The sequence below is a fragment of the Akkermansia sp. N21169 genome (assembly GCF_029854675.1).
Lineage (GTDB): Bacteria > Verrucomicrobiota > Verrucomicrobiia > Verrucomicrobiales > Akkermansiaceae > Akkermansia.
Map to the genome: position 1 here is coordinate 1 of NZ_JARWNC010000028.1, position 90,691 is coordinate 90,691.

63 protein-coding genes and 1 CRISPR repeat array are annotated in these 90,691 nt (G+C 52.5%); of the genes, 33 read left to right on the top strand and 30 right to left on the bottom strand.

The genetic code is table 11. The features are described from left to right. Together QET40_RS02100 and lpxB are read right to left on the bottom strand one after the other, a co-directional pair. On the bottom strand, nucleotides 1-2,173 hold a 2,173-nt coding region (locus tag QET40_RS02100; protein WP_280125517.1), incomplete at its 3' end, for a hypothetical protein. 500 nt (nucleotides 2,174-2,673) lie between these two features. Next, nucleotides 2,674-3,801, bottom strand: a complete 1,128-nt coding sequence (gene lpxB / locus QET40_RS02105) for a lipid-A-disaccharide synthase (RefSeq protein WP_280125518.1) — start codon at nucleotides 3,799-3,801, stop codon at nucleotides 2,674-2,676. Between the two features lie 108 nt (nucleotides 3,802-3,909). Between lpxB and QET40_RS02110 the strand changes: the two genes are divergently transcribed. Together QET40_RS02110 and QET40_RS02115 are read left to right on the top strand one after the other, a co-directional pair. Continuing rightward, a complete protein-coding gene (locus tag QET40_RS02110) occupies nucleotides 3,910-4,560 on the top strand; it encodes a DedA family protein (protein WP_280125519.1) in 651 nt (216 codons plus the stop codon). A gap of 30 nt (nucleotides 4,561-4,590) precedes the next feature. After that, a complete protein-coding gene (locus QET40_RS02115) occupies nucleotides 4,591-5,076 on the top strand; it encodes a C-GCAxxG-C-C family protein (RefSeq protein ID WP_280125520.1) in 486 nt (161 codons plus the stop codon). 19 nt (nucleotides 5,077-5,095) lie between these two features. Here QET40_RS02115 and QET40_RS02120 read toward each other — a convergent pair whose 3' ends face one another. Genes QET40_RS02120 through msrA form a run of 3 tightly spaced genes read right to left on the bottom strand, consistent with a single transcriptional unit; the run spans nucleotide 5,096 to nucleotide 7,299 of the window. Continuing rightward, nucleotides 5,096-5,839 (bottom strand): phosphodiester glycosidase family protein, encoded by a 744-nt coding sequence (locus QET40_RS02120; RefSeq protein ID WP_280125521.1) that lies wholly within the window; start codon nucleotides 5,837-5,839, stop codon nucleotides 5,096-5,098. Further along, a complete protein-coding gene (locus tag QET40_RS02125; RefSeq protein ID WP_280125522.1) occupies nucleotides 5,836-6,744 on the bottom strand; it encodes a nucleotidyltransferase family protein in 909 nt (302 codons plus the stop codon). Before QET40_RS02125 ends, QET40_RS02120 begins: the two co-directional genes overlap by 4 nt. A gap of 27 nt (nucleotides 6,745-6,771) precedes the next feature. Next, nucleotides 6,772-7,299, bottom strand: a complete 528-nt coding sequence (msrA, locus tag QET40_RS02130; RefSeq protein WP_280125523.1) for a peptide-methionine (S)-S-oxide reductase MsrA — start codon at nucleotides 7,297-7,299, stop codon at nucleotides 6,772-6,774. Nucleotides 7,300-7,473: 174 nt separating this feature from the next. Between msrA and QET40_RS02135 the strand changes: the two genes are divergently transcribed. The 6 genes from QET40_RS02135 to QET40_RS02160 all read left to right on the top strand — a co-directional run bounded on the left by QET40_RS02135 (nucleotide 7,474) and on the right by QET40_RS02160 (nucleotide 19,256). Then, nucleotides 7,474-8,802 (top strand): hemolysin family protein, encoded by a 1,329-nt coding sequence (locus QET40_RS02135; protein WP_280125524.1) that lies wholly within the window; start codon nucleotides 7,474-7,476, stop codon nucleotides 8,800-8,802. A gap of 3 nt (nucleotides 8,803-8,805) precedes the next feature. Beyond that, nucleotides 8,806-10,146 (top strand): hemolysin family protein, encoded by a 1,341-nt coding sequence (locus tag QET40_RS02140; RefSeq protein ID WP_280125525.1) that lies wholly within the window; start codon nucleotides 8,806-8,808, stop codon nucleotides 10,144-10,146. Nucleotides 10,147-10,177: 31 nt separating this feature from the next. Then, complete coding sequence (locus tag QET40_RS02145) at nucleotides 10,178-10,816, top strand: NAD(P)H-dependent oxidoreductase (protein WP_280125526.1); 639 nt, start codon at nucleotides 10,178-10,180, stop codon at nucleotides 10,814-10,816. Between the two features lie 8 nt (nucleotides 10,817-10,824). Further along, the gene (locus QET40_RS02150; RefSeq protein WP_280125527.1) at nucleotides 10,825-13,725 is read left to right on the top strand and encodes a PD-(D/E)XK nuclease family protein; all 2,901 of its coding nucleotides are present in this window, start codon (nucleotides 10,825-10,827) and stop codon (nucleotides 13,723-13,725) included. Continuing rightward, nucleotides 13,722-16,898, top strand: coding sequence for a UvrD-helicase domain-containing protein (locus QET40_RS02155; RefSeq protein ID WP_280125528.1), 3,177 nt, complete (start codon nucleotides 13,722-13,724; stop codon nucleotides 16,896-16,898). The genes QET40_RS02150 and QET40_RS02155 overlap by 4 nt, the downstream gene beginning before the upstream one ends. Nucleotides 16,899-17,024: 126 nt before the next feature. After that, complete coding sequence (locus QET40_RS02160; protein WP_280125529.1) at nucleotides 17,025-19,256, top strand: polysaccharide lyase family 8 super-sandwich domain-containing protein; 2,232 nt, start codon at nucleotides 17,025-17,027, stop codon at nucleotides 19,254-19,256. Here QET40_RS02160 and QET40_RS02165 read toward each other — a convergent pair. Beyond that, nucleotides 19,211-21,154 carry a trehalase family glycosidase gene (locus QET40_RS02165; RefSeq protein ID WP_280125530.1) on the bottom strand — a complete coding sequence of 648 codons (1,944 nt, stop codon included), beginning with the start codon at nucleotides 21,152-21,154 and terminating at the stop codon, nucleotides 19,211-19,213. The genes QET40_RS02160 and QET40_RS02165 overlap by 46 nt on opposite strands. Here QET40_RS02165 and QET40_RS02170 point away from each other — a divergent pair. The 4 genes from QET40_RS02170 to hrpB all read left to right on the top strand — a co-directional run bounded on the left by QET40_RS02170 (nucleotide 21,153) and on the right by hrpB (nucleotide 25,931). Then, entirely contained in the window at nucleotides 21,153-21,815 is a 663-nt protein-coding gene (locus tag QET40_RS02170; protein ID WP_280125531.1) for a phosphoribosyltransferase family protein, read from the top strand. The two genes, QET40_RS02165 and QET40_RS02170, sit on opposite strands and share 2 nt — an antisense overlap. An 82-nt stretch (nucleotides 21,816-21,897) precedes the next feature. After that, nucleotides 21,898-22,275, top strand: coding sequence for a hypothetical protein (locus tag QET40_RS02175; protein ID WP_280125532.1), 378 nt, complete (start codon nucleotides 21,898-21,900; stop codon nucleotides 22,273-22,275). A 162-nt stretch (nucleotides 22,276-22,437) separates the two neighbouring features. After that, nucleotides 22,438-23,349, top strand: a complete 912-nt coding sequence (locus QET40_RS02180; protein WP_280125533.1) for a phosphatidate cytidylyltransferase — start codon at nucleotides 22,438-22,440, stop codon at nucleotides 23,347-23,349. Beyond that, a complete protein-coding gene (gene hrpB / locus QET40_RS02185; RefSeq protein ID WP_280125534.1) occupies nucleotides 23,325-25,931 on the top strand; it encodes an ATP-dependent helicase HrpB in 2,607 nt (868 codons plus the stop codon). The genes QET40_RS02180 and hrpB overlap by 25 nt, the downstream gene beginning before the upstream one ends. Nucleotides 25,932-25,965: 34 nt before the next feature. On the opposite strand, the gene QET40_RS02190 is transcribed toward hrpB, so the two are convergent. Continuing rightward, the gene (locus tag QET40_RS02190; protein WP_280125535.1) at nucleotides 25,966-26,547 is read right to left on the bottom strand and encodes a hypothetical protein; all 582 of its coding nucleotides are present in this window, start codon (nucleotides 26,545-26,547) and stop codon (nucleotides 25,966-25,968) included. Between the two features lie 194 nt (nucleotides 26,548-26,741). Here QET40_RS02190 and rpsO point away from each other — a divergent pair, with 194 nt between their 5' ends. The 9 genes from rpsO to QET40_RS02235 all read left to right on the top strand — a co-directional run bounded on the left by rpsO (nucleotide 26,742) and on the right by QET40_RS02235 (nucleotide 37,589). After that, nucleotides 26,742-26,996: a 30S ribosomal protein S15 gene (gene rpsO / locus QET40_RS02195; protein WP_280125536.1), complete on the top strand. Its 255-nt coding sequence runs from the start codon at nucleotides 26,742-26,744 to the stop codon at nucleotides 26,994-26,996. Nucleotides 26,997-27,500: 504 nt separating this feature from the next. Then, nucleotides 27,501-29,936: a CRISPR-associated helicase Cas3' gene (gene cas3 / locus QET40_RS02200; protein WP_280125579.1), complete on the top strand. Its 2,436-nt coding sequence runs from the start codon at nucleotides 27,501-27,503 to the stop codon at nucleotides 29,934-29,936. Nucleotides 29,937-29,939: 3 nt separating this feature from the next. Beyond that, nucleotides 29,940-30,653, top strand: coding sequence for a type I-C CRISPR-associated protein Cas5c (cas5c, locus tag QET40_RS02205; protein WP_280125537.1), 714 nt, complete (start codon nucleotides 29,940-29,942; stop codon nucleotides 30,651-30,653). Between the two features lie 7 nt (nucleotides 30,654-30,660). Next, nucleotides 30,661-32,451: a type I-C CRISPR-associated protein Cas8c/Csd1 gene (gene cas8c, locus QET40_RS02210; RefSeq protein WP_280125538.1), complete on the top strand. Its 1,791-nt coding sequence runs from the start codon at nucleotides 30,661-30,663 to the stop codon at nucleotides 32,449-32,451. Between the two features lie 9 nt (nucleotides 32,452-32,460). Next, complete coding sequence (gene cas7c, locus QET40_RS02215) at nucleotides 32,461-33,324, top strand: type I-C CRISPR-associated protein Cas7/Csd2 (protein WP_280125539.1); 864 nt, start codon at nucleotides 32,461-32,463, stop codon at nucleotides 33,322-33,324. 86 nt (nucleotides 33,325-33,410) lie between these two features. After that, entirely contained in the window at nucleotides 33,411-34,067 is a 657-nt protein-coding gene (gene cas4 / locus QET40_RS02220; RefSeq protein ID WP_280125540.1) for a CRISPR-associated protein Cas4, read from the top strand. Continuing rightward, nucleotides 34,064-35,092: a type I-C CRISPR-associated endonuclease Cas1c gene (cas1c, locus tag QET40_RS02225; RefSeq protein WP_280125541.1), complete on the top strand. Its 1,029-nt coding sequence runs from the start codon at nucleotides 34,064-34,066 to the stop codon at nucleotides 35,090-35,092. Before cas4 ends, cas1c begins: the two co-directional genes overlap by 4 nt. Before the next feature lie 9 nt (nucleotides 35,093-35,101). After that, nucleotides 35,102-35,392, top strand: a complete 291-nt coding sequence (cas2, locus tag QET40_RS02230) for a CRISPR-associated endonuclease Cas2 (protein WP_280125542.1) — start codon at nucleotides 35,102-35,104, stop codon at nucleotides 35,390-35,392. A 184-nt stretch (nucleotides 35,393-35,576) separates the two neighbouring features. Beyond that, a CRISPR array of direct repeats spans nucleotides 35,577-36,541; the repeat unit is 32 nt; unit sequence GTCGCACCCTACGCGGGTGCGTGAATTGAAAC. 316 nt (nucleotides 36,542-36,857) lie between these two features. Continuing rightward, nucleotides 36,858-37,589, top strand: a complete 732-nt coding sequence (locus QET40_RS02235) for a hypothetical protein (RefSeq protein ID WP_280125543.1) — start codon at nucleotides 36,858-36,860, stop codon at nucleotides 37,587-37,589. A 195-nt stretch (nucleotides 37,590-37,784) separates the two neighbouring features. On the opposite strand, the gene QET40_RS02240 is transcribed toward QET40_RS02235, so the two are convergent. Beyond that, nucleotides 37,785-37,907, bottom strand: coding sequence for a hypothetical protein (locus tag QET40_RS02240; protein ID WP_280125544.1), 123 nt, complete (start codon nucleotides 37,905-37,907; stop codon nucleotides 37,785-37,787). Between the two features lie 118 nt (nucleotides 37,908-38,025). Between QET40_RS02240 and QET40_RS02245 the strand changes: the two genes are divergently transcribed. Beyond that, nucleotides 38,026-38,400, top strand: a complete 375-nt coding sequence (locus QET40_RS02245; protein ID WP_280125545.1) for a lipocalin family protein — start codon at nucleotides 38,026-38,028, stop codon at nucleotides 38,398-38,400. A gap of 67 nt (nucleotides 38,401-38,467) precedes the next feature. Here QET40_RS02245 and QET40_RS02250 read toward each other — a convergent pair whose 3' ends face one another. The 3 genes from QET40_RS02250 to QET40_RS02260 all read right to left on the bottom strand — a co-directional run bounded on the left by QET40_RS02250 (nucleotide 38,468) and on the right by QET40_RS02260 (nucleotide 42,819). Then, entirely contained in the window at nucleotides 38,468-39,235 is a 768-nt protein-coding gene (locus tag QET40_RS02250; RefSeq protein WP_280125546.1) for a 4Fe-4S binding protein, read from the bottom strand. A gap of 10 nt (nucleotides 39,236-39,245) precedes the next feature. Continuing rightward, on the bottom strand, nucleotides 39,246-41,516 hold the full coding sequence (locus QET40_RS02255) for a M3 family metallopeptidase (RefSeq protein ID WP_280125547.1): 2,271 nt from the start codon (nucleotides 41,514-41,516) through the stop codon (nucleotides 39,246-39,248). 121 nt (nucleotides 41,517-41,637) lie between these two features. Further along, entirely contained in the window at nucleotides 41,638-42,819 is a 1,182-nt protein-coding gene (locus tag QET40_RS02260) for an iron-containing alcohol dehydrogenase (RefSeq protein ID WP_280125548.1), read from the bottom strand. A gap of 331 nt (nucleotides 42,820-43,150) precedes the next feature. Between QET40_RS02260 and QET40_RS02265 the strand changes: the two genes are divergently transcribed. After that, complete coding sequence (locus tag QET40_RS02265; RefSeq protein ID WP_280125549.1) at nucleotides 43,151-44,347, top strand: acyltransferase; 1,197 nt, start codon at nucleotides 43,151-43,153, stop codon at nucleotides 44,345-44,347. A gap of 46 nt (nucleotides 44,348-44,393) precedes the next feature. Here QET40_RS02265 and alr read toward each other — a convergent pair whose 3' ends face one another. Next, on the bottom strand, nucleotides 44,394-45,500 hold the full coding sequence (gene alr, locus QET40_RS02270; RefSeq protein WP_280125550.1) for an alanine racemase: 1,107 nt from the start codon (nucleotides 45,498-45,500) through the stop codon (nucleotides 44,394-44,396). Between the two features lie 233 nt (nucleotides 45,501-45,733). Here alr and QET40_RS02275 point away from each other — a divergent pair, with 233 nt between their 5' ends. Genes QET40_RS02275 through folD form a run of 3 tightly spaced genes read left to right on the top strand, consistent with a single transcriptional unit; the run spans nucleotide 45,734 to nucleotide 50,229 of the window. Beyond that, nucleotides 45,734-48,658 (top strand): Amuc_1098 family type IV pilus outer membrane protein, encoded by a 2,925-nt coding sequence (locus QET40_RS02275; RefSeq protein ID WP_280125551.1) that lies wholly within the window; start codon nucleotides 45,734-45,736, stop codon nucleotides 48,656-48,658. Between the two features lie 27 nt (nucleotides 48,659-48,685). Beyond that, nucleotides 48,686-49,363 (top strand): lysophospholipid acyltransferase family protein, encoded by a 678-nt coding sequence (locus QET40_RS02280; protein ID WP_280125552.1) that lies wholly within the window; start codon nucleotides 48,686-48,688, stop codon nucleotides 49,361-49,363. Then, nucleotides 49,354-50,229: a bifunctional methylenetetrahydrofolate dehydrogenase/methenyltetrahydrofolate cyclohydrolase FolD gene (gene folD, locus QET40_RS02285; RefSeq protein WP_280125553.1), complete on the top strand. Its 876-nt coding sequence runs from the start codon at nucleotides 49,354-49,356 to the stop codon at nucleotides 50,227-50,229. The genes QET40_RS02280 and folD overlap by 10 nt, the downstream gene beginning before the upstream one ends. A gap of 124 nt (nucleotides 50,230-50,353) precedes the next feature. Here folD and proC read toward each other — a convergent pair whose 3' ends face one another. Then, nucleotides 50,354-51,199 (bottom strand): pyrroline-5-carboxylate reductase, encoded by an 846-nt coding sequence (proC, locus tag QET40_RS02290; RefSeq protein WP_280125554.1) that lies wholly within the window; start codon nucleotides 51,197-51,199, stop codon nucleotides 50,354-50,356. Between the two features lie 26 nt (nucleotides 51,200-51,225). Next, the gene (locus QET40_RS02295) at nucleotides 51,226-52,149 is read right to left on the bottom strand and encodes an ABC transporter permease subunit (protein WP_280125555.1); all 924 of its coding nucleotides are present in this window, start codon (nucleotides 52,147-52,149) and stop codon (nucleotides 51,226-51,228) included. A gap of 267 nt (nucleotides 52,150-52,416) precedes the next feature. Between QET40_RS02295 and QET40_RS02300 the strand changes: the two genes are divergently transcribed. After that, on the top strand, nucleotides 52,417-52,866 hold the full coding sequence (locus QET40_RS02300; RefSeq protein WP_280125556.1) for a 6-carboxytetrahydropterin synthase: 450 nt from the start codon (nucleotides 52,417-52,419) through the stop codon (nucleotides 52,864-52,866). A gap of 54 nt (nucleotides 52,867-52,920) precedes the next feature. Here QET40_RS02300 and QET40_RS02305 read toward each other — a convergent pair whose 3' ends face one another. The 4 genes from QET40_RS02305 to leuS all read right to left on the bottom strand — a co-directional run bounded on the left by QET40_RS02305 (nucleotide 52,921) and on the right by leuS (nucleotide 60,334). Continuing rightward, nucleotides 52,921-54,309, bottom strand: a complete 1,389-nt coding sequence (locus tag QET40_RS02305; RefSeq protein WP_280125557.1) for a TonB-dependent receptor — start codon at nucleotides 54,307-54,309, stop codon at nucleotides 52,921-52,923. Nucleotides 54,310-54,353: 44 nt separating this feature from the next. After that, nucleotides 54,354-56,888 (bottom strand): transglycosylase domain-containing protein, encoded by a 2,535-nt coding sequence (locus tag QET40_RS02310; RefSeq protein ID WP_280125558.1) that lies wholly within the window; start codon nucleotides 56,886-56,888, stop codon nucleotides 54,354-54,356. Between the two features lie 170 nt (nucleotides 56,889-57,058). Continuing rightward, nucleotides 57,059-57,724 carry a ribulose-phosphate 3-epimerase gene (rpe, locus tag QET40_RS02315; protein WP_280125559.1) on the bottom strand — a complete coding sequence of 222 codons (666 nt, stop codon included), beginning with the start codon at nucleotides 57,722-57,724 and terminating at the stop codon, nucleotides 57,059-57,061. Between the two features lie 27 nt (nucleotides 57,725-57,751). Then, entirely contained in the window at nucleotides 57,752-60,334 is a 2,583-nt protein-coding gene (gene leuS, locus QET40_RS02320) for a leucine--tRNA ligase (protein ID WP_345783043.1), read from the bottom strand. A 173-nt stretch (nucleotides 60,335-60,507) separates the two neighbouring features. Here leuS and QET40_RS02325 point away from each other — a divergent pair, with 173 nt between their 5' ends. Continuing rightward, nucleotides 60,508-60,960, top strand: coding sequence for a hypothetical protein (locus QET40_RS02325; protein ID WP_280125561.1), 453 nt, complete (start codon nucleotides 60,508-60,510; stop codon nucleotides 60,958-60,960). 100 nt (nucleotides 60,961-61,060) lie between these two features. Here QET40_RS02325 and QET40_RS02330 read toward each other — a convergent pair whose 3' ends face one another. Together QET40_RS02330 and QET40_RS02335 are read right to left on the bottom strand one after the other, a co-directional pair. Beyond that, complete coding sequence (locus tag QET40_RS02330) at nucleotides 61,061-64,024, bottom strand: autotransporter domain-containing protein (RefSeq protein WP_280125562.1); 2,964 nt, start codon at nucleotides 64,022-64,024, stop codon at nucleotides 61,061-61,063. After that, nucleotides 63,969-65,042 carry a hypothetical protein gene (locus QET40_RS02335; RefSeq protein ID WP_280125563.1) on the bottom strand — a complete coding sequence of 358 codons (1,074 nt, stop codon included), beginning with the start codon at nucleotides 65,040-65,042 and terminating at the stop codon, nucleotides 63,969-63,971. The genes QET40_RS02330 and QET40_RS02335 overlap by 56 nt, the downstream gene beginning before the upstream one ends. Nucleotides 65,043-65,834: 792 nt before the next feature. Between QET40_RS02335 and QET40_RS02340 the strand changes: the two genes are divergently transcribed. Further along, nucleotides 65,835-66,866 (top strand): hypothetical protein, encoded by a 1,032-nt coding sequence (locus tag QET40_RS02340; RefSeq protein WP_280125564.1) that lies wholly within the window; start codon nucleotides 65,835-65,837, stop codon nucleotides 66,864-66,866. Nucleotides 66,867-66,881: 15 nt separating this feature from the next. Here the strand turns inward: QET40_RS02340 and QET40_RS02345 are convergent, their stop codons facing one another. After that, nucleotides 66,882-67,673 (bottom strand): glycosyltransferase family 25 protein, encoded by a 792-nt coding sequence (locus tag QET40_RS02345; RefSeq protein WP_280125565.1) that lies wholly within the window; start codon nucleotides 67,671-67,673, stop codon nucleotides 66,882-66,884. Nucleotides 67,674-68,003: 330 nt separating this feature from the next. Between QET40_RS02345 and QET40_RS02350 the strand changes: the two genes are divergently transcribed. Continuing rightward, entirely contained in the window at nucleotides 68,004-69,704 is a 1,701-nt protein-coding gene (locus QET40_RS02350) for a phosphoethanolamine transferase (protein WP_280125566.1), read from the top strand. Between the two features lie 25 nt (nucleotides 69,705-69,729). On the opposite strand, the gene QET40_RS02355 is transcribed toward QET40_RS02350, so the two are convergent. Next, a complete protein-coding gene (locus QET40_RS02355) occupies nucleotides 69,730-70,728 on the bottom strand; it encodes an SAM-dependent methyltransferase (RefSeq protein ID WP_280125567.1) in 999 nt (332 codons plus the stop codon). Nucleotides 70,729-70,747: 19 nt separating this feature from the next. After that, nucleotides 70,748-71,680 carry a quinolinate synthase NadA gene (nadA, locus tag QET40_RS02360; protein ID WP_280125568.1) on the bottom strand — a complete coding sequence of 311 codons (933 nt, stop codon included), beginning with the start codon at nucleotides 71,678-71,680 and terminating at the stop codon, nucleotides 70,748-70,750. Nucleotides 71,681-72,039: 359 nt separating this feature from the next. Here nadA and rpsA point away from each other — a divergent pair, with 359 nt between their 5' ends. Next, entirely contained in the window at nucleotides 72,040-73,734 is a 1,695-nt protein-coding gene (rpsA, locus tag QET40_RS02365) for a 30S ribosomal protein S1 (RefSeq protein WP_280125569.1), read from the top strand. A gap of 485 nt (nucleotides 73,735-74,219) precedes the next feature. Here rpsA and QET40_RS02370 read toward each other — a convergent pair whose 3' ends face one another. The 3 genes from QET40_RS02370 to QET40_RS02380 form a co-directional block, all read right to left on the bottom strand. After that, nucleotides 74,220-75,473 carry a PA14 domain-containing protein gene (locus QET40_RS02370; protein WP_280125570.1) on the bottom strand — a complete coding sequence of 418 codons (1,254 nt, stop codon included), beginning with the start codon at nucleotides 75,471-75,473 and terminating at the stop codon, nucleotides 74,220-74,222. 147 nt (nucleotides 75,474-75,620) lie between these two features. Next, nucleotides 75,621-76,886, bottom strand: a complete 1,266-nt coding sequence (locus QET40_RS02375; RefSeq protein WP_280125571.1) for a PA14 domain-containing protein — start codon at nucleotides 76,884-76,886, stop codon at nucleotides 75,621-75,623. Between the two features lie 258 nt (nucleotides 76,887-77,144). Further along, nucleotides 77,145-77,846: a sigma-70 family RNA polymerase sigma factor gene (locus QET40_RS02380; protein WP_280125572.1), complete on the bottom strand. Its 702-nt coding sequence runs from the start codon at nucleotides 77,844-77,846 to the stop codon at nucleotides 77,145-77,147. A 406-nt stretch (nucleotides 77,847-78,252) separates the two neighbouring features. Here QET40_RS02380 and QET40_RS02385 point away from each other — a divergent pair, with 406 nt between their 5' ends. Next, a complete protein-coding gene (locus QET40_RS02385) occupies nucleotides 78,253-80,481 on the top strand; it encodes a sodium-translocating pyrophosphatase (RefSeq protein WP_280125573.1) in 2,229 nt (742 codons plus the stop codon). A gap of 213 nt (nucleotides 80,482-80,694) precedes the next feature. On the opposite strand, the gene QET40_RS02390 is transcribed toward QET40_RS02385, so the two are convergent. The 4 genes from QET40_RS02390 to QET40_RS02405 all read right to left on the bottom strand — a co-directional run bounded on the left by QET40_RS02390 (nucleotide 80,695) and on the right by QET40_RS02405 (nucleotide 87,953). Continuing rightward, nucleotides 80,695-82,158 carry a tryptophanase gene (locus tag QET40_RS02390; RefSeq protein WP_280125574.1) on the bottom strand — a complete coding sequence of 488 codons (1,464 nt, stop codon included), beginning with the start codon at nucleotides 82,156-82,158 and terminating at the stop codon, nucleotides 80,695-80,697. A 235-nt stretch (nucleotides 82,159-82,393) separates the two neighbouring features. Continuing rightward, nucleotides 82,394-85,963 (bottom strand): bifunctional proline dehydrogenase/L-glutamate gamma-semialdehyde dehydrogenase, encoded by a 3,570-nt coding sequence (locus QET40_RS02395; protein ID WP_280125575.1) that lies wholly within the window; start codon nucleotides 85,961-85,963, stop codon nucleotides 82,394-82,396. Nucleotides 85,964-85,998: 35 nt separating this feature from the next. Beyond that, nucleotides 85,999-87,021, bottom strand: a complete 1,023-nt coding sequence (locus tag QET40_RS02400; protein ID WP_280125576.1) for an A/G-specific adenine glycosylase — start codon at nucleotides 87,019-87,021, stop codon at nucleotides 85,999-86,001. A gap of 11 nt (nucleotides 87,022-87,032) precedes the next feature. Continuing rightward, nucleotides 87,033-87,953, bottom strand: a complete 921-nt coding sequence (locus QET40_RS02405) for a shikimate dehydrogenase (protein WP_280125577.1) — start codon at nucleotides 87,951-87,953, stop codon at nucleotides 87,033-87,035. A 229-nt stretch (nucleotides 87,954-88,182) separates the two neighbouring features. Here QET40_RS02405 and QET40_RS02410 point away from each other — a divergent pair, with 229 nt between their 5' ends. Continuing rightward, a complete protein-coding gene (locus QET40_RS02410; protein WP_280125578.1) occupies nucleotides 88,183-90,576 on the top strand; it encodes a hypothetical protein in 2,394 nt (797 codons plus the stop codon). Nucleotides 90,577-90,691: the final 115 nt, after the last annotated feature.

The following is a 90,691-nucleotide window of genomic DNA, read 5'->3' on the forward strand; positions in this document are numbered from 1 at the left end:
AATCCCCTCCCCCCATGTTGAGAGAGGAGACGAGCAGGAACCCCGCGTTACTCCCGTCCTCAATCGTAAATGTCCCTGTGGTTTCGTTAAAAGACAAAGTTTCTTTAACATTCAGAGTGACTCCGTTTAGCGTCAGGGAATCAGCCGTCGTTTCATCCGTGTCGAGGGTAACGATTAGGTTCTTCATGGAGTAGACGGTATCTGATCCTTTGGGATTCAAGGTCGTAACACCGCCGGGCCGTGCATAGGTCAGATTATCTCCGGACGGAGAACCGTCGACGAGATTGTTGATTTTTGAAAACAGGATTTTGTTGCCGGAAACAGAACTTCCATACAAGACTCCGTCGATATCGGCCAGAATGGACTTGTCGACCCAGGAAGTGTCTCCCACAAGTGAGGCAGTCAAATCGAAGTTGGTCAGTTGACCGTCGGTAATGTTGGCACCGGACAATTTGAAGGTGAGCGTGGAATCTTCCAACAGGGAAAGATTACCCATATTCAGCGTGTTGGAACCACCAGCCAGATCCAGACTGATCGAAGAGATCCCGGAAAGGGCTGTTGCTCCGAGCGTTTTGCCGAGAAGGCCGGATACTTCGGCATTGTCCATCAGGAGCAATTGACCGGAAAGATCTGTCGAAGAAGCCAGAGAGAGGGAGCCGGAGAGTTGCAGGGAACCCTGGGCTCCGATATTGACAGCTTGTGTCAGTCCCGTCGATGCCCCCAGAGACAAACGGCCTTCCCGAATGGTGATTGCTTTGTTGATGGCGGACAAGTCGCCGCTTAGCGTTTGCGTTCCCTTGCCTTGTTTGACCAGGGAAATGTTGGCTCCTATGGAACCGGTATATTCCGTCGTGCTGTTTTCAGCATTATTGAAGGTCAGAACCCTTGCCGTATTGTCCGCGCTACGGACGGTTACGAAAGCATTGCTGTTTTTCAATCCTCCGATGGTAGCATCGTTGGAAAGTTCCAGAATGGCCTTGCCTTTGTCCGCTGCCTTGCCCGCAAGGTTGACCGTCATACTGGCCAGGGCATTGGCCGATGTGGGGTGCAAGATCAGCTCTCCAGTCTTTTCATTATTGTTCTGGACATTCAATGTTCCCGAGAAGGTACTTGTACCACTGACGTTGAGCTGGGATTTCCTGAGGTCGTCCACATTGTTTCGAGTGACATTCAGGGTGATGGAGGATCCATTATCCGCTACACCTTCTGTTGTTCCCAGCCCATTCAAGTTGATGATGGCGCCTCCACGGAAGTTGAGGGTTGAATTGGATGAAACGTCGATGGTTCCGGCGTCATAGGTATTCAGAGTATCGGAACCGCTGTATCCGATGGCCAGCGTACCTCCGGCAAGGACGGTATTTTTCATTCCGGCACCATTGACAATGCCCGTTTTAAGAAGCACCATGCCTCTTTGGACTTTCAGATATCCGGTGAAGTCCTTGAAGACTTTCGTATTGTCTCCGTCATCGCTACCGAAAAACAAGTCTTTGGCTCCTTCCTTCAGGATTTCACCGGAACCTGTGACAGTACCGGTCATATAGATCGTATTGGTATGGACTCCTATCCGGGTTCCTTTGGACATGATCTCCCAGTTGCCGACGAAGGTTGCTCCGGAATCGGTACGAAAAGCGCTATGATAATAGCCGGGATAGCTCGATTCAGAATCCCCGCTCCATGTACCTTGTCCGAGGATGAAGTCATTGGTAATATTCGTGTTGCCAAAATTGAGCCATAAATGACCTCCATCAAGAATAATTGTTCCCGCGTTTTTGATGATGTCGTAGCTGGTAATTTGGAAACGCCCCTGTTCCAGAGACAGCGATTTGGACGTAACTCCGGCATTAATTTTGAACGACGAATTGGTCGCATTGCCTCTCAGCTTGACATTGTATCCGTCGGCACTGATTCCCGGAAGGGTTTTCAAAGATGATGCATTGTAGTTGAGGAACCAGTCCGTATCCTTGTCGGCGGTCAGTGTTTCCGATGGATTGGCGGTCAGTGTAATCGTTTCATAGGCGATTTCGTCGGCCGCCTGTGCCTGTTCGGAGACGAAGCAGGAGATGAGACAGGTTCCGATCACGGCCGTTCCGGTAGCGACGGAGGAGAATACTGTAGCGGTGTGCATGCAGGCAACAACGGCCGCACGCAAAAGCGAGGGTAAGCGTAGTTTCATGAGAAAGAGAAGAAAGAATTTACCTTTCTCTGATATAGTATCCAAAATACATTGACAAGCGGAAAGTTGACTTTTTTTTGATGGGTTGTCTTGATGCTTGCAAATTGTATTTTGTAAAGTTATTTAACTGCTATATGCGCTTATTATAAATGAATTAGATCATAAATGAATCGCAATTATCACGAGTTATTTTACAAAAAAACAGGATTTGATATTGTATGTGATACGTATCCGGGAACCCGAGTATTCCTATTGTGTTCACAGGACGTGAACGGTTGTATAAAATTATCGTTAATCGTGTATAATAGACACATAGAGAGAGGGAAAGGAAAGAGAAAGAAAGCAGATTCTGAAAACAGAGACTCCAGAGAAACGGGTATATTTTCAGAAATATCGGTGTGACATATAAGCGTCCTCGCCACTATTCGAGGAAGAGTTATAAAAGATAAAAACCCTTCTCCCTCAAGAGGACGGAATTTTGCCGGAAGGACGGGAAAAAATCAAATTCCGGTGTCCGGGAACAAGCCCAGGACTGTTTGGGCGGCTTTGGCCGCTGCTCCGCCGTGACCGAGCTTGTCGGTGGCTTCCTTCATGTTTCCGAGAACTTCTCGGCGGACGTTGGGATCCATGAGGCGTTCGATTTCGGAAGCGACGGCAATGGGGGTGAAGTCGTGCTGGATCAATTCCCGGACGACGGGGCGTTGTGCCAGGATGTTGACCATGCCCAGGAACTGGATGTTGATGACGGCTCTGCCGACGAGATAGGTTAAATAGGCGACTTTATAAACGAGGACATAGGGAAGCCGGTGCAGGGCGGCTTCGAGGGTGGCGGTTCCGGAGGCGACGGCGGCGGCGGCGGCGCGATCCATAAGGTCGTGATAGTTGCCGACGCGGATGTCGAGGGCTTCCGGGCTGAGACCGGCATCGACGACCATGGCGCGCATGATGTCCGCCAGCCTCTCATTGGAAGCGGCGGTTTCAAAACGCCAAAGCGGGTGAGTTTTGCGCAGCATCATGGCGGTTTGAATGAAAACGGGGAAGTGGCGTTCGACTTCGCGGGTACGGCTTCCGGGGAAAAAACCGATGAGATCCGGTTCCCGAATGTCCGTCCGGCGGTCTGCCAGGATGTCGTCGACGAGAGGGTGTCCGACAAACTCCGTAGGGAGACCTGCGTTTTCGAACAATTGCTTTTCAAAGGGAAAGATGCACATCATCAGGTCAAGCATCTTGACCATTTTCGGGATGCGGCCCTTGTGCCAGGCCCAGACCTGGGGAGAGATGAAGTAAACGATTTTGGTATCGGGGCAGTATTTGCGGACGCGTTCCGCAAGGCGCAGGTTGAACCCCGGATAGTCGATGAGGATCAGGCATTCGGGCTTTTCCCGTTTGATGCGTTCCAGCATGCCGAGAAGGTGTTTTTTGAACCATCCGTAGCGTTTCAAAACTTCGACAAGCCCGACGACGGCAGCTTCATCCGCCCAGTTTTCGACCTGGGGGCAGAGTTCGTGCATGCGTTCTCCGCCGAGACCGGAAAATTCGATATCGGGATTCAGCCGGGTTAGTTCACGCATCAGGAGGGCACCGTGTTTGTCCCCGCTCATTTCTCCGGCGATGATATAAAATTTCATGGTAGGCTGCTGAACCGAATCTCGTTTTCGTGAGAATGATAATGGAATGGTTTCCTTGGGGCAATAAAAGACTTTTCAAGCCCTGCTTATTGTGCAGACTGTGCGCGTATGTTTCATGATTTGCTAGTACTGTGGATGAGCTGGGTGGAGGACTGGGGGTATGCCGGGGTGGTGATTTTGATGGCGATGGAAAGTTCGATTTTCCCGGTGCCGAGTGAATTGGTGATACCGCCGGCCGTGATGCATGACAACATGAGTCTCGTCGGCGTGATTGTTTCGGGGACATTCGGTTCCTGGCTGGGTTCCTCGATTACCTATGGCGTAGCGAGGTGGCTGGGCAGGCCGATCGTGATGAAGTGGGGCAAGTTTTTCTTCATGCCTCCGGCAAAGGTGGAAAAGGCGGAAGTGTTTATGCAGAAATATGAAGTGGGAGGAATTTTCTTTGCTCGTCTTTTGCCTGTGATCCGGCACTTGATTTCCATTCCGGCTGGTCTGGTGCGGATGAATTTCTGGATATTTTCCCTGGTGACTGTTCTTGGTTCTTTGACATGGTGTGCGGTGCTGGCCTGGTGCGGGCAGTGGGTTAAAGAGAAGAATCCCGGTGTGATGAACAGCCCGGAAGAGTTGATTGCCGCCGTGAAGGCTGAAAGCCATATGATCATTATCGGAGTAGTCATTCTCGCTTTGTTGTACTTCGGAATGCTGGCGCTGACCCGCAAAAGCAGGACGGAAGGAACAGAACCCGCGCAAGGAGAATAAGTTTTCCCTGGAAAATCCGAAAAAGGAAAAATGGAAACCGTTGCATCAAAATTGGAAGGAATTCCCCTGACTCCGCGCGTCCTTGCTGCGCTGGATTATTTTCACCAAGGGTACAATTGTTCGCAGTCCGTGTTTGCGGCATTTGCGGATTACTGCGGTTTGTCGCCGGATGCGGCGTTGCGTCTCTCGTCGCCCTTCGGAGCCGGTATCGGGCGGATGCGGGAGGTGTGCGGGGCTCTTTGCGGAGCGTCGATGATAGGCGGCGCCTTGAAAGGCAATGCAGGAGCTTTGCCGGAGGAAAAGGAACGTATTTTTTCCCTGGTCCGCGAATTTGCCGAGGCATTCAAACGTGAGTTCGGTTCCATGTACTGCCGGGATTTGCTGCATTTGGAATCGGCTGAGGAAAGCGCCCGTCCCTCCGTGAGGACGGCGGCGTACTATGCTTCCCGTCCGTGTGAACGGTGTGTGGCTTTTTGCGCCGCATTGGCGGATGGCCTTGTTCCGGGGGAAGGGTGACGGATTTCGGCTTTCCGGGTTATCTGGGAGCGACTCCGAGGTAGTTGCGTACGTTTTTCATCGAAGGAAAATAGACGCCGGTTTCGTGGCACCAGAAAGAGGATGAACTGCCCCCGTCCAGGTTAAGGGCGGATTTGACGGAAAATTGGCCGAGACACCCCGGTGTGGCCAGCCAGGAGGCGAGTTCCGCGAGCGTTAGCGGGGAAGTCATGGCGATGCACCAGTTGCCCCGGCGATCCGTGGCGACGAAGGTGCGGTAGGTTGATTTGGTGTTGTTGAGTCCGGCGACGGGTTTGCCGTTTTCGACGAGGAACGGACCTCCCTGGATGGCTTCGCGCGGAGCGGCCCCCTTTTGTGAGGCAAAGGCTTTGGAACGTTGCAGGAAGATGCTTTTGCCTGAGTCCCAGAGAATACCGGAGACCGTGAAGGAACCGGTGGCTAGAGGAAAGTTTTTTTTCCCGTTTTGGATGACGATGCCTAGAGGGCTGCCTTCGGGATTTGCGCCGAAGAAGCTGCCGTTGATGCCTGCGACACAGGGCGATTTCTTCATGGCCTGGTCAAGGGAACCGTATTTGGGTTTCCGCATGTCGCCTTCGTCGAGGACGACCAGCCGGTGAGTTTTGGAGTTGAAGAAGTAGGCGTTGATGCGGTCGCTGACGGAGAAGATTCCTTCTTTGCGCGTGAATGTTTTGTGTTCCGCGTGAGCGGTCAGTGAGACGGCGCAAACGAGGAAAGGTATGATGAGGCGGCAGAGAGACATCATGAGCGGGAGGGGAGGAATACGGTGGAATCGGCCCGGGTATTTTCCGGAACGACGGCTCCGGGCCAGACGATGCAGGAATTGAGACGGCTCCCGGGGCCGACGATGGCTCCGGGACCGACGACACAGTCGGCGTCGAGTTCGGCTCCGGCGATGTCGGCGGACGGGGCCAGGCGTATGCAGGATGATGCCGGCAGGGCGGTGACGGGTGACCGATGGGCGGCAATATAGGATTCCGGAGTTCCCAGGTCCATCCAGTCTCCATCGTCCATGACGACGCCGTTGACCTGGCCGCGTTTGATCAACTCCAGCAAGGCGGGGACGATGGAAACGATTTCTCCGGGGGGGATCAGTGGGAGGATGTCTGCCGGGCGGACACAATAGATGCCGGTAAACTGGTGGGTGCCTGGATGAACGCCCAGGGCATGTCTCATGTCCGTGATTCGTCCGCTGGCGGGATCGAAACCTACATTGCGCGTGGTGCCTGTACTGCGGAGTCCGAGCGTAGCGGATGCACCGGACAGGATGTGTCCCCGGACAAGAGTGTCCAGGGGCAGGTTGGAGACGATGTCCCCGTTGTGAATGATCAGAGGGGAGTCTTCGTCCAGAAGGTCTGCGATGTTTTTCAGGCCGCCTCCCGTGTCGAGCAGGACGGGTTCGTGACGGAAACGGAGCGTACAGTCTTCCCAGAGACCGTCCGGAAAGAGTTCATCCCAGACATGCGGAAGGTGATGGGTATTGACGATGAAGTTCCGGATACCGAGCTCCTTGAACCGGCGCATCGTATGAACGACCAATGGATCCTGGAAGACGGGAATCAAAGGTTTGGGGCGTATGTCGGTCAAGGGGCGGAGGCGTGTTCCCAAACCGGCTCCCAGAATGAAGGCCTGGATGGCGGAGGATTCCATACGGAGACGTGAAGAAGTTTGGATGGATCAATGATGATCCAGTCCCAGTTTTTTCAGTTTAGGACGGATGACAAGACGGCAGTAGCCGTTCTTCTGCCAGTTGTTGCGGTAGTAGTCCATGTGGTACTGTTCCGCAGGATAGAACGTTTCCGCCGGGTCGATCCGGGTGACGACGGGGACGTCATAGCGTGCCGCTTCATTGGCAACGGCTTTTTCCGCAGCGCTTCTCTGGGTTTCGTCATGGTAGAAGATGACGCTTCTGTATTGGGTGCCGACATCTTCCCCCTGACGGTTGAGCTGGGTGGGATCGTGAAGTTTGAAGAACCATTCCAACAGGGTTTCGTAGGTGATGAGAGCTGGGTCGTACACGATGCGGACGGTTTCCGCATGGCCCGTTTCCCCCGTGCAGACTTCTTCATAGGTCGGGTTTTCTTTGCTCCCCCCCATGTATCCCGGAGTGGCGGAGAGAACGCCGGGAAGTTGCGAGAAGGCGGCTTCCGAACACCAAAAACAGCCCGTCCCGAAATCGGCAATCCGCGTTGATTGATCTTCCATGCACGGAAGCATAACGATTCTGTCTGCTGATGCGAGCCGAATCCGGGGAATATCCCGGATGACCCGCGTCATGCCGATTGTTACAAAAATTCATAGAATCTTGACAGGATTGGGATGTTTTCCATATTATGACCTTTCAAAAATTCGTTCCCGCAAGAGGGGACATTCTCATCTATGCCAGCGTTTGTAATCGCCGTAATCGTTTTCCTCATTGTCGTCAATGCGCTCTATGTGGCGGCCGAATTTGCCGTCGTCAGCGTCCGTGCCAGCCAGATCCGCGGGATGGCGGATGAAGGGAGCCGTCTGGCGTCCGGGCTGCTCGGTATTATGTCCGAGACGTCCCGCCTGGATAGGTACATTGCGGCCTGCCAGTTCGGCATTACCATTTCCAGTCTGATCCTGGGGGCCTACGGACAAGTGTCCCTGACGGCTTATCTGTACCCGCTTCTGGAACACATGGGGATGGGGACTGCGGCGGCATTGTCAGTATCGGCTTTGGTTGTGCTTGTCTTTTTGACTGTGTTCCAGGTGATTGCCGGGGAACTGGTGCCCAAATCCGTGGCGTTGCAATTCCCGGTTCAGGCGGCCTTGTACACATATCTGCCGCTCAAGTGGTCATTGGCGGTGTTTTCCCCGTTCATCAGTTTGCTGAATGGGAGCGGCCTTTTGATTTTGAAAATGCTGCGGATTCCGCACGGCAGCCACCACCATATCCACTCCCGCGAGGAAATCGACATGTTGCTGGAGGAAAGCCGTGACGGCGGTCTGTTGCCACCCGATGAACATGACCGTTTGCAAAAGGCCCTGGACCTGGAGGATTTGACCGTTGGGAGGATCATGATTCCGAGGATTCATCTGGGAATGCTGCCGATGGATGCTCCTCCGGGGGATCTGGAACATCTGATGGAGAAATCGCCCTATACGCACATTCCCGTCTATGAAGGGGAGCGTGACAATGTCGTGGGCATGCTGCACATTAAGGAAGTGGCTGCCCAGTATGCGGCGAGGGGTGAACTGCCTCCGTTGAGGAAGTTGATTGCCCAGGTTCCGTTTGTTCCCGAGTACCAGAAGATGGACAAGTTCCTTCCCCTGATGCGGGAGAAACGGGCCCAGCAGGCCTTTGTCGTCGATGAATACGGACGCTTTGTCGGCATGGTGACCATGGAACGCATCTTGAGCGAAATGCTGGGCGAATTCGGAGATGAATTCCACGCAGGCCGCCAGTCCGTTGAAATATTGCCGGATGGGGCTGTCAGGTTGTCCGGTTTGATCCGGAGACACGCCGTCGAGTCGTGGATCCCCGGGATCGAGGACATGGAAGACGATGCCAATACGCTGGGCGGTTGTATCCTTCTGGCCCTTTCCCGGCTTCCCAAGGCGGGGGAGACAATTGATTTTGCCGGCAAGCGCATTTTGATCGAGCGGGTGAATAACAACATGATCGACTCCGTCGTTATCCTGCCGGATACCGGGAGTTTGCAGGATGGAAAGGAGGCTCGTTAACCCATGGACTGGGAAACGATAGGGATCATTATTGTTTTGATCCTGCTGAACGGATTGTTCGTGGCAGCCGAATTTACGCTTCTGGGCGCTCCCCGGGCCGCTTTGGAACGCCGGTCTTTACAGGGTGGGTTCGGCAGCGGAACGGCCGCTCTCGTCGTCAGAATCTTGAAGAATCCCCGGCTTCAGGACCGCTATATTGCGACGGCGCAGCTGGGCATTACTTTTGCGAGCCTGGGGCTGGGCATGTTCGGCGAGCATGCCGTAGCTGTTTGGATTTACGATTTTCTCGAGCAATTCGGGGCTGAAAACTGGTTCGTGTCTCATGGCATTGCCAGTATTTTGGCTGTTTCGTTCCTGACGTATCTGCACATCGTGCTGGGAGAAATGGTGCCGAAATCCCTGGCACTGATGTATGCCGCGCGATTGTCCCTGATCATTACCATTCCGATGCAATGGATCAAGTTCGCCATGTATCCGCTGGTGGTCGGGCTGAACGCAACGGGGAATTTCCTGTTGAAAGGTCTCGGCATTCAGCGTTCCCTGGATAGTGGGTTTTACCATACGCCGGAGGAGATCCGCTACATTGTGGACGAGAGCCGCTGCCATGGCGCTCTCAATGAGGAACCAGGGCGACTGATGCAGGATTTGTTCGATTTCAATGCTTTGACAGCCCACGAGGTGATGACGCCGCGCGTCCGCATCGAAGGGTTGCGTCTCGGGGCGACCACGGATGAAATCCGTACCATTGTTCGTAAAACGCGGCGGACCCGCTACCCTGTTTACCGGGGTGATCTGGATCATATTATCGGCATGATCCATGCCCGTGACGTGTTCCTGTTGATGAATCGCAACAAGTCTTTGGACGAGTTTGTCGTCCATACGGTTCCCTTCGTTCCGATGACAATGAAGCTGGATGACGTCGCGGAAACGATGCGCGGAGCGAACTCCCGCATGGCGGTGGTAATGGACGAGCACGGCGGTACGTCGGGGTTGATTACGATCCAGGATATTTTTTCCGAGGTGATCGGGGAGACGAACGGCAATTCCCTCCGCAAGGAGGAAGTCGTCATGTTGCCCGACGGTTCCTGCCAGGCTGAGGGGACGATGCGGCTGGACGAAGTGGGGGAATTGTTCGGCAGAGAGTTGGAATATGAATCCGTCGATACGGTCAGCGGTTTGATTCTTTCCCTGTTGGAACGTCCTCCGCGCATCGGAGACAAGGTTTGCTACTCCGGATTTTCCTTTCAGGTACTGGATGTCGAGAACCGCGGCGTGGAACTGTGCCGGATTTCGTATGACGATACTTCGGAGGATTCCTCCGCCGGTGGAGAAGTGACTGCTTGATTCCTTCTTCATTCCGGCCCATACTTGCATCATGAATCCGAAAGACTATTTGGAGGTTCTTGAATGGCGTTATGCATGCAAGAAGTTCGACCCGTCGGCATCCATTGATCCCAGTGTGATGGATGCACTGGAAGAAAGCCTGCGTTTGGCCCCGTCATCCATCGGGTTGCAACCCTGGTATTTCGTAGTCGTTGCAGACCAGGAGCTTAAAAAGTCTCTGCGCGGGATAGCGATGAACCAGTCCCAAGTGGAGGATTGTTCCCGGTTTGTCGTGATGTGCGCCCTTCGCGATCCGTCTGCGGAGGATGTGGAACGCTATCTGGCCCGGGTGGAGGAAATGAGGGCGCCGTCTGCAGAAAAGATGGAAGCCTCCCGCAAGTTTTATTCCGGAGTCCTGTCTTCTCGCACTCCCGAGGAGCGTGCCGCTTGGGCTGAAAATCAAGTGTATCTGGCTTTGGGGTTCCTGCTGAGCGCAGCAGCTTTGATGAAAGTCGATTCCTGCGCCATCGGCAGCCTGGACGGTCCGAAGTGCGATGTTCTGCTGGGATTGGACAAGACTCCGTACCGCACTGTGCTGGGGGTTGCCCTGGGGTATAGAAGTCCGGAAGATACTTATGCCGCTGAGGCGAAGGTTCGTTTCCTCCGCGGCGATGTGCTGGAAACGAGGTAAGATCCGGCATGATGCAATGCGTCCATCTAGGGTGGAATCGCCGGTTGGTTGAAACAGTGGCGGAGCGTCTTCTTGAGGAGGGTTCTTCTTGGGACGGCCTATTGTTGTTAATACCGACGGTGGAATCAGGTAAACGCTTGCGAGAGGCGCTGGTTCGGCTGGCTCCGGGCCACGCCGTGATTCCCCCCCTGATGATGACGGCTGAAATGCTTTTGGAACGGGCGCACGGGAATTCCGTCCGTGACCGTCTTCTGACGGAATTGGCATGGGCGCGCGTGATTTGCTCCCATCGGGAATCCAATGCCTTGATTCGGACGGCTCCTGTCGAGCGCACTCTTTCGTGGGGGCTTTCCATGGCGGATATTTGTTTGCGGGCACGGAGGACGCTGGGAGAAAGCATGATGCGGTTCGCCGATGTCGTCCGTCATCCGGAGACACCGCCCGAGGAGGCGGAACGATGGCAGGTACTGGATGATTGGGAACGCGAGGCTGTGTTCATGGTTGAATCCTGGGGGGGGCACGACCCCCTTTTGGAAGAGCTCGACTGGGTACGGAGCCCCCGGCTGCCGGAAGGCATATGTCGTGTGGTTGTCGCCTGTGTGCCTGATCCCCTGCCTTTGGCGATGCTGGCTTTGCAGAAATGGGCCGATGCTCCGGATGCCTCCTATGAGAACCGGATAGTGGAATGCTGGGTGCATGGACCGGAAGATTTTGCCGTAGATCCCTGGGGAAGGCCTATTGGCCGAAATGTAGATGACGGTGCCGGGGATATGGTCATTCCTCTTCCATCGGGAGAGGAACCGCTCGTTCTTCGTCAGGGACCGGAGGGGATGGTGGAGGAAATCGTCCGTTTTTTTGCGGAATCCGGTTCGGATAATTCCGATTGCTCTATCGGGTTGTGTGATCCGGCGTTTGCGGCTTCCGTGCGGGACGGCGTATCATCGGCAGGATGGAGCGTGTATCGTTCGGGGGGGGACGAATCCGTCCGTACCGGGGTTGTACGCCTGCTGGAAGGAGTGAAGGATGCTATGAATGCCCCGGGTGATTGGTTGCCTGTCGATCAGTTGTGCCGTTCGGGGGTGTTGGCTGCCGCTCTGAAGTTGCAGGATCCGTTCGGATTGTCCGTCATGCTGGACGAATTGGCTGATAAGCATATTCCGCAGAGCCTTTCCTTTGTCCTTACACTGATGCGGCGAGAAGACGCGGGAGGATGGAAACTGCGCGACTTCGAGAAGATTCTGCAATGGCTGGAAGAATGGACAAAACAGGGAGTCGGCGCTACAGCTGCTTCCCTGGTGGAACGGTTACTGTCCGCAGGGTGGGGCGGAGAGTTCCAGGAGGCTCTTCTCGACAGGTTGGGAGATATGGCGTCGGTGGTGGCTTCCCTGGAGGACGGAATCCCCGGTTTTTCCGTCCGGGATGCTATGGTGTTGTTGTGTCGTGCCATGAAATCGGTTCGCGTGTATGCCGACCGCGACAACCGTGACGTGTCCATGCAGGACTGGATGGAACTGGCCTACGACCCGGCCGGTACTCTCGTCCTTGCCGGCATGCACGAGGGATGCATCCCCGACAACGAATTTGAAGATCCCCTTTTGCCGGAGGGAATGAAGCGCAAGCTCCGGCTAAGGAGCCGGACCCAGCGGTTTTACCGGGATGCGTTTTTATACCGGGGGATGATTGAATCCCGGCGCGAGTGCGGGAGAGTGCGCGTGCTCGTCGCCCGTGAAAATCCGTCTGGCGTGCCCTGCAAGCCGTCTTCCCTCCTGCTGCAATGCCCGGCTGAAGATTTGCCGGAGAGGGTTTTACTCTTGTTCGGCGATGCCGCGGAGCCGCCGAAGAGCGTTTCCCGTGACGAGACGGGGTGGCATCTCGTACCTCCCGTTCAAAGGAATCCGTGGGCCGATCAGGCGGCGGAGTGGAAGAGCGGCGGGGAGATGGATCTTTTGGTGCGGAGAGTCAGCTTTTCTCCCAGTTTGTTTGCATCCTTCCTGTCGTGTCCCAAGCGGTTCTGGCTGGAGAAGGTATGCCGGTTCGAACGGCTTGATCTGGGGAAGGAGGCCAATGCGATGCAGATCGGAGAGGATATCCACAGGTGTGTTGAACGTCTTGGCCCCGGCGGAGATTTGTACGAAGAACGCCGGGAGGAAGTTTTGTCCCGTGCTTTGCAGGAGGGATTGATGCAGGAATTTTCCAGAAAGTACGGGCAGGAACTAACCCTGCCTCTGCTGGTGCAGAGAGATTACGCATTGCAGCGTTTGGAACGTATGGCGGCGATCCATCTCCAGGCTTTGAGAGAAGGTTGGTCCGTGGTTGGCGTGGAGAAAAAGATCGTCTGGGTTCCCTGGACGGATCTTCCTGTTGAGTTGAACATGCGCATCGACAGGTTGGAGGTCAATGAGCATACGGGCACTCTCCGTGTGGTGGACTTCAAAACGGGCAAGGGTAAAACACCGGAAGAGGCCCATTTGGCGAATCTAAGCGCTCGGGCCGTGTCCATGCTGGCCGAGTGGTTTCCCGGTTTGGAACCGTTGCCTGCCGAAGGGAGAAGCAAATCGTTGCGGCGCTGGCGCAATCTTCAGCTTCCTCTTTACGTTCTGGCCGCGGAAAATATGCTGAGGGAGATGTACGGTGTTTCCGATGTTGTTTCCGCCTATTTCAATTTGCCGATTCTTGCGGAACAAACGGGTATTGTGGAATGGGGGGGGCTAAACCGTGATTTGTTGGAATCTGCCGGAGCATGGGCGCATTTCATTGCGGATATCCTGCTGAACCGCGATTTGTCCGTTTTGCCTTCCGCCGAGTCCCTGGGGTGGGAGACGTACCCGAATGATCCGTTTGCGAAGATTTCTCCGGACGGTCTGGACCATTTGTTTGCGTCTCCGGTCAAGGAAGGAGGCCGGGCATGAATATTCGTCCTTATATCAGTACGCGTATCAGTGCGTCTGCCGGTTCCGGGAAGACCTACCAGCTTTCCCTGAGGTTTATTGCCCTTCTTGTGCTGGGTGTCCCTCCGGAAAGGATGATTGCCCTGACGTTTACGCGCAAGGCCGCCGCCGAATTTGCCGACCGTATCATGTTCCGCCTGGCGAAGGGGGCGGCGGATGAGAACGAAGCCGCTCGTCTGGCCGGGGAAGTAGCGGAAACGATTCGCGGAGATTCCGACCATCCGGGGCTTGTTCCGGAAGGTACCTGGGACGGCCCTTTGCCAGACCGGGGCGTTTTCCTTTCCTTGCTGCGCTCCATGGTGTCCAACCTGGGGCGTCTGAACATGAGTACGCTGGACAGTTTTTTCGCACGGATGGCTATGGCGTTGAGTCTGGACCTCGGGTTGGCTGCGATTGAAGTGCTGGAAGACGACCGTCTTGCCGACGACCGGGCCCGGGTGCTGCAGGAGTTGTATTCCCATGCTCTGCTGGATGAGGGTGAAAGAGAGGCCTTCCTGACCGGGTTCAAGCTGGCAACGGCCGGGCGCGAGAATGAGAGGCTGGATACCAGCTTACGAGAATTTGTCGAGAAGTACCACGACCTTTACCTTCAGAACCCCGAACGGGAGAAATGGGGAAATGAGCAATGGATCAGGCAGGGAGCATGGTGGAACGGCGCTCCGGAACGCTGGAAAATTTTCACATTGCTCCGGCATTTGGTAGAGGAGCGGAAAGGAGATTTGCCTGCCGGATTTTTCAATCAGCTAGATAAGTTCGTGGAATTTTCCCTGACGGGAGGAACCTTCAAATGGCCGTCGATTTTTTCTACTGAATTCGTGCAGGATCTGCGGCGAGGAATCGGGGATTTTTCATATTCCAGAAAGGAATATCATTTGGACCCCGTGCTGGTGGAGTCGCTTCTTGCCGTATGTGGAGCCGTGGTGAAGGATTTGGTTCTTTCCGGAGCTGAACGGATGCGAGGCATGTATTCGTTGATGAACCGCTTTGAGATGCTGTACAGTGCGCGGGTCAGGGCTGCGGGGCGTTTTATGTTCAGCGATGTAGCCCGTTTGCTTTTGCCTAAGGAATACGGTGGAACGTCCATGAATGGAGAGCTGGCCGAGCCGATGGCGGGATTGCAATTCAGGATGGATGGCTGGTACGATCACTGGATGCTGGATGAATTCCAGGATACGTCGCTGATGCAGTGGCGCATTGTCGAACCTTTTCTGGACGAGGTTGTCCAGGATGCCGGAGGAGGGCGTTCTTTGTTTGTTGTCGGAGATGCCAAACAGAGTATTTATCAGTGGCGCGGAGGAAGTCCGAAGATTTTTGAAGGGCTGGCAACTCAGTCTCCATGGCGGGATGTGCTCCAGGAATGGTCGATGGATGTCAGCTACCGTTCATCGCCGGTGGTACTTTCGTTTGTCAACCACGTCTGCGATTTCAAACGGACGGCTCCCGATGCGTCTCCGGGGGCATTGGACCGTTGGATTTTTCATCCGCATCGGGCAGAAGGAACGGCGGAGGATCTGGACGGTTGCGTCCAGGTATGGGAGGTTGAAAAAACCGACCGTGACGATATCCTGCCTGGCAAACCGGAACACCGTGCCGTGACGGCATTGCTGAAACGAGTCCGCCCTCTGGAACGCGGGCTCGGGTGTGCCATCCTCGTCGGCTCCAATGCCCATGCCGCCGCAATGCGGGAGTGGTTGACCAGTGAACCGGGCGGGGGCTTTGCAGCAGATGTGGAGGCAGACGTTTCCGTAGGATCGGATTCTTCCATCGGGTTGGTCTTGACGGATTTTTTCCGATGGCTGAGCCATCCGGGAGACAGATTTGCCTGGAACCATTGTCTCCAGTCTCCTCTGAGACACTGGTTGTCCCGCGGGACGGAACATACGGTTTGGCGCACATGGAGACGGTTGTATGAATGCAGCGGTGTGTCGGCTGTGCTGACTGAATGGGAAAGACTGTTGGATCGGGAATTGCCGGGAATTTTGACGGATTTTCAACGTAACCGATTGGGAATTTGGAAGAGCGAATCTGCCGTATTCGATGCCAGGGGAGGGAGTTTGGACGACTGGCTGCGCATGGCGGAAACGATGAAGAAGCGCGAACATACCGCTTCGCGCAGCATCCAGATTATGACCTGGCATAAGGCCAAAGGTTTGGAATTCGACATGGTGGTGCTACCGACAGGGCCCATGAAGGCATTTGCCAACAAGACCCATCTGGAGATTCTACGGGAGGAGGATGTCTCCGGCGATGTCAGGAACATGATTTTTGCTCCGCCCTCCGATACGGCCGACAAGGACGAGACTCTGGCTGCTATGACGCGTGCCTGGGCGGAAGAGCAGGAGTATGAAGGATTTTGCAAGCTTTACGTTGCCATGACACGTGCGAAAAGGGCTTTGTATCTGTTTTTGCCTCCGGAACCGAAGACTGCCGCTGCCTCGTGCGGAGTGAGAACGATCCTTCGTCATGCCTGCTCTTCGCTGGATAGCGAGGAAGATTCTCTGGATGGTTCGGCTTTGTCCAATCTGGCAACCATGGGGCATGCATTATGGTATGAAAGCTTCCCTATCGGAGAAAATGCGGAATTGGCCGGGGAATCGGTTGCATACCGTTTTCCTTCTCCCGTACGCCGGAAGAGTTCCTTGTCTCCCTCCGTTCTGGAAGAGGGGGGGATTGTTTTGCCGGAGAGGGGGGCGGAGGATGCCCGTCGCCTGGGAACGCTGGTTCATGCTCTTTTCGAGAAGTTGGAATGGTTCACCGGAGAGTTCCCTCAGGATGGGGCGGATCCTGAAGCCGCAGCAATGGTGAAATCCGCGTTGGAGTCCGATGAATTCCGCAAGTGGCTCATAAGACCCGAGGGCGATGTGAGATTGTGGCGTGAATGTCCGGTGGCAGGCATGATTGAAGGGAATCCGGTCAATGGCATTGCCGACCGTGTGATGTTGCAAGGCGACCGGTTGACCGTTTTGGATTTCAAAACCGATGAGGAAGATTCCCCCTCCGTGCTGGAAGCCAGACATGCTCCCCAGCTGAGGTGCTATCGGGATTTATTGCGCCGCGTGTTCCAGGTGCCGGAGGAACGGGCTCAATGCGTCATCCTGGCGGTTCGCTCAGGGAAGGCGGTTGTCTTCCGGTAAAGGGGATGACCTATCGATTTGTTAAATCATGCCGGGCATTGAAAGAGAAGGGAAAGGGAAAACGTATATTTAAAATATTTCCGGTGGCGTTCCGGTGTGTATTTCCTTATTCTTTCCTTTTTTCCCATGATGTTGCGAACTTCATTTCGATTATCCATCCTGTTTCGCCGCATGTGCGTGCCGGCGGTTTTGTTGTTCTTTGCCGGGGAAGTATTTGCCGTGCAGGAAGATGTTTTTACCGCAATTGAAGACAGGATGATTGAGGAGTTTCAACAAGCTCCCAGGAAGGGCCGTTCCGCGAAGCATGACGGGAGGCTGGAGGGCATCCTGGATTCCCTGCATAAGGACGGTTCGTTCGAGGGTATCGACTACCGGGTGACTCACAGAACACAATGGTCGCCTATCAGACATCTGGGAAATGTGTTTCAGATGTGCCGGAGCTACACGATCCCTGGAACGAAGTGGTATAGGAATAGCTCGTTGAAGACTGATATCGAGAAGGCATTGCAGTACTGGTACGATGCCAACCCTCGTTGTAACAATTGGTGGATGAACCAGATTGCCGTTCCCCAGCAGATGGGGAGGATTCTTTTACTCATGGATCGGAAGGGAACTCCGGTCGAGTCCGGACTGAGGAAAAAATTGATTGCCCGCATGGAATCCGCAGCTCCCAGCTTGGCCCCCCACATGGGAGCTAACAAGGTAGATGTGGCTATTCATTATATGTACCGGGCTTGCCTGACCCATGACGCCAGGTTGATGAAAATGGCGACGGATGCATTGTTCGAGCCTTTGTCCTACACGATGAAAGAAGGTATCCAGCATGACAATTCCTATATGCAGCACGGTCCCCAATTGTATGTCGGGGGGTATGGAATGGTGATGATCCAGGGAATTGTGACGAATGCCAAAGCGCTGGTTGGTACGGAGTTTGCCTTGTCCGGTGAAAAGCTTGGAATCCTGGGTCGGTTTGTTCGCGAGACATATCTCCCTTCCATCCGGGGTGGGAGCCTGTCCTGGAATTTGCTGGGAAGAGGGGTAACAAGGCCCGGTTCGCCGTCCCAGAGAGGGTTGCCCTCTCTGCTGGAGGATTTATGCCGGATGGATCCTGCCCACGAGCGGGAATACCGCCAGGCGATCGACCGTATTCGCGGGGATCGCGGACCGGAGTGGGGCGTTGTTCCCGCGAGCAGGTATTACTACCGTGCGGACTATGTACGGCACCAGAGACCCGGATATTTCTTTGATGTCCGCATGGTGTCGAACCGGACGGCTAGAAATGAACAGGGCGTCGGAAACGGAGAGGGGTTCAAACAGTATTTCCTATCGGACGGAGCGACTGCGTTGCAAATTTCCGGCAAGGAATTCGACGGGATCTATCCGGTGTGGGATTGGTCTGCCATCCCCGGGGTAACATGCCCGCAGATGGAAAAGATACCTTTGGCTCAGAGCTGGGTGGCGATGGGAAAAAATCCGTTTGTAGGAGGGGTTTCCGATGGGATGTATTCGGCTGTCGCATACCGATATGCCGATGATTACCAGGGGATCGACTCTGAAGCGCGGAAGGCATGGTTCATGTTTGACCGGGAGATCGTCTGCCTGGGAAGTGCCATCGGTTCACGAGGGAAGGCTCCCTTGAGAACAACGGTGAACCAGTGTCTTTGGGAAGGCGGCGCCTCTGTTGTGGAAGACGGGAGGGAACGGAAAATTTCCAAGGGAAACCACGAGTGCGGAGGCAAATCGGCCTGGGTGTTGCATGGAGGTGTCGGTTATTGGTTCCCATCAGGAGGGAACGTCAAGGTGGTTGCCCGGGAACAACAGGGTAAGTGGCACGACATCAATACCAATTATTCCGATGAGATTGTCAAAAAAGACGTGTTCTCACTCTGGGTGGATCATGGAATTCAGCCGGAAGCTGCTTCGTATGCCTACGCTATTGTTCCCGGAATCAAGAATGCGGGGGATGTGAAGAACTACCCGGTCAATAACATCGGGATTCTCCGGAACGACGCGACTGTCCAAGCCGTGTATCACAAGGAACTGGATTTACTGCAAACCGTTTTCTGGGAACCTGGGGAATTGGCCTTTAAAGGGGGCGTCATCCGTATAGATCGTCCCTGTATCCTGATGATGAAAAGACTGCCCCGCAAGGGACTGGTCTTTTATCTGGCTGATCCGACTCAGACTCTGGACAAGGTGACGGTGACTTTGAATCCGGCATCCCGGTCGAAGAAAGTGTTGACGTTTCGCATGGACGGCGACAAAGCCTGGGAGAAAGGACGGACGCATGTGTACGAAATGGACAGGAACCGTTACCTTTCTTTAACATCTTCGGCATCTTCGCCGTATTCCCAGTAAAGGAACAGGAGGTCGGCGGACGACCAGCTGAAATGCTGAGCCTTGAGGCGTTCTCCTGTTTGAGAATTATAGTTTTCGTGAATCGGGGCATTTCCCGTTAAGCCTTGCAGGCGTGTGAAAACCTGGTCGGTGTAGTGGTCCGCTTCCCGGATGTAACCGTATTTGCGGAGTCCGGAAATGCCGAAGTACACTTGATTGAGCCAGATTGGGCCGCGCCAATAACCGTTCGGTTCGTAATCCGGGTGGTCGAAGGCCAGAGTCGGAAAAGGAATGTAAGTGGAGAATTTGGTGGGCTTGCTGATGAGCTCATGAACGCGTTCAGCCTGTTCGGGCAGGGCGATTTCAGTCCACAGGGGGGTCCAGCCTTCGCAGCCTTCCACTTTGACGAAGTCTCCGGACTTGAGTTTTTTGTCGAAGAAGTATCCGTGTTCTTTGTCAAAGAAATACTGATGGACATTGGCCGTGCGTTCGGGTTCCTGGAAGTCGCGGCACAGGAGACCGGTGATTTTTTCGAGGATACGGTATTCCTGAGCGAGGTAGGAGTTGAGATCGACGGATTCCTGATCCATGCTCCACGCTTTGTCGGCGTTTTTGACCATGGAGATGTGGTCGTACCGGACGGCATTGTCCATGCCGCTTTCCCATCGTGCGGCGATTTCCGATCCGTCGGTGGAGCCGAATTCGCAGATTCCGTTTTTGTCGTTATCGCGGAACTTGTACCACCATTGATGGTAGCGAAGGAGTTTGGGGTACATTTCTTCGAGGAATGACTTGTCTCCGTCCTGTTGCCAGATTTCATAGACTGCCCAGGCAGCGAGGGGGGGCTTGGTATCACGATAGTTGTTGCGGGCCGGATTACTGAAGATGCAGTCTGCAATCATACCGTGTTCGTCCTGATAGTCGAACATGGAACGGACTTGCGATTTGGCAAGTTCGGGATCGAACCGTGCGGTGGCGACGGCTTGCTGCCATGTGTCCCAAGCCCAGAAACCTCCTGCGAAATTACCGGTGGCATGGGATGGACACATGCCGTCGTGTTTGAGAGCTCCTTTGGCGGAACGCCAGTTGGAAACGAGGGTGACCATGCTCTTGACGGCGATGCGGTCATATAGTTCCGGGCGTCCCGGACGGAGGATGCCGGAGATGTAGTCGTTCCAGCGTTTTTCTTCGCGGTCGAGTTCCGACACCGGATTGTCCCGGATGGAGGCTGCTCGGGCAAGTCCCCGTTCCATGTCGTCCTTATCATTGAAAAAGGAGATGACGATGGTGTTTTCCCGGGTATCTTTGCCGTGAGTACGAGTGGTGGAGTAAGAACCGTCGGGTTGAAGGGCAGGGACATCATCTCTACCGAAGGTAACGGCGGCACATTCGCCATGCGGCAGGAAGAAGATGAGTTGATTGCCCTTCTGTTCGGAACGGATGCCTTTGAATGTAGCCTTTCCTGAGAATTGCCAGGATAAGGGATTTGTGGAAGAGCAGGAGAGGACGGCGTTGTTTCGGTCGACGAAGCGGAGTTTTTGAGTGAGAGTGGTCTTGCCGTCGTAACTTTTCATGTACAGGTGGCCGGGGTAGTAGATCCTCTTCAATGGAGCGAAAATCCCTTGTCCCCCGTAACCGATTTGTACGAGGGAGGGACTGATCCAGAACTTGTTGTCGATGTCGTAGGGACCGCAAAAACCGTTGAGAAAACCGGATTCTTCAGGAAGGGTGAAGCCCATCCACGATCCATGGTCGGTGAACCATCCCGTGCCTCCGTGGTCTCCCCGTGGCGTATGCGAGATGTCCAGGATATCCGGGTAGGAGAGGGTTTTATCGTCTCCGGCATGACCGTTCCATGCGGACAGGGTTAACAGAAAGCCAAAGGACAGGACAGGGAAGATGGAAAGGTGCGATAACATGAATAAAAAGGTGAATGTTCCTAAATACGGCAAACCGGTGGTTTTTCTTTCACGGTTGGAGAGGGAGCGTTATGCTTTTGAAGCGATGCAGGAAACGTTTACATGCGATGAAGGAGTATTCCGTCTGGTACCTCGCATTGATGAGGAAACCGTGCGGTTGAATGTGAAGGAAATGGCCGGCGATATTGTCGGACATCTGGGGGGCAGGCCGTTCCTGATGATTGTGTTGCTGGAAGGTGCAAAACCTTGGGCTGAATGGCTCCTTAGGGAATTCCCCGTGCGACCGGAGGTTCGGTACGTCAAAGTATCGAGTTATTGCGGTACGGAAACGACGGGAGAGGTGACTCTTCCCCGGGATTGGGGAGTACTGGCTCCCGATATGCCCGTTCTCGTTGTCGATGACGTGTTGGATAGCGGGTTGACCTTGAAGGCCGTGAAAGAAGATTTGGAGAATCGTGGCGTTCGTTGCGTGTTGATGGCCGTCGGCGTAGACAAAAAGCCGGGACGGCGCGTTTCGGTCGAAGCCGATTTCAGGGCATTGGAGATGGGGGCGGAGTTTTTGGTGGGATGCGGGATGGATTACAACGGTCATTTCCGGGAGTTACCATATATTGCAACGGTCGTGTTCGAAGGAGATCATAAAAAAGCGCTTCAAGGTTAAAAAGGATGAACATTTGAGATGGTATTTGTGTCATATTCCTTATGGGGTGATTTTACCCGCAAATAGGAAGGAGATATGACAAATGAATACTCTGCATGACAAGAAATCAGACCGGACTGCGGATACGGAAGGTATCCTTGATAACCTGTTGATCCGCGATGTGATTGACGATTTGGAAATGGAGCACGCCTTCGGGTGGATTCTGAAACGCCTTCATGACGATAAAGTGTCTCCGGAGCCGGTGCATATGTACAAGACATCGCTGTTCTCGTTTTACGTAAATTATGGAGAAGGAACCGTATTCATTTCTTCCGAATTGGGAGGATGTCATCCTCCGGATCAGAGTTTCCCCCTCGTCTATTTTTACAAGCTGCTGGTTGAGGAATGTCCGTTCCGCGATCCCGATCCGCCGAAGAGGCGGAAGGCTGTTGGTGCTTCCTTTGCTGAAGAAGAAAAGTAGGTTGCGTCCTCCTGCCGGGCGCGGGAGCGTATTCCGGCAGGGGGGGATTTCCTGCGAATTTGTCGATTAGGATGTGGTTTTTCCTTCCGAAAGTACAGGTATTATCGAGAGTGACGGAAAATCATTGTGATTCCGTTGTATTTCATGTAATGACTCGCCTGTATGAGTGATGCTTCCCTCCCTCCTTCCTCCGGTAAATTGCGTACATTTGGCGCGCGCCTGTTCAGCACGGTGATTCTTCTGGGAATTTTGGTTGCTGTTGTATGCTGGGGCAATGTTTGGGGATATCGCGGGGTCGTGTGTATTTTGTGCATGTTGACGGCATGGGAATGGGGAGATATGCTGCGCAAGTCCGGCAAGCCTTCCCAGCCTTGGTTGGCGACGGTGTTCGGGATGGCGTATCCTTTGGCGATGGTCAGCCTTCTGGGGTATTGGGAGTTGAAAGCTCCCGGGTCCTTGAGGAACCTGCCATCGGTACAGGACAAGCTTCTGCCGCTCATGGTCGGGGCTCCCGTTCTTTTGATCGTGATGTCATTCATCTGGGAAATGAGGAGGGTCATCATCGGTAGCCGGCCTTTGCGTTCCGTAGCGGTGACGGTCTTGTCGTTCATTTACCCGGTGTGGATGTTTTCCTTTGCCTTTCTGCTGACCGGATCGGAGCGGCTGTGCATTGTGCTTCTCTTGTTGATTTTGTTGACGAAAGCCTCCGATATTTTTGCTTATGTGAGTGGATTGTTGCTGGGCGGGCGTTTTGTGAAAAGAAAACTGATTCCCCATATCAGTCCGAAGAAGACTTGGGAGGGATTGATCGGTTCATATCTTTTGACCATGGGGGCTGGTGTGGCGGTAGCGATATATTTTGGTGGGTTTACCTGGCAGGTGTTGCCGGGAATGACGTTGTTGTTCCTGCTGGCGGTGACGGGGGATTTGGCCGGATCGCTGATCAAACGGAGTTTGGCCCTGAAGGATTCCAGCGCGATGCTGCCTGGCATTGGTGGCTTTTTTGATTTGATCGACAGTATGGCGTTTACGTTGTCCTGTGTATGCGTATGGCTGATGATGTCCGGAATATGATGTCGGATGATCGCTTGCAGGGCGGACTTCCCATTGAGAAAGTCCGGGAAAGTTTTATGGAGGCAATGGCAGAGCCTTCTCCCCGTGTGTTGCTAAGAGCCCCGACGGGAAGCGGTAAATCGACGGGAATTCCTCCGATGATGCTGGAAGCCGGTCTGGGGGAACGCGGTATGGTACTTGTCGTTCAGCCGAGGCGTATGGCCGCCCGCTTGCTGGCCCGCTATGTGGCCCGGAAGAGTGGAAGTGAACTGGGCCGGGAAATCGGCTATATGGTGCGCTTCGAACGCTGTATTTCTTCGGCAACGCGCCTGGCTTTCGTGACGGATGGCGTGTTGGAACGCCGCTTGACGGACAATCCTGATTTGTCCGGGGTGAGTGCCGTTGTGTTTGACGAATTCCACGAGCGCCGCCTGGCGGGAGACTTGTCTCTGGGCCGCGTACTTGATCTGCAGGAAGGAGTCCGTCCGGATTTGGCTGTCGTCGTTATGTCGGCGACTTTGGAAGTGGAGGGGTTGCAGGAGTTCATGGAGGTGTCCTGCAGGGTATTGGAAGCGTCCGGACGCCAGTTCCCGGTAGAAGTGGCGTATAGGCCGGCAGCTATGGTGCGGGATGGACGTGGGAATATGGTTTATCCTCCGGTGTGGGAACAAGCGGCAGCGGCTGTCGCGACTGAGGCTCGGAAAGAGGATTGCGGGAATATGCTCGTTTTTATGCCGGGAGGATTTGAAATCCGCAAAACGGTAGAGTGTCTGGAGGGGATGTCAGCCTTGAAAGGATGGGAGATTGTCTCTCTGCACGGATCCTTGAGCCCGGAGATGCAAAACCGGGCTGTGGAACCTGGGGGCATCCCCCGCGTCATTGTCTCGACAAACGTTGCGGAAACATCGCTGACGATTGAGGGCGTCCGTACAGTCATCGACAGCGGATTGGCCCGCCATGCCGGGTGGGATGCCCGCCGTGGGATGGATACCCTCCTTATTGAAAAGATTGCTCGGGCGGCTGCCGACCAGAGGGCGGGGAGGGCTGGCCGGGTTGCTGCCGGAAGGTGTATTCGGCTGTGGAGCGAGGCGGATCACGCTCGGCGGTCGGCTTTTGAAACACCGGAAGTGCTACGGGTGGATCTGAGCTCTTCCGTTCTGAACCTCAAATTGTGGGGAGTGGACGATGCCTCGGATTTTCGCTGGTTGACATTTCCCGACTCTGCCGCCCTGAAACGAGCGGAAGATCTTTTAGGTTCATTGGGTGCCCTTGATGCAGGAGGAAAGTTGACCCCGGTAGGGCGTGCAATGCTGAGATATCCTCTGGCTCCCCGGCTGGCGCGCCTGATGGTGGCTGGGAGGGAAGGAGGATGCCTGCCGGAGATGGCGGCCGTAGCCGCTTTGATACAGAGTGAATCGGTGGCGGTCAAAGGGGAACTTCAGGAAGTGTTCCGGGAGAAAGATGATTATACTGACTTCCAGGCTGAATGGCGTGCCGCCTTGCGGGCGGAAGCCTGTCGGTTCGATGTCCGCGAGTGTTCCCGGCTGAACTTGATGGGGCGTGCGTGCCGCGAGGTTTTATCCTCTTACCGCCAGTTGCTTCAGATTGGTGCCCGGGGAGGACGGATGGCATTTGCTCCAGAACCGGATTTTTCCGCTGTTCGCAAATCCGTTGTTAGGGGACTGGTGGAGAGTTTTGCCGATTCATTAGGGACGCGGAATGGAATCGCCTCCAATACCTGCCGCTTAGTTGGCGGGAGAGGAGGAAGAATTTCCTCCGGTTCGGTCGCAATGCATGGTTTGCATTTTGTCGCGGCTGATGTGTCCGAAGTCGGGGGCAGGGGTGTGGAGACGCGCATCGGGCGTTGTACTCTGGTTGATCCTGCGGAATTGAAGGAATGGATGCCGTCCGAGGTGGTCGATGAGGATGGCGCCGTGTTTGACGATATTCGCCGTCGCGTTGTATCCCGCCGCCGGCTGATGTTCCGGGATCTTGTGCTGGTAGATAGAGAACAGGGCGATGCCGATCCTGCTGCCGCTGCTGCCATTCTGGCGGAAAAGGTGGCTGACGGTACGTTGAAATTGACTCATTGGGACGATTCCGTCGAGCAATGGATCCGGAGGTTGAACGGCTTGAGACAATGGATGCCGGAACTGGAACTTCCGGGATTCGTCTATGAGGACAAGATTGTTGCGATGGGCATGCTTTGCGATGGAGCTGTTGGCTACAAGGATATTAAAGACCGTGAGGTGATGCCCGTGTTGCATGAATGGTTGTCGCACTGGCAACGTGAGGCTCTTGACAAGTTTGCTCCTGTTTCTTTGTCTTTATCCAACGGACAGCATGCGAAAGTCCGTTATGCCGAGGATTCTACTCCGGTGATTGCTCTGACGGTTCAGAGGCTCTTTGGCGTCATGGAGACGCCTCTTATTGCCGATCGACGGGTACCCGTCCGCGTCGAAGTGCTGGCGCCAAACCAGCGACCTTGGCAAATTACCGCTTCTCTGGAAAGTTTCTGGAAGACGGGCTACACCCAGATGAGAAAGGATTTGGCCGGGCGCTACCCCAGACACAAATGGCCGCCGGAAGCTCCGGGACTGTAGGCAGGTGGATGGATTTTTCCGCGCATTTCACTCCTTAATCTTGTTTTTCGGGGGATGATTCCTGTTGTGATGAGTTGTCGGACGCGGAGGAGGAATCGGCATCCGAGTCGGGGAGGGGAGTTTTCGTCGGCATAGGATCATAAGTGGGGAGCCCGATAATGCCTTCGTTACCGGAATGAGCGGCATCTGTATCCGTTGTATCGGATGGTATCGTGACAGGAGTGACTTCTTTTTCCTTGCTGCCGTCGGAAGTTTGTTCCCGGCTTTCGGGTTCGGCCAGGTTCTGGTAGCGGAAGACGATATCCCCTTCCTCTACGGAACCGCTTCGGATGTCGGCCGGAACTCGGAGCCTGCCGATGCGTTCCGCCGTGACGACGAGATTGGCGATGCGGGAGCTGGCCTCTCCTTCCGGAGATTGGGAAATCAACGTTGTTCCTGCTTCCGGGACGGCTCCGAACAGGCGGATCAGTACATAGTTGTAATTTTTGTACACGTGGTCGACTTTACCAACGTATACGGGGGTACTTACGGTTTTCTCGGCTTCTTTCGGTTCCTGGGAACAGGAAGCGAGAAAGAGGGCGGCGCACAATGCGGCAGGGATAGTCGTCCGGTTCACGGCTTTACTTTGTAGCAAATTGACGGACGTTCGGCAATTCGTGATGATGGAAATCTTCAAATTGCCGCGAATTTGTCCGGCTGACGTGAGATTATTGTTGCCAATTGACTGGTATTAACCATACTGGCGGTCCTCAATGTGTCCAATTTAGCCGCTGCCACGAGCTAATAAACTAATTAAGGAAACACAAATCAATGAGCGAAGAAATCAATTTGCAGGACTATAAGATGCACGAAACTGACACCGGCAGCTGCAGCTACCAGGTGGCCAGTCTTACCAAACGCATCAAGCACCTGACGGAACACCTCGGTCAAAACAAGCACGATGTTTCATCTCGTCGTGGTCTGCTTGCCATGGTTGCCCGTCGCCGCAAGCTGCTTGACTATCTCAAGCGCGAAAGCGTTGAACAGTACACTACTCTGATTCAGCGTCTTGGCCTCCGCCGCTAATGTCGGTCGGAGAGGACGCATGACGTCCGTCAAATTATAACTCAGTGAGCCGCTTCACGATTCGTGGGGCGGCTTCATTATTGATATCGGCCTGTTACTTTGAAAGATGAGGATGCCGAAGGTGGTTCAAGGAGGATAGGATGGTTGCCACACAATTCAGGATGTTGGAGCCAATTTAGTTGAATCTCCTCCCAAGAGACACGGAGAGGAGAAACGACATGATTTAAAATTGTCATGTCATTTCGATGGGTGTACTATCCGTAACGTCAGAGAATGAAAGAGATGATGTCGAATTGACCGAGGACTTGAAATTCAAGCAAATATTATTTATGAAAATGTAAGATTAGTAAGAAAATCTACTTTTATGAATTCAAACGTCACATATCTTGTGTTTGTTAATCTGAAAATTGATTCCATTGTCGGATAGGTTAATTGAGGATGGACAAAAACTGTCTTGTTTTTTAATATTTCTTTTATTTTTTAGAAAGTGTAAATTTTTTGATGATGTATTACGCTCATACCAAACAGGAAGACAAGAGTTTATGGGAACCTTTGTATACAGATGGTTGGGATGTCCCCATAGTCGGGCATTTGAATAGGTGTGCTCGTTTGGCCTCTTGTTTTGCTTCCGGTGTATCACCTTATTTCCCCCATGTTTGGGGGGAGTGCGGCAGGATGGCGGGCTTGTGGCATGATTTGGGGAAGTTCCTCGATGAGTTCCAGGTCTATCTGGAGAAATCCGCTGACGGAGATTCTGTGGTGAGAGGCAGTGTGGATCATGCGATCGTTGGGGCTCGCTATGCTGTAGATACTTTATTTCCTGCTGACCTGAGTCCTATTTCTGATTTGTTTGCCTATGTGATTGCAGGGCATCATTCCGGTTTGCCTGATGGCGATAGCCTTTTCAACATTAGGTTGCTCAAGGAGATCGGGGAATGGAAAAGCCATGCTCCTGCCAGCCTGCTGGAGCCGGGGATTCTTGCGAAGAGTTGGCTGGAGGCAATCCAACGTATTTGCCCCGAAAGAAAAGGGGGTATTTTGGGATTTCACCCGTGTATGAAGGCGGGCAAAGAGGACAGTCGGTTTGCCGGATTTGCCGTCGCGATGCAGGTGAGAATGTTGTTTTCTTGCCTCGTTGACGCGGATTGTTTGGCATCTGAAGAGTTTATGTCTCCTGACTCGTACAGGAACCGCCCCGTTTGGCCGGAAGATATCCTGCAACAAATGAGCCGGGAGTTGGAGGAAAACCTCAGGGAAAAGGAGGAGAAGAATGATGGCTCCCCTATTTCGTCCTTGAGACGGGAAATTCACCATTCCTGCTTGGAACAGGCATTTGGCGACCCGGGAATTTATCGTCTGAATGTTCCAACTGGTGGCGGCAAGACGCTCTCATCCCTCAGTTTTGCCTTGAAGCATGCCTTGGTGCATGGATTGAAGCGTGTGATTTATGTGATTCCCTACACGAGTATTATCGACCAGACGGCATCCGAGTTTCGTCAGGTGTTTGATCGTTTGTCGAAGGAATTGAATATTTCCTGCGTGTTGGAGCACCATTCCAATATCGATGTTCCCGAAAAGAAGGATGAGGATGGTGATTCTCTAAACCCGACTGTGCTTGCTGAAAACTGGGATGCCCCTCTGATTCTGACAACGGGCGTACAGTTTTTCGAGTCCCTGTTTTCCAACCGTCCCTCTGCCTGCCGCAAATTGCACCGGATGGCTCAGGCGGTCGTGATTTTCGATGAAGCGCAGACCTTGCCCGTCTCCTTGTTGTCTCCATGCCTGAAGGCAATGCAGGGACTCCACCGCGACTATGGCTCGACTGTAGTGCTTTGCACAGCAACCCAACCCCCGCTTGAAAAGTCGGATGATTTCCCGATAGGCTGGGATCATGGTGAACAAAAAAGCCTGCTGGGGCAGGAGATGGAAGAACGGTTGTTTTCCAACATGAAGCGTGTGAAATTGTCCAGCTTGGGCGAACTCGATGTGGAGGCTCTGGTGGAACACGTGGTCAGCGAATCTCTGCCTTCATGCCTCTTGATTGTCAATTTGACGGGGCAGGCGCAGGCGGTGTATCGAGCACTGGAGCAGAACGAACAGGTGGACAGGGACGGGTTGTTCCATCTGTCCGCCAGAATGCGGCCCGTGGATCGCAAGCGCATTTTGGATCTGGTGAAAGAGCGCTTGCGCCTCGGTGAGCCTGTTGTACTGGTGGCGACACCGGTGGTGGAGGCCGGGGTTGACCTCTCCTTCCACGTCGTTTACCGTGATATGGCTGGGGTTGATTCGATTGCCCAGGCGGCAGGACGCTGTAACAGGCACGGCGAGTATGCGGATGGGGGGCGCGTGTTTCTGTTTGCGTCGAGCGATCGTCAAGTTCCCAAAGAATTGCCTTCATTGCGGAAAGCTCAGGCTGCAACGCGCGATGTGTTGGGTAGTGTCGATGTGGCGGATCTTCTGGAACCTCATGCCGTCGATTTGTTCTTCGAACATTATTATCAAGACCATAAAGACTCGACTGATAGATGGGATACTCCGGGCATCGTAGAAAAGACTGCTACGGGTGCTTCCAATCCCACGAAAATGTATCGGAATATGAAGTTCAAGGCAGTAGCGGAGAGCTTTCAGATGATTCCAGAGCAACAACATCGCATCATGATTGTGAGGGCAGGTGAGAAGGAGGCTGAAGCTATTTATCAGGAGTTCAAGTGGCGTGAACAAGCCGGGCTGATGCCGCCTCGGGATTTGTATCAGAAGGCGGGATGGTGGTCTGTGAATGTGTATGATAACGATTGGGTCGCTCTTCAACACGGGAAAGTGGAAAAATTTGCAAGAGAGACGATTTTTATTGTGCCGGCAGGAGACGATATTTATGATGCTAATATTGGTTTTCTTTCAAGCAAACTGTGGGATCCCAATTGGAAAGCTTACATGATTTGACGTATGATATCTGGAATAAAATTACATGTATGGGGTGCATTTGCCTGTTTTACGCGTCCGGAGTTGAAGGCGGAACGTTTTTCCTATGAAGTGATGACTCCTTCGGCGGCGATTGGCGTTTTGTCTGCGATTTATTGGAAGCCCGAAATCCGATGGGTGATCGACAGGATTCACGTGTTGAAGCCTATCCGTTTTTTCCAAGTCAGGAGGAATGAAGTGGACGGAAAATTTCCGAAGCCCAAGAAGGAATGGATGCAGGGAGGAAGCGGCAATGCCGGGATGTTCATCGAAGAGAGAAGACAGCAGCGAGCTTCGACTATTTTGAGGGATGTCGAGTACCTGATTGAGGCTCATATTGAGGTCCTGAAGGCCGATGAGAATCCTGCCATTGCTTCGGAAGTGAAGCATTTGGAGATGTTCAAGAGGCGGGCGTCCAAGGGGCAGTGCTTCCATCAACCTTATTTCGGGACGCGGGAGTTCCCCGTTGATTTTGAGCTTTGGGAGGAGGAATCTGCCCCTCCATCAGAGCTCCCTGAGCGGGACAGGAACAGGAATCTGGGACTGATGCTGCACGAGATCGACTATATCCCGGATCAAAAAGGCAAGATTGTCAGGTCGAATGACGGCGTCAGAGTGACTGCACAGCCGAGGTTTTTCATGGCGTCACTGGAGGATGGAATCATGTCCGTGCCGCCATTGTCTGAAACAATGAATTGAAGATGCCATGATTTTACAGGAACTTAATGCCCTTTACTCTCGTCTGCTTCAGGAAGATGGGAACCAATTGCCGGATTTGGGATTCAGCACCCAGCTCATCGGCTTTCGCATTGTCTTGAAAGAAGATGGAACGCTCGTGGAAATACGGGACATACGAGAGCCTTCCCCGACGGACAAGAAGCCCAAGCCCAGAGCTCAGAAGATGATCGTCCCCGGTGGTACCAAGCCTTCAGGGTCGGGACTGAATCCGTGCTTCCTCTGGGACAATAGCGGGTATTTGCTGGGTTACAAAGGGGCCGATGACAAGAAGCCGGCACGTACCCGTGAGGCATTTGCCGCATTGAGGGACAAGTATCTTGCCTTCGAATCCCGGGTGGGGCATCCAGCGTTCAGTGCAGTGTGTCGGTTTTTGGAATCGTGGAACCCGGAGTTGACTCCTGAGAAAATCAGCGATGCCTCGCTATACACCTGTAACGGCGTTTTTCGCATCCAGAGCAGTAAGAAGGATGTACACACGACGCCCGAGATTCAGGACTGGTGGAGGAGAGAGGGAAACGATGCCTGGTCGGGCAAGGACTCCGGCTCCGATGGCACCAACAGGGGGATTTGCCTGGTTTCGGGGAAGGAAAGTAACCTGGCGTTGCTCCATGAACCTGCCATCAAAGGGGTGAGGGATGCGCAAGTATCCGGCGCCAAGCTTGTGTCCTTCAATTGTTCTGCCTTTACCTCCTATGGCAAGGAGCAGAGCCTCAACGCTCCTGTCGGGGAATATGCGGCCTTTTCCTACTGCAATGCCCTGAATTATCTGTTGGGGAGCGAAAACCACAGGCTCCAGATAGGAGCGGCATCGACGGTGTTTTGGAGTGATGCCCCAGTCTCAAAAATGGAAGAAGTCAATATCATTTTCCGCTCAATGATCAACACGCCGCCTGCCATGGATAAGAGCGTGAGCGAGCGCGTGGAATCCATCTTGACAGCCTTGAAACAAGGTCGCTTGGACAAGGGGGTGGATCCGGATGATGATGTGCGTTTTTTCATTCTGGGGCTGGAAGCCAATGCGTCGCGCCTGTCGGTGCCCTTCTGGCTTGTCTCGAGCTTTGGAGAATTACGCCGTCTCGTCCAAAACCATTACGAAAACCTCAGTATTGTCCCCCGGTGGACTAAGGAAAACAGCAAGTTCCCCGACCCGGAATTGCCCCTTCCTTTTGACTTGTTGAGGCAGACCTGTCGCGAGTCTAAAGATATCCCCAAACCCTATGTGGGGGCCTTGATGCGGTCTATTTTACAAGGCCTTCCGTATTCGGATGCCATAGCGGGCGCTATGTTGAGGAGGATACGGATAGATTGTGACGTCAACTATTTACGCGCTTCATTTCTTAAAGCGTGGCTTATCAGAAACAAACAACATTCCATAACGAAAATGCTGAATACAAACAACGAAGAACCCGGTTATGTGATGGGTCGTCTTTTTGCCGTCTACGTCAAGACGCAGGAAGACGCCGGACTTACATCGACCATTAAAAGCTATTTTTCAAGTGCCTCCATGACGCCCCTGCTCGTCATGTCTCGCCTTGCTGGGTTGAACCAGCACCATTTGAAAAAGCTGCCCTCGGAAGGGCACAGGGTGAATAGGGAGAAGTTGCTCAGGGAGATCGAAAGCAAGCTCAGCCCTGATATGCCAAGTCGCTTCAATCTGAAACAACAAGCTCTCTTTACCTTGGGGTACTACCACCAGATGAATAGTTTCTACCAAAAGAAAGACACTCCATCCAATTCAGAACAACAACCAACCGCTTAATCAACAATCATGAACAAAATTGACTTTATTCTCCTCTTCGATGTGCTGGATGCCAACCCCAATGGCGATCCGGATGCAGGCAACATGCCCCGCCAGGATGTGGAAACGGGGCAGGGGCTGGTAACTGACGTGTGCCTGAAACGCAAGGTGCGCAATTTCATTCAGTTAACGAAAAAGGATGTTCCCGGTTTCGATATTTATGTGAAAGAGAAAGCCATTCTCAATGACCAGAATGCGCGTGCCTACACGGCACTTTCACTTGATCCTGACAAAAAAGCAGGAGCTAAGGAAAAGGACGATGCCCGCGCCTGGATGTGTCAGAACTTTTTTGACATCCGCGCATTCGGTGCCGTGATGACGACTGATGTGAATTGTGGTCAGGTAAGAGGGCCTTTGCAGCTTTCTTTCGCACGGTCGATCGACCCTGTTTTCAACGCCGAATTCGCTGTGACGCGTTGTGCCGTGACCACTCAAAAAGAATCCGATAAACAAGGCGGAGACAACAGAACCATGGGGCGCAAATATGCCATTCCCTATGGTCTCTACAAGGCACAGGGATGCCTGAATCCGTTTCTTGCCGAGCAAACCGGGTTTTCCGAGGGAGATTGGGAAACATTTGTCGATGCCCTGACTCACCTGTTTGAGTTCGACACCTCTGCTGCACGTCCGGCAGGCTCGATGGCCATGCGGAAATTGATCCTCTTTAAACATAACAACCAGCTCGGGGCCGCTCCGGCACACAAATTGATCGACCTTGTCAAAGTTACCAAAAAGGACGGAGTAGATGCTCCGCGTTCCATTGGAGACTATGTGATTGATATTGATCGTGAAAAGCTTCCAGCTGGAGTAACGGTCGAAGAAATTGACTGTTAAACAATTTATTTCCCCTCCCGTCTCCTTCTCCTTACTGGAGGAGGCGGGTAGGGAATGGCTTTGCCCAGTGTTGGTCAGCATCCTTCATGCCAGCCTCCTCCATCCCCATTTCTGCATTGCAGCACTACCTTTTTTGTCCGAGGCAGTGTGCGTTGATTCATGTCGAGCAGGAATGGGGGGAAAACTATTTGACGGCCGCTGGAAGAATCGAACATCAGCGCGTTGACTCCGGTGAATCCGGAAACCAGGGTGGTATCAGAGTCGAACGGAGCGTCCATTTGCAATCCGCGCGGTATGGGATACATGGGGTTGCGGATCTCGTGGAGTACCATGGCTCGTCCAAACGCTGGTCTGCCATTGTACCGGTCGAATATAAACACGGTAAACCCAAGGAGCATCGGGCAGATGAAGTTCAGTTGTGCGCTCAGGCTCTGTGTTTGGAAGAAATTCATGGGATAGATATCCCACTGGGAGTGTTTTTCTATTGGCGCACCAGGCGGAGGCATGAAATAGCCATGGATGATTCCTTAAGAGAGCTGACAAAGGCAACTATACTGGCGGTTCAACAATTGATCGAATCCTGCCACATACCGGAACCATCTCCCGGCCTGCACTGTTCGGCTTGCTCCATGAACGAATTTTGCCTGCCTGGCATTGTCGGGAACCGAAAAACATCTGCTACCAGCTACATCGAAGATCAATTGAGGACAATGCTTGCCGAAGAGACTGGGGAGACATCATGAAACAGCATTTAAATACTCTTTTTGTTACGCGGGAAGGCGTGTGGCTTGCCAAGGATGGCGAGACAGTGTCCATTCAGGAAAAAGGAAACACCTTGATGAGGGTTCCTTTGCATAATTTGGAATCAATCATGACGATGGGGTGGGACATTGCCGTATCTCCTCAATTGATGGCGGCCTGTGTAGAACAAGGAATATCCTTGAGCTTTTGTTCTCCTCACGGGCGTTTTTTTGCCTCTGCTACGGGAGCGACTCGCGGTAATGTTCTTTTGAGGAGAACCCAATATCGATGGGCGGATGATGCTGAACGCGGTCTTCATATTGCTCGTGAAATGATAACCGCCAAGGTACTCAATTGTCGAAATGTCTTAATGAGGGCATCCCGGGATCATCCCGACGCACAGTCGGCCCTGCAACCGGCAATAGATGGATTGGCCGCCAGCATCCGTCAGATACGGAAAGTAGATGCAGCTGCTAGCTTGTTAGGGTTTGAAGGACAGGCTGCGGATATCTATTTTTCGGCATTTTCCCACATGATTTCAAATTCCCATCGGGCATTCGTCTTTTCTGGGAGAAACAGGCGTCCTCCGAGAGATGCCGTCAATGCCGTATTGTCCTTTCTGTATAGCCTTTTGGCTCATGATTGCCGATCCGCATTGGAAGCTTGCGGACTCGATTCTTTTGTCGGTTTTTTTCATCGGGACAGGCCGGGGCGTGCGGGACTGGCTCTTGACTTGATGGAAGAATTTCGTGCCCCTCTGGCTGACAGAATGGCCTTGAGCCTGATCAATCGGCAGCAACTGGATATGAAGGATTTTGAATACGAAGCAAGTGGAGCAGTTCTACTTCGGGAAGAAAGTCGTAAAAAAGTCATAACCGCGTGGCAGGAACGAAAAAAAGAGCAGATCATTCATCCTTTCTTGCAAGAAAAGATGACGATTGGATTTCTTCCTCATATTCAGGCGCGTTTGCTGTCACGCCATCTGAGGGGAGATATAGACTCCTATCCACCCATGATTTGGAAATAACCAGAGTATATGTTTATCCTGATTTGTTATGATGTAGCTACATCCACTAAAGCGGGCGAGCGTCGTCTTCGTCGGATTGCCCGCATATGCGAGAACTATGGGCAAAGAGTTCAAAATTCCGTATTCGAGTGTCAAATTCCGTCGGCACTTTTTGTTGGCGTGAAAGATCAACTGCTTCATGAGATGGACAAGGAAGAAGACAGCATGAGGTTTTACTTCATGGGAAAGACAGCAGGCAGTAAAGTTCTTCACATAGGAACCAAAGTCTCCTACGATATTGACGGGACTCTCCTGATTTGATCGCTTCCGCGAACATCAAGCTATAGGAAAAACTCCGGAAGGTTCGCGGAGATTCCAGTAGCTTGGTTCTCTGTAGATTGAAATAACGAAATTGAAAAGAGGAACGATTCCTTCCTCCAATATCCCGAGGTTCGCGGAATCCTCCTCTTTGATACAGTAGTATGAACATGTTATCATTTCTACTGTCGCACCCTACGCGGGTGCGTGAATTGAAACTGCGGATGGTCGCCTTGGATGCGGCACTATCTACAGTCGCACCCTACGCGGGTGCGTGAATTGAAACATTCTGTGATGGCATCCGCATGAGGCTCTTGATCAGTCGCACCCTACGCGGGTGCGTGAATTGAAACGCGGATTTGAAGGTGAGCCGGTGGGTACGCGATTGTCGCACCCTACGCGGGTGCGTGAATTGAAACGATTTGCTCTGAATCCGCTGTCCGAAGTTCAAAGTCGCACCCTACGCGGGTGCGTGAATTGAAACTGGAAAGGAGGATATGATGAAGCGAACTCCTGAACAGTCGCACCCTACGCGGGTGCGTGAATTGAAACCCGAACTCGCTTGAGAACTAACGCCGTTTTAGTAGTCGCACCCTACGCGGGTGCGTGAATTGAAACAAGCAACAGGACAATCCAACGGATCTTTGCACATTGTCGCACCCTACGCGGGTGCGTGAATTGAAACTTGTTGGGCTATCTCAGCGATGAAGACGCCGCGAGTCGCACCCTACGCGGGTGCGTGAATTGAAACTGCCGGCTGGGAGGTGAACCGGATGATGATGTTCCGTCGCACCCTACGCGGGTGCGTGAATTGAAACTTGACCTCCGGTATTCCAACATGAAGCCGACTCTGTCGCACCCTACGCGGGTGCGTGAATTGAAACTGAGCGACGAAGAAATCGAAGCGAATCGCATTGCGTCGCACCCTACGCGGGTGCGTGAATTGAAACGGTGTGGGGGCGTTGTTTACGGGGGTGAGGCGTGAGTCGCACCCTACGCGGGTGCGTGAATTGAAACCAATCCTGAACGGTCATCCCATTACCAGAACCGAACGTCGCACCCTACGCGGGTGCGTGAATTGAAACCAAGGCTCGCAAGGCACCTATGACCCCCTTGACGCGTCGCACCCTACGCGGGTGCGTGAATTGAAACAAGGAATTGTGAAGTCAAACTGATTACCGCATACAAGGATAAACGCGGCAAAAAGAAATAAAAGCCCGGTCAGGAACCGGACTCTACAATTGGGCATCACGGGCTTCCGCCCCAGATTACTGATGTTGGCTAAGGGGACTCGCGCCAGACCAGTTGCCGACCGGACATCCCTCTTAGCAGATTACACAAATAGATCAATATCAAATTACAGTCATGCAGATAACACCGTGTTGCCTCATGAGTCAGGACGCCGGAGAAAGAGGTTGAAAGAAGAAAAAACTGTTGGTTGCCTCAAAATATGAGGACGCTGGCAGGCATGAACGAACAGGCCTGTCCGACGAACCCCAGTCAGCCCTTAAAAATGAGCAAAGACAGCATCATCGAATACACCAGCCAGAAGAGACATCTCTACCAAACCCACTCCCACCGCGCTTACCGAACTCGCCTGTTGAACGAATTTTGTGAGACGACAGGTCTGGAACGTAAATACGCGCAAAAACTCCTCAGTGGGAAAAGAAGGGGAGACGGGAAAGGAAGAGGGAAAAATGCAGGACGCCCAACCAAGTACACGCCCCAAGTAGGCAAAATCATCAAGGAGATTTGGCAGGCAAGCGAACAATCATGTGGGAAACGGTTAAAACAAACCATCCCCTTGTACCTCAATTCGTACGAAAAACGCCATGGGGCTTTAATCGCTAACATGCAAGAGTTGCTGGGAAGTATAAGCGCTGCACAAATAGACCGCCTTCTCTCCAAATACAAAGTCCGCTTTCCCGAAAAGCGATGGTGGCTCAAGCGCCCCGGAACGGAAGTGATCCGAGAGCACATAGCAGTCAGGGCCGAACGCTGGAAAGTAGAAGAATGCGGTTGGCTGGAAGTAGATAGCGTAGCGCTGTGTGGAGGAGATATGTCAGGCACTTTCTTATGGATCTTGACGATAACGGATGTGTACAGTGGATGGACGGAGATAGTTCCCAGGTGGAACCGTTCCGCCAAAAGGGTACTGAGTCATTATGGTCCCCTCATGGAACGCACGCCCTTCCTATGAAAAGGAATAGATAGCGACAGCGGAGGAGAGTTCATCAGTTGGGAGAGCATCAAATGGCAACATATCAGGGAACATTTAGGCCATCCGATTGAGCTGACCAGATCCCATCCGTACCATAAAAACGACCAGTCCCGGGTTGAGCAAAAGAACTACACGCACGTGAGGCAATTCCTGGGCTATGAGCGGATGGAATACTCACAACTCGTCAAGCCCTTGAGAGAAGTCTGTCGTATCTGGTCTCAGTGGAACAACCTCTACCGAGTCCAGCTCAAACAAATAGAAATCCAACGAGAAGATAGTCGTCGTATCCGTAAACATGATCACGTGACAGCGTTAACGCCGGTGGATTGCAGGGATTTTACACTGATCACATTTGGCAATCACTAATCAAGCCTATTAGTGATCTGAACGTTTTACAGATGGTATATGTCTCTACATGAAGAACGATACAATTTCGATTATGTGGATGAAAACGATGATTCCGATGTTGGCCGCCGGTATACTGGCGGGTTGTGGTACCCATCCGGTTGCTCCTTTGGAAGGTGACTGGGTACAACCGGTACCCGGGCAGCCGAAAGCCCAGCAGGGTGTGCGTTTGGAGAAGGGGGGAAAAGCCTCTTCCCTGAATATGGCGACGCTTGTTTACGAAAGTTGGGAACTGGACGGCAATAATCTGAAACTGAAGGGAAAGAGTATTGGCAATAAGCAAACTATCCCCTTTGAGGAAACGGTTATTGTCAAGGAAGTGACTCCCGAGAATATGACTTGGACGGTTGACGGACAGGATTTCACGTTTACCCGTAAACCGTAAGGCTCGAGTCTTCTTGTTTTTGCCGTTGTTCGGCAATATGAAAAAGAGAGATTCTTTTTCGTTCCTTTTACAGGAACCATTCGGGCTCTCGCCGGACGCCTTGAAGCATGGCGGTGAGATCGGCTATTTTCTTTTGGAATGGCGGTGCTATGATACTTCGGCCTTCGGTGGGGCAGGCTTTGACACAAGCGTAACAATCAAGGCACCGGATGGGATCGGTTGCAATGTAATGGGCTTCCCGGGAGATGGCGTCGACGGGGCATGCTTCGGCACAGGCTCCGCATTCAATGCAGTTTTCGTTAGGTTGTGGAGCCACAGGCATGGGGTTCCATTCCCGGTATGGCCTGTTACCGGGTAGTAAGGGTACGGTGGAGGAACCGTTTTTTTGTTTTTCGCGGATGGCGGCAGAGAAGGATAGCAGGGCTCTGATGTCTTGTATATCCGGGCGGTTGGTCGCAATTTGTGGAGAGAAAGTGTGTTGCCCGATAAAGGCTCCTCCTGCGATGACGGTGAATCCAGACGCGGTGCAGAGATCGGACAGTTCAAGCAAGGCGTCTTCGTAAGCCCGGTTGCCGTAGGTGACAAGGCAACAGGCGTTGGCTCCGTTGCCTTGGAGGTAGGTTGTGAGGGATTCCGGCAGAGATGGCAAGCGACCTCCGTACACGGGAAAGCCGATCACGACGAGGTCTCCGGGCAGAAAGGAGTAGGCCTTCCTGCGGGCAACGGATGGATTGAGGCTGATTTCCGAGAAACGTTCGTCCAGATCCAGACAGATGGTACGGAGACAAAAGCGCGTTGTCCCGGTTGGGCTGAAGTGGATTGCGTAAGTAGCCATGTGATGGATGCTATTCCCTGGGAGGGAGGTTGTTTCGCAGGAGCGTGAGGGCGGGGTTTTGTTGTTCCTCATCAATGATGCCGTATTTGCGGAGCATGGCATCCGGATTCGGATCTCGGCCCATGAAATTTTTGAAGAGGACAGAGGGAGGAGATGAGTAACCTTTTTCCAGAATGTTTGTTCGGAATGATTGGGCCGTAGCTTGATTGAAAATACCGTCGTGCTTGAATTTGGAGAAAGCGTCGGCTTCCAGAATTTCCGCCCATTTGTAGGAGAAGTAGAAGGAGGCGTAGCCGACTGGGTTTGAGAAGAGGTGGTGACTTCCGCGGACGACGCTCGGGAGGGCTACATCCTTGTAATAAAGAATATCGTTGAGAACGGCTTTGTCGAGCTTATCCAGAGGGGTTTTCCGGAGAAGGTCGGGATTGAGGTGGAGTGCCAGGTCCATTTTCCCTAACATGAGCTGGCGCATGAAGTTGAGGGCGGCATGGTACTTTCGGACGTTTTGCATGGACAGGAGGAGCTTGTCCGGGATGGGCTGGCCGGTTTTATAGTGTTTGGCCATGTCTTTGAGGAGATCGGGTTCCCAGAACCAATTTTCCATGAGCTGAGACGGGAGTTCGACGAAGTCCCGGGGGACGGCTGTTCCTGCCAACGCACTGGTTTCTACTTTGGAGAAGAGGAGGTGAAGCATGTGCCCGAATTCGTGGAAAAGAGTCTTTGCGTTGGCCGGGGTCAGCAAAGCCGGATTGCCTCCCACCGGGCCTCGGACATTGGCGCCGATCAATCCCAAGTGAGGATGTCCGGGCGAATCGGACGTTGTGGGGCGAGCAAGGGAAATTGTACCCATCCAGGCGCCGTTACGCTTGCTGAGACGCGGATAGATGTCCAGATAGAAAGAGCCGATGTGTTCGTTGGATTTTTCATCGGCTACATCGAAGAAGCGGACTTGAGGGTGCCAGACTTCGATGGAGCCCGGCGTTGGAGCCGCTCCGGAACCTGGTTCGATATATTCTGTGGGGCGTTCGGTGATTGTGATGCCATAGAGCCTGTTGGCGATGGAGAAAAGGCCGTTGAGGACGGCATCTGCCGGCAGATAGGGAGTGACGGATTCTTCGGAATAGTGGAAGAGTTCTTCCTTTTGCCTGGCGCTCCAATAGGCGGTGTCCCATGGATGCAGGATGGCATTGTTGTTGCCTGTTTTGGCTGCCTTGTAGGCGCGGAGGTTTTCCAAATCCGTGAAGTAATGGGGTTTTGCTTTGTCGATGAGATCGTTGACGAAGTCGAGTCCGGCTTTACTGCTGCCGGTCATGCTGTCCTTGAGGATAAAATCGGAGAAGGAGTCATAACCCATGAGCTTCGCTTTTTCTTCGCGGAGTTTCAGAATTTTTTTGATCAGGGGTTCCGTATTGAACTTGCCTGTGTAGGCCGTGGCTATTTTTTCCCAAAGATTGCGGCGGAATTCTTCGTTTTCCGCCTTGACCATGAGGTTGGCCGAGGTGATGTTGTCCCAAGTGAACTGCCAGCCTTTCCGGGGGGCATTGGGATGGTGTTGGGCATAGCGTTTTTCAGCACGGACGAGTGTGTCGTGGTCAATCCCCTTCAGTTCATTTTCCCGTGTGGTCGTGAAGTTCCAGGCGGCATGGCTGTCCAGCAGAATGTTGCCGAATTGCCGAGTGGTTTCGGACAGTTCGCGATCAATGTCCTCAAGGCGTTTTTGGATTTCCTCCGGCATGTCGGCTCCGCCATCACGGAAGTTTTTGAGGGTGACGTTGATGAAGCGTATTTGTTCGGGAGTGAGATTGGCTTTTTGAAGGTGTTCGGAGGCTGTTTTCAAGGCATTCCAGAGACGTTTGTCCTTGTTGATGGCGGAGGAGAAGACGGCTAGCTCCGGCATGATTTTAGCGGTAGCCTCGCGGATGGCGTCGCTGTCGCAGACATTGGTGAGATGGCTAACTTTTGTTTCTGCCTCGTCGATGAAGGCAATGGCGGCATCATAGGCGCCGAAGGTGTTGGCGTAGGTCATGTTTTCGACAGGTACCCGGCCGATAGCATCAAGTCTGCTACGAGTGATACGGATGGCTTCTTCCATATCGGGGACGATTTTGTCCGGGGTCAGCTTGCTCCACGCAACAGGGAAGGAGGATTCGAGAAAGGGGTGTACTTCTCGCGTGGCAGGTGCCGGAGCATCCGGAGAAGAAGAGGCAGGATCTAAAGCATGAAGAGGGCAAAGCGTAAGAAGAAGAGCGGCGGTAACGGTAAATGGGAAACGAAATTTCATGACGGATTGGCAGGATGCTGAGAACGGAAAAAGGCGTTCTTGACGGGAACGCCTGACGATTCCTTATATTATAACTTACGGATGATTCCGTGCCGTTCTTTCAATTATTTATTGTTCATTTTCAAATCGTTTGCATGGAGGCGATCTTGTAGATGTTTTGAACGTCTTTTACGTCCAGTTTCATTAACCCTCCGATGGGACCGCGCACATTGATGGCATTGTTTGCCATGACCGGGAAGTCCTCGGGAGAAATGCCTAGCTCCTGCATGGTGGTCGGCTGTCCCAGATTACGGAAGAAGGCCTGCAGGCGGTTAATTCCTTCCCGGATGATGGAATCCTGGTCGCGATAGGATCCTTCGACATTCATGACATTGACGGCAAATTGAACGAACATGCCTGGATTGGCCCGGTAGACGTAATGCATCCATGCCGGAGTGACGACGGCAAGTCCGGCGCCGTGCGGGATGTCGTAGAGGGCACTCAATTCATGTTCCATGGCGTGGCAGGCCCAATCCTGTTCACGTCCTATGCCCAGAAGGTTATTGTGGGCGATAGTGCCGGAGAAGGCTATTTCAGCCCATGCGTCGTAGTCATGGAGGTTGGTGTTGAGGATGCAGGCATTCTTCATGATTGTCCTCAGGGTGGCTTCGCAGAGACTGTCCGAGAGGTCGGTGTGGGTTGTGTTGGTAAAGTAGCGTTCGAAGATGTGGCTCATCATGTCGCAGACTCCATTGGCCATCTGGTTGTGAGGCAGGGTAAAGAAGAGTTCCGGATCAACGATGCTGAAGACGGGGCGAAGGGCAGGGTGGCTGTGGCCTAGTTTTCTTTTGGTTTCGTCATTGGAGATGACGGTATTTGGGCTGCTTTCGCTTCCGGCGGCAGGGATAGTCAGGACGGTGGCGATAGGGAGAGGCGTGTATGATGAGGAATCTTTGCCCATGAAGAGATCCCATACGTCTTCGGTTGCGGGAACTCCCAAGGCAATGGCTTTGGCTGAATCAATGACGCTGCCCCCTCCGACGGCGAGGATGAAGCCGATATCATGGGTTCGGCATAGGTCGATACCCTGACGAACGAGGGCGATGGAGGGATTGGGCTTGACTCCCCCAAGTTCGACATAATCGATGCCGGCTTGCCGGAGCGATTGCGTGATGGTGTCGTAAAGTCCTGAGCGTTTGATGCTACCTCCTCCGTAGTGCAGTAGGATTTTTGTGGAATGAGGCTCGACTTCGGAGGCGATGTCGAACCGTGTTCCTCTCCCGAAAATAAGCCGGGTTTTGTTGTCGTAGACGAAATTGAGCATGTCCTACTCTAAGGCGATTTCTCTGTCTTCGCAAGAGAGAGACGATAAATGTTTGTATATTATTAACAAATAGGTATTTATGTATTTTTTTTTCGAATAGGTGGAAGAGGCAGACTGCCAGGAAACATGGGGATGGAAGAGTGACCCTCTGTAAAACGCTTTACGAAACCGCTGTCAAGAGACTCCAAAAAATCACCAATTAATTGATAAACAATTTACTCTCTATTTACCCGTTCAAAAGAACGAGAGTAAATATATACACATAATTAATTTATTATAAGTGAAGTGAGCGTTTTTCAGGCGGTTTCGTAATCCGCTATAATTCTCACCTATGCATGAACGGAACGATAGGAACTACGGTATTGATGCCCTTAGGATTCTTTCTATGATGATGGTGGTAGTGCTTCATGTATTAGGGAAGGGAGGTGTCTTGGAATCATCCTCTGGGATGTCTCTGCATATAGCGTGGTTAGTTGAGATTGGTGTTTATTGCGCTGTCGATTGCTATGCTTTGATTACCGGTTATGTTTGCTATGGGAGACGGCAGCACTATGCCCGTTTTTTTGATCTGTGGTTTCAGGTCGTATTCTATTGTGTTCTGATTACTACTGTGTTTGCGTATTTTCTTCCGGGTAGTGTCGGTATGAAGGAGGTGATCAAAGCTGTTATGCCTGTGACCAGGGGACAATATTGGTATTTTACTGCATATGCCGTTTTGTTTGTTTTCATTCCGTATTTGAATCGTTTTCTGGAAATGATTCCCCGGAAAACACTGGTGGCACTGATTATGCTAATTATTTTAACCGAGTCGCTTGTTCCTACTTTAACCCATTCAGTATCATATTTTAATCAGGGGGGATACGGCGTTCTATGGCTTGCTTGTCTGTATGTCATCGGTGCTTCCATTAAAATATTGTCCATTGAGCATCGGGTGAACCGTAAATATATGCTGTCCGGTTATACGTTCTGCATTCTGCTGGCCTGGACCAGCTATTTGTCCATTGGGTGGATTACAGAAACAGTGCTTGGAAAAATCAAGGGAGCTCAAGCGTTTGTCTCCTATCCGTCACCTTTGATTCTTTTTCCCGCAATTTTTCTGTTTCTCTTCTTCCTTCGTTTGAAACTTGGCGATTTCTCTCGGAAGTGTGTATGTTTTTTTGCCCCTCTGTCGTTCTCAGTCTATTTAATTCATACCCACCCCCTCGTGTTTAACCATATTATCGGTGGGAATTTCTCGTTTCTTGGGAGGGAGCCATGGTATGTGCTCGTTGGAGGCGTATTGGCCTCAACTTTTGGAATTTACCTGATATGCACATTGGTGGATTTTTTGAGGAAGAATCTATTTCAATTGTGCAAGATCGATTGTTTATCCCGGCAGATGGATCAAATCATTGTCGGCAGGTGGATAAACCGTGTTTTTGAGAAGGTTTGCTGTTGGATTGTTCCTGAAAGGTCTGCCGGCATGAACGATGATTTGTTGCGCTTGTCCAAAGTTCCGGATAAAAATAATGAAAAGCCATCCTCTTGACGTTAATCGTCAGGGACGGCTTTTCATTTCTTGTTGGGGCGGACTGTTATTCCGAATAAAAACGAGGAATGCGCGGTCCGATAGCAGTAAGTATTTCCCATGGGATGGTTTCGGCCATGCGGGCAATTTCCGGGATAGTGACGTGCTCTCCCATGATTTCAACTGCGTCTCCCGGTTGTGCGTCGGATACCTGACTGACGTCGATCATGATCTGGTCCATCGTAATCCGGCCTAGAACAGGACAGAAAACGCCGTTGTAATAGACCCGGATCCCTTTCTTGTGGAGGATACGCATATAGCCGTCGGCATACCCGATGCCAACGGTAGCGACGCGTGTGGGGGATTTCGTCGTAAATTCCTGACCGTAAGAGATGCCGTGGTTTTCCGGTAATGTGCGCACAAGTGTCAGGCGCGATTTGAGGACGAGGGCCGGTTTGAGTTCGCGACCAAGGGGTGTATCGACGGGCGAATATCCATACAGGATGATTCCTGGGCGTACCAGATTGGCCGATGGAACCTTGTAGTCGAGTATGCCGGCACTGCTGCACAGGTGTCGGTAAGGGAGGGGACAGTGGGCCGATATAGCCTGGACGGCTTTTTCGAACAGGCATATGTTGCGTTCAGTGGTTGCCCTGTTTTCGTCCGCGCAGGGAAGGTGGGCGCCAATACCTTCGATATAGAGGTTATGCCAGGTGGGGATACGGTCTATGAGGGTAGGTATTTGATCGGCCAGCAGACCACCGCGACCCATGCCGACATCTACGGAAATGTGGATAGGCAGGGTTTTGCCGTAGAGACGGGCAAGGGCGTTGTAATGGTCTCCTTCCTCCAGTGTGGACATGAAGCAGCGCCAGTTGTTCAGGACGATTTCCTCCCGTTCTTCCGGAAAAGCAGGACCGAGGATGTAAGGTTTTGTCCGGCAACCACTTTGGCTGATGCGTCGTGCTTCCCCTACATTGGCGACACCAAAGAACACGATACCCTCGCGGTCCAGACACCGGGCGACAGGCTCGAGGCCGTGTCCGTAGGCACCTGCCTTGACGACGGGCATGATGTGTGCTCCCCCGGCAGAACGCCGGATGACGTGGAGATTGTGTTTGAGTGCGCCAAGGTCAACTTCGGCCCAGGCTCGGGGAGGACTGGTGTGGGGCATGCGGATCAAATTACGCCCGTTAGACGTTGGAGAAAAGCGTAATCTCCACCCCGTTTTAAATGACTGTTACTGTTCTTAAAAACTCTCTACGGGCGAGGATTGGTTCTTCTCTGAGGTCTTACCGGTGCAGCTGGTTCAGTCTCCGTATTCCGATGAAAAAACGTTTTTTTGGTCCAACTCGAGTTTTTGAGGTGACGAACGGGGGGAAAATGAGTAGAGTTCCCAAGACTGCCATGATTCGTCTCTTTCCACGTCACAAATATGTGTTCGGTATGGTTGCTGCTGTTCTCTCGATAGCGGCGGCTGAGGTTCCTCCTGCCCAGGCGACTCCGTCGGGGACCGTTTCTTTGGAGGAAATCGTCTCCCGTGGAGATGCCGCCTATATGGATAACAAGATGGAAGCTGCCGTAAATGCTTATGCGGAAGCTTTCGGACAGCTGGACCGGGCTGATGCCAAATATGCCGACCTGATTAAGGAACGGTATGCCCGCAGTTTGGCGCAAAGAGCCCAGGAACTTCAAGCTGCCGGTAATGAAAAGGCTGCCAGCGAGATTTTACACCGGGCTATTTCCATTGCTCCGGACGATAGCCATGTGAAAGCTGTTGCCTCCAGATTTCAGCCGTCGCAACAACCTATCGTCTTGTCCGCATCGGCCGGAGATGTAGGGAGGGTTGCTCCTTCCTCGGCTGTGGTTGCTGCCGATATCAGTACCCGTACGATTGCTCGTCTCGACGAGAAAATGAATACGGCTATGGGACACCTGAACAAAGGCCGTTCCCTTTACGCGGACAAGCAGTACGAAGCGGCTTTGAAGGAATATCAAACCGCTTTGGATATCATGCCGGATTCTCCGGCTACGGCGGAACGACGCCAGTTTATCCTTCTTAGCATTGGCGATGCCAGCGTAGCCGTTGCGCAGGAGTTGGCCAAGGTTGGCAGATATGACGAGGCTCGCGGATTGTTGGAGAAAGCCTTGAAGCAATCTCCGTCCAACAAACTGGCCAGAAGAACTCTGGAATATTTGAACGATCCCGAAAGGACGAACCCTGCCAAGACTCCCCAGTACGTCAAGGATGTCACGGAAGTGCAGCGGTTGCTGAATCTTGCTTACGGTCATTTCGATCTGGGCGAGTTTGACGATGCGAAGAAGAATTTCCAGGATGTCCTCCGGTTGGATCCTTATAATACAGCCGCTCGTCGTGGGATGGAAGCCGTCTCCGGGAAGATATCGGAATATGCCCGTTCCGCCTATGATCAGACGCGTGCAAGTGCTTTGGCCGATGTCAGTGCTGCCTGGGAAAAGAGCGTTCCTGAGGAAGTACCCACAGGTGTGGGAGAATCTACGGAACCTCTCGATTCTCCGTTCCGCAGTATCGACAGTAAATTGTCTTCAATCATTATTCCGAGGCTGAATTTGGAGGATGTCGATATCATGGAAGCGCTGGATGTTCTCCGCAACCAGGCGATTCAACAGGATAAGGCGCCTGATGTCCAATCTGCCCGCGGTGTGAATATTACCGTCGATTTTGGCGACCCCGATAGTCCGGAAGCCCAGAAGATTCTCTCCAAGAAGTTCAATCTCAAGATGAATAACGTCCCCCTCAAGGACGCTCTTGCCTACTTGGGGACGGTGACGGGAACAACTTACCGGACAAATGCTTATACCGTGGAGATTATTTCCGCTTCGAGTGATTCCGGTACCATGTTGTCACGCGTTATTCCGGTACCTCCCGGCTTCTTTTCCGCTTCTAGTGAAGGAGGTTCCGATGCTTCTTCCGATCCGTTTGCAACGGATTCCTCCTCTTCTGGGAGCATTGTCCTGAAGCGTGTGGATCCCAAGGAATCTCTCAAGCAGATGGGAGTGTCCTTCCCGGAAGGTGCGACCGTTCGTTATAATTCGGACAATTCAACGCTTTTTGTTCGCAATACGCAGAAGAATATCCATTTGATCGAGGATATTATTTCCACGAAGGCCGCCCAGCAGCCTATTCAGGTGATTGTGAAGGCAACGATTATCGAAGTGAACCAGAAGGATTTGTCCGAGTTAGGGTTCGACTGGATCATTAATGCCGATCTTGACGCCGACAAAATTTTTGGGGGAGGCGGACAGAGTTCCACCAATACAAGCTATAACAACCAGTCGATTTTCAAAAGTCTGGCGACTGTTACCGATGCTGCCGTACCTAATGCGAGCGTGACGGCGGGGCTTCGTTCCATCAATCAGGTTATTTCGACAGATTCGATTGATTCTCTGATCGCAAACGGTTCTCAGACGTCGCGCGGTTCCATGTATACTCCTGGACGAGCTCCCAGTATCCTGACGGTTCGCGGGGTTTGGAATAGTGCCCAGCTGGCGTTTGTCATGCGTGGTCTGGATCAGAAAAAAGGCGTTGATGTTCTGCAGCAGCCCCAAGTGATTGTTCGTCCCGGTGAAAGCGCCGAATTTTATTCCGGCAAGGAAATGCTGTATCCCTCTGCCTATGAACCCCCGCAGATTCCCAATAGTTCCGGCGGCAATAACAGTAACGGAGGAACTTCCAATATGATGGTGACTCCGGCTACGCCGACGGAATTTGCTTCTCGTCGTACGGGGACAAGCTTCAACGTGCAAATCACGGGGATCAGTGAAGACAAGAGTGTCGTCGATATGACCGTGACGCCTAACATGGTCGATTTCGAAGGGTTTATCAATTATGGTTCGCCCATTATGATGCCTATGGTTGGTTACAACAAAACGGCCGCTTCCGCCCTAACCGATACAGCAGTGGGAGAAGAGGGGTTTGTGACGACGGTAGAGTTGTCCAAAAACGCTATTTTACAGCCAATTTTCAATACGCGCGGCTTAACTGTTCCCGTGAGTGTAACGTCAGGCAGTACAGTGGTTCTTGGTGGTTTGCAAAAGGCATCGACTGTCGAATTTGAAGATAAGGTGCCCATGCTGGGCGACATTCCCCTTGTTGGGCGTCTGTTCCGTTCTTCCGGTAAGCAGGTGGAACGCAAAGTGTTGATGATCATGGTTAAGGCTGAAGTCGTCGATCCGGGAGGCAAGGAGACGATCGTTTCCCATAACAGGTCTTCCTCCAGTCACGAAGAATCCCAACCTAATATGTCACCCCAGACCGAAGACTCTGCGGAAGGCGAAATGCCGCAACCGTAGGATGCTCTGCCGGGTCTCGCATAGAACATGAGTATTGAGAAAAGGGATAAGTGGTGGGCTCCTGTGGCGGGGTTTGGTGTTTGGCTCTTAATGCAGCTGATAGGCCGGACTCTGCAAGTGCGTACGGTTCGGGAGGAAGGCGACAAGGAATATGATTGTCCTTCCATTTATTCCATCTGGCACAATCGTAATTTCGTTTGTTTCTATGTTTGGTCGTTGACTGGTTTCAGGAGAAAGATTTTTGCCTTTACCAGTGCCAGCAAAGACGGTGCCGTTATCGGCTGGATTGCCCGGTTCTTCGGGATGGGGAATGTAAGGGGGTCCAGCCACAGGCGCGGCGCCATGGCTCTTTTGGAGACTCTTTCGATTCTGAAGGATGAGGGGCACTGTATTGCCATTACCCCGGATGGTCCCAAAGGGCCTCTTTATAAAGTGCATCCGGGAGTCGTTATGATGGCTTCGAAAACAGGCGTTCCGATCATTCCATTGTGCGTAGAGTACGAAAATTGCTGGCGCATCGGCGGTGCGTGGGACAAATATTGTGTTCCGAAGCCTTTTTCGCGTGTAACTATTTTATGGAGGAGCAAGTTTTTCGTACCTCCTTCTTTGAATCATCAGGAACTCAATGAATACGTAATCCGCCTGGAAGCCCTTATGGCTTGCGGGCTGCCAGATCTGCAACCTATATCACCACCATGCAAATAATCGATGGAAAACAAGTAGCCGCGGACGTCCTCGCGGAAGTTCAACAGGACATCGAAGAACTGAAAGCAGCCGGAGTTGTTCCCGGCCTGGCTGTCGTTCTTGTCGGGGAAGATCCAGCTTCCAAAGTTTATGTGGGATCCAAAGTTCGCAAGTGTGCGGAACTGGGGATGCTTTCCCGCAAAATAGCTCTGCCGGCCGAAACGACCCAGGAGGAATTACTGGGGGTGATTGCCGAGCTGAATGCCGATCCTGCGATTCACGGTATTCTTGTCCAGAGTCCGCCGCCGCGCCACATTGATGAAAGTGCCGTTGTGCTTGCGATCGATTCCCGCAAGGATGTAGACGGGTTTCATCCTGAAAACGTTGCCAAACTGGTGATGGAGGATCCGACCGGGTTTGTTCCCTGTACTCCTTTGGGATGTATGCGCCTGCTTAAGGCGTACGGCGTGGAAACGTCCGGAGCCCATGCCGTGGTTGTTGGGCGCAGCATGATTGTCGGCAAGCCTATGGCTCATTTGCTCATGTCTAAAGAAGCCAATGCCACCGTGACTGTTGCCCATTCCCGTACCAGAGATCTGGCGGGACTTTGCAGGACGGCTGACATTATTGTGGCTGCTGTGGGGCGTCCGAACATGATTGGCGAAGAGTTTGTCAAAGAAGGCGCTGTTGTCATCGATGTGGGAATCAACCGTGTTGATGATCCTTCCAAGGAACGGGGATACCGCATTGTCGGCGATGTCGATTTCGACAAAGTTGCTCCCAAATGCCGAGCTATTACACCCGTTCCCGGAGGTGTAGGGCCGATGACTATTGCCATGCTGATGGCCAATACGGTCAAGGCCTGCCGTCAATTGACCGGTAAGTAAAAAAAGAGCTTCTCCTCTGGAGAGCGTACTGGAGAACAGGGAAGATTCTAAACATCCGTTTCCTCGCTTAAAATGGCAGGAAACGGATGTCATTTTTTTGAAAGTAGGGAAATAAAGAAGAAAATTATGAGCGGGATTCTCCGGATGACGGTTTAGTTTGTCCCAATTTGGCGGATTTATCCGCAGCGGTTTTGACGGCCTGGATCAGGGCATGCCGCAGGCCGTATTGATCCAGTGCGTTCAGTGCCGCAATCGTTGTACCGCCGGGTGAAGTCACGTCATCGCGTAATGCCATGGGATGGCGGCCGCTTTGGATAACGAGTTCTGCGGAACCTTTCATTGTTTCCGCTGCGAGCTGCAGGGCAAGCGGGCGAGCCAGACCGAGAGCAACGCCGGCTTCAGACAGGGCATCCATGATAACGTACATGTAGGCCGGTCCGCATCCGGAGATAGCGGAAACGGCATCAATCTGTTTCTCCGGCACGCGGACAATGGTACCGGAATGGGAAAGCAAGTTGCAAACGGTGTCAAGATCCTGGGCCGGGGTATGTTCTTTGGCGGATACGGCGGATATTCCGCATCCGATCAGAGATGGCGTATTGGGCATGACCCGGATGATTCTTGTGAGTCCCGAGCAGGCTTCTTCCATCTGTGAGATGGTTATTCCCGCCGCAACGGAAACGATTAACGGGTTAACGGGGTGTGTCTTGTCCCTTCTGTGCCAGGCGTTCGAGAGGAAATCACAGAGTCCCTGAGGCTTGATTGCCAGCAGGATGATATCTGCTTCATTGATGATGTCAGAGGGAGACGGGCAGACTTTCATTGCCGGGAAGTCTGCGAGGAGAGGTTGGAGATGTTCGGGCGTCCTGTTATAGAGAAGTACATCTTCTGGGGAAAGGCCGGGAGAGAGCAGAGCCCCCCGAAGCAGTGCTGACCCCATTTTGCCGGTGCCGATCAGGCCAAGTTTCATGATATTGGAAGGAATTGAGTGAAGAATTAAAATTCTTTATTGCGGAAAATCCATGCGGAAAGCGTGGAATGAAAGAGGAAGTAGGCCAGAGTGATCAATGCAAGTTCACCCAGCAGGGGAAGGGGGATGGCTTGTCCGTTGACGGCTGCATCTGTGATGGAATACATGCTGAAATTGGGAAACACTGCCGAGATCCCTTTGGAGATGGCCATGCTCCAGTCGGAAATGCCGATAGAATGAGAGGATTCCATCCACATGATTTTGGCTTGTGTTTGGAAGATACCGACAACATACACGCCGAATGCCAGAAGCGTGCTGATGATTGTTCCTCCGGTCAGGCACGAAAGTAACAGCGTGATGGACGTCAGTACGGTGAACTCCATCATCATGACGAGCATGCCTGCCTGGACGTTCCATGTCGGCCCTTGGGCCGAGATGCGATCCAGAATTGGTGCGATGGAGTCTTCCTTGATTCCCGTACCGTGCAGTATCTGAGACTGCTCTGCGATGACAGTTCCCGTTCTCATCCACAGGATACCCGTCGAAAAGAGATCCATCACCAGCATGGCGAGCGTTGCCAATGCCAGAACGCCGACAGCTTTACCTACTAGATAATCGATACGGGGCACCGGCTTGCAAAGGATGGTGTAGAGGATTCGATCCTCCGTATCCTTGGGTATCAGAAGTGCCGTAGCCGTAACGCAGAAGACGAGCCCAAAGAGGCGCATGGCTCCGAAAGCCGAATTCTTAATGAGGGTCAGTTCGTTTTCCCCATACGTTTCCGGTCCGAGGAAATCGCTGGTACGAATGCAGTTGACAGCCAGAATTACTAGTGCGAACACCAGTAGAAAGATAAAGATCTTCATCCGCATTAATTGCGTGAAGGTAGCTCCGGCGATAACGGCGATCCGACGGGGAGATGGTACATATCCTGATGAGAGGAACGACATACAATTACTTTGATGAGAATCTCGAAAAAGTGAAGGAGATTTTTATCCTGCCGTTTTGAATGTCGCAGTTGGAGGTTCAATTTGATGGCTGGAATTACATTTTAGTAGGAATCTTCCGCATGGGGATGTCCGGGGGAAAATGTTTGCCATGACATGGAGGCTTTTACCGGAGGAGACATCAGTTCATGGATGCCGCCAGTCGAATTGCCCGGGATGCGGGGATGAAAGATTGACGGGAGGGAGGCATAACAGCACAATACCGATGTCATGTATCGTATCTGCAAGAGGATTGAAGTGGAAAGCGGACATATGTTGTCCAAGCATCCGGGCAATTGCAAATTCCCCCATGGTCATACGCGTGCCGTGGAGATGGTTTTTGTCGCTGATACTTTGGATGCCAGCGACATGGTAATGGATTTCAAGGTGATCAAATCGATGATGGGAGAATTTATCAATCAGTTTGATCATTCTTTGTGCGTCAATACGGATGATCCTCTGTACGGAATCTTCAAGCAGACGTATGGCGATCGTGTCATTGGCTTCGATTCCGTCGATCCGACGAGCGAAGTGATGGCCCGGACAATTTTCTTCCATGCAAAAGAAGCCTTGGAGCATGGTAAGGCTGGAGCATACGAGTGGCCGGTACGGCAAGTGGTGCGGCTGGAGCGCGTGCGCGTCTGGGAAACGAGTTCGTCCTGGTCGGAGTACGAGGAATAATTTCCGGTAATGGCGCGTTCTCTTGCGTCTTGGGGGAATGGGGAGAGGTACCCTTTACTTGAGATGCAAGGCGGAACGGTGTGCTTCTTCGGGAACGAGATCTTTCCAGGCGGGGTCGTCTTCTGCGATCATGCGCTGGATGTCGCGCGGAGTTTTCCGCAGGAGTGTTTCATTGAAGAAGGGGACGTCTATAACAAGATTGTTGGCGAGGAAGTGCTGGTAGAGGTACTGGTACTGTTCCGGGGCGCGGAAAGTACGGGCCGTGACAAATTCTCCGGATTTTCTGTTAAGCCAAGGGGAAACGTAGAGGCGTGTCTTGTGTTGGAAAGTACGTCCGAAGGATTCGAGAATACCGCCGGGAATATCTCGCGTCCATTTTTCCTTAAACAATTCATTGAGAAGGCCGATGGAAAGAGAAATGGCGATGGGCTCCCGCGTGAAATGGCCTAGGAGTTCCGATAGGCGGTCAAAACGGGTCATTCTGGTGATGAGAACGGTTTTGCCGAGTTCCTTGAGGCTATCGGCGCGGTAGAGGAAGTCCAGATGGTCTACGTCGTCTCCCCGCAGGAGGTTGTTCATGGAGATTTCGCAGATGTCCATGCAGTTGGCCCGCGTCTTTTCGTCTACCTGGGCCAGGAAGGTTTTGCGGACGGCATCCATGACTTCGAGGTGCAACTTGCAAACGGGATCGAAACTACCGCGCATGACGACCAAAGGACGTTTGTAGAGCACGTCGGCTGCCTGGGCTACTTCACCGTTCGGGAGAAAGAGAGTAGATTCCGTTAAGCCGGATTTGACGAGCTGCATGGCGAAGAGCCTGTTGTCTACCTTGGAAAATCCATGGCCTTCAAAGCGAAGGACATCGATTTCCATACTTGACGGGTCAATGTTGTCCATCAGGGATTCGACAAATTCTACAAGGCGGTCCCTTTTGTGATAGACCGCATAGAGAACATTGACGCCCAAAATTCCTAAGTCCCTCATTTGCAATGAATGAGAGGGGACATTCATGTTGACGTGGACAATAAGGTCGGAAGGGGGAGCTCCCGGACGAAGCTGAAAACGGACGCCGATCCAGCCATGCCATGGGCCTTTGTCCCGGTACCCCTTGACTTTGACTGTGTTACAGAAAGCGAAGAATCGGGTGTCCTGGCCTTTTGTGTTACCCAGGCGATGGACGAGCTGGCGGTATTCATAATCCAGCATTCCCTTGAGGCGTTCTATGGAAACATAGCGTTTGACGGGGCCGTACAGCGTATCGCTGACGGTCATGTCATAGGCGGAAATTGTTTTAGCGACCGTACCGGCGGCACCGGAGGCTCGGAAGAACCAGTTAGCGGTTTCCTGCCCGGCTCCGATCTCGGCAAATGTACCGTAAATATTACGTTCCAGGTTGATTTCGAGGGCTTTTTCCTGAGTCAGGGCGAGGGCTTTTGTACTCATGGCGGTGGAGAAAATGAACTGGAAAGAGGATGCGATGGCTCTGTTTACTCGATGTCGGGCATGTCTAGTTGTATCGACTTGGGGGCCGGCAGAGAGATGGTCGATTCGGAGGAATCGTAGATGGAAGATTCGTCTTCGATTGCCTGTGCGGCAGGTGCTTCGTTCGCATTGGAGGGAAGGAAATCGTAGTTGCGGCGCGACGGTGCGGTAATTTGCTCCGTGTGGTAGGGGTCTTTGCCAAGCAGGGCGGCTTGACGCGGCAGAATTGGAATGACGGGCAGAATACGGGCTTTACTGCCGGGACCGGCAGAACTGGCGAACATTTCCAAGGAGATAGACTCTTCCCCGTGCAAGTTGCAGAAGGGAAGGCTAAGATCGCCCTTGCGGAGGTATTCCGTGATCGTGGTCAGACGGTATTTGGGATTGGTTCCGTTGTCGTCAGCTTCCTGTTCATAGCAGTTTCGGGTAGCCCGCATTCCGGATTTGGTACAAATTTCCACGCTTTCTACAGTATCGGGCGGCGTGAGTTCCTTGGCAGGGAAGATGCGGACGGTCGCATCGAGTATTTTCGCCATGGCTTTACCGCAGGTATCGGAGGAAAAAGCGCCGTCGTAAATGGGCTTTTTGCCTTCGAGAAAACCGATCCAGATCCCGCAGGTGATTCTGGAATCATATCCGAACATCCAGTTGTCGGCGAAGTTGTAGGTGGTTCCCGTTTTGATGGCGCCGTTGAATTTTTCTGGCAGCAGAGGGGCTACTTTGCTGGCAGACCCGCGCTTAAGGGAGTCTTGGAGGATGGAGTGAAGTTGGAAGGCTGTAGCCGATGTGGTGGCCCGGACTTTTTTCCGGTCGCCCAATGCCTGGGGGGATTCCCAGATGACGTAGCCGGTTTCGTCTTCTACGCGGTCGAGGAAGTAAAGGTTCTCCGGGCGTTCTCCTCCGTTGGGGATGGCGGTGAAGGCCATCGTCATTTCCTTGAGGGAAGCCGGTTCCGTACCGACATAGATACGTGGACGATATACGGGATTGACCTCGGTCCCGGCTTCGCGGATTGGTTTTCGAATGCCGAATTCCTGCATTTTTTTGATGAAGGGCTTGGGACCGAGTTCCATGCCGAGACGCAAAGATGCGGCTATTTTTGATTGGGAAAGGGCTTCTCGCGAAGTAATATTACCTTCGTAACGGCTTTTGGGCGTTTCCGTGCCCCATTCTCCGAGGATGCCTTCCACTCCGCCGATTCCGGTGAGTCGGTTGTCGATGGCATCGTCGAGTACTTTGGAGGCAGGGGAATAGCCGGAATCGAATGCCGTAGCGTACAGGATGGGAAGAATAGACGTACCGGGGGGGCGGGCTCCCAGTTCAATGGCATCGTATTGGCGTTTGTTGTAGTCCCTGCCTCCATGGTAGGCGAGGATGGCTCCCGTGGCATTATCGACGATGAGGACGGAGCCTTCCAAATAGGCAGGCGGGGTATCCTGCCCGTTCTGGAAGGAAGAAGCTTTGATGTGCTTGTATCCGGGGCGGGCTTCGATGGTTTCCAAGGCCTGGCGCAGTGCTGTTTCGGAAGTTTCCTGGAGATTTTTATCGAGTGTCGTGTAAATTTTAAGTCCGGCGGCATTGACCCTGTCTTCTCCCAGGTACTGGGTGATCTGGTTGGCGATGCGTTCGTAGATGTGGGAAACTTTGCGCTGAAGGGGTTTGGGATTGAGGCCCAAGGGCATGTTTTTCAAACGTTCCGTTTCTTCTAATGTAATGTAGCCGGCTTTGGCCATACGCTCCAAAACGTGGTTGCGCCATTTCAGGTTTTTTTCCGGAGAGCGCAATGGGGAGAGACCGTTGGGGTTTTTGATCAAAGCGGCAATGGATGCGGCTTCCCGGGTAGTCAGTTCGGAGGGTTCTTTGCCGAAATAGCCGAGGGAGGCGGAACGGATGCCGTAGTAACCGCTGCCGAGGTAGACGCGGTTCAGGTAGAATTCGAGCACCTGATCCTTGCTGTATCGTTCCGTAATACGTTTGGCGAGGAAGATTTCAACGATTTTTCGCCCGAACCCGTTTTCTCCCCGTGCAAGGGCGCGAGACTTGAGATCGTAGGCGTTTCGAGCGAGTTGCTGGGTGATGGTGGATGCCCCCTGGTTGACGTCTCCGTTGGCGCGCAGAAGTTCCAGTGCGGCGCGGGACATGCCGATCAAGTCATAGCCGGGATGTTCCCGGAAGCGGGAATCTTCCTGGGCGATGAGGGCATTGATCATGTTAGGCGATACTTTGTCCAAGGTCACGTAACTGCGGTTTTCGACGTAGATACGGCCTATTTCTTCGCCGTTGCGGTCATAGATAATGCTGGGTTTTTCGAGATCGTTGATTCGTTCGAGATCGAATTCCATAGCCCACTTTTCGTAACGTTCCGTGACGAATGAGTAGAGGCCCCATCCCGCCAGGGCCCCCAGGACGCCAAGGATCAATGTACCTAACACCAGCAGTTTCAAAAACTTTTTGAAACGGCTTTTCTTGGAGTAGGCTGTATGGCGGCGCTTGTTGGCGATGTTGTGCCTGTGCGGGCTCTGTGAGCTGAGTTCTGACATATCCTGTATAGGCAGAAGGGCGGAAGGCGCTTGCATATGCTTGCGCTCACAGCGAACCTAGCTTATTCGGGCATGAAGATCAACTACAAGCAAGAGATATTGTGACAAACAAATGAGGGGAACCCCGTCCTGGACGGAATTCCCCTTTGGGATCAGACAGTGGTTTCCTCTCAGTATCTGTGTCTGAGTTCGTTGATGGCCATAGCCATGTCACTGGCTTTGAAGGTGGAGGAACCGGCGACGAGAACATTGGCTCCGGCCTGGGTGCAGAGGGATGCATTGCCGGATCCGATGCCTCCGTCCATTTGGATATGGAAGGAAGCTCCGTGTTCTTCCTTCCATTTTGCCGCTTTCTGGGTTTTATAAAGGACTTCCGGCATGAAGGACTGTCCACCGAAACCGGGAACGACCGACATGACAAGCAGGAGGTCGATTTCCCCCAGGTAGGGAACAACTTTTTCAAATGGCGTGGCCGGGTTGATGGCAATGCCGTTCAAGACGCCCGCTTCGCGGATGCGACGCAAGGTGTCGTGGAGGTAGTATTCGTCACCGAGTTCGACGTGGATGCTGATCAGGTTGACTCCGGCTTTGACGAAACGGTCGAAGTAATGATCAGGTCGTTCAATCATCAGGTGGGCGTCGAGAAAAGCTTCCGGGCCGACGGCTTCGCGGACGGCAGAACACACGGCAGGGCCGAATGAGATGTTGTCTACGAAGTGACCGTCCATAATGTCGAGATGGAGCCAGTCCGCTCCGGCGGCGAATGCGCGGCGTGACTCTTCCCCGATTCTAGTGAAATCGGCGGCGAGCAGTGATGGCGCAATGAGCGTACTCATGGGATTTTGGTGTCTGGCGGGGATGAATCAGGCGTTGGGAGTCACGACGATATTGATGAGTCGTCCTGGTACGACAATGACTTTGCGGATCGTATTGCCGTCCGTATAGGTTTTGATCTTCGGTGATTCCAGTGCCATTTTTTCAGCATCTTCGCGGCTGATTCCGGCGGGGACTTCCAGTTTGTCCCTGAGTTTGCCGTTGACTTGAACGACGAGAGTGACGGTGTCTTCCCGGAGCATGGCCTCGTCGCATGCCGGCCATGCGTGTTCGCAAAGCTGAGTGCGCGGCAAGGACGGGAACGAGTCGCAGAGACGGGAGTAGATTTCTTCCGTGATATGCGGTGCAAAAGGATTCAGGAGGATGAGCAGGTTGACGTAGTCTTCCAGAACGATGGCATCGGCGGATGTCATGGCGTTGACGCATTCCATCATTTTGGAGATGGCCGTATTGAAGGACATGGCTTCGATGTCTTCCGTCACTTTGCGGATGGTCTTGTGCACTTCCTTGGACACGGCGAGGCGTTTGTCGTTCGGAAGGGATGCAACGATCTTGCCGGAGGGCGTCCAAATGCCTTCCTGGTTTTCCATGAAGGCCACGCGCCATACGCGGGCCAGGAAGCGGGAGATGCCTTCGACTCCTTTGGTTGCCCAGGGTTTGACGTCCTTGAGCGGTCCCATGAACATTTCGTACAGACGCAGGGCGTCCGCTCCGTATTCCTGGACAATATCGTCAGGATTGACGACGTTACCCCGGGATTTGGACATTTTTTGTCCGTCTTCACCCAGGATGAGCCCCTGGTTGACGAGTTTCTGGAAGGGCTCGTTGGTCGTCAGATAGCCGAGGTCGAAGAGTACTTTGTGCCAGAAACGGGCGTAGAGGAGGTGAAGGACGGCGTGTTCCGTACCGCCGACATAGAGGTCGATGCCTCCCGGGTTGTGGTTGGCTCCCATCCAGTATTGCTCGACTTCCGGGGAGATGAATTGTTCCGAATTGTTTGGGTCGAGGTAACGGAGATAGTACCAGCAGGAACCGGCCCACTGGGGCATCGTGTTGGTTTCTCGCTGGGCTGTCGGCGAATACTGCATCCATTCGGTTGCCTTGATTAAGGGGCCGCGGGGGTCGCCCGTGGGCTTGAAATCTTCCATTTCCGGTTGTAGCAGGGGCAATTCGGATTCGGAGATGGCGTGGTGGTGTCCGTCTTCCCACACGATGGGGAAGGGTTCCCCCCAGTAGCGCTGGCGGGAGAAGAGCCAGTCACGGAGCTTGTAATTGACTTTGCGCCGGCCGACTCCCTGTTCTTCCAGCCAGTCGATCATTCTGGCCTTGGCCTCTCTTGTGGGCAGGCCGGTGAGGAAACCGGAGTTGACGCTGGTACCGTCATAGCCGCAATAGCCTCTCCAATCTTCGTCGGCGGATGGCGGCTGGACGACTTGAAGAATCGGCAGGCCGAATTTGGTGGCAAAGGCAAAATCGCGTTCGTCGTGTGCGGGTACGGCCATGATGGCGCCCGTTCCGTAGCCGGTCAACACGTAGTCGGCGATCCAGACGGGGATTTTGTCACCATTGACGGGATTGGCAGCGTAGGCTCCGGTGAAAACGCCTGTTTTATCCTTGGCGGTTTCCGTACGTTCCAGATCGCTTTTGCCGGAGCATGCAGCCCGGTAGTCGTCGACGGCTTGTTTCCGGTCCGGAGTCGTGATTTGGGCGACAAGTTCGTGTTCCGGAGCAAGCACCATGTAGGTGGCTCCGAACAGGGTATCCGGGCGGGTTGTATAAACGGTTACTTTATTGCCGTCTATGTCGAAATCGACTTCGGCTCCTTCGGATTTGCCGATCCAGTTGCGCTGGAGCATTTTGATGGATTCCGGCCAGTCGAGAGGTTCGAGTTCGTCAATCAGACGTTCCGCATAGTCGGTAATGCGAAGCATCCACTGGCGCAGAGGACGGCGTTCGACCGTGTTGCCTTTGGAACGCCATTCTTCTACCTCTTCGTTGGAAAGGACTGTGCCGAGTTCCGGAGACCAGTTGACGGATACTTCGGCGACATAGGCCAGGCGCCGGTCATCGATTTCATCGCGGGTCAGTCCCTTGGCTTCCAGTTCGGCAATGGGACGAGCCTTGCGGGATTCCTTGTCGTAATAGGAATTATAGAGTTTCAGGAAGATCCACTGGGTCCAGCGGACGTATTGGGCATCCGTGGTCGCAATTTCGCGGTCCCAGTCGTAGGAGAATCCCAGCATTTTGAGCTGGCGGCGGAAGTTGTCGATATTCTGCCTGGTTGTGATTTCCGGGTGTTGTCCTGTTTTGATGGCATACTGTTCGGCAGGCAGCCCGAAGGAATCCCACCCCATCGGATGCAGGACGTTGAATCCGTTCATTCGCTTGAAACGCGAAATGATGTCGGTAGCGGTGTAGCCTTCCGGGTGGCCGACGTGCAGCCCGGCTCCGCTGGGATAGGGGAACATGTCCAAGGCATAGAATTTTGGCTTGGATGCATCGAAACCGGGATCGCCGGGATTGGCTACTTTGAAGGTTTTGCGTTCCTCCCAGATTTGTTGCCACTTGGGTTCAAAAAGGTCAAAAGGATAAGGTTTCTTTCGCTCGGACATGACGGCGGACAACATAGTGAACATGACTCGTTCAATCAAGACAAACAAGCGCCTAAGTCCACATAGCCCCATTTCCTGCTTTTGACGCTTCGGAACGGCGGACCGGTCGGAAAGATTGCCAGTTGACCGGAATGGGCTTGCTTCTGCATGGGGAAATGTCCATGAGTTGTTCCATGAGAAAACTTCTTGTCAATGTTCCGTTTCTGGTAAGCCTTCTGGCCATTGTAGGCGTGTCGTACTATGTACTGCCTGCTTTCAGCGGTATTCGCGAGGCCGATTCAGGGAGCTGGTGGATTCTGTTTTTCCTGAACCTGTCTCTTTTTGCCGCATTTGCCTTGGCTGCTCTTTTTGTTCCCCGTACGTACCATCGTCCCCTGACGATGTCCCTGCTTATTACCTTGATCTGCATGTACGAACTTGCCTGGACGGGCTCTTTCCCGATGAATGAGGCGACTTTTGCTAGGATTCTTCCCGGGCGTATGGATCAAGCCATTGAAATGTGGATCGACGCATCTCTGGGCGCGTTGCAGTGGTCGTTAATCGGCTCCGCCGTGTACTGGATTTCCTTCGGAGTCATCCGATACGGAGTGAACCGTTCCCGCATTGTGTCCGGGAATGGGGAGTGAACTTGTTTTCCCCGACAATAAAACGGGATGCAACCGGTTCTGGCTGCATCCCGTTGATCTCGGGGGATTCCGGAGCGGACTCCGGAAAATGATGTACGACTTAGAAGGCGTAGCTTACCCCGGCATTGACTCTGTGGTAGGTTGACTTGTTCCTACCTTCGAATTCATAGCCGGCGTACGTCGTCCAGCGGGGATTGATTACAAGGGTACTGTTGTAATTGACTCGCACGGCATTGCGATCCGGACGAACCCCTCTGGAAGTCCAGGTGAAGTCATTCAACAAGCGAGTAGCCTGGGTTTTCGGATCGTTGCGCATGACGTCGGGGACGTAACTGACAGCCAAGCTGTTGACCCACTGAACGCCGTTGCTGAACTGGATGGACTTGCTGATTCCGACACCTACGGGAAGGCTCAGGTTCTTCAGGTCTCCACGGTCGAAATGCCGGGCGTCATATCCGGTTTCCGTGAATGAATTCTGGTTCACCTGAGTATATTCGATACCCAGGAACGGGGAGAGCGTCCAGCTCTTGTTCAGGTTGTGATCCCAGGTTGCCTGGAGAGTGGCGAATCCCATCCGGTTTTGCCATTTGCCATGGGAGGCTCCTCCTTCATAGTAGGAGTCCAGCTTGTTGGTGACCCAGCCGAATCCCGCGGAACCGTTGATGGTGATCGCATTGTTGGGAGACAACTGCTTTCTCCATGCTCCGTACAGCAGGGCTGTGTAGGAAGTTTGGTCCACTTCGCTGATCCAGGTGCGGCTCTTGTTCGTGCCATACAGATTGCCGAAGGCGGCGCCCAGAATGGTATTGGGAGTGAATCTGCGGTCTGCGCCTACGGCGTATCCGCCGCCATTGTAGTCATAGCCGTCGATGCCGTTGTGTGTGGTGTGGTAGGTGAAGTCACCCAGTCCCTTGATCCAGAAGTTGTTTTCCGGTCCCAGCAGGAAGCGGGTAATACCAACCTGTCCCAACGCAGCGTTGGAGACGGATTTGATATTGGACGCGGAGCTCCACATGGAGTTGCCGATATCTGAACCGGCCAGTTCCGGAAGGATTTCTTTGATCTTGGCGGTGGGATTCCATACGGCATACAAGTGCTCGTTGATTCCGTCTCCGTCTTCGTCTGTCCATTCCTTGGTCCAGTACCCCGCATATGTGTAGGGGGAGTCGACTACATTCGTTCCGGTAGCGGAGGAGTAAATGTCGTCAAAGTCCCCGGTGGTACCGGGAAGGGCTTCGTCGCCGATAGAGATGGCAAGGAAGTGCTGTTCCGTGGCCCAGCGGTTATGGGCATAATCGCTCAGGGAGTCGGCGACGCCCATCAGTCCGCCCATGGTGTGGCTGCTGGCCTGTTCGATGTGCAGGCCGGAGCTGTAATCGTCCATGAAGGGACGGAAGTCAAAGATGACTCCCTTGCTGATGTCAATGGTGTCGGCTCGGAACGTAGCTCCTCGTCCGGTTCTCAGAGTGACTCCGCTTTCCAGAGCAATTGCGTTGCTGTTTACGGAACTGTTGCCCGTAATTTCCAGGGTGCCCTTCTTGACGGTGAAGGAGGAGTCCTTGGAGAGATCGCTGTTTCCGTAGGTGACTCCGTCTTCCAGAATCAGCGTTCCGTCGTACAACGTAGTTTTGCCGCTTACGTTGAAGTATTTGGATTCATCCAGGCGCTTTTGCCAGTCTGCTTCCGATTCTCCTTCTGCCTGAGTGATCAGTTTGTCTGCTTCCGCACCGGAGAATCGGATGGTTCCCGCGAATTCCGGAGCAGTTCCGTCATACGGAGTGGCATCCACATCTTCGGACTTGTTCAGGTCAAAAGCGATGTTGTCATATTCGGCGCCGTCACCTCCATTGCGGAATGGATCGTAAAAGGTTACCGAATTTCCTTCCTGGGCGCGGAGCGCAACGCTGTCCATGGAAAAGGTCCCGTCGGTGCCGAAGACGATGGAATTGAGGATGGGATTGTCCCCTCCGCGTTTTTCCGTGTTGCCTTTGACGATGATATCTCCCTGATCTGCGGAAAAGACAGCATCATGGAAAGCAAGGTACATGGCGCCAGCTACGCCGTCGACGGCATTGTTCTCAATGAGTACGCCGCCGCGGTTGTTGATGAATTCCAAGCCGTTGTTTGCTTGGAGGGCGCCTACGTCCCATTTTGCCGTATTTTCGGAGATCGTGACCTTCCCGGTATTGACGAGGGAGATTTTCCCTTCTACGACCAAGGCTCCGTAGCCGTAGTCCGTTGATTTGTTTCCGGAAATGGAGATGTCCCCCGTGTTGGCAAAAGTCAGATCTCCGCGGAAGATGCCGACACCGTAGTGCCATCCTGCCGTGTTGTTGTCCAGGGCGATCTTTCCTGTATTGGTGAAAGATGTATCGCCCGTGACTTCCATGGCTCCGCTATAGTTGTCTGCGCTGTTTCCGGAAATGGAGATGTCTCCCGTATTGGCAAAGGTCACCCCTTCTTCGAATAGGGCCGCGCCCCCATTCCATCTGGCTGTGTTGTCGTCTATGGTGATCTTTCCTGTATTGGTGAAGGAAGTTTCGCCTTTGACGGCCAATGCTCCGTAGCCGTAATCTATTGATTTGTTTCCGGAAATGGAGATGTCTCTCGTATTGGCAAAGGTCAGGTCTCCCTGGAATTGACCGACACCGTAGCCCCATCCGGCCTTGTTGCCGTCCATGGTGATTTTCCCGGTATTGGTGAAGGAAGTATTGCCGCTGATTTCCAATGCCCCGTTATAGTTGCCTGCGTTGTTTTCGGAGATGGAAATATCCCCTGCGTTCGTCACGCTGAAATCACCATAAAAACGAAGCGCTCCGTTGGAACCTCCTGTAGAATTGCCTTTAATGGTGATATCGCCGGTATAGGCAAAAGAGGTTTTCCCGAAAACGGCGATACCTCCCATCTGTTTTCCGGAACTATTGTCGGAGATGGTGATGTCCCCCGTATTGGTCACAGTCCAGTCATTGGTAATCCAGCCTACGGCATAAGTATTGCCGGCAGAGTTATTAATGAATGTAATGGAACCGATGTTGTTGAGGATGGACCCCAAAGGCTCCGACATTGTTGGCCGCTCTGTTGCCGTCAAAGCGCAGGTCTCCCTGTACATTGGAAATGGTCAAATCCTGGCCGCTGTAAATAGCGCCGTAGTTGCCGTTGTATGCGGAAACCAGTGCGCCAGAATCAGCTACATTGTTTTTGAAGATGACGTCGCCGGCGACCGTATCTATCTTCATGCCGCCTCCGGTTCCCTCCTTGCCGTCAACGGTTCCCGCATAAGCGTAAATGGCGCCGGCCATCCATGCGGAGTTTCCCTCAAAGGTAATGCTCCCATTGATGTTCTGGAACGTGACGGCGACTTCTCCGGCCGGGATGTAATCCTTCAGGTTTTCGGAACCCGAGTTGGAGGCCCCTGCGTGAATAGCTCCGCCGATGTTGGAATAGTCTTCATGGGGGGACTGCCCTGTAGAATTATTGCTGAACAGGATGGACCCGGTGTCCTTGAAATTGACTGTTCCCCAGGCGAACAAGGCTCCTCCGAGAGCCTGGCCTTGCTTTCCGTCATTTCCAAGCGTGTTGTTGGTGAAGGAAATATTGCCCACCTGGGAGAATGTGACGTCTCCCCGGGCATTGATGGCGCCTCCGGCATTGGTATCTGTATTGACGATGGATCGGCAATTGTTGAAGGAAATGTCCCCCATGTCGGTGAAGATGAGCATTTCTGCGCGGATGGCTCCGCCTCCTTCGTTGGGGTTGATCCATTTAGTGTTGTTTATCGAGGAACAATTGTCGAAACTCATGGACATGCCCGCGCCGGTAAATGTCATGGTTGACTGGTTGGGCGGAGTGTGAGCAACCTCAATTTGATTGAAGAAAACGCTCCCTCCGAAAATGGTGTCTTCTGTCTGAAAGTCAGAGAAAGTCAAATCGTCTTTCAACGTATATGTGATGTCTCCCTGTGTCTCCTGACGGTTGGTAACGGAGCCCTGATGGAGATCCTGAGCCTGTTGGGCGGTCCCCATCTGGGTGATGGCGGCCGACATAAGAAGCAGGATCGCGGATACTGTGAATTTGGGTTTCATAATATGCGGTAAGGTTCTTTGCTTGATTGCAGACTTGATTCGAAATCCCGTCTGGAAAACAGATTGGGGATTGTTGCTTGCTTCAATGTCTGTAAGCGTTAGATTATATTAATTATTGTTTTTTACACGTGCAGACTTACCACAGGAAAAATCGGCTCAGGAATCATTTTTTATTGATCGTTGATTGTAAAAAGTCTCCATAGTTTGTTCATAGAAATATTGTTTGCGTCATACATATTGTATGAAATGGTATTTTCATGGAAATGAAACAAAATCTGTAATTTGATTAGTTTCAGTCATAATCGAATAATAGGTTGAGAGGTGTTATTGTTTCTGTTGGATAAATTTTATGGAAGTTGATCGATTGTAGGATTATGAACATTTTCGGAAAAATATACCATTATAGCTATAGGATGATTGGAAATGAATTTGATGCTAATATCGTGTATTCATGAGAAATAGATCAATAAAATATATAGGGAATGATGGTAAAATTTCAAAGATAATTCAATGTCGAATATAGGAAGAAACGAGTGAGGCTTCTATTTAATATTTCAAATAAATTTGAAGAAAATCAATGAATATATTGAAATATACCCTGTTTTATGCAAATAAAGAAAGACGCGTGGTGGGTGGTATTCGGACCTCCGGCTCCGGATTGATCGCTCCGGTCGGGAAGAATTGGTCTGCCCATGTTGAACATATCTCGTCACCGGGGGATGTTCTTGACACAAGAGTGTAAGCAATTAGACTCAAAAAACTGTATTCCGGATTGCAAAAAGCAGAACCGCCATGGGAGATATCATCAAAATCAAGGTTGTTAGCGACGAGCTTAGAGGGTTTCCCAATGGTGTTGGCGAATCCGTACTTCGGGACGATTGCCTGTTCATGAATGATGCCTGGACGAAGGACTACGACTGGATGGTGGTCTATGACGATTTTCCCCGGGGCGACGTCGGCACGATTGTGAGAGAGAAGGAATTGCTGGCCTGTCCTCGCGAGAGAACCATTCTGGTAACGGCAGAGCCGCCTTCCATCAAAATTTACAGTTCTCCCTTTACCCGTCAGTTCGGCTATGTTCTGACAACTCATCCGGCATGGTGCCTGCCGCATCGCGGATACAGACTTGGGCGAGGATGTCTGAGATGGATGGCAGGGTACGATCTGGAGGAATCCCTTTCCATGCCGAACTATCCGAAAGACAGGACTATTTCTGCCGTGTGTTCCGCCAAGCAGCAGAAACACACGCAGCATTTTCGACGCTATACCCTCATCAAGTATTTGCAGGATCACCTCGACGATATGGTTTGGTATGGCTGGGGCGTGAAGAATCTCGACCACAAATACGATGCCCTGAACCGGTACAAATACCACATAGCCGTTGAAAATTACATCAACGACTACCATTGGTCCGACAAAATTTCCGATCCTTTTCTGGGGTTGTGTCTGCCTTTTTATGCGGGAGATCCCAGAATCGGAGAGATCTTCCCGGAGGACAGCTACATTCCTATCCCTATTGACGATCCTCCTGAAGCTTTGCGCATTATTCGGGCGGCCATTGCCAACAACGAATACGAAAAACGCCTGCCGGCTATCCGCGAAGCCCGCCGTATCCTTGTGGAGAAGTATAACTTCTGGCAGCAGGTGGTAGATTTAATTCACGACCACATGGCTTCTCCTAAGGCTCAACAGGATAAGGTGAAGCCGAATTTTGTGTTCAAGGGGCGCCATGCGTTGCGTTGGAATCCATTGAACCTTTGCATAGAAGGATTCGAAATAGCCCGCTACAAATTGTTTGCGCTGGCAAGCAGTAAAAAGTATTGAGCGTGTCTTTCCGTATTACTGGAATTTGATAGAGGCTTTCATGCGTTTTTGCATACGCGTCTTGCCCATGGATGTCCCCATGATGCAGAAGCGGTGGAAAATGTACTGCAGGAGGGTACGCTTTTTTCTGTCGTTTTGGGATCGGTTGTTGTCCTGATTGATTTCGCTGATCGGAGCAAAATGTTCATCGGGCCAGGCAAGATCGGGCTGGACGCCGGTAGCCACGAAGTCCCCGTGGAAACACGCGTAAGCCAGGAATCCATCGAAAGGAAGCCAGTATCGGCGGAAGGCATCCAGCATTTTTTGAGCTCCGGCTTTTGTGTATAGAATACTCGTTGATTCCCAAGGGAATTTCTTAGGAAAAGTCAATTCGCATTTGCGACCTGCCTGGGAAGGAAGAACATGGTAATGCGGAGGAGCTGTCCAGAGTTTGATGCAATCCCATCCTGATGTGTGCTCAAGGATTTCATCCAGCAATTCAACAAAGTCGGGATGGAATGAAACATCGTCTTCGTTGACAACGCAGTAATCGTACTCCGATTCAACAAATAGGCGCAGTGCCTTGAGATGGCTTTGAATGCAGCCGAGTTCGTTAAGGGTCATCCCTGCGGGGAATTCCTTCAGCCTTCTTTTCACATCATACTCCGGCAAATTGTCCGGAGACAGGTCTTTCCCATGGACGGCGGGAACGATTTGAAGAGGGATTCCCACTTTTCGGGCTTGCTCTTCCACGTGCTGGCGTCTGGCAACGGATTGCTCCAGGTTGATTGCCAGGTGCAAAACCTTGGTAAGGGCAGATGATTGCATGATGATGATTTTGTTGGGAAATGTCTGTTTTAGAAACGAAAGACCCGATCTGGTGGGAATAGAGTTTATTCTGTGGGTGTTTCGAAGAGAACTAAAGACATTTGAAGTAAAACGGATTGATAAATCGCTTGCAAGAAAAATTTGACGTGAGACGGATTGACAAACCGCTTGCAAGGAAAAAAATTCTGCCTCTGGAATAATTATATTCCAAAAAATAACAGACAAGGGGGATTGATGTTGTTTTTTTGATGTTTTATTAGGTTCTCATTATTAGTGCCTTATATTATTAATAAGCGGTTTGTCAATCCGCTATGTATCCAACAACACTAAATGCCTAAAAAATCAATCATTATGGGGAAAATTAAAATTTTAAACTATTTTTCTTTGGTGTGGAAACAGTTGGAACGATGGATTGCAATAAACAAATTACCGCTTTCAATTGCTTTGCTTGTTTCTTTATTGTACGTCGTTTTATTTGATGTCGGCGTACGTGAATTCTCAGGAATGGCTCTTGTTTGGAAAATACTTTATACAACGGTTCAGATTTTCCTTTTTACCTTACTTTTATCGCGCTTGAAGTATGTTGGCGGAATTATTTTTGCGTTAGCCAATGTTATAGTAATTGTTTTACAATATGCCAAGATTGTTTTTTTCCTTGATTTGTCTCCGGCAATTGTCAATGCGACATTCCAAACGACTTGGAATGAGGTGCTTCCGTTAATTAATATCTATATTGTTCTGGCAATATTGGCTTGTTTGTCGTTAAGCTTTTTATACATTAACTGGTTGAACCGTAAGCTCATCGTCGCCCATAACTGGTGGTGTTTGGGAGGGTGGCTGGGTTTGTATGTATTTTACCTGCTTCTTCCCGGCATGTTTGCCTATAAGCAACCATGGGTTCTATGCAATACGATGACGCGCGAAATTTTGGAGAATCCGTTTTTAAGGGAACATGCAGAACGTGAATATTCCTGGTTATGGAAGAAGAATGTTAGAGAGCACTTCCTGAGTCCCGCTTTTAAATACAACAGAATTTTGTCGTATACTCGCGATTATTTCAAGAATATCGATACGCAAGATCCGGCTGTTTTAGCATCTCATGCCGAACGGGAAGACGAACCTATGGTTTTTGTGCTTGTCATCGGGGAATCTTTACGCGCAGATCATTTTTCTCTTTTTGGATACGACAGGGAGACCAACCCTTTGCTTTCCAAAATTCCCAATCTTTATGGATTCCCTCGTTTCTATTCTTTTCAGACGGGAACCTCGTCGTCAATTTATGGTATTTTGACAAATGCCGATATAGAACATCCACATGCAACAATGAAATCATTCGCATCGGTGTTAAAGAAGCACAAGTTCAAATGCTCTTTGATTACGTCAAATTATGGGGTCATGACCTTTTTTACAGCGGCCCATATCCAGCCTTCGTTTACGACTTTTGCTGATTCTGTTACGGATTGCGAATACGGCAACACGCCTGCACTGAAAGCATTGTCGCAGGCGGTCAACAGTAGCCCCCGGCAGCTTGTCGTACTACAAAACGGGATGGGACATTTCCCGTATTATTGTGATGAACGGTACAAGAAATACCAGCCATGTGATTTTAACGGCGATCCGCCGTTTCAAAAGAAAGAAACGATGGAACGAATGTTGAATGCCTACGATAATTGTGTGATCGGGATTGACGATTTTCTGGCTCGATCCATCGCGATTCTCAAGGATAAAAGAGCTGTTTTGCTATTCGTATCTGACCATGGGGAGTCGTTCGGGGAAAATGGAAGATGGTCTCATTGCGGGCCTCTGACGTGCAGAGAACAGAGACATATTGCAGCTTGTATTTGGTTTTCAGATAAATACAGGGCAACCAACGCCAGGCAGGTAGAGAACATTTTGTCTCACAGGAATCAACCTTTGTCACACGATCACATTTACCACACAGTTATTTCCGTATGTGATATTCAGTCACAGGTTCAAAATCCCAAGCTGGATTTAACGAATCCTGAGATTGAAACAGCCAAGGAACCGTAAGCTGTCAGGATTGTGCGACAGGAGACTAGTTTCTTGTTTGAATGAGGACTTTGAATTCGGCTCCTGCTCCTGCTTCGGCGGTAAGGAAGCGGTCCTGAAGGGAGCCGGAGGCATAGGGCAGAAGGTAATCCCGCTGGGTGAGGTAGTCGACTTGATCTCCGATGCATTGGGCGCAGAGGTCTTTTAGCGCGGAGAAGTTGACGTCGCAGGTGACGTCCATTTTTCCCGGGTGAGCGTAGACATCCATGCCGGTGAACATCCGGTGGTTGTAATAGGCGCGTAATGTGCCGTGAGGCCTGCGGGCGTAAAGCTGCCGGAAGTCGTCTCCGTAGTCGATCGTGGTCATGACTCCTGATTTCCACTGGGGAAGCCAGCTGGTGAACCAATGGGCGTAGGAATCGTGTATTTCGATCCTCTGGCCGAGTCGTGTGCAGGAGTATTCCAGAATGGAAACCCGGGGGGGCTTGGTAATGGGGCGCAGTTCTTCCGCTATAGCTCCGTTTTTGACGGTAAGTCCGACTTCCATCCATCCCTCTTCTGTTTGTTCGAAAACACGTGCGGGGAAGGCATCCACCAATTCGTTAGAGAAGATGAAGGCGCGTCCTTTACAGGCTTTGAGGGCTTTCTCCATATTATTGTGGATGGTGGCGCGGTTGCCGAGGGCGAGGTATTGGAAGTCCCTCAGGTTTGGAGAAGACTCCACGATATGATAATGGACGGAGAGGCGTTTCCAGAAGCCGAGTTCGTTCATGACGGCCATGGCGAGGGCGGCATTGCCGGCTCCTATTTCGAGAAAGGGAAGTTTTTTTCCTGTCGTTTCACAGGCCTGCCGCCATTTGTCGACGAGAGCCTTGGCCAGGATGGGAGAGAGTGTGGCTGTCGTGGAAAAGTCTCCGCGGATACCGATATTCTGGATGGAAGCGCTGTAATATCCTTCCCCCGGATGGTAAAGGGCAAGCTCCATGAATGCGTCGATAGGCATCCATCCTCCGGCGGAGGCAATGTGGTCGGATAACCTGATCATGGTGGGGAAGGGGAGCGGGTTACCGGGAGAGTTCCAGCATGCGGAGCAAGGGGGCCTCGGCGCGTTGACGGAGGTCTTCCGGCAGGTCGATGACGGGGGTGAGGTTGGCGAGTGCGTCCCGGAGCTTTTCCAGCGTGTTGAGTTTCATGTAGGAGCATTCGCTGCAGGAGCACCGGGGTGTGGCCGTACTGATGAATTCCTTGTCCGGTACCATCTTGCGGAGGCGGTGCAGGATGCCGGCCTCGGTGACGATGATAAACTGTTTGTGCGTGCTTTCCCGGCAGTAGGGAATCATTTTTTCCGTCGAGCAGATATGGTCGGCAAGAAGGCGTACGGCTTCCGTGCATTCCGGATGGCAGACGAGGGCGGCATCCGGGTAGGCCGCTTTCAGTTCCTGAATCTGGCGTGCGGTGAATTCCATGTGGACGTGGCAGGCTCCGTTCCACAGGTCCATCGGGCGATTGAGTTGTTCCATAACCCAGGAACCGAGGTTTTGGTCGGGGACAAAAAGAATGGGACGATCTTTCGGAGCTTGGGAAACGACGTGAGCCGCATTGCCCGACGTGACGATGACGTCCGCCAGAGCTTTGACCCCGATGGAGCAATTGACATATGCGACAACGTAGTAATTTTTGTCGGCATGTTCCTTGAGGAAGGACTCGAGGTCTTCCGCCGGGCAAGAGGCTTCCAGGGAACAACCGGCATCCAGGTCGGGCAGGATGACCGTTTTCCCGGGATTCAGGATTTTGGCGGTTTCAGCCATGAAGTGGACGCCGCAGAAGGCAATGACGTCGCAATCGGCTTCCTGTGCCTTGTAAGCAAGAGCCAGGGAATCTCCCACGAAATCGGCAATGTCCTGAATTTCCGGACGCTGGTAGCTGTGGGCGAGAATGACGGCGTTGCGTTCCTGTTTCAGTCGCAGAATCTCGGCTTTCAAATCGAAATCGACCATGCGGGCAAGATGAAGCCGAAGGACTCCCGAGTCAAGGAGGAACCCGGACCATGACGTCTAAGCAATGTCTCGTACGTTGCTGATGCGCTGCACAAGAAGGGTTCAGGGAAGACGGTCGGCTGCATCGGCGGAGAGATGAAAAAAGAGGGGAATATGATTGAGGTTTCATCCGGTTTTTCATTCGGTTTGATATAAGTGTTATGATTTGCCGGATATGCAAAAATAGTCTTGCAAATTTGGCCGGACGTGGTATTTGAAGCCATCCGTTATTTCGCCCGGCGGGGCAGGTGCCCCATATTCTCGCCGGTGATCGGGGCCATGAGAAAGCACGGAAAGATCAACTCATCAACCAAACTTAAATGAGCAACACTGAATTGTTGGACTTGATTGACAGCAAGTTCCACGAACTCCGCGAAGGTTCCATCGTGAACGGAACCATCATTGATATTCGCCCCCAAGTCGTCCTCGTGGACATCGGCTACAAGTCCGAAGGCGCTATTTCCATCTCCGAATTCGAAGACGAAGAAATCGAAGTGGGTGACGAAATCGAAGTCCTCCTTGAGCGCCTCGAAAACGACGAAGGTATCGTCGTCCTTTCCAAGGAAAAAGCAGCCCACAAGCAGAATTGGGAAAAAATCGTTGCCGTGTACCGCGAGGGCGGTCTGGTCAAGGGCAAGGTCAAGAGCGTCGTCAAGGGCGGCCTCATGGTCAATGTCGGCGTAGAAGCCTTCCTTCCCGGTTCTCAGGTGGATATCATCCCCCCGAAGGATCTCAACGAATACGTTGGCAAAGTTTACGAATTCAAGATCGTCAAGGTGAACGACGAACGCAAGAATATCGTTCTTTCCCGCCGCGAAGTCATTGAAGCCGAACGCGCCGAACAGCGCCAGCGCTTCCTTGAAACCGTCAACATCGGCGACAAGGTCGAAGGTATCGTCAAGAACATCACGGACTTCGGCGCATTCGTCGATCTCCGCGGCATGGACGGCCTGCTCCACATTACCGATATGAGCTGGGGCCGTGTCAATCACCCGAGCGAAATGCTCCATATTGGCCAGTCTCTCGAAGTCATCATCCTCGAAGTCGACCGCGACAAGGAACGCGTTTCCCTCGGTCTCAAGCAGATGTCCGAAAACCCCTGGGCCGATATCGAACGCAAGTTCCCGATCGGTTCCCAAGTGAGCGGCCGTGTGACCAAACTTCTTCCTTACGGCGCATTTGTCGAACTGGAAAAGGGAGTGGAAGGCCTTGTGCACGTTTCCGAACTTTCCTGGGTGAAGCGTATTACGCGTCCGAGCGACGTGTTGAAGCTCGATCAGGAAATCGAAGCCGTCGTGCTCTCGATCTCCCAGAAGGAACAGAAGATCTCCCTCGGCGTGCGTCAGCTCGAAGCCAATCCGTGGGACGATATCGAAAAGCGTTTCCCGATCGGTACGGTTATCAAGGGCCAGGTGCGCAACCTGACTCCTTATGGTGCTTTCGTCGGCCTGGAAGAAGGCATCGACGGCATGATCCACGTTTCCGACATGAGCTGGACCCGCAAGATCAACCACCCCTCCGAAGTCCTCAAGAAGGGCGACGAAGTGGAAGCCGTTGTTCTCGAAATCAAGAAGGACGAACAGCGTGTCTCTCTCGGTATCAAGCAGCTTGAAAGTGATCCGTGGGAATCCATCAATGACCGCTTCAAGGTTGGCGACATGGTGACCGGTCAGGTTGCCAAGATTGCCAGCTTCGGTGCGTTCGTGAACCTCGACGGCGACATCGACGGTCTGATCCACATCTCCCAGCTCAGCGAAGAACATGTGGAACGCGTCAAGGACGTCATCAAGGTTGGCGACGAAATCAAGGCCCGTGTGATCAAGGTGGACAGCATCGAACGCCGTATCGGCCTTTCCATCAAGGCTGTGGATTACGACGCCGAACAGCTCCGCCGCGAAACCGCTTCCTTCGAAGCTCTCCGCCCGAGCAGCGACATGGTCGGCCTCGAACAGGCCTTCAATCTTGCCGCCCTCCAGCAGAACGGCGAAGAATGGAGCCCCTCCGAAGAGAAGTAATTCTTTTCGCTGGCACAGGGTTTGCCTCAAGGCAGACACATCAATAGCATTTCAGCACCGCAGGTTTTCCTGCGGTGCTTTTCTATACTCCATACAGAGGGAAGTTCCCTTGGGATGAAATGTTCCTCAAGGTTTGAGGGACAGGTGTTTTTCAGGCCGGATTTGGCGGGAAAGGAAGTACGGAAGGACGAACGGATTTACATTGACTATGGGAAGATGCCCTAAAGTTTTCTTCCGTTTCCGTATCAAGGAGAGGAGCTTATGAATGAGGGCTTCAGCCCCAATCCGAAGCTTAATGACGAGGAGAGGAAAGGCTGGTTTATCTGAATAATCCAACGGGCAATTTTTATGGTTCGGTACAACAGAGTTAACCTTTTCCTTCCGGATGGACAGAAGACAAACGATTATGATTGAGCAAAAAAAATCTGCTGTTCGTCTCAAGTAAACGAACAGCAGATTGTTAAGATTTTATATGTGATCAGGCTTTATTTGACCACCGGCCAAACGAGGCCGACCGGGTCGAAGGGAGGCGCTTCGCCTTTGGCTGGTTCCGGCAAAGCGTAATTGGTACGGAACAAGGGGAGGATGGGACTGCCGAATTGCTTGTCCTTTTTGACGTCCTTGGCTCCGATTTCTTCGATCAGGAGAATGGCTCCCATTTCTCCGCCGGGGATTTCCGAGACGAGGATTTCGATGGGGTACACCTTGTTGGCTTCCACGGTGAATTCCGCCCCGGTGGCGAGACCGCCCAAAGCGTTGTTCCAGTGGTTCATGCCGGTGTACTTGTACATGGGAACGGGGAAGTTTTTGTAAATGCCGGCTTTCCGTAATTCCTTTTTGATGACGTCGTTCTTGGACTGGCCGGTCATGTACTTGTAATATTCGCCTCCGGCAGTAGCGCCGCCTTTGGTAACGGTGAGCTGGTACCACCCGTAGTCGAAGACGTTCTTGCCGTCGAATCGTACGACGATGGCATCGTCACCGGCGCCGACAAAGCGGAACGTTCCCGATTTGGGAGCGGCGACTTTGCCCCTGTAAATGGCGCACCAGCGGCTGTCCTTGACCTTGCCTTCGCACTTGAAGGCTTTGGGGGCTTCCGTTGCCGCACGCCGTGTGATGAAGATGTGGGGATTGTACAGTTTAGCCGGAGATTTGTAGTATTTGGCGAACTTGCTTTCGTGCCATCCGCCGGTGATGAAGTCCTTCATGAGAAGGGCAGCCTGGTCGGGCGTGATATTGGTGGGGGAACCGGCAGCGGTTTGTTTGAAGTCGTAGAAAGTACCGGTCAACATGCTGCCTCCGGGTTTGTCGCTACCGAAGTTACCGCCTTCCGTACCGAGATCGTCACCGACACCGGCGCCAAAATCGACACCCAGTTCAAGGCTTTGACCGAGATCGGCCACATCGGGCGTATCAATATCCACCGTGGCGATGGCTACATCGCTGACGGCATTGGATGTAATGATACTGGCATGGTTTTGTACGGAGGCCGAGGGGCGTGTTGTAACGCGTTCGGGCGTAACCGGATTGTCGTTGGGGGGGCCTTCCTCGTTAGAGGCGACATAGGCGACGACTTCGGGCTGTTCCGGAGAAGAGACGACGATGGCAACTGCGTAAAGCAGAAGACCGCCTAGCACGGTGGAAAGCACTGCCGTCAGAAGAGCGGTAAGCATGTTCCGCGTCTTTTGGGTGCGTAGCGCCTTGTCCGCGTCGTCCGTCATGCTGATGTGTAGACTCATAGCTTATTGCGGGGTGATAGTGTTACTGACATTTTTATCGCATATATCCGGACATTTGAAAAGTAACAACAGGGTAACAATTGATACCGGAGACTGAATTTTTCGTATTGGATGTATTATTTGCGCAGATGGGATTCGGTTGAGATATCATGATTTGACTGCTTTCCAGATGATGCCGACCGGATCGAAAGGAGGCGCTTCGCCTTTGGCGGGTTCCGGCAAAGCGTAATTGGTGCGGAACAAGGGGAGGATGGGACTGCCGAATTGCTTGTCCTTTTTAACGTCCTTGGCTCCGATTTCTTCGATCAGGAGAATGGCTCCCATTTCTCCGCCGGGGATTTCCGAGACGAGGATTTCGATGGGGTACACCTTGTTGGCTTCCACGGTGAATTCCGCCCCGGTGGCGAGACCGCCCAAAGCGTTGTTCCAGTGGTTCATGCCGGTGTACTTGTACATGGGAACGGGGAAGTTTTTGTAAATGCCGGCTTTCCGTAATTCCTTTTTGATGACGTCGTTCTTGGACTGGCCGGTCATGTACTTGTAATATTCGCCTCCGGCAGTGGCGCCGCCTTTGGTAACGGTGAGCTGGTACCACCCGTAGTCGAAGACGTTCTTGCCGTCGAATCGTACGACGATGGCATCGTCACCGGCGCCGACGAAGCGGAACGTTCCCGATTTGGGAGCGGCGACTTTGCCCCTGTAAATGGCGCACCAGCGGCTGTCCTTGACCTTGCCTTCGCACTTGAAGGCTTTGGGGGCTTCCGTTGCCGCACGCCGTGTGATGAAGATGTGGGAATTGTACAGTTTGGTCGGAGATTTGTAGTATTTGGCGAACTTGCTTTCGTGCCATCCGCTGGTGATAAAGTCCTTCATGAGAAGGGCAGCCTGGTCGGGCGTGATGTTGGTAGGGGAACCGGCAGCGGTTTGTTTAAAGTCGTAGAAAGTACCGGTCAATGTGCTGCCACCGGGTACGTCGGAACCGAATTCTCTGGTTTGCTGCCAGTTGGTATCGACTCCGACGCCGTCTCCCATGTCTTCAGCGGACAAGGGCAGGGATTCATTGAAATCATGGACATCTGTATTCTGGATCTCGTTGTACGGAATAGTTATTTCAGGAGAATAGGCGGTGGATGAAATGATGGAGGGAGGATTGGCTGCGGCCGATGCGGGCCGGATGACGGCCCGTTCTGCGATTACGGGAGCCGGAGTAGGGGGGAGTTGCTCATTGTTGACGGTTATGGCTTCCAGACTGGGTGGGTCCTGCTGCCTGATGACGATGGCAACTGTGTAAAGCAGGAGTCCTCCCAGAATGGTGGAGAGGACTGCTGTGGAAATTGCGGTAACCATGTTGCGTATTTTTTGGATATGCATGGCATGGGCAGCTTCGTTTGTCATATCGATATGTAAACTCATGGCTTTTGTCGGGGTTGATCTATTCGATCATTTTATCCCATAATTCGGCCGTTTTGTTAAGTAACATGGCAGTAACATTCAGTAACATACGAGTAACAGAGTCTCGGAACGCCGAGAGGTGTAAACAGGGATTCCTCCCTGGTACGTGAGAGAACGAGGGCAAACGAAAAAAGTGGAATCCGATCAAGAGAAAAACGCAAAAGGCGTTTCCTGCCCACCCGGAAGGAAAAGAGATGGAAGGACGCGGTAAAAGGCGCGTTACTTCTTCTTGCTATGCTTGGGATCGGATGGGTCTTTAGCTTGATCCATCAGATAGTTCAGTTCTTTTTTTAGAGCTGCACCGACCCGGTGTTTAGCCAGGTATACCTGGGCGATGCTGACTCCGAGATGACTGCAAACTTTGGAAACATTCCATTCCCTGAGGACATAGTAGTCGAATACTTGGAACTGTTTGGGGGAGACGACTGCCTTGACGCGGTCAATGGCCGCTTTGATGAGATTCTTCTGCCATTCCTGCTCCCAGAGTTGTTCGAAGCTGTTTTTGCCTTCATCGGGAATCGTTTCGATCGGATGCTCGTCGGATTCTTCCTGGCGGGGGGAAATGAGCATGGCCGTATCTTTTTTACGGCGTCTGAACTGATCGTTGATACGCCAGCGGGTCATGTTCCAGAGCCAGAGCTTGAATGAACCCTGGGAGGGATCGTACATATTTTTTTTACTCTGCTTGGCGATGGAAAGAATCGTTTCCTGAACAACATCCCAGGCTTCGTCTTCACGAAGCCCGGCTTTCAGGGCGACAGAGTAGATGAGGCGCCAGTAGGTTCGGTAGAATTCGTCCCACGTCTTCTGGTCTTCCCAATTTTCAAGCCTGGCAATCAACGTCTTCCGCGTGCGTTCCGCAAATTCGGAAAGCATTTTGTCGTCCGGCTCGGTATCTTGAATGGGAAAATTGAATGACATTTTACCGAAGACTACGAAAAATCGATCGCTTTGGAAAGCAAAAGCTTTCGAATGCTGACATGGTATCTTGAGAATTACGGGCAAGTCTCGTTTGTCTTTCTCTTGTCCAAGAGGGTATTCTCTAGATTTCTGGATTGATTGTGTATGTCGTATATTTTTTATAATAAGTTGTTTGCATGGAAATTTCGATAAAACTCTCAACCGATGCAACATTTTGGTTGCGCGGGGAGGATATTTTGACATACTCCGTAGTCGTTGAAAGTGGGCTTTCCCGCAACCTGCAGGTGATACTTTGCATATCATGCGGGTCGGGATGAAGCATGCATCGACCTGGGAAGAGGAGTCTTTTCCGTATTTCATAGGTGGAGTATGGCCTGTTTTCGACTACTACCAACTATTTCATTCTATGTTAACTAACGAACAACTCTTTTGGGCAATTCCATTTGCCTCAGTGTGTGCGCTCTTGTTTGCATTTATCTTCTTCTGGAAGATGAAACGCGAGGGAGAGGGGACTGAAACCATGCAGAAAATTGCCCAGCATGTCCGCGTGGGGGCAATGGCCTACCTGAAGCAGCAATACAAGATTGTCGCTATCTTTTTTGTATTGATCACGCTTATTTTCGCCTGGTTGGCCTATGGACTTCACATTCAAAACGTGTGGGTTCCCTTCGCATTCATTTCCGGTGGTTTTTTCTCAGGCCTTGCCGGGTATATCGGGATGAAGACGGCTACTTATGCGTCCAACCGCGTAGCAAATGCCTGCCGTAATTCTCTTGATGCCGGTTTGCAGATCGCTTTCCGTTCGGGAGCCGTTCTCGGATTGACGGTAGTCGGCCTGGCCATGCTCGACATCGGCGCATGGTATTATATATTGAACTATTTCTATAGCGACATGGTTCAGAATGAACGCTTGGTCATTATTACGACAACCATGTTGACGTTTGGTATGGGGGCATCCCTCCAAGCTCTCTTTGCCCGCGTGGGCGGAGGTATTTTCACGAAGGCCGCCGATGTTGGCGCCGACCTTGTCGGTAAGGTTGAGGCCGGTATCCCGGAAGACGACCCCCGCAATCCTGCTACGATCGCCGATAACGTGGGTGACAACGTGGGGGACGTGGCCGGTATGGGCGCCGATTTGTACGAATCCTATTGCGGTTCCATCCTGGCTTCCGCCGCTTTGGGCGCCGCCGCTTATTATACGGTTCCCGACGAAGCGATTAAAGCTGTACTTGCTCCGATGCTGGTGGCTGCCCTCGGCACCGTACTTTCCATTATCGGCGTGTATGTCGTCCGCGTGAAGCGCGGTGCGACGCAGACGGAACTGATGGCAGCCTTGAACCGTGGCATCAACCTCAGCTCCTTCCTGATTGCCATTGCCTCCGCGTTCCTCCTCAAATTGATTGGCTTGAACAACTGGGCCGGTATCTGGGGAGCAATCGTAACCGGCCTCGTCGTCGGCATTATTATCGGCAAGGCGACGGAACACTACACTTCCCACGATAGCCGCCCATGCCGCAAGATCGCCGAAAGCGCCCAGACCGGCCCGGCTACCGTGATTATCTCCGGCATCGGTATTGGCATGGTTTCCACTTGCATTCCGGTGATTACGATCGTGATCGGAACGATTCTTGCCTATGGCCTTGCCTCCGGTGACTGGCACTTTACGGGAGAAGACATCAGCAGCGGCCTCTACGGCATTGGCATGGCTGCCGTCGGGATGCTTTCTACCCTGGGATTAACCTTGGCTACGGATGCCTACGGTCCCATTTCCGACAATGCCGGCGGCAATGCCGAAATGAGCGGTCTTGAAGAAGAAGTTCGCCGCCGTACGGATGCCCTGGATGCCTTGGGCAATACGACGGCTGCTACCGGCAAGGGGTTTGCCATCGGTTCCGCCGCATTGACGGCGCTGGCGCTTCTGGCTTCCTATATTGAAGAACTCAAGATCGCCATCAAGCACTGGTCCGAATCCACCGGTGAGACGGTGTATAAGATTAATGAAGCGTTGAGCGTTCCTGTCTCTGAAATTACCAATTGTTCCCTGGGCAAATTCATGGATTACTTCCAGGTAACGCTGATGAATCCCAAGGTGTTGATGGGGCTTTTCATTGGAGCTATGATGTCCTTCCTGTTCTGCGGGTTGACGATGAATGCCGTTGGTCGTGCTGCCGAGAAGATGGTCACGGAAGTTCGCCGCCAGTTCCGCGAAATCAAAGGTATTCTGACGGGAGACGCCGAACCGGACTATGTCCGCTGTGTGGAAATATCGACGGCCGGAGCCCAGCATGAAATGATTTGGCCGTCCGTCTTGGCTGTGATCACCCCGATTCTGACGGGAGTAGTCCTCGGGGTTCCCGGCGTGTTCGGACTTTTGGCGGGAGGTCTTGCCTCCGGCTTCGTGCTGGCTATTTTCATGGCCAACTCCGGTGGCGCCTGGGACAATGCTAAAAAGTATATCGAACAGGGAAATCACGGAGGCAAGGGGTCTGAAGCTCATAAGGCTTCCGTCATCGGCGATACCGTTGGTGACCCCTTCAAGGATACCTCAGGTCCTTCCTTGAACATTCTCATTAAACTGATGAGCATGGTCTCTATCGTGACCGCCGGTGTGAATATTGCGATTACACTGCTGTAAGCAAATCTGAGAGCGTATTTCATCAATCAAAAGGCCTCGGGATTCACGTCCCGGGGCTTTTTCGTTTGCGGAGCAGGATTACTGGATTTATCCACTACCCAGGGATGGCCTGGAATTCCAGGGAATGAATGATAGAAAAAGCAGTCTTTCCCTGGAGGGAGAGACTGCCTTTCGTGAGAGAGAAAAACCGGAGATTTCTCTCCGGTAGATGAATTAGAGGCTTTCGCCGAAGTCCTGGCGGAATTTGGCGGCGAGCTTCTGTGGCCAGTCGGACTTGGCACGAAGACGCCCCATGAAGAAACGCAGAACGGGCGGTTCTTCGACGAATTCAAGTCCTCCGATCAGATCGCGGTTGTCATAGAGCCACTTCATGCGGTCGGCGACGTAACGGACCTGGGAGAGAGTGAACACGCGGCGAGGGAAGGCGAGACGGAGCAATTCGACATCGGCGAGGATATCATTGCCGTCCTTGTCGCGCACGCTGGAGAGGGTACCGCGTTCCATGCCGCGTACGCCGGAGGCGATGAAGAAGGCGGCGGCCAGAGCTCCGGCCGGGTATTCGCTTTGCGGGATGTGCGGCAGGAAGGAGCCGGCGTCGATATGAGCACCGAGACCGCCGGCTGGTGTGACGCAGGGGATGCCGAGACGAACCATTTCGCCGATGAAGTATTCGATGAAGGACGGGCTCTGCGAAATGACTGTTTCATCGGTCGTTTCGCGCAGACCGACGGCCATGGCTTCGATTTCACGGACAGAGATGCCGCCGTAGGTAAGGAATCCTTCGAACAGGGGGACGAGATGCTGCATCTTGTTGATGATCTCCTTGTTATTGGAGCAAATGCCGCCGCCGCGGGAAGAGGATACTTTGCGGGCGGAGAAATACACGAGATCCGCCAGATCGCACATGGCAAGCAGGATTTCTCCGCAGGTGGAGTTCTGGAATTCTTCTTCGCGCTTCTTGATGAAGTAGGCGTTTTCTCCGATGAGGGAGGCATCGAGAACGAGCATGATGCCGTATTCGTCGCAGACGGAACGCACTTCTCTCAGGTTGGCGATGGAGAAAGGCTGGCCTCCGATGAGGTTGGTGGATGCCTCCATGCGAATGAAGGGGATTTTGTCGACTCCGTTGCGCTTGATGCAATCGCGGAGTTTGGCAATGTCCATGTTGCCTTTGAAGGGATTGGTGCTGGTGAGTTCCAGGGCTTCGTCGGCGACGAGCTCTTCAATAGTACCGCCGTTGAGGTCGATATGGGCATGCGTCGTCGTGAAGTGGTAGTTCATGGGGACGACATCTCCGGGTTTGACGAACGCACGGGAGATGATGTTTTCCGCAGCGCGTCCCTGGTGGACGGGCAGGAGGTATTCTTTGCCGAAGACTTCTTTGACGGCTTCGGCGAGACGACCGAAGCTTTGGGAACCGGCGTAGGCATCGTCGGCGCGGAACATGGCGGCGATCTGGTTGTCGCTCATGGCGTTGACACCGGAGTCCGTAAGCATGTCCAGAAAGACATCATAGGTACTCAATTGGAATGTATTGTAGCCGGCTTCTCCGATGGCTTCCAATCGGCGTTCGACTGGAACGAGGTGAAGCTTTTGCACGACGCGGACTTTGTGCAATTCAAGAGGGATTTGTTCTCCGTTATAAAACTGGACAGTGCTGGATGAATTCTGATTCATGCGTAGTTACGAGATTGGAAAAAAGAGTATAGCATGGAGTCCCTCCGGATCAATGTCAAAGTAATTGAGAGGCATTGATTTCATATGATCGTTTCTTGTCGTGATACCTGGAATCGGTACTGTTTGTCCGTCCGGGATGTTCCGAAAAACCGTGTTGCAAAAAAATCCCCCTTTTTCTGCGTGTAAAACGGAAAAAGGGGGGGAGGGAATTGGAAGAAGGTTCTTCTGAGTGGAGTTATAGTGTTCCCGGGCGGGGAACAATGTTGCCGTAGCGGTGGATGGTTTCCGAAATCGCCTGTTCGTGGAACCAGTTGAGAAGTTCGAGCCGGCCATTGGCGAGTACGGGCATGTCCAGTACGGTCATACCGGCATCTTCGGCCGCTTTACGGAGGGCGACGGGACATTCCGGACTGCGGAGGATACGCGTGTTTTTAGCGATGGCGGGGATACGCGATCGCAAGGTTTCCTCGGATTCTTCGATGACCGTGACGTTATGATCCCCGTAGCCGGAGATCCAGGAACGTTTTTGATTCATGCTAAGTTCGGTGGCGACTCCGGTGAGCTTGGCGGCGAGGATAAGGAGGGCGATGTCACAGTTGGTTGCATCTTCCTTCATGCGGACAACAAGGGATTTTTCCGGGATGTAACGGAAAATGTTGTCTTCTCCTTGAATTTTGGAGGGATCGTGTTCGATGCCGAATTCCTCATTCCACCATTTGGCTTGGGAACCGGCTGCAGCGCGGATGCGCTTGGCATCGTCCGGAAGATCGCGGCAAAGTTTTTCCACCAGGTTGGCGATGCGTTCTCCGGGGGTGCTGAGGTGCTGGGGAAGTTCGTTTTCTTCCCACGTCCCGAGGGCGACGAGGTAATTGGGACCGCCTGTTTTGGCTCCGGGGCCCATGCAGGAATTCTTCCAGCCGCCAAAGGATTGACGGCGGACGATGGCTCCTGTGATCGGACGGTTGATATAAGCGTTGCCGACCTGAATTTTACTTTTCCATTCGGCGATTTCACGTTCGTCGAGGGAGTGGATACCGCCGGTGAGGCCAAAGTTGGAGTCATTCTGGATGAGAATCGCTTCCTCCAAGCTTTCCGCGCGGATGAGGCCGAGGACTGGCCCGAAGCATTCCGTCCTGTGGAACCATGAGCCGGGTTTGACGCCGATGCGGATGCCGGGAGTCCAAAGATTGGGATTGTCACGGACGCGTTCCGGCTTGAGCAGCCATTCTTCGCCGGGTTCCAATTCCGTCAGAGCCCGGAGGAGATGACCTTCCGGTTCACGGATGACGGGGATGACGATGCTGTCCGGTTCGGTGGACGGGCCTACTTTGAGGCTGGCGGCCGCATCGCGGAGCTGTCGCAGGAAAGCGGGATTGTCGTACACGGAAGCTTCGATAATGGCAAGGCTGGCCGCGGAGCATTTTTGTCCGGAGTGGCCGAATGCGCTTTTAACGAGATCTTTGACGGCGAGGTCGAGGTCTGCCGTGGCAGTGATGATGATGGCGTTCTTACCGCTGGTTTCCGCCAGAAGATGGAGGTCGGGCCTCCAGGTTTTGAACTTGCGCCCGGTGGCGTAGGACCCTGTCAGCATGACGCATGAAATGTCGGGATGGGTGACGAGTTTCTGACCGATTTCGTTAGGTGGTGCGGGGACGAATTGAAGAACGTTTTTCGGAACTCCGGCTTTCCAGAATGCCTGGGCAATGAGGAAAGCTGTGTAGACCGATTGCGGTGCAGGTTTGAAAATAACGGTGTTACCCGCCATGAGGGCGGCGGCGACGCTTCCTGTCGGAATGGCGAATGGGAAATTCCACGGGGCGGTAATACAAACGGTTCCCAAAGGTTTCTGGGTCAATCCGTCAGTCATGCCGGGCTGGGTGAGTCCTTCGGCATAGTAACGGCAGAAGTCGATAGCTTCGCTGACCTCGACGTCTCCTTCGAAGGGGGCTTTCCCGGCATCCCTCGTCATGGCGGCGATAGCTAATCCTCGCATGTTGGAAATTTCCTCGGCGGTACGGCACAAGATGGCTTGGCGTTCTTCGACCGGTGTCGAGGCCCACGATGCCTGGACATTTTGAGCGACAGTGACAGCTTTTTCGACGAGATCGTAGTCAGCGTAGGCGAATTTATAGAATTCGTTGTCGGCGTCGGAAGGATTACGTCCGACTCCCCAAAGGTGTGAGGTACATTCTTGACCGTCGATGACGAGGGGAATTTCGGAAGGTGCTGTTTTCTTTTCTTCTTCGAGCCAGTGGAGGAGCCAGTCCTGGTGGTGGGGAAGAGCCCAATCGGTATCCGGTTCATTGAAAAAATCGTCGCCGGGGGCAAAGGGAAGCGGAGCGTCCAAGGCCCGGTTTTGTTTGCGATTGGGGCCGTATTTGACTTTTTCGTAGGACGCGCAGGCTTTGAGAAAGCGCTTTTTCTGGTTTTCCCATTCCTGGGAACCGGGGGTCATTCCGAAGACATCGTGGAGGAAATTCTCTTCACCCGTGTTTTCATCAAGGCGACGTACGAGATAAGAAATGGCGTTCGGAAAATCCTGTTTGCGTACGACAGGGGCGTAGAGGAGAAGGTCTCCGGCGATGTTGATGAGAATGCGGGCCTGCTGGTTGGCCATGCCTTCGAGCATTTCCAGTTCCACTGATTCGCGGACTCCGTTTTGTTCCCGGAGGAGAATGGCGTAGCTGAGATCGAAGATGTTGTGGGAGGCAATACCAAGACGGACGTATTGGGCGTGTTCCTTTTGACAACCGTAATGAAGCATGCGCTTGTAATTGGCATCCGTCATTTCCTTGCTTTCATAAGGAGCTTGCGGCCATCCGTGGATGGAGGCTTCGGCTTGTTCCATGGCAAGATTGGCTCCCTTGACGATGCGGATCTTGATGCGGGCTCCTCCTGCCTGAACGCGTTCTTTGGTCCAGTCGCAGAGTTTTTTCTGTTCTTCCCACGAGTCGGGGAGATAGGCTTGAAGGACGATACCGGCCTCCAGATTCATGAACTCTTCTTCCATGAGGGTACGCTTGAAAGCTTCACACGTAAGGTGAAGATCGCGGTATTCCTCCATGTCCAGGTTGACGAACTTGGGCTTTTTATGTCCGTCGGATCCCGGGATTCCGTGTTCGATGGCAGTCCTGAACAGAACCCTCAGACGGTCTTGGAGCTGTTTGATTGTTTCTTCCCGGTTGAGCAGGCTGATCTGGCTATATACGGAAGAGAGCTTGACAGAAATGTAGTTGCAAAGCGGATTGCAGAGCAACTCCACGATTTGCTGGAGGCGGTGATGGGCTTCCGTTTCACCGAGGACGGCTTCGCCTAGCTGGTTGATATTGAGCCGAATGCCATCTTTTTTGCGGCGTTTGATATGAGCATTGAGTTTACCGTCTTCGGATGGCAGAATGACGGTGCGACTCTGATTGCGGATTTCTCCTTTGACGGACGGAATGACGAGCCCTGGAAAGAATTCCGAAGCTTTCTTGGCAATGCTCATGGCAAGCTGCTCCGGCTTGCTGAGGTAGTGCGGTACGCCGTAACCGTCCAGAAGATAGCGGAATTCTTCGGCTGCTTTCTCAGGAGCTGACGGGCGGAAGATGCGGTCAGCCATAGTGATGGTGAAGGCCTTGCCTGCCGGATCGTTCATCATACGGGCCATTTGTCTGGCCTGTTTTTTCTCGCTCCAGCGCATACCCTGGTTTGACAACCTGAGTATGTGTTCTGCCAATTCGACGGCTTTGTTGGCAAGCGTTGTATCATCCCATGTGCCGTTTTGGGCTTGAGTTGTCAAATCCGTGAGAGAGGTATCGTTCATTTCCAGTATAAGATACAGGATTGATGGACAGATGATCAAGAGGATTTTCTTTCGCGCAGAATCTTCCTGAATGATTGAGAACTCAATACCTTGCGATCAGGAGATGCCAGAGGGAGGTCTTCGATGGCGTCCAGACTGACAAATGATTCCCCTTTTTCAGGACGGATTCCGGCAGGAGGGACCAAGTGCAGGAAACGGGTGATTTTATACCGGGTAACACTATAGTTCTGCTTCATGACGATGGGGAAGGAGGAGGTTTCCTGTTCCGTACGCTGGGGGAATCGGTACATGCCCTCATGGCGTTTGCCGTCTTCCTGTTTTTCCATGAGGATGGTTTCTCCATTTATGCAGATGATGTCGTGGTGGACGAGGCGGGTTGTCTCCGGGCGTGGCGTTTTGACGGGGAGTGCGTCGGGATTCTCGGCAGAGCAGAAGGGGCGAACCGGGCACAAAAGGCAGTCCGGCCCTTGTGGTTTGCAATAGGTTTGTCCCAGTTCCATGATGGCAGAGTTGAATCTTCGGGGGTCGTCCCGGTCAACGAGTTCCTCCGCGCGCTTCCACATGTATTTTTTGCCGGGGGTGGAATCGACGCTTTCCCGGTAGTTGTCCAGCCGGGCGATGACGCGCGAAACATTGGCATCCACGATGGGAGCGGGGATGTTGAACGCGAAGGAAAGGACGGCCCCAGCGGTGTATTCACCGATACCCGGCAGTTGCATCAGGAGGTTTTTATCCCGGGGGAAGATACCGTCGTATTGTTCGACGACTGCCCGGGCGGTGGCCTGGAGGGATCGGACGCGGCGGTAGTAACCGAGTCCTTCCCATGAGCGGAGGGCTTGTTCTTCCGTAGCTTGTGCGAGCTCCAGAGGGGAGGGAAAACGATGCATCCATTCGGAATACCTGGCCAGTACGGTCGGTATCGTTGTTTGCTGGAGCATGATCTCAGAAACGAGGATGTGCCAGGGATCTTCCGTTTCTCTCCACGGATAGGTTTTCCCGTCCCGGCGGAACCAAGTGAGCAGGGTTTTTCGAAAGTCTTGAATAGAGAATGCGGGCATGGGATGTGGCATCAGATGTGGAGCGCCTTTCTCATAGCCTGCATGTCCGGGGAATAGCCGAACCAGCGTTCGAAGGACAAGGCTCCCTGGTGCAGGAGCATGGAAAGGCCGTCTGCGGTGCGGGCTCCCTGTTCCCGGGCTTCCTGCTGCAGGGAATCGGAATGGGTGATGAGGTCGTAAACCAGGTGATGGGGTTGAATGTAGGACGATGGTATGGGGGATGCGTCCGTCTGTTTTAGCCCAAGAGTGGTTGCGTTGACGATCAGGTCGGCATCGCTGATGGTTTCTTCCAGATAGGGAGAATTCATGGCGATGGTGCGCAGACGGTCGGCTGCTCCTTCTAGACGATGTTCGTCGGTGAAGAAAGGAGAGAGGTCTTTCTGCAACGGAGTTATTTTTTCCAAGGATCTGGCGACGAGCGTCAAGCGTTCGCAACGGTTCATGGCGCATGTGTGTGCCAGTGCCGTACCGGCTCCTCCGTTGGCCCCCAGAAGAACGATTTTAAGATCCCGGATATCGACGGAAAAACATTCGCGGATGGCCCGGACGAATCCCGGACCATCTGTATTAAAGGCTGCCATCGGATTACCGTCCCTCGGGAAGACGAGGGTGTTGGCGGCTCCGGTGGCGATAACCAGTCGGTCGCAGTCCTCCGCCAGGGCTGCTGCTGCCGATTTGTAGGGAACCGTGACATTGACTCCGATAAAGTCCAGGGATTTCAGAAGTTCGATGACTTGCGTGAATTCCTCCGGTTGTGCTTCAATCTTAATGTATTTGCAGCGGATGCCCGCGGAGTCAAGGGCTGCCTGATGCATTTGGGGGGATTTGGAATGCATGATCGGGTGGCCGATTACGGCAAGACGGGGAGAGATTCCGTCTTCCGTGGGGAGTCCGTCTTGTTCCAGATCATCGAGGGTATAGTAGATTTTCATGAGAAAATGTCGGAAAACTGAAGGGGGGATTCCGACAATCAATATAGCTTGCTTTTCCATTCTGTCGAGCCAGAGCATGACGGATGCCGGATTATTGACGTTGTTTCCGGATGACTTTGTTTTGTCTTCGTAGCTTATTGCTGGCTCTGCAATTGAATCGCATTGACAAGCCTGGTGTGTTTTGACGTATTACCAGTCTATGTATTCTTGCTTGAAACGATGGGGAATTATGGCCTCTATGGTCTGGTGTTGCGTGGCGTATGCGGACGAGCAGTGGGATGCGGAACGTAATTCCGTTACTGTGTGCGACGACGGCAGTATTCTTGCGATGAAGGACAAGACGGATGGTTCGGATATTGTTTTCCGCCGTGATTGTTGGAAGGGCCCGGCTTTTGAAGGAGTGTCTCTGGAAAAGACTGCTCCGGGCAGGTATGAGGGAGTCAAGGATGGGATCAAATACTCGTTGCAATATCAATCCACCGGGGAAGCTGTAGAAGTTGTCGCCGGTCTGGAGAATATGTCCGGTAAAATGTGGATGCCGGAACGTGCCAGGCTTCTGTTGGGCATCGATACTTGCATGGTTCGATTTCCGGATTGGGACACCGTTTATTTCCCTACGTTGCAGCGGTCGGAACGAACCCACTTCTGGAGTTATTATATGACGCCGTGTGGAAAAATTGTCGCATGCGTATCTCCGGATCCTGTTGCCTCATGGGCGAATATTTACCAGCAAAGTCCTGGAAAATTTGGCTCGGAAATGGGCTACTGGGGACAACACAGGATCTTTACGACAGCGGCGGATCTTCTTCATCGTCTTCCTCTGCCGGCTCGCCATCCCCAGCATTTGGACAAGCTCATGCCGGGGCAGAAGCTGGAAACCCGTTTTCGGTTTGTTTCTGTCTCCGGGTTGGAAAAAGTGAAAAGTACGGCTGCCCGGTATACGGGTGCCTCTATGATTGACGCTGAATTCTATACCGTGGGCGAAGGAGTACCGTTTTTCGGTACTTTATGTGCCCTTGAGGAACCCCGTGTGGAGGTTCGTACTCCCAGGAATGAGATAATCCGAGTATCGCTTTCCCCGATGAGTTCCGAGGATGGGGTTCATCGGTTTTCCTGGATATGGTTTCCCGGATCCGGTTCTGGATTATACACCATGATGGCGTATGGAGCCGGTGGCAAGGTGTCCGAAGCGATGTTCTATGTCCGTCCCGGTTGGGACTTTTATCTTCAAGGCGCCCGCAAGGAAGCGTTGAGAAGCCTTCCTACGGCCACACACCATGCTGAGTGTTTCTATCCGTTCTATACCTATTTTCTGGCGAAACGCTACATCCCCGATCAAGAGCTTGATGACCGGACGGAAACCGTTTTTCAAGAAATCTTCCCCGAATTATACAATGCTGATAAAGGGACGATGAGAAACGGGATTTACAGGATTCAGGATTCGGCCACCATGGTCGGGATTCTGGCGGATCGTTACCATGTCAGTCGGGATATGCGGGATATGGAGCGGGCATTGAAGTTGGCTGATTCCCTGATTTCCTGCCAGCGTGAGGATGGCGCTTATTACAATCCGGAACATAATGTTCATTATACGTCGGTTATTTATATTGCAAAATCCCTGATGGAACTCATGGATGAAATAGCTCCTCTTGCCGCCGGGGATCAACACTGGAAGCATGCTTATGCACGACTGCTCCAATCCGTTCGCCGGGCTGTGGACAATCTTGCCCTGAAGGAAGACGATATCCAGACTGAAGGACAAATGACTTTCGAAGACGGCATGATCTCTTGCTCGGTCAATCAATTGGCTCTTGCCGCCCTTAAGGAAAGAGAACCGGAACGCCGTGCCTATCTGACGGAAAAAGCAGTCAAATTGGCGGCAAAACACCGTTGCCTCACTCAGTCACTCATCCCGGATTGTCGAATGAATGGCGCTACTCTCCGATTTTGGGAATACCAGTATACGATCAATCTTATGACCAATGGGATGAATTCTCCCTGCGGATGGTCGGCCTGGAAAATTTATGGGGATTGGTATCTTTATCTTCTGACGGGGGAATACGACTACCTGCGCCGGGCATTCAATGCCTTGGGAACTTGTGTCCAGCTTCTGGATCGAGACACGGGAGAACTCCGCTTTGGTTTCGTTTCCGATCCCTATCTTGATGCCTGCCAGTATTTGGAAAGTCCCGTCGGAAGTGGAAAACCGATGCCGAAAAGGGTTGTCGTAGGAGAACAATATTTGTCCCAGACGAGTAGCTGGCTCAAAGCACCTCATGTTGCCTGGCGCAAGAAATGGGGTATCGATAACTTCGTCCATGAAGTTTTCAAATGCATGAGCGAAATTGCCCTGACCAGTGCCTACATTGTCGAACATGAAAACGGTTTGTTGTCATCGTTGAATTGCTCGATCGATAAATCCGGCCATGTGCTGACTGTCACAACTCGGGAAAAACTGGTCAATAAACTGCATATCAATCTGAAGCAACCTGCTACAATCGTAACAGAATTCGGAGGAGTGCGTAAGACCTACGAGAATGTTTCCGGTCTTCAGTGGTTGGGGGAACAGCCGGAAGAAACGCTGCCTTTTATTGACGATATCTTACCAGTCGGAGAAAAATAATTTTTTTATATCTGATTGATATCGAGAGTATTTTGCGGTGATTGAAGATTTGGTGGAGAAAAAACTTTCAAAAGATGTTGACGTTTTCCGGGATTCATGTAGATTTCTCGGCACC

What these genes read in the sequence shown, in the direction of transcription:
- QET40_RS02305 (WP_280125557.1), bottom strand. Translation starts at nt 54,309, where the DNA reads ATGAGTACAAAAGCCCTCGCCCTGACTCAGGAAAAAGCCCTCGAAATC.
- cas8c (WP_280125538.1), top strand. Translation starts at nt 30,661, where the DNA reads ATGATTTTACAGGAACTTAATGCCCTTTACTCTCGTCTGCTTCAGGAA.
- QET40_RS02175 (WP_280125532.1), top strand. Translation starts at nt 21,898, where the DNA reads ATGAATACTCTGCATGACAAGAAATCAGACCGGACTGCGGATACGGAA.
- QET40_RS02240 (WP_280125544.1), bottom strand. Translation starts at nt 37,907, where the DNA reads ATGTTTACGGATACGACGACTATCTTCTCGTTGGATTTCTATTTGTTT.
- QET40_RS02325 (WP_280125561.1), top strand. Translation starts at nt 60,508, where the DNA reads ATGAGAAAACTTCTTGTCAATGTTCCGTTTCTGGTAAGCCTTCTGGCC.
- QET40_RS02250 (WP_280125546.1), bottom strand. Translation starts at nt 39,235, where the DNA reads ATGGCTACTTACGCAATCCACTTCAGCCCAACCGGGACAACGCGCTTT.
- QET40_RS02380 (WP_280125572.1), bottom strand. Translation starts at nt 77,846, where the DNA reads ATGTCATTCAATTTTCCCATTCAAGATACCGAGCCGGACGACAAAATG.
- folD (WP_280125553.1), top strand. Translation starts at nt 49,354, where the DNA reads ATGCAAATAATCGATGGAAAACAAGTAGCCGCGGACGTCCTCGCGGAA.
- QET40_RS02155 (WP_280125528.1), top strand. Translation starts at nt 13,722, where the DNA reads ATGAATATTCGTCCTTATATCAGTACGCGTATCAGTGCGTCTGCCGGT.
- lpxB (WP_280125518.1), bottom strand. Translation starts at nt 3,801, where the DNA reads ATGAAATTTTATATCATCGCCGGAGAAATGAGCGGGGACAAACACGGT.
- QET40_RS02410 (WP_280125578.1), top strand. Translation starts at nt 88,183, where the DNA reads ATGGCCTCTATGGTCTGGTGTTGCGTGGCGTATGCGGACGAGCAGTGG.
- QET40_RS02260 (WP_280125548.1), bottom strand. Translation starts at nt 42,819, where the DNA reads ATGCTCAATTTCGTCTACGACAACAAAACCCGGCTTATTTTCGGGAGA.
- cas2 (WP_280125542.1), top strand. Translation starts at nt 35,102, where the DNA reads ATGTTTATCCTGATTTGTTATGATGTAGCTACATCCACTAAAGCGGGC.
- QET40_RS02150 (WP_280125527.1), top strand. Translation starts at nt 10,825, where the DNA reads ATGATGCAATGCGTCCATCTAGGGTGGAATCGCCGGTTGGTTGAAACA.
- cas5c (WP_280125537.1), top strand. Translation starts at nt 29,940, where the DNA reads ATGATATCTGGAATAAAATTACATGTATGGGGTGCATTTGCCTGTTTT.
- nadA (WP_280125568.1), bottom strand. Translation starts at nt 71,680, where the DNA reads ATGGTCGATTTCGATTTGAAAGCCGAGATTCTGCGACTGAAACAGGAA.
- QET40_RS02255 (WP_280125547.1), bottom strand. Translation starts at nt 41,516, where the DNA reads ATGAAATTTCGTTTCCCATTTACCGTTACCGCCGCTCTTCTTCTTACG.
- QET40_RS02125 (WP_280125522.1), bottom strand. Translation starts at nt 6,744, where the DNA reads ATGGAATCCTCCGCCATCCAGGCCTTCATTCTGGGAGCCGGTTTGGGA.
- cas7c (WP_280125539.1), top strand. Translation starts at nt 32,461, where the DNA reads ATGAACAAAATTGACTTTATTCTCCTCTTCGATGTGCTGGATGCCAAC.
- QET40_RS02300 (WP_280125556.1), top strand. Translation starts at nt 52,417, where the DNA reads ATGTATCGTATCTGCAAGAGGATTGAAGTGGAAAGCGGACATATGTTG.
- QET40_RS02165 (WP_280125530.1), bottom strand. Translation starts at nt 21,154, where the DNA reads ATGTTATCGCACCTTTCCATCTTCCCTGTCCTGTCCTTTGGCTTTCTG.
- QET40_RS02160 (WP_280125529.1), top strand. Translation starts at nt 17,025, where the DNA reads ATGATGTTGCGAACTTCATTTCGATTATCCATCCTGTTTCGCCGCATG.
- QET40_RS02350 (WP_280125566.1), top strand. Translation starts at nt 68,004, where the DNA reads ATGCCTAAAAAATCAATCATTATGGGGAAAATTAAAATTTTAAACTAT.
- rpe (WP_280125559.1), bottom strand. Translation starts at nt 57,724, where the DNA reads ATGAGTACGCTCATTGCGCCATCACTGCTCGCCGCCGATTTCACTAGA.
- QET40_RS02345 (WP_280125565.1), bottom strand. Translation starts at nt 67,673, where the DNA reads ATGCAATCATCTGCCCTTACCAAGGTTTTGCACCTGGCAATCAACCTG.
- QET40_RS02140 (WP_280125525.1), top strand. Translation starts at nt 8,806, where the DNA reads ATGGACTGGGAAACGATAGGGATCATTATTGTTTTGATCCTGCTGAAC.
- QET40_RS02145 (WP_280125526.1), top strand. Translation starts at nt 10,178, where the DNA reads ATGAATCCGAAAGACTATTTGGAGGTTCTTGAATGGCGTTATGCATGC.
- QET40_RS02400 (WP_280125576.1), bottom strand. Translation starts at nt 87,021, where the DNA reads ATGCCCGCATTCTCTATTCAAGACTTTCGAAAAACCCTGCTCACTTGG.
- QET40_RS02330 (WP_280125562.1), bottom strand. Translation starts at nt 64,024, where the DNA reads ATGTCGGAGCCTTTGGGGTCCATCCTCAACAACATCGGTTCCATTACA.
- QET40_RS02170 (WP_280125531.1), top strand. Translation starts at nt 21,153, where the DNA reads ATGAATAAAAAGGTGAATGTTCCTAAATACGGCAAACCGGTGGTTTTT.
- QET40_RS02395 (WP_280125575.1), bottom strand. Translation starts at nt 85,963, where the DNA reads ATGAACGATACCTCTCTCACGGATTTGACAACTCAAGCCCAAAACGGC.
- rpsA (WP_280125569.1), top strand. Translation starts at nt 72,040, where the DNA reads ATGAGCAACACTGAATTGTTGGACTTGATTGACAGCAAGTTCCACGAA.
- QET40_RS02390 (WP_280125574.1), bottom strand. Translation starts at nt 82,158, where the DNA reads ATGAATCAGAATTCATCCAGCACTGTCCAGTTTTATAACGGAGAACAA.
- cas4 (WP_280125540.1), top strand. Translation starts at nt 33,411, where the DNA reads ATGCCAGCCTCCTCCATCCCCATTTCTGCATTGCAGCACTACCTTTTT.
- QET40_RS02405 (WP_280125577.1), bottom strand. Translation starts at nt 87,953, where the DNA reads ATGAAAATCTACTATACCCTCGATGATCTGGAACAAGACGGACTCCCC.
- QET40_RS02280 (WP_280125552.1), top strand. Translation starts at nt 48,686, where the DNA reads ATGAGTATTGAGAAAAGGGATAAGTGGTGGGCTCCTGTGGCGGGGTTT.
- proC (WP_280125554.1), bottom strand. Translation starts at nt 51,199, where the DNA reads ATGAAACTTGGCCTGATCGGCACCGGCAAAATGGGGTCAGCACTGCTT.
- QET40_RS02135 (WP_280125524.1), top strand. Translation starts at nt 7,474, where the DNA reads ATGCCAGCGTTTGTAATCGCCGTAATCGTTTTCCTCATTGTCGTCAAT.
- leuS (WP_345783043.1), bottom strand. Translation starts at nt 60,334, where the DNA reads ATGTCCGAGCGAAAGAAACCTTATCCTTTTGACCTTTTTGAACCCAAG.
- QET40_RS02245 (WP_280125545.1), top strand. Translation starts at nt 38,026, where the DNA reads ATGAAGAACGATACAATTTCGATTATGTGGATGAAAACGATGATTCCG.
- QET40_RS02375 (WP_280125571.1), bottom strand. Translation starts at nt 76,886, where the DNA reads ATGAGTTTACATATCGATATGACAAACGAAGCTGCCCATGCCATGCAT.
- QET40_RS02295 (WP_280125555.1), bottom strand. Translation starts at nt 52,149, where the DNA reads ATGTCGTTCCTCTCATCAGGATATGTACCATCTCCCCGTCGGATCGCC.
- QET40_RS02265 (WP_280125549.1), top strand. Translation starts at nt 43,151, where the DNA reads ATGCATGAACGGAACGATAGGAACTACGGTATTGATGCCCTTAGGATT.
- QET40_RS02310 (WP_280125558.1), bottom strand. Translation starts at nt 56,888, where the DNA reads ATGTCAGAACTCAGCTCACAGAGCCCGCACAGGCACAACATCGCCAAC.
- cas1c (WP_280125541.1), top strand. Translation starts at nt 34,064, where the DNA reads ATGAAACAGCATTTAAATACTCTTTTTGTTACGCGGGAAGGCGTGTGG.
- QET40_RS02340 (WP_280125564.1), top strand. Translation starts at nt 65,835, where the DNA reads ATGGGAGATATCATCAAAATCAAGGTTGTTAGCGACGAGCTTAGAGGG.
- QET40_RS02180 (WP_280125533.1), top strand. Translation starts at nt 22,438, where the DNA reads ATGAGTGATGCTTCCCTCCCTCCTTCCTCCGGTAAATTGCGTACATTT.
- alr (WP_280125550.1), bottom strand. Translation starts at nt 45,500, where the DNA reads ATGCCCCACACCAGTCCTCCCCGAGCCTGGGCCGAAGTTGACCTTGGC.
- QET40_RS02110 (WP_280125519.1), top strand. Translation starts at nt 3,910, where the DNA reads ATGTTTCATGATTTGCTAGTACTGTGGATGAGCTGGGTGGAGGACTGG.
- hrpB (WP_280125534.1), top strand. Translation starts at nt 23,325, where the DNA reads ATGGCTGATGATGTCCGGAATATGATGTCGGATGATCGCTTGCAGGGC.
- QET40_RS02275 (WP_280125551.1), top strand. Translation starts at nt 45,734, where the DNA reads ATGATTCGTCTCTTTCCACGTCACAAATATGTGTTCGGTATGGTTGCT.
- QET40_RS02115 (WP_280125520.1), top strand. Translation starts at nt 4,591, where the DNA reads ATGGAAACCGTTGCATCAAAATTGGAAGGAATTCCCCTGACTCCGCGC.
- QET40_RS02235 (WP_280125543.1), top strand. Translation starts at nt 36,858, where the DNA reads ATGAACGAACAGGCCTGTCCGACGAACCCCAGTCAGCCCTTAAAAATG.
- QET40_RS02385 (WP_280125573.1), top strand. Translation starts at nt 78,253, where the DNA reads ATGTTAACTAACGAACAACTCTTTTGGGCAATTCCATTTGCCTCAGTG.
- QET40_RS02120 (WP_280125521.1), bottom strand. Translation starts at nt 5,839, where the DNA reads ATGATGTCTCTCTGCCGCCTCATCATACCTTTCCTCGTTTGCGCCGTC.
- QET40_RS02370 (WP_280125570.1), bottom strand. Translation starts at nt 75,473, where the DNA reads ATGAGTCTACACATCAGCATGACGGACGACGCGGACAAGGCGCTACGC.
- QET40_RS02355 (WP_280125567.1), bottom strand. Translation starts at nt 70,728, where the DNA reads ATGATCAGGTTATCCGACCACATTGCCTCCGCCGGAGGATGGATGCCT.
- QET40_RS02335 (WP_280125563.1), bottom strand. Translation starts at nt 65,042, where the DNA reads ATGAAACCCAAATTCACAGTATCCGCGATCCTGCTTCTTATGTCGGCC.
- rpsO (WP_280125536.1), top strand. Translation starts at nt 26,742, where the DNA reads ATGAGCGAAGAAATCAATTTGCAGGACTATAAGATGCACGAAACTGAC.
- msrA (WP_280125523.1), bottom strand. Translation starts at nt 7,299, where the DNA reads ATGGAAGATCAATCAACGCGGATTGCCGATTTCGGGACGGGCTGTTTT.
- cas3 (WP_280125579.1), top strand. Translation starts at nt 27,501, where the DNA reads ATGTATTACGCTCATACCAAACAGGAAGACAAGAGTTTATGGGAACCT.